The organism is Kribbella sp. NPDC049174 (assembly GCF_043197365.1).
Lineage (GTDB): Bacteria > Actinomycetota > Actinomycetes > Propionibacteriales > Kribbellaceae > Kribbella.
In genome coordinates this window covers 518,257-618,478 of sequence record NZ_JBICSZ010000004.1, presented here as the reverse complement: position 1 = coordinate 618,478, position 100,222 = coordinate 518,257, and the positions used below count along the sequence as shown (strand labels likewise).

Below are 100,222 nucleotides of genomic sequence, written 5' to 3'. Positions count from 1 at the left end.
CCGAGCCTCAGTGCGGAAGTGTCACCACCAAGAACCCTCAGAATGTCACCGATGTCCTGATGCAGAACCGTCACCGATGTCCTGCGACATGACACACCGGGACTCTAGTGCCACTGACGGGCGTCGAACCCGTGTTCGAAGATTTCGGTGCGTGAGGGCGGGTTTTGACGCTCTGAGGCCGTAAGGTGGTCGGGTGTCGGCGCGGAAGAGTGAGCGACTGCTCAACGTGGTCATCTGCCTCCTGGTCGCGCGCACCTACGTGACCAAGGAACGCATCCGCGAGGTGGTCGAGGGGTACGCGGGCCAGACCGACGACGCCTTCGAGAAGATGTTCGAGCGGGACAAGGACGAGCTGCGCGATCTCGGCATCCCGATCGAGATGGGCACCATCGACAAGTTCTTCTCCGACGAGGTCGGCTACCGGATTCGCCGGGACGTGTTCGAGCTGCCCGAGGTCCACCTGGAGCCGGACGAGGCCGCCGTACTGGGTGTCGCCGCCCGGGTCTGGCAGCACGCCAGCCTGGCCGAGGCGACCACGTCGGCCGTGCTCAAGCTGAAGGCCGCCGGGATCCAGACCGACCAGTCCGCACTGAGCGCGATCGAGCCGCACGTCGGCGCGTCGGAGCCGGCCTTCGACCCGCTGTGGTCGGCCGTGGTGAGCCGGACCGCCGTACGGTTCCAGCACCTGCGCAGCGGCGCGTCCGAGCCGACCACGCGGACCCTGGAGCCGTGGGGGATCGTTTCCTGGCACGGCCGTTGGTACGTCGTCGGCCGCGATCGTGACCGTGAGGCCACCCGGATGTTCCGGCTGTCCCGGATCGGCGGGGACGTGAAGACGATCGGCGAGCCGGGTGCGTTCACCGTTCCGGAGGGCACCGACCTGCGCTCGCTCGTCTCCGAGCTGGGCCCGCCCCGGCCGACGTCCGAGGCGAAGGTCCGGGCCCGCACTGGCTCGTGCGTCAGCCTCCGTCGCCGGGCCAACGCGATCGAGCCGTACGAGGAGGGCTGGGACCTCCTGCACGTCCCGTACGCCGACTCAGGCGTCCTGGCCGAGGAGATCGCGTCCTACGGCCCGGATGCGGTGGTCGAAGGCCCAGGCGACGTACTCGACGGTGTCTTGTGGAGACTCCGGACGGTGGCCGGATGAGCAACGCCCGTGACCAGGTTCAGCGGTTGCTTGCGCTGGTGCCTTATCTCCGGGAGAACGACGGCGCGCGGGTGGACGACGTCGCGGCCGAGTTCGGCGTCCGGCCGAAGCAGATCATCGCGGACCTGAAGGTGCTGTGGTTCTGCGGGCTGCCCGGTGCGCAGATGGGCGATCTGATCGAGATCGACATCGAGGCGGCCGAGGGCGAAGGCGTCATCCACATCAACAACGCCGACTACCTGGCCCGCCCGCTGCGGCTGGCCGCGGACGAGGCGCTGGCCCTGCTCACCGCGCTCCGGACCCTGCGCGAGGTGACAGCCGGTCCCGACCGGGACGCGGTCGACCGGGCGATCGCGAAGCTCGAGCGTGCCGCGGGGGAGGCCGCAGCCGCGAGCGAGGGCGCGGCGGCCCACGTCCACGTCGAGCCGGCCGATCCCGAGATCGCCGAGACGGTCAACCGGGCCCTGGCCGGGAAGCGCCGCCTGCACCTCACGTACGACGTCCCGTCACGCGACGAGACCACCGAGCGCGACGTGGATCCGATGCGCCTGGTCGTCTCGGAGGGCCGCACCTACCTGGAAGCGTGGTGCCGGCTGGCTGAGGACGTTCGCCTGTTCCGCCTGGACCGCATCGCTGCCGTCAAGCTGCTCGATCTGCCCAGCGAGCCGCCACCGGAGGCGACTCCCCGCGACCTGTCGAACGGCATGTTCCAGCCGTCCGAGCGTGACCTGCTGGCCACCGTCCGGCTGGCTCCGCCGGCCCGCTGGGTGGCCGAGTACTACCCGAACGAGTCGGTCGAAGAAGGCCCGGAGAACTCCCTCATCGTGAAACTCCGGGTCGCCGACACCGGCTGGCTCCAACGCCTCGTCCTCCGCCTCGGCGGCGCCGCGACGGTGCTCGACCCACCCGACCTCACCACCCAGATCGCAGCCACAGCCCGCGAAGCCCTCGCGGCGTACGACGACCCCGCCTGATTACCCCTTGCTGAGTTGCTTCTCCAGTGGGGCGCGGAAGCGGGGAGTGACGCGGACACCGGCGAGCCAGGCGGTCCAGCGGGCGGCTTCGGCTTCGACCTGGTGGACGGTGTCCTGGCCGACGTCCTCGAGGAGCTGGAAGCGGACCTCACCGGACTCGGGCTGACCCCAGCCGCCGATGATCCGGCCGTCGGCCCAGACGGTCGGGCCCACGTTCCCGGTGTTGTCGAAGAGCTTCGCCTTGTGCTCGCCGAGGTACCAGTCCCGCTCCTTCCAGCCCATCGGCGTCGGATCCAGGGCGGGCAGGAACGCCACCCACGGCTCCACCGGAACCTCGGGCGCCTCGTCACCCGGCAGCACGTAGCCCACCTGACCGTCCAGATCCACAGCGACCGCCTCGACCGCGGTCAGAGCCTTCTTGGTCTGTCCGGCCGTCCACCCGGCCCACCACTGCAGGTCTGCCGCCGTACCTGGTCCGAACGACGACAGCCAGGCCCGAGCCAGAGTCACCCGTGCTTCCTCGGCGGTGAGCTTGTCGCCCAGTCCGCCCGGCAGCCAGTCCTCCGCCGGTGCCCACTGGTGCTGACTGCTCAGCCACGTCCCCAACGGGCGTCCGCGCACGATCCGGCCCTCGGCCGACAGTTGGAACAGCACCCTGCTCGTCACGTATGGCTGAGCGGCGTACGCCTTCCCCTCCGCCATGCTGAGCCGGCTCCGCAGCCGCGGCTCGTCCGCGGAGAGCTCCTGAGCCGTCGCGGACCCGCGCAGGGTCAGGGCCGTGGCGGTCGACTCCTCGACCGCCCGCAACCACGTCCCGGAGGCGTCCGGGTCCGGCGCGATCCCGGCCTCGGTCAGGTGCTTGACCAGCAGTTTCCGCTGCTTGATCGCGATGTCGTCCGTGCACGCCGCCTGCACGACGGGCGCGAACTGAGTCGGTACGACGAACACCGTCCGGCGCATGCCGAGCATCCGGATCAGCGTGCGGTCGTCGTACAGCGCACGCTCCGTGCCGGCCACCTCACTGCCAGGCACCCTGGCGGCGACGGACAGGTGCACGGTGGCCGGGTCGGTGGCGTGCAGGGCGACGATGGACGCGGCCGCCTCGACCGGGTCCGCCGCCTGGACGTCCGGTCCGAGCCGGTGCCGCCGGCCGATCCGTGCCCGCCGCTCCTCGACCCCGATCCGCAACATCCCGCGCCCCCTCGCCGTACCGAAAGTTCCGTTCTTCCACGCTCGCGGAAGAAGTCTGCCGGGTGATCGGCCGACCTGCGGCCTCCTACCCGCGTCGCGGTGGCGACACCCGGTTTTACCATCACGTTCCGACACCGTTGTCCGCCGAGACGCCACGCAGGGCGTGGGCGATCACCGGGAACCGGCTAGGCTCCTGGGTATGTACTGGTTCCTGCTCTTCCTCGCAGTGGTGGCGGTGTGGCTGCTCGTCCTCGCCCTGCTCGCGCGGAGGCTGTGGGGCCAAGGCAAGGCGCTGACGCGTGAGTTGGTCGCCGCCCAGTCCAAGCTGGACGCCGCGATGTCCACGGCCGGGTCTGGACAGACCCGCGAGGACGAGCGCGCTCCGGCGTAGTATTCGGCCCACGTTCTCACGCTTGAGCCAGAGTAAGAAGTTTTGAAAGGGAGATCGACATGGCACCGCTCATCGGGATGCCCCAGGGCGCGGAGTGGCTCATCATTCTCGCCATCGTCGTGCTGCTGTTCGGATCGGCCAAGCTGCCGGCTCTGGTGAAGCAGCTCGGCAAGTCGAAGAAGATCTGGGAGGAAGAGGTCGGCCCGAAGAAGAAGGACCCGGAGCTGACCGAGGGCACCAACGAGCCGGCCCAGGCGCCGACCCAGCAGGCAGCCCCCCAGGCGCAGCCGCAGGCCGCACAGCAGCCGAACCAGGTGAACGGCCAGGCGCCGGGCGACGGCCTGCCGCCGAGCCACACGGCCAACTGACCCGAGCACCACTCCGGTGTCATTGGTGAAGATCGGACGGCGTAAACCGAAGGAAAGCCGTCCGCAGGACGACGAGGGTCGGATGACCCTGCGCGAGCACATCATCGAGCTGCGCAACCGACTGCTGAAGAGTGTGCTCGCGATCGTCCTCGGCGCGATCCTCGGCTGGATCTTCTACGACCAGGCCCTGGAGTTCCTCAAGGACCCGTTCCAGACCAGCGTCGCGGCGCTGGCCCAGGAGAAGGACCTGAACGCGAGCCTCACCTTCACCGGTGTCGGTGACCCGCTGACCTTCCGGATCAAGATCTCCGCCCTGTGCGGGCTGATCGTGTCCGCGCCGGTCTGGCTGTACCAGCTGTGGGCCTTCATCGCGCCCGGCCTGCACCGCAACGAGCGCAAGTGGGCGATGATCTTCTCCGGGATCGCGACCCCGCTGTTCCTCGGCGGTATGGCGGTCGCCTACTGGACCCTGCCGAAGGGCATCGAGATCCTGATCGGGTTCACCCCGCTCGAGGTCGAGAACCTGATCACCCTGCCGCTGTACCTGGACTTCGTGATCCGGACGATGCTCGTCTTCGGGATCGCGTTCCTGATCCCGCTGGTGGTCGTGCTGCTGAACATGGTCGGCATCGTCCCCGGCGCCGCGCTGGGCAAGTTCCGGCCGTACATCATCCTGGTCATCTTCGTCTTCGCCGCGGTCGCGACGCCGTCCGGTGACCCGTTCACGATGTGCCTGCTGGCGATCCCGATGTGCCTGCTGTTCTTCATCGCCGAGACCATCGCCCGGCTGAACGACAAGCGGCGCGCTCGCAAGACCGAGGAACTGCTGGCCGACTGATGAGGAGACGGATCGCGCTGGTGGTGAACCCGACCGCCGGCAAGGGCCTTGGTGCCCGGGTGGCTCCGATCGTCCGCGGCCGGCTGGAGGCAGCTGGCCTTACCGTCGACGAGTACACGACCACCTGCGCCGAGGACGTCGGCCGGATCTCGGCGGACGTGATCGCCTCCGGCGCCGACGCGGTCGCACTGATCGGCGGCGACGGCACGATCCACCTCGGTGCCCAGGTGCTGGCCAAGTCGGGGATGCCGTTCGGCGTGATCCCGGCCGGTACCGGCAACGACTTCGCTCGCGGCGTCGGCGTACCTCTGAAGGACCCGGCCAAGGCGGCCGACCTGATCGTGGCCGGCAACACCCGGACCGTCGACCTCGCGGTGGCCAAAGACGAGTACATCACCACCGTCGTGGCCGGAGGCTTCGACTCCCTGGTGAACAGGCGCGCGAACGCGATGACCTGGCCCAAGGGCAACTCCCGCTACACGGTCGCCACCCTGGCCGAGCTGCGTACCTTCAAGCCGCTCGAGTACGTCGTGACCGTCGACGACGAGGTGATCGAGACCAAGGCCATGCTGGTCGCGGTCGGCACCGGGCCGACGTACGGCGGGGGACTGCAGATCTGCGCCGGCGCGCTGATCGACGACGGCCTGCTCGACGTCACCATCATCCAGCCGGTGTCGCGGTTCACCCTGCTGCAGATGTTCCCCAAGCTGTCCAAGGGCACCCACGTCGGCCACCCGATGCTGCGGACCCTGCGCGGCCGCTCGGTCCGGATCGAGTCGCCCGGCATCACGGCGTACGCCGACGGCGAGATCCTCGGCGCGCTCCCGGTCGACATCACCATCGCCCCGGGCGCGCTGACCGTCTTCGCCTGATCTGAGACAGAACCTTCATGGACCGAAGTCTGTTAAGCCTGAGCACCGTCTGATAGGAAAGCTTCCTAACAGTTCATCCTCGGACGCCCCTCGGAGGAGCTCATGCCGAACCGCCCCACCCGCCGAACCACCCTCCTGCTCGGACTGACCCTGGCGGCCGCCCCGGCGACCGTCCTCGCCTCACGTTCCGCGTCGCCCGCCGACGCCGCGATCCAGGCGACCGGTCTGGACGACCCCGCGAAGAAGGAGATCGCGATGAAGCTGGTCTCCAGCGCGGAGAACTCGTCGCTGGACTGGAAGGCGCAGTACAAGTACATCGAGGACATCGACGACGGCCGCGGCTACACCGCCGGCATCATCGGGTTCTGCTCCGGCACCGGCGACATGCTCGAACTGGTCGAGCTGTACGCCGATCGCAAGCCAGGCAACGTGCTGGCGAAGTACCTGCCCGCACTGCGCCGCGTGAACGGCAGCGATTCGCACGCCGGCCTGGACCCGAACTACACCAAGGACTGGAAGACCGCTGCGAACGACAGCGCCTTCAAGACCTGCCAGAACAACGAGCGCGACCGCGTCTACTTCAACCCGTCGGTCTCCCAGGCGAAGTCGGACGGCCTTCGCACGCTCGGCCAGTTCTGCTACTACGACGCCATCGTCATGCACGGCGACGGCACCGACTCCACCAGCTTCCGCAACATCCGTAAGCGTGCCCTGCAGAAGGCCAAGCCGCCGGCGCAGGGCGGCAACGAGACGACCTACCTCAACGCCTTCCTCGACGCCCGGGTGTGGGCGATGAGGCAGGAGGAGGCGCACAGCGACACCAGCCGGGTCGACACTGCCCAGCGCGTCTTCCTCCGCAACGGCAACTTCAACCTCAACACTCCGCTCGACTGGAAGGTCTACGGCGACAGCTTCCACATCGACTAGGCCGCCCCGCAGCCGGACTCACGCACCCACCAGGGCGGGAGTCCGGCTGCGTCACGTGGTGGGCTTCGCCTCCTGCCGGTCGGTCCGATGGTCCGCCTCGGCCCGCTGCCTGAGCATCGAGAGGCTCACCGCGAGGTTCTCCAGGACCTCGGCCGGCAGGACCGAGCCGACCCAGGTCTGGAGCTCGGCCTCGACCGTGGGCGTGGCCGCGGCCAGGATGCGTTCGCCCTCAGGCGTGAGCGCGACCAGCGACGAGCGGCGGTCGTCCGGATTCGCGGTACGACGGCAGCGGCCGGCCGCCTCGAGTCGGTCGACGGCCTTACTGGTCGCACCCACGGTGATGGCCATCTGGTGGGCCAGGTCGTAGACGCGCGCGGTTCCACGGCTCTTGAGGAACCGCAGGAACTCGAACTGGCCGAGCGGCAGCCCGTGGTCCGCCTTCAGCCGGGCGTCGAGCACGTTGTAGAGCCGTGTCTCCAGCCGGACCAGATCCGTGAACAATGATGTGAGATCAGTCACAGGCCGGCTCCAGGATTCCCCGGAATTAGATTCCTTGGAATGTAGTTATCGGGAAGTACATTCCTTGGAATCTATCACTCAGCGGAGGACGACGATGAGCAAGGAACAACGTGCCTCGGCGCGCGGCATGATCTCGAAGGGCGACCTCGCCCGCACGCCGGACCAGCAGCGCGACGACTTCACCGTGCTGTTCGGCGACCTCCCACTCGGTGACGACGTGACGCTGACGCCCCGCACGCTGGGCGGCGTTCCGGCGCTGGACGTCCAGGTCGAGGGTGCGGACGGCGACGCGGTGATCTTCTACCTGCACGGCGGCGGTTACGTCATCGGGTCGGCGCGGACCGGAGCCAACCTCGCGGCACCGCTGTCCCGTCGTACGGGGTTGCCGGCGGTGTCGCTCGAGTACCGCCTCGCGCCGGAGAATCCCTTCCCTGCGGCGCTCGACGACGCGTTGGCGGCGTACAAGGATCTGCTCGGCACCGGTCGGCCGATTGTGATCGCGGGCGATTCCGCGGGTGGTGGGCTGGCCCTTGCGACGATGCTGGCCGCCCGGCGGGAGGGGTTGCCGTTGCCGCTGGCCGCGGTCGTCTTCTCGCCTTGGACGGACCTGACGCTGTCAGGCGGGAGCATGGACAGCCGAGGTGACTTCGACCCGTTGTTCAGTCGCGAGCACATGGCTGCGTACGCCGAGCACTACCTGGCCGGTCACGACCCGAAGGACGGCCTGGCCAGCCCGCTGCTTGCGGACCTGACCGGCCTTCCGCCGCTCCTGATCCAGGTCGGCTCAGCCGAGGTCCTGCTCGACGACGCGCTGCAGTTGGCGGTCCGCGCCGCGGAGCAGGAAGTCGACGTCAGCCTGGACGTGGTCGCCGGCGCCCCGCACGTCTATCAGCTCATGGTCGGCGTGATGGACGAGGCCGACGAGGCGCTCGATCGGGCTGCCCGGTTCCTGGGCCTGCGGGTGAGTGGGGGTGGCGTCGCATAGATTGGGGCCATGGGCGAGCGGAGCGAGGCCATCATCAAACACAGCGAGCTTTGCTCATGCGCGCCCGGAGCGAAGCGAGGACGTGCATGAGCACTCCGTCCGAGAAGTACGCCGTGTTCCGCTCGGACCAGGAGCATCCCGCCGTGAAGGAGTTCAGGGCGCTCTACGACTTCGAGCTGGACGAGTTCCAGCTGCGCGCCTGTGCCGCCCTCGAGGACGGGCATCAGGTGCTGGTGGCGGCGCCGACCGGCTCCGGGAAGACGCTGGTCGGCGAGTTCGCCGTCCACCTCGCCCTGCAGCGCGGGCAGAAGTGCTTCTACACCACCCCGATCAAGGCGCTGAGCAACCAGAAGTACGCCGACCTGGTCAGCCGCTACGGCTCCGGCAAGGTCGGCCTGCTCACCGGTGACAACTCGATCAACTCCGAGGCCCCGATCGTCGTGATGACGACCGAGGTGCTGCGGAACATGCTGTACGCCGGTTCGAACACCCTGCTCGGCCTGTCGTACGTCGTGATGGACGAGGTGCACTACCTGGCCGACCGGGCCCGTGGCGCGGTGTGGGAAGAGGTGCTCATCCACCTGCCGGACTCGGTCTCGGTGGTGTCGCTGTCCGCGACCGTGAGCAACGCCGAGGAGTTCGGCGACTGGCTCGAGACGGTCCGCGGCAACACGGTCGTCGTACTGGAGGAGAAGCGGCCGGTGCCGCTGTTCCAGCACGTGATGGTGGGCAAGCGGCTGCACGACCTGTTCGCCGGTGAGGCGCCGACCGCCCGGGTCGGCGCGCCCGCGAAGAACAAGTCCGGCAACCCGGCCAAGGCGGGGCAACCCGATCTGAAGGATCTGGTCAACCCGCAGCTGGTCAAGATCGCCCGCGACGACAGCCGGATCTTCCGCGACGACTCGCGCAAACCACGCCGGCGCCGGGATCTGCCGAAGAGCCGGCCGTCGCGGAGCCACTTCACGCCGTACCGCTCGGATGTCGTGGAGGAGCTGGACGCCGGCGCGCTGCTGCCGGCGATCTACTTCATCTTCTCCCGCAAGGGCTGCGAGGACGCGATGGTCCAGTGCCTGCGGTCCGGCCTGAAGCTGACCAAGCCGCACGAACGGGACGAGATCAAGCGGGTGCTGGCCGAGCGGACCGCGGACCTGCCGGACGAGGACCTCGGCGTCCTCGGGTACCACGACTTCGCCGAGGCGCTCAGCCGCGGTATCGCGGCCCACCACGCGGGCCTGCTGTCGGCCTTCAAGGAGGTCGTCGAGGAGCTGTTCGCGCGTGGTCTGATCAAGGTCGTGTTCGCCACCGAGACGCTTGCTCTGGGCATCAACATGCCGGCGCGCACCGTCGTACTGGAGAAGTTGAGCAAGTGGAACGGCGAGGCGCACGTCGACATCACGCCGGGGGAGTACACCCAGCTCACCGGCCGGGCCGGCCGGCGTGGCATCGACGTCGAGGGTCACGCGGTCGTGCTCTGGCAGCCCGGATTCGATCCGCGGGCGGTCGCCGGGCTGGCGTCGACCCGTACGTATCCGCTCCGCTCGTCGTTCTCCCCGTCGTACAACATGGCCGTCAACCTGGTCCGCCAGGTCGGGCGGAACCGGGCGCGCGACATGCTGGAGCTGTCGTTCGCGCAGTTCCAGTCCGACCAGGCCGTGGTCGGGCTGGCGCGGCAGGTGCAGCGCAACACCGAGGCGCTCGAGGGCTACAAGGAGTCGATCGACTGTCACCTCGGCGACTTCCTCGAGTACGCCGACCTGCGCCGGAAGATCGGTGAACGCGAGGCGTCCGGCTCCAAGCGCCGCAAGCTGGACCGCCGGGTCGAGGCGCAGGAGTCGATCGAGAAGCTGCGGATCGGCGACATCATCCGGATCCCGGCCGGCCGGAGCGCGGGCTTCGCGCTGGTGCTGGATCCGGGGATGCGCTCGGAGCGCGAGGGTCCGCGGCCGACTGTGCTGACGCTGGACCGTCAGGTCCGCAAGCTGTCGATGATCGACTTCCCGACCCCGGTCGAGGCGATCGGGTCGTTGCGGATCCCGAAGAAGTTCAACCCGCGCAACCCGCAGCAGCGGCGCGAGCTGGCCCAGGTCCTGCGGACCCGCACCGACATGCTCGGCGAGGACGGCCCACCGTCACGGTCCCGCGGCCGCGACATCGTCACGCACGCGGACGACCCGGAGCTGCAGGAGATGCGGGCGCAGTTGCGCGCGCACCCGTGCCACGGCTGCTCGGATCGCGAGGATCACGCGCGCTGGGCCGAGCGGTACTTCCGGCTCGACCGCGAGAACCGCGAGGTGCAGCGGAAGATCGAGCAGCGGACGAACACCATCGCCCGCCAGTTCGACCGGGTCTGCCAGGTGCTGGACGCGCTGCACTACCTGGACGGCGACAAGACGACCGAGGCCGGAGACCGGCTGTCGCGGATCTACACCGAGCTCGATCTGGTCGCCGCGGAGTGCCTGCGGCAGGGCGTGTTCGACGACCTGACCGTTCCGGAGCTGGCCTCGTGCCTGGCCGCATTGGTCTACGAGTCGCGGTCGAAGGACGAGCCGACGTCACCCCGGTTGCCGCGGGGCGACGTACGGCAGGCGCTGGAGAAGATGGGGGCGATCTGGCGGGATCTGTCCGCGCTGGAACGCGACATGCGCGTGGACTTCCTGCGCTCGATGGATCTCGGGTTCTGCTGGCCCGCGTTCCGTTGGGCGTCGGGCGCTTCGCTGGCCGAGGTTCTGTACGAGTCCGACCTGGCCGCGGGTGACTTCGTTCGTTGGGTCAAGCAACTCATCGACCTCACCGAGCAGGTCGCCGACGCCGCGGGTGACACGCCGTTGCGCAGTACCGCGCGGTCTGTCGTCGACGAGATCCGCCGCGGTGTGATCTCGTACGCGTCGATCATCGATTAGACCTCTTGGGTGACAGACTGCCTCCCGCGGTACCCCCTGCCCTGAACACGTTGTGAGGAGAACATTTCCGTGGAGCTGACGCGCCGGAACCTCGGCAAGCTTGCAGTCGCGACCGGGGCGGCAGCCGCCGTCGGCACCGGAGTGGGAACGACCCTGAGCCGTTCCGCCGATGCCGCCGCGACCTGGAAGACCACCGGCACCGCGGTCTCTTCCTTGACTGGTTTCGACAACCAGATGAAGACCTTCATGCAGGCGCGCGGTATCACCGGCGGGCAGCTCGCGGTCACCTACAAGGGCCGGCTGGTCCTTGCCCGCGGCTACAGCACCTCGACAGCGCTGACGGTCCAGCCGACCTCGCTGTTCCGCGTGGCCAGTGTGTCGAAGACGATCACGGCGGCCGCGATCATGAAGCTCGTGCAGGACGGCAAGCTGAGCCTGTCCACGCCGGTCGGCAACATCATCTCGATCACGCCGCCGGCCGGTCAGACCAAGGACACCCGGTGGTCGGCCGTCACCATCAAGCGGCTGCTGCAGCACCTCGGTGGCTTCGACCGCGACGTGTCGGGTGACCCGAACTTCAAGGATGCCGTCATCGCTAAGGCGCTCGGCGTCCCGATGGAGCTCAAGCACGCCGACGAGATCAAGTACATGGCCGGGCAGAAGCTCGACTTCGCGCCGGGCAGCAAGTACGCCTACTCCAACTTCGGGTACGTGCTGGCCGGCCGGTTGATCGAGAAGGTCAGCGGCCTGAGCTACCAGACCTACGTGCAGCAGAAGTTGCTGACCCCGTTGAAGATCACGCGAATGGCGCTCGGCTGGAGCATCGCCAAGCACACCGGTGAGATGCCGTACGAGTCGCAGTACACCGGGCGCACCGTGCTGGACAACTCCGGCACCATCGTCAAGGCGCCGTACGGATCGTTCAGCATGCGCATCCAGGACGCCAACGGCGGCTGGATCGCCAGCGCGCCGGATCTGGTCAAGTGGGCGAAGATGTTCGACGCGGGGTCCAGCGTGCTGAACACCACCTCGCTGAACGCCATCTGGGCCAAGCCCGAGACCGGGATCAGCAACGGCTCGTACTACGGTCTGGGCTGGTCGGTGCGCCCGACCACGGGCGGCACCGGCCGCAACACCTGGCACACCGGCAGCATGCCGGGGACGTTCTCGATCCTGGTCCGGACGTACTCCGGGATGAGCTGGGCCGCGCTGTTCAATCGGCGCGACGACGCCAGCGGCAAGTCGTACGGCGACATCGACGCGGCGCTGTGGACCGCGGCCAACGGCGTGAAGTCGTGGCCGACGCACGACTACTTCTCGAAGTACTTCAGCTAGAACATCAATGCACGGAAGTGCGGCGTACTGACCTGGGCCTCACCGGCCATCGCGGTCAGTACGCCGCGCACACTCTCGATCGCTTCGTCGCCGAACTGCCGGCGGAGCTTGCGCTCGTAGGCCTGGTGGAACTTCCGGGCGGCCGCGAGCGCGTCCTCACCCCGTGCGGTGAGGTGGAGGAGGCGGGCGCGGGCGTCGTCCGGATCGGTACGGCGCTCGACGTAGCCGCGGCGCTCCATGTCGTCGACGATCTGGCTCGCACCCTGCTTGGTGATGTCCAACCGCTCGGCGAGCCCGGTGACACTCGTCGGCCCGGCGCCCAGTGTGCGCAGCACGAAACCGTCCGACCGGCCTTGGTCGTCGAACCCCTGCCCTGCCGTCGCGGCCCGCAGGGCACTGACGAACTCCTGTTCCGCGAGTAACAGCAGGATCCCGAAATCTGGCTTGCCCGAACGTGTCATGGGCGCCATGATAGTCAAGCTGGCTTGGTCAAGTCAGCTTGACTATCTGTGAGAGGGGATCCGATGCAGGTCATTCGCGCGGCGGAAGCGCCGAGGTTCCAGCTGCCCGGGGTCGAGTTCACCGGTCTGGCGGCGCCGAGCCGTGGGTCCGCCGGGTTGTGCACGTGGAAGCTCACGGTCGATCCCGGCGCCGGGGGTGGCGAGCCGCACACGATCGACCGGGACGAGGTGTTCATGGTGCTCAGCGGCACCGTGCAGATCACGCCCGACGGCGACAAGCTCAGTGCCGGCGACGCGGTTGTGGTCGCTGCGGGCGAGCCGATCCGGTTGGCCAACCTGGGTGAGGGCACGGCCGAGCTGTACGTCGCCATCACCGCAGGCTTCACCGGCACGATGGCAGACGGTACGACGATCCAGCCGCCGTGGGCTCAGTAGGTCAACAACGCCGGATCGGCGCGGTGTAGGTGGTGTTGCTCGTGGTGGCGACGTAGTAGTCGGTGACCCAGCTGCCGTCGCTCAGGCGGTCCCACACCGACGTCGTACCGACCCTCGAACCGGCCCGCTGGCAGGTCACCCACGCCAGCGACCCGATCGGCAACGGGCTCGGGTACGCGGCGTACGCCGTACCTGGGCCGTGCCGCCTGCTCAGGTTGTTGATCGTTGTCTGGAACGGGTTGCTGCAGCCGGGGATGGGCGCGGAGTAGCCGGGCTTGCTCGGTGTCCTGATGTAGTAGTCGGTGACGTAGGTGCCGTCGATCAGCTTGTTCCAGACGGTGGTGGTGCCGATCTTCGGGCCGAAGGTCTGGCACACGATCCGGACGCCGGCGTTCGCGGCGATGGTCGATCTGACCGGGTAGGCCGTCGACGGTCCGCTGTAGGAGTGGATCGTCGTTCTGGCGGTGTATGTGTACCAAACGCTGGCCACCGGTGCGTCGAAGCGGTCGCTGTCGATGTTGAGTGTCACGCCGCCGTGCGTCTCGTTGTGGTCGCCGAGGTACTGCTTCCCGCGCTGGCCCACCGCCCAGAAGGTGTTCGGCACGGTCGGCCAACCGGTGAGCGAGCTGTTGCCGTCCCACCGTGCGATCCACAGTGCGTCCGGTCGGGCGTACGACGAGGAGTTGTAGGCCGACGCGAGGTGCGGCGCTCCTGAGTTCTGGTGGGCGTACACCCCGGACAGGAAGCCGAGCCGGTGCAGTTCCTTGGTCCAGGCCGACAAGAACCGCAGTACCGTCGTCTTGCAGGTCGCGTCGGCCGCGTCGTAATGCTCCATGTCGGCGTAGATCGCACTGCCGGGCAGCAGATTGAGCGCGCGGGCATCTCTGGCTGCGTACCCGGCCAGGAGAGTTCCCTGGAAGGTGGCTGAGGGCACCGTCATCTTCACTGCGTTGGTCCGGAACGTGCACGGTGCCTGGAATCCCAGGTAGATCGGGATCAGCCGCCAGCCCATCCGCGTCACGCTGCTGACCCAACTGGGCGTCAGTTGCGGCTGCGCGCAACTGCGGTTCACTCCGCCGATGTAGATGCCGATCGCCTTGTACGGCGAGGCTTTCCAGGCCGTCATCTGTGCGACCGTCGGCGCGGTGCACGTGTCGAAGGCGAGCCCGGTGAACCGCGTCGCCGTGGCTCCGGCCGGATAGGTGAGCGGTGTGGTCGGCTCAGCCGAAGCGGGCACCGACAGACCGAGCATCAGTACGGCGACGGCCGCCCCCAACGCCGTGATGAATTTGACGCGAAGCATCACGATCACCCCCAACCTCAGTAGACTCCAGGGAGCTATTCGGGCGCCAGACCTCTGAAGATAATCGCGAGCGTGCGTCGCCGCAGGTCTACCGGCCAGCCGCCCTGCTGTGCGGCCTGAGCGGCTGCGGTCATCAACGCCATCACTTCGTCCACACGTACGGCGGAACGCACCTCGCCGGCCGCCTTCGCCTGCTTGAGCAGCCGACTGATCTCGTCGGTCAATCCCCGCAACGCGTCGCCGACATCGGGGTCCTGGCCGGCCGGCGCCGTCACGACGGTCCTGGTCCGGACGGCCTCGTCGACGACCGCGCTGATGAAGCCGAACAGCGTCGACTCGGCGGCCAGTTCGGTCAGGCGCTGCAGCGATTCCTTCATGATCGCGACCAGCAGCGCGCCCTTCGTCGGGAAGTGCCGGAACACCGTGCCGACCGCGACCCCGGCCCGGATCGCGACCTGTTCGGTCGTCGCCTTCGGGCCGTGCTCGGCGAACGTCTCGGCCGCGGCGGCGAGGATCGCCGTACGGTTCCGCTGCGCGTCCGTCCGCAAGTCGGGAGGCCTCTCTCGTTGAAAGCTGAGTGGCCACTCACTATAGTCGGCGGAACCTGAGTGGTGACTCACTTTCTGGAGGCGGCGATGTCGGACCTGCACTCGGTGATCGATCGGATGGGACAGGGCTGGCTCGGGGACCCGGCGGCGATGGACGACCTGCTGGCCGAGGACGTGGTGATGGAGGTGCCGTTCGCGCCGGGCGGGCCGCTGCGGTGGGACGGCCGGGCGGAGTGGCTCGCGTTCGCCGAGCCCAGCCGGGCCGGGTTTCCGGCGAGGTTCGACCGCTTCACCAAGCTGGCGGTGCACGAGACGCTGGATCCGGAGGTCGCCGTGATCGAGTACGAGCTCGGCGGGGTGATCACCACGACCGGACAACGGGCCGCTGCGCGCTTCATCGGCGTACTGCGGGTGCGGGATGGGAAGATCGCCGGCTGGCGCGAGTACCAGGACACGTTCGCCATCCGGCAGGCGTTAGGTTGAGGGGGAGCGTCGAGTCGGGAGGGTGTCGGATGCCGGAGATTGTGGAGCGGTCCGAGCGGCCGTATGTCGCGTTGCGGGCGAAGGTCGCGATGGACGGGATCGCGGCGTTCGCCGACAGGATGGGCGAGGTGGTGTCGTGGCTCGCCGCGCACGAGATCGCGCCGAACGACGCGCCGTTCTTCAAGTACGACGTGGTGGACATGGAGTCCGGTCTGGTCATGGAGATCGGGTTCCCGGTCGACGACCTGCACCACGGCGAGGGGGAGATCGTCACCGGCGTACTCCCGGCCGGCCGCTACGCGACGGTGACCCACCACGGTCACCCGGACGGCCTGCTCGGCGCCACCCGCGACCTACTCGCCTGGGCGACCGAGCAGGGCCTGGAGTGGGATGCCCGCGGCGACCACTGGACGGCCCGGTTGGAGATCTACAAGTCCGACCCGCGCGAGGTGCCCGACATGAACGACTGGGAGACCGACCTCGAGTTCAAGCTGAAGGACTGAGCGGCTCTGTGCCGACCGTTCTCGCAGGCGTGAGCCGGCTCGACCCTGAGCGGATCCGCCATGTCGCCTCACCCCTGATCGAGCTCGGCTGCGCGCTGCACGTGCTGGCCGAGCCGCGTCACCACGACCGCACCGAATGGGCAGCCGCCGTACGACTCCCCGCCGTACTCCGGGAAGAGCTGTCCCAGTGGACCTGGACGGTGCGAGCCGTCAGGGCACGCTTCTTCGCGACCAGTACGGCGACAGGCATGCCGACGTGGCACGACGAGTTGGAGACACTGCGGGCTCGTACGCCGGAGGACCTGGCTGCAGAGCTGGTCCGGCCGCTGCGTGGTCGCCCACTGAGTAGCAGGACCACCGACGCGGACGCAGTACTCCACTGGGCCCGCAGCCGAGGCCGTGCCGTGGCTGACCTGGTCGAGGCGTTGCTGACCGACCCGGCCGAGCCGGTACGACGCTTCGTCGACCTGCTGGACGCGTGCTGGGAGCAATGGTTCCGGGAGGTGTGGGAGGAGTCGCGGGACGCCCTCGCGGCACGTGGTCGCCAGGACCGGGACCTGGCCTTGCGGGACGGTGTGTCCGTGATGCTGCGATCGCTGGACAGCTCTGTCGACGTACGCGACAAGGACAGCGTGCTGGTCCAGAAGGTGCAGAACAAGCGCGTCGACCTGTCCGAGCGGTCACTACTCCTTGTCCCCAGCAACTACATCGCACCGCACCTCTTCCTCGGCGAGATCCCCGGTGAGCCCCTCACCGTCATCTACCCGGCGGGCGGCCGCGGCACCGCCGTACCGACCGCCCAACAGGTCCGCAGCCGCCTGGAAGCATTGGCCGCCCCCGACCGCCTCCAGGTCTGCCGAGCCGTCGCCAGCGAACCCCGCACCGCAGGCGAGATCGCCGCCCTCTGGGGCCTCCACCCCACCCAGGTCACCCGCCACCTCCGAGCCCTCACCCGAGCCGGCCTCGTCACCGCCGAACGCCAAGGCCGTTTCGTCGCGTACCGCCTGGACGAGACCGCCCTCCGCAACCTCGGCACGGACCTGCTGGATCTGGTCATGCGCTGAAGCCCTCGCAGCCTGCTCCGCGCGCTCCTAATGAGTGCTTCGCCGGCAGCCCCGCCCGCCCTTTTGCGCTCGCGCTGCTCGCTGGGTGCGCTCGCGCTGCTCGCGGGTCGACCGCAGGTGGTCACGGGCCGGTGTGATCAGGTCGCCGCCGGACAGTTTGTCGCCGTCCACGGTGAAGGCTCGGAAGTTGAGCTGGGGGAGCCCTCGCAGCCTGCTTCGCGCGCTCCGAAGTCGGGTACTCCGCCGGCAGCCCCACCCACCCTCGTGCGCGGCTCCTTCGTCGCCGCTCGGTCGAAACCTTGTGGCCGGTTTGTGAGCTGACCTTGTCGACCTCAGATCTCTGGCTGGGAGTCCGCCTCGCCGGGTGCGGCTACTTCGCCGGCACCGGCAGCTGGAAGACCGACCACCCGTCCACCGGCTGGAAGCCGAGCTTCTCATTCACCGCCCGCATATGCGTGTTCTCCTCGGCGTTCCACGCATCAATGACACGCAGCCCCGGCTCCTGTGCCCGTGCGTACTTATGGTTGGCCGACTTCACGATCAGACCGAGACGACGGCCTCGATGGGCGGGCTCGACGATCGTGACGCGCTGCCGCGCGTGAGTGTCGTCGTTCGCCTCGAACGACAGCTTGGTGCGGGCGACGATCTGGCCGGTCGCGTCGTGCCGGGCCGCCGTCGAGTAGGAGCGGTAGCCGCAAGCCAGTTCGGTCGCCTCCTGGCCGCGGACCCGGGCGGCGTCGTACACCTGCTGCTCGACCGCAAGGTCACCGCTGGGGGCGTCGAGCATGAGCCGGCTCTGCAGCGCGGCGACATCCCCGACGATCTCTCCGGGTGCCGTGTCGCGCCACTGCACCAGCGAGTACCCGTCCGCGTGGGTCCACGCCTCGGCGACCGTCGCCTCGTCGCCCCCCGAACCGTCGGCGATCTGGCACCGGGACCTGATGCTGGACAGGCCGGGCTGGTGAGCGCGGTTGGTGAGGTAGCGATAGCCGGCCTCGTCGCGGGCAACGCCGCCGGGCAGTGCGCGAACCGTCTCGATCTCGATCAGGCTCCGGCGGTGCCGTCGGGCGGCCGCGTAGACCTCCTCCAGCAGCCTGGTGCCGATGCCGCGGCGCCGGTACTGCGGGTGCACGATCAGCGCCAGATAGACCATGCTCAGGTTCTCCGTCTGGGGCAGCCGGTAGGACGCGGCACCGACCAACCGGTCGCCGTCCCAGGCCAGCAGCGCCTCTTCGGTCACTGTCGGCAACGGGTGCTCGAACCGGGCCGAGTGTTCCTGTCGGCTGGGTGTGGGGAAGTCGGGCAGGTCGTGGCGGGTGACCGCGACCCTCACGTCGTACCACTGGCCGATCGCCACGGAGTCGGCCGGATCGAGCTGCGTGATGGTCATGCCCGGCATCGTCCGGCGGGCGTGGCCGATCAGCAATTGAATTACCGGCGGAGGGCCAGTGAGACTTTCTGTTGGAAGGCTGTCGAATCCCGCGCGAGGCGTTCGTAGTAGGGGTGAGAGGCGGGGACAAGGGAGTGATGAGATGCGACCCCTTCGGTATTCCATCAACGTCACCGTGGACGGGTGCTGCGATCATCGGGCAATCCCCTTGGCCGAAGACGTGCATCGTGCCGCGGCCGAGAACCTTGCCCGGGCCGATGCGCTTCTCTGTGGCCGGGTGATTTACGAAATGATGGAGGCTGCGTGGCGGCCACCGGCGGCGCCGGGAGCGAGACCTGACTGGATGGAACCCTTCGCCCAGGCGATCAACGCGGCAAAGAAGTACGTCGTGTCGAGCACCTTGGATCAGGTCGATTGGAACGCGGAACTCGTGCGCGGGGAACTGGGCGAGGCCGTTCAGCAGCTCAAGCGGGAGCCGGGCAAGGGACTGTTGGTGGCGGGGGTGAAGCTCGCACTGGCGTTGGCGGAGCTGGGATTGATCGATGAGTACGAGTTCGTGGTGCATCCCAGGCTGGCGGGCCACGGGCCGACGTTGTTCGCGGGGCTGTCGAAGCATGTCGACTTGCAGCTCGTGAGCCGGCTGGAGTTCGGCTCGGGGGCAGTGGCGATGCGGTACGAGCCGAGAAGGTAGTCACCGGGGCCTACACAGTCCTGGCGGACCTGGTGATGCGCTGACGGACTCCGTCAATCCAACCGGCGGGACAGCTGATGGGCTGTTGAGTGGACAGCTGTGACTGCATCCCTTCCGCCTGCCGTACGACGCCTCGTCTTCGCCACGCTGGTCAACACCCTCGGCAACGGCCTGTACTTCGCGATCGGTGCCCTCTACCTGACGAGAGCCGCCGGGCTGTCCGTCGGCCAGGTCGGTGTCGGCCTCACCGTGGCGGGTCTCGTCGGCCTGCTGACCAGCACCCCGCTCGGTACCGTCGCCGACAGCCTCGGGCCCAACCGCGCGTACGTCGGTTTCCTCATCCTGCAAGCGATCACCATGACCGCTCTGACCCAGGTCCGTTCGTTCCCCGTGTACGTCGTGATCGCCGCCGTGACCGCGGTCGCGGACTCCGGGCAGCGTGGTGCCAAGGGCGCACTGATCGCGGGGGTTTCGCCGGCCGATCAGCGGGTCCGGACCCGGGCGATCCTGCGTGTTGCGACCAACGTCGGGATGGCTGTCGGGATGGGCCTGGCCGGGATCGTGCTGGCGGTCGACCGGCGGGAGGTCTACGTGATCGCATTGCTTGCGAACGCGGCGACGTACCTGGTCACTGCCGGGCTGGTCCGGTTCGGGATGCCGGAAGTGGAACGAGTGTCAGCGGCAACCGGTCCGTCCGCACTGGCCGCCCTGCGGGACCGTCCGTTCCTCGCCTTCGTCGCGCTGGACGGCGTACTGAGCATGCACGCCGCGATGGCGCAGGTCGCCATACCGCTCTGGGTGGCAACCGCGACTGACGCACCGCGTTGGCTCATCGCGGTCCTGATGGTGCTGAACTCCGTCGCCGTCGTCCTCCTGCAGATCCGCGTAGCCCGCGGCACCGAACGCCTAGCCGGAGCAGCACGAGCCGGCCGCCGAGCCGGCCTCCTCCTGGCCGTGGCGTGCGCGGTCCTCGCCCTCACCGACGTCACCTCAGGCGCGATCACCATCGGCCTGCTGGTCGTCGCCGCCCTCGTCCACGTGATCGGCGAAATGCTTCAATCCGCCGGCGGCTGGGGGATCAGCTTCGAACTGGCCCCATCCGGCGCCCAAGGCCAATACCAAGGCGCCTACGCCATGGGCCGCCAGGTCGGCGACATGGTCGCCCCACTCATCCTCACCACCATCGCCGTCGGCTGGGGCTGGCCCGGCTGGTTGCTCACCGCCCTCATCTTCCTGACAGCCGGCACCTCCATCCCCATCGCCGTCCGCCGGCACCAGCGATGGTCCGGCATCCAACAGAAGCCCGAAGAGGTACCCGCCGCGTGAGTTGAACTGACCGATCAGGACTGATCGGCGATCTGCTGGACTTAGTCGACCAGGTGTGGGTCGTGTTCCTCGAACGGATAGGCCGCGTAGTAGGCGACCACTGCTGCCTGCGCGTCGGTGAACCCGCACCTCGGCCAGAGCACCGTCATGTCGTCATGATCTGGCGCGCGACCGGCCAGCAGTTTCATCAAGAACACCTGATCAGGTGGCGGACAAAGCACAGTCAGGTGACTGTGCTGGTACAACACTTCGCACGCGTCGAGGTCGAGGCCGGCCGGGGCGAACATCGCCGCCGAGTCATTCAGCCAGGTGGCCCGCAGACCGTGTCGGTCGCCAACGCGGCGCACGACGGCCTTCAGCGCCTCGGAGAGTTTGGTCAGGGAATCGACGTCCGCGGTCGACTCGCGCAGATCGTGCAGGGCCATATAGGAGCCGCCGACAACAACCAACGAGCAGACGAGGTTTCTTGCTGCGAGCTCTTCGGCTACTTCGTTGATGTGGGCGAGGATCTCGGCCTTGTTGAGGGCGATCGGCGACGAGCCCGGTGGACCGGACTGGCTCATGCCGCGTCACGCCAGAGGTCGTGAGCCGCGAGCCAGATGTTGCGTGCGGCGAGTTGCGTGGGGCTCTGGGCCCGTGCTCGCTTGATGCGTGCGGGTGTGCCGGGTGAATCCCAGGGGGTGGGCGAGGGCGGGACAGACCGGGTCCAGCGGGGTCGCGGGATGCCGGCGTCGTCGGCAAGTTTCTCTGCGATGCCGGCGAGCAATGCGTCGAACGGCGCGTCGCCGGTTCGAGGTGGCGGGGACTCGATGGCGGCGGCGGTCAGTTCTGGGTGGTCGGTGAGTTGATCGAGGAAACCTCGCAGCCGAGTCCAGTCGACCTTGCGAATCTTCGCATCGGGGGTGAACGCCTCGACGAGATCCTCGATGGCGACTGCCCGGGGAAGGGAGCGCTCGGACAACGTGACGGACAGGTCGAGTCCACTGGCCGCGATCAGTCGCGACAGCATTGTCAACGTCGGGTCGCTCGATCCAGCCTCGATCCGCGAGACGGTCGAGGTCGGAACGCCTGCTCGGGCCGCGAGTGCACTACGAGACAGCCCGGCACGCAACCGAGCCTGTCGAACCAGTTCACTCGCACTCACCTCTGTAGCATATATGCAACAGTTGGTGGCGGCAACGCTGCACAAGTTCAATCGAAGCGCCGGTACGTCGTGCGTCGAGCACGCGCAGGTGGGGCGGGGGAGAGAGCTCAGGCGGCGGCCTCGTGGAGGACGTCTCGTAGGTCGCGGGCGGCGGTGAAGCCGGCTCGGTTGGCGCCGATGGTGCTGGCTGAGGGGCCGTAGCCGATCAGGTGGATGCGAGGGTCGAGGGCGGTGTGGGTGCCGTCCATGCGGATGCCGCCGGACCGTTCGCGCAGGTGAAGGGGCGCGAGGTGGGCGAGGTCGGCGCGGAAGCCGGTGGCCCACAGGATCGCGTCGACGGACAGCGCCCGGCCGTCGGACCATTCGACGCCCTCGGGCGTGATCCGGGAGAACATCGGCTGGCGCTCGTACACCCCGCGCCGGAGCGCGCCCTGCTCCTGCTCGCGCAGGTGCAACCCGGTCACGCTCACCACGCTCCGCGGCGGCAGCCCGGCCCGCACCCGCTCCTCGACCTTCGCGACAACGCGACGCCCGTACTCCGGATTGAAATCCTCGCCCGTCCGCCACTCCGGCGGTCGCCGCGTCACCCAGGTCGTGGACGCGACCTCGGAGATCTCCGCGAGCAACTGCACCGCCGACGCACCCCCACCGACCACCAGCACGTGCTGACCCGCGAACTCCTCAGCACCTCGATAGTCCGCCGTATGCAACTGCCGCCCACCGAACGTCTCGATCCCCGGATACCAAGGAATGAACGGCCGATTCCACGTCCCGGTCGCGTTCACGATCGCCTCGGAGAAGTACGTCTCACCAGAGGTCCGCACCTCGAACAACCCGTCCACCCGCCGCACGCTCGTCACCTCCACGGGCCGTACGACAGGCAGCGAGAACCGCTGCTCGTAGTCCGCGAAGTACGCCGGCACGAAGACGTTCGCCCGTTCCGCACCGGCACTCGACGGCACCGGCACGCCCGGCAGGTTCGCGATCCCGTGCACGTCGTGCATGGTCAGCGAGTCCCACCGGTGCTGCCACGCCCCACCCGGCGCCGGATTCCGGTCCAGTACGACGACCTCGTCGTACGGCGTGAATCCCAGCCGCACCAGGTGGTAGGCAGCCGACAGCCCCGCCTGCCCCGCACCGATCACAATGACCTTCACACTCAAGGCAACATTCAGACCCCGCAGGCTCTTCCCGGGCTAGCGTGACCCGCATGGACCTGACCGCGGCGTACGGCTACCGGATGGACTGGATCGTCAGCTTCGTCGCCGTCGCCCGGTACGGCGGGTTCTCCGCGGCCGGAAAGGCCGTCTTCCGCGGTCAGTCCCGGATCAGCGAACACGTGGCCGACCTCGAACGCGCCCTCGGCGTGCAACTGTTCGACCGCACCGCCCATCCGGCCCGGCTCACCCCGGAAGGCCGGGCGTTGCTGCCGCACGCCGAGGACATCCTCAACCGGCTGCGCGACCTGTCGAGCGCAGGGGGAGAGGTCCGCTTCGGCGCCTACCCGAGCGCCGCGGCCCACCTCTTTCCCCAGGTCGTACGCCGATTGCCGAAGAACATCACGCTGCACCTGGTCGAAGGGCCGAGCATCGACCTGGAAAGCGCGCTGCTCCGCGGTGACATCGACCTGGCGATCCGCCCGGTCCACCCACTCGTCGCCGACGAGTCCCTGACGCACGAGGTGCTCTGGCGAGAGCCACTCGTCGCGGTGTTCGCCGAATCACACCCGCTGGCCGCAGCGGACACAGTCACCCTCGAGCAGTTGGCCGAGCTGCCACTCATCTCGATCGGCGAGAGCTCCGGCCCACGTCAGTTCGAATCACACCTGGCGTTCGCGTCAGCCGGCCTGAATCCCGACTCGGTCTTCCGCACCAACCAGCCGCAGACCCTGCTGTCGCTGGTCCGGCACGGCCTCGGCGTCGGTGTCACCAACGAACTCGCGGTCACCACCGCGAACCTCACCGGCGTACGGCTCGTCCCGATCGGCAACGCCGGCGTCGAGCGCCACGTCGCCCTGTTCAGGCGGCAAGGGCACCGTTCACCGGCACTCGATCAGGTCGTCGAGGTGATCAAGGCGATCACCGGATGAACTGATCGACGTAGTCAGCACCGAGGCCGTTGGACCCGTAGTGGTCGCGGCACAGCTGGATCTTGGTGAACGTGTCCTCGTACCCGATCTGGTTGCCGTCGTCGTCGACGTAGATCATCGCCCCGGAGATGTTGAAGAACGTGATCATCTCGGTGCAGTCCTCCGGCACCCGCAACGTGTGGATCTCGCCCGGCGGCTCGTACACGAACGACCCGGTCTCCGCGACCCAGTCGTGTTCGTCGTACTGCCATTTGCCCTTGATCACGTAGCCGAATACCGCGCTCGGGTGCCGGTGCCGCGACACGATGCCGGACCGGGTCACCTTGAGCAGGTTGCACCACTGCCCGGTGATCGTGTTCAGCATCAGCGGCCGGAACCACACGTCGGGCGCCTGCTGGACCCACAACCGGTCGTCCTCGGGCACCGCCGGTACGGCGATCTCCGCGGGAACACCTGCTGAAACCGGGATCATCGGAGCTCCTTCACATGCTCTGGTAGCCGCCGTCCACGGGCAGGACGGCGCCGGTGACGAATGCCGCGTCGGGGCCGGTCAGGAACGCGATCGCGCCGGCGACCTCTTCCGGCGTACCCCAACGGGCCATCGGCGTACGGGTGAGGATCCGGTCGGCGGCGACCGGATCGGCTTGCAGCGCGGAGGTGAGTTCGGTGGTGATCCAGCCGGGGGCGACCGCGTTCACCCGGATCCCTTCGGCCGCCCAGGCGACCGCGAGGGACTTGGTGAGCTGGACGATGCCGCCCTTGCTGGCGCTGTACGCCGGAACGAGTGGACCGCCGAAGTAGCTCAGCATCGAGGCGACGTTGACGATGCAGCCGCGGCCGGCCGCGAGCAGGTCGTGGGCCGCCTCGGCCGCCCGCATCGCGCCGGTGAGGTTGATCTCGACGACCTCCCGGAACACCTCGGGACGGTGCTCGTCGCCGCGCCGGATGATGCCGGCCGCGTTCACCAGTACGTCGAGCCCCTCGAGAGATCCGATCAGGTCTTCCAGGGCCTGCGGGTCGCGCAGGTCGAGCTCGTGCAACCGGGCGGACCGCCGCAGCTCGGGGGAGGCGGCCGACGTGTTCAGCCCGGCCGCGATCACGGTCGCGCCGTCGGCGGCGAGGCGGAGCGCGGTGGCCGCGCCGATACCGCTCGTACCTCCGATGACGAGTGCGGTCCGAGCCATGTCCGGCATCCTGCACCGGCCGCGCGCCCGGCACAACGAAGACCCGGACGGCGGATAGGGGTCATCCGCCGTCCGGGTTCCACTGAGGGTCAGTCACCACTGGTGTCGATGCGGCGGTGGTAGCGCTGTCCCGCCTTGCCACCGATGACCGACGCGAAGAGCGTCACCAGCACGGCCGCGCCGATCGCGATCATCCCGCCGGCGGTGAGCGTCTCATCGGTGAACGGGACGGACGGCAGGTCCACCCGGTTCAGTACGTCGTACTGCGAGCCGGCCAGCGCAGCGATCGCCGCAACGGCCAGAGTCACCAGTACGCCGATCAGCCAGACGCCGAAGCCCTGTCGCCCACCGTCGAAGCGGGCCAGCCGGCCGGCGACGTACCCGCCGTTGTAGTAGGCGATCGCCAGGATGAGCAGCAGCACCGCGCCGGAGACGATACCGATCGTTCCGGCCTCCGCCTCGGCCGCGTTCCAGTCGATCGTCAGTGCGTAGTCGACCGCTGCCGCGACCGCGCCGACGATCCCGCTGAGCAGTGCGATCAGCCCGACCGCGACCAGCCAGCCGAAGAACGCGGCACCGCCCTTGAACCCGCGGTACGCCGGGTCCACCTCGTCGGCGGCCGACGTCTTGACCCGGGCCCGGTGCAGCGGCCGCGTGGTGGTGTCGTCAGGCTCGGCTACGACCGTTCTGCCATCAAGCTGTGTGTCCGTGTCGTCCCGATACTGCTGGACCATGTCAGTTCTCCTCGCCAGACAGCCCCGTGTCGCTCCTCCGGTACCCGTCGGAACGCTGGCTATGCGTGGCGAGGCGGTAACGCCTAGTCGAGCAGGCGGTCGATCTTGTCGTGGTAGCGCCGGCCCGCCTTGCCGCCGATGATCGCGAACATGAGTGTCAGCACGACCAGTGCGGCAGCGGCGATGATGCCGCCGGTGGTGACCGTGTCGGTCGACAGCGACACGTCCGGCCGGTTCACCTCGTCGAGCAGGTCGTACTGGTTGTTCAGCAGCGCACCGGCGCCTGCGGCCAGCACGGAGAACAGGAACGCGAACATCCACACCCCGAACCCGTTCCGCCCACCGTCGAACCGCGCGAGCCGTCCGGCGACGTACCCACCGGCGTAGAAGGCCAGCGTCAGCACGAGTACGCCGACTGTCGCGGCGGTGATGCCCGCGGCACCAGGCTGAGCCTCGGCGTCGGCCCGGGTGTAGTCGAGGATCTCCGCCGTACCGAAGGCCGCCGCGGAGACGGCCAGCGTGAGCAGCACCGACATGGCGATCGCGATCAGCCAGCCGAAGAACGCCGCTCCGAACTTGAAGCCCCGGTAGGACAGCAGTTCCGGATCGACGGCCGGCTCGGGCTGTAACAAGGCCGGCGGCTGGTCCGGAATGATCGTGACGTTGCTCATCGCCCGGTGCGCCGCCGCCCGTGCCTCCTCGTACCTCTTGGTGGTGGTCGCGTCGGCGTCGTCAGGCACCTGCATCGTGGCGGTGACAGGCTGCGTCGCGGTGGCGGTGTCGCCGTACTGCTGGACCATTCCGCTTCTCCTCACTGATCAGCTCCGCGCGGTCCCTACCCGCCCGGGCTGCGTCTGACACAGCCGGACGGTGGATTTAACCGGCCTCTGGCGCAAAGTCACTCCCTGTCGCCGGGTATCGGCGGGGAGTGAAGACCAGAGGTCCGGCCGGGCGGGGCACGGTGCGGGTCTGCGACGACCCGATCACCAGGAGGCAGCGCATGTCAACCGCCTCCGGGTCCAGTGCGGCGAGCGTTGTGACGGTGATCGCTTCCTCTTGACCGCCCACGTCGCGGCCGACGATGACCGGCGTACTCGGCGAACGGTGTTCGAGGAGCAGGTCGCGGGTGGCAGCAACCTGCCAGGTGCGGGACTTCGAGGCGGGGTTGTAGATCGCGATCGCCAGGTCCGCCGCGGCGGCCGCGGACAGCCGCTGGGCAATCACGTCCCACGGCTTGAGCCGGTCCGACAGCGACAGGACACAGTAGTCGTGCCCGAGTGGTGCTCCCACCCGGCTGGCGACGGCCTGGGCGGCGGTCATGCCGGGCAGCACGCGTACGGCGATGTCGGCGTACTCAGGCTCGGACGCGACCTCCGTGACCGCACTGGCCATCGCGAAGACCCCCGGGTCACCGGACGAGACCACAACCACCTTGGAGCCCTTGCGCGCGAGGTCCAGGGCGAAGGCGGCCCGCTCGGACTCGACCCGGTTGTCCGAGCCGTGCTTGCGCTGCCGAGCCCGGTCCGGCAGCCGGTCGACGTACGGGCCGTAGCCGATCAGGTCGTCGGCACCTGCGATCGCCGCACGCACCTCAGGCGTCATCCACTCCGGTCCGGCCGGTCCGAGGCCCACGACGGTCACCGAGCCCTCCGCCTCGGTCCTGGTCGTCGGCGCGGAGAACGTGTTGTTGATCGGGCTGGGGAGCAGAGCAAGGGAGAAGTACGGCACCTCGTCCGGGTCCACGTCAGCCAGGGGAGCGGTGCGCTGGGCCTCGGTGGTGGCGCGTTCGACGTACCAGGCCTCGTCTGCCCGGCCGGCGAGCTCGAACGCCTCTCGCACGTTGGCGAACGTCCGCCCGAGCTTCATCACGGCTGCTGCGTCGGTGTTGCGCAGGCGATCTGCCAGTACGTCGGGCGGCAGCGTGCCGGGCAACACGGTGAGGATCTCGTCCCGCTCACACAACGGCCGTCCGAGGACGGCGGCCGCCGCGCTCACCGACGTGACCCCGGGAACCACCTCACACGGGTACCGGTCGGCCAGCCGCTTGTGCATGTGCATGTAGGACCCGTAGAACAGCGGATCCCCTTCCGCCAGTACGACGACGTCGCGGCCGGCATCGAGATGCGCCGCGAGCCGGGCAGCGCAGTCGGTGTAGAAGTCGTCCATCGCACCCTGATAGCCACCGGGGTGGTCGGTCGTCTCGGTGGTCAGCGGGTAGACGAGGTGTTCCTCGAGCTGCCCCTCACGCAGGTACGGCGCCGCGACCGACCGGGCGATGCTGCGGCCGTGCCGCGCACTGTGGAACGCGATCACGTCCGCCGCGCCGATCAGCCGGGCCGCCTTCACCGTCACGAGTTCGGGGTCGCCCGGGCCGAGCCCGACACCCCACAGCTGTCCCGTCACTCTGCCTCACTCGCGATCGCGTTGACGGCGGCCGCGGTGATCGCGCTGCCGCCCCGGCGGCCCTTGACGATGAGGTACTCCAGGCCGAGGCCGTTCGCCGCCAGCGCGTCCTTGGACTCGGCCGCGCCGATGAACCCGACCGGGATGCCGAGGATCGCGGCCGGTCGCGGCGCACCTTCGGCGATCAGGTCGAGCAGCCGGAACAGCGTGGTCGGAGCGTTGCCGATAGCAACAACCGAGCCTTCCAGGTGGTCGTGCCAGAGGGCGACGGCGGCGGCGCTGCGGGTGGTCTGCAGGCTCTCCGCCAGCTGGACGGTTCGTGGGTCCTGCAAGGTACAGATGACCTGGTTGTCCGCGGGAAGGCGCTTCCGGGTGATGCCGGCCGCCACCATCTGGGCGTCACACAGGATCGGTGCGCCGTCCTGCAGTGCGGCCCGCGCGTTCTTGACCACGTTGGGCGAGTTGCGGATGTCCGCGACCAGGTCGGTCATGCCGCAAGCGTGGATCATCCGTACGGCGACCCGCGCGACGTCAGCCGGGAGGCTGCTGAGCCCTGCCGCTGCCTCAGTCCGGATCGTCGCGAACGACTGCCGGTAGATCTCGGCCCCGTCCTTCACATACTCGTGGTTCACTGCAGTCCCATCCGCTCACCGTCGATCACGTAGCCGTTGCCGATAGCAAGCACGTCGACGAACTCGCCGGCCGGCTTGCCGCACCGCCGGTCACACCCGGACCAGTGCATCGGCCGTCCGTGCCGGGGCAACTTCGGCGTCACCCGCCGCGCGTCCGCCCGGACATCCGCCAGCGCCTTCGCGCACCCGGGCTGACCAGCACACGCTGTCACACCGTTCCAGGGCGAGTCGGCCTTTGTGACCAACCCAACCTCGTCCAGCCGCTCACTCGGGTCCCCTGACAGCCCCGGCAGTACGACGGACCGCCACGGCGTGATCCGGACCTGCCCTGCGGAGACCTGCTGGAGTGCGTCGGCTTGTTCAGGGCCAAGACTCCCCAGCGGCACGGTCACCACCAGCGCACACTTCCCGTCAACCTGTGCATGCACCCCAGGCACCAGAGCGGATGTTTCACCCTGGTCCGCTCCGGTGCGGTCCAGTCCTAGTCTGTCGAGGATCCGGCTCGCTCCGTCGTCCAACTCCGCGACCCGCCAGGCCTGCGACCCCTGCGCCGTACGCTCCACCAGGAACGACTCCGATGCGGCGACCATCGCCTCAGCCGCCTCGCCCCAGCCCACGCGCACTCCGAGCCCACCCAGGCTCAGGACCGCTTCGCGCTCGTCCACCGCCCGGACCAAGACATCCGCTTGCACGCCGCGCAGATCCCCGCGCCCGTCGTCCAGCGCGAACAAGAACCGCCCCGGCAGCTCCGCAAGCCCCGGACGCGAGCACAACGCCCGGTCCACCGCAGCAGCCACCGGCAGTACGTCGTACCGGCTCTCGAGGTCCAGTCCTGACAGCGGTGACGCCAGGATGTTCCGCACCCGCTCGTGCGTGATCGAGGGCAGCAGTCCGGCGTCGTACAGCCGCTCCGACAGCTCCCGCGGCCCGTCCGCCGACAGTCCTCTGACCTGCACGTTTCCTCGCGAGGTGAGCTCCAGCCGGCCGTTACCGAGCTGCTGGGCGGCGATCCGCAGTACTTCGAGCTGATCGGCCGTCAGCACTCCGCCCGGGACGCGTACGCGGGCCAGGCCTCCGTCGGCCGCCTGGTGCACCGCCAGTACGCCGGGGCACCGGTCCGTCTGAGTCCTCGCCACAGCCGAGATGCTACGTGCCCGGCTCGTGCTGTGCTCTGGACCACAGCAGTACTCCGGCCATCAGCAGCGCGCACACGCCGCCACACACCATCGCCACCGACACAGACCACGCGTCGACGACCAGCCCGCCGAGCAGCGCGCCGACGGACAGCGTGGCTTGGAAGGAGGACGTGAACAGCACCGTGGCTGCCTCCCGTGCGTGCGGGACGGCCCGGGCGAACCAGCTCATCGAGCACACCGGCACACCGCCGTACCCGAGACCCCACACCACGAGGAGCAGCAGTGCTCCCGTCGTACTGCGTCCTACGAATGGCAACAGGAGTGTGGCGGCGGCGATGAGGCCTGCGCAGGTCAGGAACGTTGCTCGCAGGTGTCGTCCGGCGGTGACCCCGGCGACGAGGTTGCCGACCAGGCCGGCCACGCCGTACACCAGCAGCAATCCACTGATCAGCTCCGGCTGCATGAACTCTCTCAGGAAGGTCGTGATGTAGGTGTACGTGCCGAAGTGGGCGGTCACGATCAGACAGGTGAGTACCAGCGCCAGTGCGGTCTCCCGCCGGCGTAACGCGTCCCGCAGTACCGCTGGACGCGTGACCTGCAGCGGAGGCAGCCGCGGCACGAAGGCATACAACCCGCCCAGCACGGCCAGCGTCAGCACACCGAGTACGACGAACGACGCGCGCCAGCCTGCGAGCTCACCGAGGAAGGTCCCCGCTGGTACGCCGAGCACCGACCCCAACGGCACCGCCGAGAAGATGACTGCGGTCGCTCGCACCGCGGATCGCTCCGCCACCAACCTCCCGGCGAGCCCGGCGCCGATCGACCAGAACCCGCCGATCACCATCCCGACCAGCACTCGCGACACCAACTCCAGCCAATAGACCGTCGCGGCCGCCGCCAGAAAGTCGGCTGCCGCCAGCAGTGCCATCAACACGCACAACATCACCCGCCGATCGAGCCGCGCCGTCACCACGGTCACCACCGGCGCCGCAACAGCAGCCACCAGGCCCGGCATCGTCATCAACCACCCGGTCCGCCCCGCCGACAACCCGAAACTGCTCCCCATCGGCCCGAGCAACCCGACCGGCAACATCTCCGCAGTAACAATCGAAAAGATCCCCAACGTCATCCCCACCACCCCCAACCACTCCCGAACCCCACTCCGCCCTCGCACCACCACAACCGTCATGCCCACCAGCCAACCCGCCGCGGCCCCTGGGAACTCGCGGTTTCCCGCCACAGCCGTCCACGTCGCATTCCCGCCAGCCACCTTTGTCGGAGGCGAGTGGGAGGCTCGGCGATCGACGGCGCCCGCGGAGGATGATCCATCACGGGATCATCTGCCACCGGATAATCCCGCGCTATCCTCCGAGGTATGGCGAAAACCCCACTCCGCACGGTCCCTGACCTCACCGGTTATCTCACCCACGCCGGTCATGTCCTCGAGACCCAGCTGTCCGCCGCGCTGGCCGACGTCGGGCTGACGCTGCGGATGCAGTGCGTCCTGCGGCACGCGCTCGAGGCGGAGCGGACCCAGATCCAGATCGCCGAACTGGCCTACCTGGACAAGACGACCATGGTCGTCACCGTCGACGCGCTCGAGAAGGCCGGGTACGCCGAACGCAAACCGTCCGCGACCGACCGCCGGGCCCGGATCATCGCCGTCACCGAAGCCGGCGCCGCGATCGCTCAGGAAGGCCAGCGGATCGTCGACCGCGTGCACGCCGAGGCCCTCGAGGTGCTCGCCGCCGCGCAACGCAAGCCGTTCGTCGACGCACTCCAGGAGCTGGTCGACGGCCACCTGTCCACCCCGGTCGAGGCGCAGCCGGTACGACGGGCCCGCCAGCGCACAAGCTGATCCACTAAAAGCGCAGCCGGTACGACGGGCGCGCCAGCGCACAAGCTGATCCGCCAAAAGATCGTCTGCTACAGAACTATCTGTTATGGTCGTTTTCATGACGACCGCTTCGGCAACCTCCTCAACGACGACCGACCACCCGGCCCCGAACCGGGTCAAAGCCTTGATCGTGCTGTGCGTGATGCAGCTGATGATCATCCTCGACGGGACCGTGGTGACCGTCGCGCTGCCGACGATTCAAGGCGACCTCGGCTTCTCGCAGGCCGGTCTGGCGTGGGTGATGAACTCCTACCTGATCGCCTTCGCCGGCCTCCTGCTGCTGGCAGGCCGGATCGGTGACCTGATCGGCAGCAAGCGGGTCTTCCTCGCCGGCCTGGGCCTGTTCACCGCCGCGTCACTGCTGTGCGGTGTTGCCACCAGTGCGGAGGTCCTGATCGCCGGGCGCTTCCTGCAAGGCGTCGGCGGCGCACTGGCCTCCGCGGTGATCCTCGGCATGATCGTCGCCCTCTTCCCAGCGCCGGGCGAGCAGGCCCGCGCGATGGGCTTCTACGGCTTCACCTCAGCCAGCGGTGCGTCCATCGGCCTCATCCTCGGCGGCGTGATCACCCAGACGGTCGGCTGGCACTGGGCGTTTCTCATCAACGTTCCGATCGGTATCGTCTCACTGGTGCTCGCAGTCCGGCTGCTGACGGGGGAGCGCGGTCTGGGTCTCGGCAAGGGTGCTGATGTCCTCGGCGCCGTCCTGGTGACCGCTGGCCTCTCCCTGGGCGTCTACACCATCGTGCAGACCGCCGAGCCCCACGCGGAGCTGCCGCGCACGCTGGTCCTCGCGGCGATCTCGCTGCTCTTGCTGGCATGCTTCGTACTCCGTCAGGCGCGGGCCACGAACCCGCTGCTCTCCTTGCACATCTTCCGTAACCGTCAGGTGAGCGTTTCCAACCTCGTGGTCGTCCTGCTCTTCGCAGCCGGCTTCGGTTTCCAGTTCATGACTGCGCTCTACCTGCAGCGAGTGCTGGGCTATGACTCGCTGACCACCGGTCTGGCCTTCCTCCCGGCGCCGCTGATGGGAGCGGTGATGTCCCTGTTCGTCGCACCGCGGCTGATCGTCCGCTTCGGCGGGCGCACGATGCTGCTGGCCGGACTCACCGCGTTCCTGCTGGCACTGCTCTGGCTCAGCCAAGCACCGGTCGATGGCTCGTACGTCGTCAACGTCGCGCCAGTGCTCACGGTGATGGGCATCGGCGTCGGTGTGGGTATCCAGTCGGCCATCCTGCTGGCCATGTCCGGCGCTGAGCCGGGCGACGCCGGACTTGCCTCCGGCCTCAACAACACCGCACAACAGGCCGGTGCGGCCGTCGGTACCGCCGTACTGGCGACACTGGCCGCGTCTACCACGACAAGCCGGCTGAGCGAAGGTGCAGACGGCGTACTGGCTCTCCGCGACGGCTACAGCGCCGCCTTCATCGCAGCAGCCGGGTTCGTGGTCGCTGCACTTGTCCTGACCACAACCCTGCTCCGCACACCGCAGAAGTGACAGCAGCGCCCGGTCCCGTCGTTGCCGACGGCACCGGGCTCCACTGCTGCCGGCCGTGAGTCAGTTGATACCTGCCCAGAACGTGACTGCATGGACACCGATTCGACCCGACGGCCAGATCGCCTACACCTTTGGTCTAGGTATGCCTTCTCAACAGATAGGTGTCCATGATCCAGCCCTTGCGGTCGCGGGCCTCGGCGCGGACCTTCTCGATCTCGCCGGCCACCTCACGCAACGGCCCGGAGATCAGGATCTCGTCGGGGGTGCCGAGGTACGCGCCCCAGTAGATGTCGGCGTCCTGATCGAGGTGCTCGGTGAACGCGGTCTGCGCGTCGAGCATCACCACCACGTCGTCCACGTCCTCCGGCCACGCCTTCGCCAGCCGCCGCCCGGTGGTGATCTGGATCGGTCGGCCGACCTGGTTCAGCCCGACCCGGTGCCGCGCCGCCAGCGTCGACACGCTGCTGATCCCCGGGATCACCTCGATCTCGAACGCCAGTTCACCCCGCGCCAGGATGTCGTCCAGGATCGCCAGCGTGCTGTCGTAGAGGGACGGATCACCCCAGACCAGGAACGCACCCACCTGGTCCTCGCCGAGCTCGGACGCGATCATGCCCGCGCACACGTCGGCCCGGCGGCGACGCCAGTCGTCGACGGCCTCGACGTACGCGCTGGTGGTCCGGTCCCGCTCGGGATCGCGGCCGACGACGACCCGGTAGTCCTTGTCCTTGGCGTACCGGCGCAGGATCTCCTCGCGCAGGTCGACGAGTTCCTGCTTGACCTCGCCCTTGTCCAGCACGAAGAACACGTCGACCCGGTTCAGCGCCGACACGGCCTGCATCGTCACCTGCTCCGGATCGCCCGCTCCGACCCCAACCACCACGATCTCCCGCATGCGGCAGACCTTACGTCAGACCCTCAGCAGGAGTACGGCGGCGATGACGGTTCCGACCACTGCGCCGCCGTAACACAGTGCCACGATCGGTACGGCGTACCGCTTCAGTTGCAGCCCGTCGTACAGGGTGAAGCGGAAGCGGTGGGCCCAGTGGAAGAGCGCCAGCGTGCACAGTCCGAACAGCACCAGTCGGGTGATCGGATTCCGCAATATGGCGAACACGTGCGAGTGATCCGGCGGCGACAGCAGGTCCAGCGGGAACGCGATGCCGAACAGGAACAGCAGGATCGGGATCATCAGCGCGGCGACCATGCCACCGGAGCTGAACAGCAGCCAGAGCAGCGGTTCGGGAGCAGGACGGCGGCCGCTCATCGCAGCACCAGCCAGGCGACGATTGCCGAGAGCACCAACCAGGCCAGGTAGTGCGCGGCCACGACCTGAGCCGGTGGCAGGCGCCGCCCGCGGACCTTGATCACCATCGCCCGCGGCGCCAAGCCGAACCAGGTGATCGCGTGCAACAGGATGAACAGCATCGCGATCACGTTGATCGCGAGGACCCACCACTGACCGCTCCAGTCGAGGAAGTCCTGGTACGACGCCGCGCCGTCGCTCACCGCCTTCACCAGCAGCAGCAGGTACACCACGAACCACGCGACGAAGACACTGCTCAGCTCACGCAGTACGAACAACAAGTAGGACCGGCGCTCGAGCCACCAGAACAGAGCCAGCGGTCGCTGGTAGGTGCTCATCGCCGACTCCGTGGCATCAGCAGGTCCTTGATCGACTGCGTTGCCGCGGTCAGCTTGTATCGCTGGATCGCACCCGCCGGGTCCACCCCCTTCGGGCACGCCGCGCTGCATTCACCGACGAACGTGCAGGCCCAGATCCCTTCCGGCGACGACAGTACCTCGCGACGCTCCTCGGCCCCCTCGTCCCGCGAGTCGAGGTTGTACCGCTGGGCCAGCGCGATTGCCGCCGGTCCGATGAACTCCGGTTCGAGGCTGTACACCGGGCAGGCCGAATAGCAGAGCATGCAGTTGATGCACATGCTGAACTGCTTGTACTCGTCCAGTTCCTCCGGCGTCTGCAGGTACTCGCCTTCCTCGACCGGGCTGTGCACCTCCCGGATCAGCCATGGCTTGACCTTCGGCAGCTTGGTCATGAAGTCGTCGATGTCGATGACCAGGTCGCGGATCACCGGGAAGTTGCGCAACGGCTCGACCCGCACCGGACCGGGTGCGTAGTCGGTCAGGAAGGTCGCACAACTGAGCTGCGGCTCGCCGTTCACGGTCATCCCGCAGCTGCCGCAGATCCCCATCCGGCAGGACCAGCGGAACGACAACGTGCCGTCCAGATGGTCCTTGATGTACGACAGACCGTCGAGAACGGCCCAGTGCTCGCGTAGCGGCACCTGGTAGGACTGCATCACCGGTTCGGACTCCAGCTCGGGCCGGTAGCGCGCGACCTCGAGGGTGATCTCGTCTGCCATCCCTACCTCCCGTAGACCCGTTCCCCTGGTGGCCAGCGGGTGATCGTCACCGGCAGGTACGTGATGCGGCTCGTTCCGTCCGGCTCACGTCGTACCAGCGAATGCGCCAGGTACCGCTCGTCGTCGCGGTCCGGGAAGTCGATGCGCTGATGTGCTCCGCGCGACTCCTCCCGGAGCAGGGCGCAAGCGATGATGCTCTCGGCAACGTCCAGCATGAACCCGAGTTCGAGCAGTGCGATCAGTTCGGTGTTGAAGTTCGTGCTGTGATCGTCGATCGCCGCATGGGCGAACCGCAGTTGCAGCTCCTTGAGCTGGTCGGCCGCCTTCGCCAGCGAGTCGCGGTCGCGATAGATCCCGGCGCCGTTCTCCATCGTGGTCTGCATCTCGGTGCGGATGTCCGCGATCCGCTCGTGCCCGTCGGCGTGCCGGGACAGTTCCCCGGTCAGCCGGCGGACCTCGTCCCGACCCTGCGCTTCGACAGCCTTGGGTACGACGTTCCGGTACCGGCCGGCGAACACGGCCGCGGCCCGGCCGGCCCGGTTGCCGAAGACCAGGCATTCGGGCAGCGAGTTCGAACCCAGCCGGTTCGCGCCGTTGATGCTGACACAGGCGACCTCGCCGGCGGCGTACAGACCGTCGAGTGACGTCGCGCCGCGGATGTCGGTGTGGATGCCGCCCATCATGTAGTGCACGACCGGGCGGACCGGCACGAGTTCCTTGACCGGGTCGATGTTCTGGTACTTCGAGCACAGCTCCCGGACGAACGGCAATTTCGCGTCGATCAGCTTCGCGCCCAGATGCCGCAGGTCCAGGTTCACGATCGGCCCGTACGGCGTATCGATCGTGTTCCCCTTGTCCATCTCGTGCACGAACGCCTGTGACAACCGGTCCCGCGGGCCGAGTTCCATGCTGCGCAGGACCGGTGTCGGTGACGGCGTACCGAGGTCGTAGTCCTGCAGGTAGCGGTAGCCGTCCTTGTTGAGCAGCCAGCCGCCTTCCGCCCGAGCCGCCTCGGTGATGAGGATGCCGGTGAACGGCAGACCGGTTGGGTGGTACTGGACGAACTCCATGTCCTTGAGCGCCGCGCCGGCCCGGTAGGCGAGTGCCATCCCGTCGCCGGTCTTGATGTTGGCGTTCGTGGTGAACGGGTAGACCCGGCCGCATCCACCGGTGCACACGATCACCGCGCTGGCCGTGATGGTCTCGATCCGCCCGGTCGCCAGTTCGATCGCGACCACGCCGTACGCGCGTCCGTCGTCCTCCAGGATCTTGGTCACGTACCACTCGTCGTACCGGACGATGTCGGTGTACGAGAGCGCGGTCTGGAACAGCGTGTGCAGCAGGTGGAACCCGGTCCGGTCCGCGGCGAACCAGGTGCGCATCTTCTTCATGCCGCCGAACGCCCGGACAGCGATCCGACCGTCCGGCTGCCGGCTCCACGGGCATCCCCAGTGCTCGAGCCGGAGCAGTTCGCGCGGCGCCTCGGCCACGAACGCCTCGACTGCGTCCTGGTCGCACAACCAGTCGCTGCCGGAGACCGTGTCGTACGCGTGCTCGTCCAGTGTGTCGTCGTCGGCGGCAACGGCCGCGGCACCGCCCTCGGCGGACACCGTGTGGCTGCGCATCGGATAGACCTTGGAAACGACCGCCACCCGCAACGCGGGATTGGTCTCCGCCACCGCAATGGCAGCCCGCAACCCCGCGCCGCCGCCCCCGATCACCACGACGTCGTGAAAAGTGGTCACCTTCGCCCCGTTCAGGCTTCGTGGTCGCCGCTGTGCTCGTCCATCAGGATCTTGCCGTCGTGCCGCACGGTCTGGATCCGCACACTGCCGTCATGAAACTCGTGCCGAATCCGCCGGCAGCCGCACGCGTAGCGCACGTCATCCATCCGGAAGCCCTCGAAGTCGTCCTCCTGGCTCCGGTCCGCGTCCCCGACCCGCCCGCACGGCGCCCGCTCCGCGGTCATATGCGTCCTGGTCCCGGTCATTCGCCCACCTCCAGCCACCGCCAGATGTTTGTGACTCACATCACACCTCGATAGTGCGCTACTCCCAACACCCCCGGCAACAGTTCACGCACGCCGTAGGGTTGCCGGTCCGGGGTTCGAGGTGAGGGAGCAAGGCCGGGTGGACTTGGGTGTCGTGGGGCAGGCGGTCGGCATGTTCGCCGTCACCAACGTCGATGACCTCGTGGTGCTGGCGGTGTTCTTCGGGCAGGCTCACCGGGACGGCCGGGCCGGCGCACTTCGAGTGGTGGCCGGCCAGTACCTGGGCTTCATCGCGATCCTCGTCGCCTCGATCGTCGGCGCGCTGGGCGCCGGCCTCCTGCCCGAATCAGTGATCCCGTACCTGGGGCTGCTGCCCTTGCTCCTCGGGGTGCGCGCCGGCTGGCAGGCATGGCGGCAGCGCGGCGAGCACGACCAAGCCGAAGAACCCCAGCCGGCGTCAGGCCCGAGCGTCTGGCAGGTCGCCGCGGTGACATTCGCCAACGGAGGCGACAACATCGGCGTCTACGTCCCGGTCTTCGCCACCGTCGGCACAGGGGGTGTCACCATCTTCACCGCAGTCTTCCTGATCGGCGTCGCCGCCTGGTGCGCCGCCGGCCGCTACCTCGCCACCCGCCCACTGGTCGCCCAAGCCCTCTCCCGCTGGGGCCACATCGTGTTGCCGGTGGTCCTCATCGCCATCGGCCTCACCATCCTCATCGAAGGCCACGCCTTCGGCCTCTGACCCGGCTACTGCTTGGATTCGCGCCATTCTCGTTCGAAGGGGAGGCGCCAGGCTCGGGGGGCGATGAGTTGGTGGATGGCGTTGGGGCCCCAGGTGCCGGGTTGGTAGGGCTTGACCGCGGGCGGGTCGTCCAGCAGCATCGCGGAGCGGTCCCAGAGGGACTCGATGCCTTCGGCGGTGGTGAAGAGGGTGTGGTCGCCGCGCATCGCGTCCAGGATCAGGCGTTCGTAGGCTTCGAGTACGTCGCCCGCGCTCTCGGTCTCCTGGGTCGAGAACTGCATCGACAGCTTCTCCAGGCGCATGCCCGGACCGGGCCGCTTGCCGTAGAACGACAGCGAGACCCGGGACGAGTCGGCCAGGTCGAAGGTCAGGTGGTCGGGGCCTTGAGAGCCGACGCCGGAGCCGGCCGGGAACATCGTCTTCGGTGCTTCCTTGAAGGCGATCGAGATGATCCGCATCCCCTCGGCCATCCGCTTGCCGGTGCGCAGGTAGAACGGCACGCCGGCCCAGCGCCAGTTGTCGATCCCGACCTTCATCGCGATGAAGGTCTCGGTGTCGGAGTCCGGCGCGACCCCGTCCTCGTTGCGGTAGCCGCCGTACTGGCCGCGCACCACGTCGTCGGGATGGATCGGGAGCATGGAGCGGAAGACCTTGTTCTTCTCCTCCGAGATGGCCCGCGGCTCGAGGGCGGTCGGCGGCTCCATCGCGACGAACGACAGCACCTGCAGGACATGCGTCACGACCATGTCCTTGAACGCGCCGGTCGGTTCGTAGAAGGTGGCCCGCTGGTCCAGGCCGAGCGACTCGGGGATGTCGATCTGCACGTGGTCGATGAAGTTGCGGTTCCAGATCGGCTCGAACAACCCGTTCGCGAACCGGAACGCGAGGATGTTCAGCGCCGCCTCCTTGCCGAGGAAGTGGTCGATCCGGAACACCTGCGCCTCGTCGAAGGTCTCGTGCACGAAGTTGTTCAGCTGGATCGCGCTGGCCAGGTCGTCGCCGAACGGTTTCTCCATCACCACCCGGGCCCGGTCGACCAGGTCCGCGTCGCGCAGCATCGCGATCACCGACTGTGCGGACTTCGGCGGCACGGACAGGTAGTGCAGCCGGCAGGTGTCCGGCCCGAGCAGCGCCTCGGCCGCCTTGACCGCGGCCGCGAGCGCGTCCGACCCCGCCGTCGCCGGCACGTACTCGAGCCGCTCCGCGAACTGGGTCAGCTCCTCGTCGGTCATCCGGTGCGTCCCGTACGTCTCCACCGCCTTCCGGGCCCGCTCCCGGAACTCGTCGGAGGTGAGCTGCTCGGTCGCCATCCCGATGATGCGTACGTCGGGCGCGAACTTGGACAGCTGCAGATACGCCAGTCCCGGCAGCAGCTTGCGCTTGGCCAGGTCGCCGGTCGCCCCGAACAGCACGATCACGTGCGGCGAGAGCGGCTCCGGATCCCGCCGCGACGGGCGCGACCCCGGCGCCGGGTACGCAATGGTCTGAGTACGTTCAGGCATGCAGTCCTCCCGAGGACACCGGAGCCAACACCCGAAAGTCTAGGCCGCGTGATCACACCGTACGGCGTGGTCCCTGTTCCAGTCTGATCATGTTCGTGGCCATCATCCGCGGCTGGTCGAGACAGTTCGGCGCGGCGGTGTGGAACGTGTCGCAGTGCATCAGGAACACGTCTCCGGCCCGGCCGGCCAGCTCGACCACGCGCTGGGGTACGCCGTCCACCTCGAACCCGTCGACCATGTAGCGCTGGACGCGGTCGCCGCCTTCACCACCCCACAGCTCCCGCAACCACGGATGGGCGGCGCCCAGCTGACGCCGGAGCCGTTTCGGATGCGGTCCGTCGTCGGCGGGGTCGGCGTACCGGCTGACCAAGTGATGCGATCCGGTGAGTACGAGCGTCGCACCGCCACGCGGCCGGATGTCGTTCAGCAGCACGAACAGCTGCACGGCCCGAAGCCGAGCACCAGCCTCGAACGGCACGAAGTCGTTGTGCCAGACGATGGACGGTACGTCCCAGACCGTCTCCTCCCGCAGCGGGAATGTGACCAGCAGTCCGCCCCAGTGGCGCGGTTCCGTCCACTCTCCCAGCACATCGCTGAGCGCCGCGCGGACCGCCGGGCTGCCGATGCGCATGAACTCGTCCCGCCTTGCCACTGTCCGCAGGCCGGCCATCCGTTGCTCGACCAACCAGGTCGCCGGCTCGGTCCGCTGCATCCCGTGCTCGGCCAGGACGTGATCCCAGATCCGGTCGCACATCGCGGCGGTGTCGGCCGCCGGGATCGCCCCGGCCAGGCGCAGCAGACCGGTCCGTTCGAACTCCTCCAACTGAGCTTCCGTCACCATGCAGCCTCCCATCGAGCCCGGAAAACACAACGCACCCGGAGCCAGGAGACATGTGTGTGTCTCCCGGCTCCGGGTGCGTCGATGATTGTTCCCGGAGCAAGTCAGTGTGTCGCCATCACGCTACGCCGGGGCGCAGCGCGGCGCGACGGATTTACCGCTCGCCGGTCAGCCGGTGGCTGCGGTCTGCCACAGGCCGATCAGATTGCCCTCGGAGTCGGTGAAGTACGCCGCGTAGCCCATCTCGCCGACCGTGAGCTTCTCGCCGACGGTCTTGCCGCCCAGCTGCTCGATCGTCTTCCAGGCGGTGTCGATGTCCTCCACGTCGATGGTCAGCACCGGCCGGTTGATCTCGCCCGCGGCGGCCCGGTCGAACATGCCGCCGTTGATGAACCCGGGCTCGCTCGGCATCCCTTCCTCGGTCACCGGCCCGGTCGACACCATCGTGTACTGCAAGTCCGGCATCTCCATCAGTTGCCACCCGAACGCCTCGGCGTAGAACCTGCGCGCCCGCTCCCCGTCGTCGTACGGAATCTCGAAGTGCACCACTCGTCCGGCCATCTCAACCTCCCCTTGAAACCCGGTCACCTCCGACGCTATGCCCGCTCCGGGTGGAAAGCGAGGACAGGGGCCGGGCGGTTGACTGCCGGGTGTGCGGAACGGCGCTTTACGGTGGGGGTGTCTGTTTCCGCCGGGGCCGTTCGTCGGTGGGTGAGACTCTCTGGAGGAGGACCGTGAAGTACTTGCTGATGATCGCTGGTGACGAGACGGCCGAGGCGCACGCGAACGACGGCTGCGGCGGCTGGTCCGAGGAGATGGAGCAGCGCGGTGTGGTCGAGGGTGGGGCCGGGCTGCGGCCGCCGTCGGAGGCGACGACCGTGCGGGTGCGGAACGACGAGGTGCTGCTGACCGACGGTCCGTTCGCGGAGACCAAGGAGCAGATCGGCGGGTTCGTGCTGATCAACTGTGCCGATCTGGACGAAGCCATCGAGATCGCCGCCAAGCATCCGGCGGCCGGCTACGGAACGATCGAGATCAGGCCGGTATGGGAGCCGCCGCCGGGGGTTGTGTGACGTTCGAGCAGATCTACCGGCAGGAGTGGGGTCAGGTCGTCGCGACCTTGATCCGCCTGACCGGTGACTGGGAGCTGGCCGAGGAGTGCGCGCAGGAGGCGTTCGCCGCGGCCCTGCAGCGCTGGCCGCAGGACGGCGTACCTGACAAGCCTGGCGCCTGGCTGACCACTACTGCACGCAACAAGGCCCGTGACTGGATGCGCAGGGAAGCCGTCGGCGCGGCCAAGCTGAAGGAGGTGGCTGTAGTGGGATATGAGCCTGACGAGCCGTACGACGTACCGGACGACCGGCTGCGGCTCATGTTCACCTGTTGCCACCCGGCTCTGGCGATGGAGGCGCGGGTGGCGCTGACACTGCGGACTCTGGCCGGCCTCAGTACGGCGGAGATCGCACGGGCCTTCCTGGTCCCGGAGACCACCATGTCGAAGCGACTCACCAGGGCCAAGCAGAAGATCCAGCACGCCGGTATCCCTTATCGGGTCCCACCTGCGCATCTCCTGCCGGAGCGGACGCCCGCCGTACTGGCTGTGCTCTACCTGCTGTTCAACGAGGGGTACACGGATGTCGTCCGGAGCAGTCTGAGCAGTGAGGCGATCAGACTGGCGCGTCTGCTCGTGCAACTGATGCCGGACGAGCCCGAGGCGGCGGGACTGCTGGCACTGATGCTGCTGCACGACGCACGCCGTGACACCCGGCTGAGCGCCGACGGTGTGCTGGTGACGCTGGAGGACCAGGACCGCACCCGCTGGGACAACGCTGTGATCACCGAAGGTGTGGACCTGCTGGACGCCGCCCTCCGCCGCCGCTCACCCGGGCCCTACCAAGTGCAGGCCGCAATAGCCGCCTGCCACGCCTCCGCACGTACGGCGGCCGACACCGACTGGCCGCAGATCGCCGCACTGTACGGCCAGCTCAAGCAGACCCCAGTGGTCGCTCTGAACCGTGCAGTCGCCATCGGCATGGCCGACGGCCCTGCCATGGGACTCCGGCTCGTTGACGAGCTGGCGGCGGGCCCACTGGCCGGCTACCACCTGCTTCCGGCTACTCGCGCCGACTTCCTCCGGCGACTCGGGCGGCACGCCGAGGCCGCGACGTCGTACCGGGAGGCGATGGAGCTCGCGGCGACGGACGCCGAACGGCGATATCTGCGAAAACGCCTGGCGGAGGTGTCTGTCTGAGCGGAACCCGTTCGTCGGTGGGTATGACAGATATCAGAACGGCCGTGGCGGGGGAGCGGACCGACCTCGCCGACCTGCTGGCCGGACTACAGCAAGAAGACTGGGAGAAGCCAACGCTGTGCGCGGGTTGGCGGGTCCGCGAACTGGTTGCTCACATCACCATGCCGTACCGGCTGTCCATGCCTCGTTTCCTGCTGGGGATGATCAAGGCCCGGGGCAAGTTCGACCGCCTCGCCGACCGCCAGGCCCGCCGGGACGCCGCCGAGCTCTCCCCACTCGAGCTGACCGAGTGCCTGCGCCAGAACATCAACCACCCCTGGAAGCCACCGGGCGGCGGCTACGAGGGAGCCCTTGCCCACGACGTCATCCACGGCCTCGACATCACCGTTGCTCTAGGCATCGACCGTCAGGTCCCCGCTGACCGCCTGCGCCTCATCCTCGACGACCTCAAACCCCGGCAGCTCAAGTACTTCGGCGTGGACCTCGAGAACGTCCAACTCCAAGCCACCGACCTCGACTGGACCCACGGCACCGGCGAGGTCCTGTCCGGCAGCGCCCAGGACCTCCTCCTCGTCCTCTGCGGCCGGACCCTCCCCGCCGACCACCTCACCGGCGCACCCGCCACCCGCTTCACCAAGGAGCAGCTCCGATGATCATCAGCCTCCCGATCGAAGACCGCCCCCGCTCGTACGCCTTCTATCGCGAAGCCTTCGGCTTCACCGCGATCGGCGAACTGGCCGAAGACGGTATACCGGAGCCACTCCAGTTCGCCCTGACCGACGACGTACGACTGATGCTCATCCCCACCGGCGGTTTCGGCTGGGTCCTCGGCGACCACCCGGCAGCACCCCGCGGCACCAGCGAGTGCATCCTCTCCATCTCCCTCGACACCGAGGCCGCCGTCGACTCCCTCTACACCCAGGCCACCACCGCCGGAGCCACCCCCATCGGCACACCCACCCGTAAACCCTGGGCCTACACCGGCACCCTCACCGACCCCGACGGCCACGTCTGGATGCTCGAGACCACGTGACGGTCAAGGCTCTATGAGTTCGAGAACGTAGTCGCCGGATCCGGCTGCGCGCATGGCGATCCGGTCGCCGGCATCGATTCGCACGTGGGTGATCGGGTCGTCGAGAGCCAGACCCGCGACGCGGGTGCGCGCAGCGGGGTCCCACACGGTGAGGTTGCCGCCGGTCGATCCGGTCACCAGCACGGTCCGCCCGTTGATGGTGCCGAGCGCCACACAGTCGACGGCCGCGGCGTCATCCGCGGGGCTCTCGATCCGCTCCCCGTCCGCGACCGCGTACAGCCGCGCCCGGCCGGCACACGCCGCCGCGACAACCGGACCGCGACCAGGCAGGTCGCCCAGGGCCACGGACTTGACACGTTCAAGCGGTGGCTTGACGCCGAGGAGATCCCACCCTTCCTCGAGAACGAACGGTGGAAGCTGCGCGAACGGCCCCGCGATGGTTCGCGGCTGGCCGGTGGAGATCGTGTGCTGGTCCCAGATCCATACCGCGCCCTCGACTGCCCCGGTCAGCAGAACCTGCGCACCGTCCAGATCGCCGACCGCAGCGACGAACTGAGGCCAGTCCGCGGGCCGGTCCAGGAGGAACGGCCGACGGCCAGCCGCATCACGGGGTGGCACTTTGCCCAGCTCGGCCGGTATCGCAACGGGAGCGAACTGGTCCAGCGGAGCAAACGTGCCCCCGCTTTCACGCAGACGCGACAGCGTCACCCCGCCCAGGTCCGCGTCGTACTCGATCTGCTGCAACTGCACGAGGCCGGTGCTGTCGTAGTCAGGTGACGATGCCACGACGCCTCGTCCCTCGACCACGCCGACCGCGATCGCCCGCGTGCGATGGCTGTAGGGCGACTCTTCGACGTACTCGTTCCCCTCGGTGAACCAGTACATGCGGCTGCCGATCCCGGCCGCGACCACGAACGGCGCGCCGATCCGGGCAGCGGCCATGACATCGAGCAGGCTTCCGGACTCGAAGGTGATCGGATCGGTTCGCCAGCTCTCGCGGCCGTCAGCCGGGTTGATCAGCAGAATCCGGTGCGCTGTCGTCCCGACGTCCTCGACGCCCAGGAGCACCAGCGAGCCGTCGTCCTCGACTCCGAACCCGCGAACCTGGCGGGCGTCGAGATCAGGGTGGGCGTCGACAGGCTGCAACGTGTCAGCATCGAGCACCCTCAACCCACCGTCGAACGGTACGCCGGCGATGACCTGCCTGCCATTCACCCGGCCTACTCCGATCGCGTGCCCGAGACCGATGTCCGTGGACGCCACCCGCTCGCCACTCAGTGCGTCCCAGACCTCGGTCAGCGCGTCGTACCCGGCGGTGGTCACGACGACCGGGCGGTTGCTGATGTCGGACACCGCAACGGCGGTGGGACGGTGACCGACCTCGATGGTGGCGGCAACGTCCGGAACGCTGGTGCGGGGATCCCACAGTTCCACTCGGCTGTCGACCGCGATGGCGACCACCGGGCGGTCGCCGACCTGGCCGAAGCCGAGGCCGCGGATCTTGCCCCCTGTGCCGTACGTCGACTCGAGATCCGCTCGCCAGTCGAGGCTGCCGTCGACCATGCGGAGCCAGGGAGCCGTGGCAGTCCGGCCGATCGCGTCGCCGAGTTCGGCCATCGAGGCACCGGCGTACTCCTTGAGCCGGGCGTGGAGTTGGCCTGGTAGCTGTGCGGGATCGCGGGCGAGGGCGATCCTGCTCCGGCGTAGCACCCGTTCGACCACGTCGATGGGCTGGAAGGTGCTCATCCACATCACCAGCGCGTCGGTGTCGTCGTGGGACACGTTCTGATCGGTGGCGGCCCTGGCTGCGGCGATCACGGCGACCGTCTGGTCCACGCCCAGCAGTTCGATCGCTCGAGGCAACCACCCCCGATCCGTTACCAGGCTGACCAGGCCGTAGGCATCTGCTGCGGTCCGCTCCGCGTCGGCAACCAGGTGCTCCGCGGTGTAGCGGACGGCGTAGTAGTTGGCGTTGGCCCAGCCGTCCTGATACCGCTCGCTCAAAGCCCTCGCGATCCGCCGGTGGCCGGCGGCGTAGTCGGGTTGGGCGTGGAAGTGCTCGACGAAGGTCTGGTGAGCGAGGCGGTAGGTGCTCTGGCCGTTCTCGCCGTCGAGCATGACGTACGGCGCCGCCGCGAGGAGCAGGTTGTCGATGTCGACCTCGCCCGGGTGCCGGCCGAAGGCGCCGGCCGCGGTGGCCCAGATGTCGTCGGCGCGGGGGAGGCCGCGGCCGCGGGCATGGGCGAGAGCCTCGAGCAGCGGACCGAAGCCGGCGTCAGCAGTCGCCAGGCGTCGTACGGCGGCGGCGAACAGGCCGCGGTGATCCTGGGCGAGCAATGCGGTCAGCTCCGGCCGGGCCGCACTCGTGATCAGCTCCGGCCGGGCAAGGATCTCGTGCACGGCCAAGCGGGCGTACAGGAAATGCCTGTTCTGTGCGGCGATGCTGCGGGCGACCTCAGCCACGGTGTCGTCGTCGATCCGCAACTCCGCGGCCCGCAGCCGGCGTTCGACGTACTTCGTCACGGCCGTGGTGTCGAGGCCGACGGTGACGGTACTGATCCTGCCGAGGGCGTCGAGCAGGTCGCTGTCGTCCGGCTCAGGCAGGTCAGGTCCTTCGGAGGTCGACCGGCGGGTGCCGACGACGACCCGGCAGCCCGGGGCGTCCGCGAGTTGCCGCAGCACGGTGCCGGCGACCTCGAGTGGCTCCTGGGCTTCGTCGAGCGCGTCGACCAGAACGGTGAGCGGTTCGGTACGACGTTCGATCGCGCCGAGCAACCGGTCGACCTTGGCGGCGATCTCCGTTCCCGGATCCGGTGCCTCCAGCCCGAGGTCGACGGTCATCCGGTCGACGACGTCGGAGGTCGACAGACCGGTCAGCAGGACGACCGCGTCGAACACGTTGTCGGTCGGCTGTTCCGGTGCCGGCAATCGGTCGACCTGCTCGGCCCGGATCAGCAACTCCCGGAGCTCGGGGTTCGTGTGGACGACCAGGTTGCCCAGTACGGCGGACTTCCCCGAGCCGGCCGGACCGGTGACCGCGAGCAGACCGGAGTCGTTCGTGCTGAGCCAGTCGGCGATCGCGCGACGTTCCCGGCCCCGGCCCTCGAAGTACCAGGTCAGCTCACCGAGTTCGGTGCCCTGCGCCTTGGGAACGAAGAAGCTGCGCTGATCCTCGGGCAGGCCGGCGATGAAGTCCTTCAGCTCGGCGTAGACGTCGTGCGGCGCGGTGACGCCCTGGCTGAACACCCGCGGCCGGACCAGTGGCCGAGCCTTGCCGAGTCCGCTCCTGATCGCGCGCCCGAACTCGAGCCGGTTCTCGAGGCGGCCGACGAGGTCGTCGATCCGGATGACCTCGTCATTGTCCTCGTAGGACCGCAACACGGCGTCCAGTGCGGTGGGAACCGCGGTGAGGAACGCCGGGCCGATGCCGCCACCGCCCAGCAGGGCGAAACACTTGGGCGGATTCGGCCTGACCAGCAGAGCCGCGGCCACCAGTTCGACGAACCGCTCGGCGCCGCACGCCTCGATGATGACCAGGGCCCAGGCCTCGGCGTCCTGCTCCCTGGCCGACCACTCGTCATTCAGATGGGCCGCGAGTTCGCTCGCGTTGTGCCCGGTGCCCATCCGGTCGTGCACCGTGCCGAAGGAGGCGAGCCAGGCATCGTTGCCGTTCGTTTCGCCATGTCCCACCCAGACCAGGACCGAGCTCCTCGGCCCGTCCCGACCGGCCCAGCCGCCCAGCTGCCTACGCACCCACTCCGCATCACGATCGCCGGTGCCGGGCGGCCACGCTCTGGCCAGCCCGCCGTACGGTGTGAGCAGGTCAGCGATCGCCTTGGCGTCATCGTCCGCCGCGACCGGTACGAACGGCTCGCTGACCGCGGTGGTGTACTGGCCGATCGGAACCGCGTAGATCGTGAACGCCGGATCGTCACTCACTGGTCGACTCCCTCGAGTACGTAGTCTTCCGGCGCGATTGCCATGACCTGCTGGGAGACTGCGGAGGTACCACCGCCCTTGACCTCGATCCGGTACACCCCTGGACGAGGCAGCGCGACCGACGCGGTCAGCGGGCTGTCCACACCGCGCAACTGGGGCCAGGCGACCTGTCGCCGGGTGAACGCGTCGAAGACCCGGCACGATGTGCCGCTCGCCTTCGCACCAGTCACAGTGACGGTGAGCGGCTCGGCGACGGAGACCACGTCGGGTACGTCGACGCCGATCGTGCCGGCCCCGAGCGGTGGCCCGGCGGTGCTGTTGAGCAGTACGTCGCGAACCTTGGCGATCGCGTACTCGTCCGCCGGCAGGGCGCCGTGCGACTGGGCCAAGGTCTGCGGATCGAGGTCGAACGCGGCGGCGGCCCGGCGGAAGACGGTTTCATCTCCGGCGAGATTCTCGCGACGCTCGATGCGGCCGGTGCTGTCGGGCCAGCACACTTGCAGGAGCGGTGTCATCGCCCCGCCGTTCAACGACAGGCTTTGCATGGTGGGTTGTTCGACCCCGACCATCAGGCGCAGGTCGCGGGACGGACCGCTCATCAACTGGGTGTGCCGCTGTATCGACTCTTCAGCGAGTTTCTTGTCGCCGCCGAGCACGTCCACGTCCTCGGGACTCAGGTAGCGTACGGTCTCGCCCTCGTCCACACACCGGTAGAAGGGCAGCAGGTCATGCAGCCCTGGCATGTTCTGGACGAGTTCGCGGAGCCGCTTGTGCGGGAGCGGTACTGGTGCGCCGCGCCCGGTGTTGAAGATGTACGCGGCCTTCACGGCACCGTAGTACGGCGTTCCGAGTGTCACGGTCGTCCGTACGGCGGCCGCTCCGCCGAGCATCTCAGTGAAGTACCGGGCGACCAGTCCACCCATCGAGTGGGCGACCAGCACGACCTTTGCCTCGGCGCTTCCGTCCGGGTGTGCCTGCCAGCGCGCCAGCTGCCGCTCGACCAGCTTGGCCAGTTCACGGGCGTTGTGCTCGATCGACAGCCGCCAGTCGTACGGGAACTCGGACAGCGCATCGCGATGCGCAAGCGCCGGACTGATCCCCTCGACCAACTTGGTGTACGGCTCGAAGCCCTTCAGGATCGGCGCGAAGGCCGGGGCGCGGAGCAGGCCGGCCGGGCGGATCCGCCCGATCCTGCCGGCGCGCTCCGCGTCGGTCACCGCCAGCCTCAGCAGGGCCGTCTTCGACGTCCAGGCCTTGACCCACCAGCCGGCCTGGTCCAAGCCCCACACCGTCTCGCGCGTCTCGGTGTCGACCAGCGCGCTCCCCATGATTCCGGGAATCACGATCACGGCGTCCCGGGACACAGCTCCGCCAGGCACATCCATCGCCCCCACCCCCGGATTCAGTGTCGACCTGCACCTGCCGAAATGCCAGTCACCGAGGCAGAGCGGACCAGAACGAGCAGTGGTGGGTGGTGCCACCGAGCAGGAGTGGCAATCGGGCCGCGGTGCCGTTCCGCAGCGCGTCACCCGGTTGCTGGGGCAGCACCGACGTCCGCACGCAGTCCCGACTTCCGCTACGACACCCGGCGCAGCATACGACCAGTCAGCTACGCCCCGCGGCGTATCAGCGCAACCGACGACTAACTCTTCTTGGCGACGTCGTACAGGAGGTGGGTCACGCGGTCGCCTTGGACGACCTGCGAGGGGTTGTCCAGCAGGATCGGGTCGCCCAGGGGACCGGTCGCGAAGAACGGACGGCCCGAGCCGAACACCACCGGGACGAGATTGACGACGATCTGGTCGATCAGGCCGAGCGCCAGCGCCTGTCCGCCGATCTGGCCGGCGCCCACGTCGACGACTCGGTCGCCGGCGAACTCCTGCGCGGCCGCGATGGCCTCCGCGACGCCGTTGACGAAGGTGAACGGTGCCGTATCGGCGTACTCCCAGTCCTTCGGCGGTTCGTGCGTGACCACGAAGACGTGCTCACCGGCGGCCGGCTTGCCGTCCCAGCCGTTGGTCATGTCGAAGAGGCGCCGGCCGATGACGTTGGCCGCCATGCCCTGGTAGATGGCGCGCATGAAGTCGGCGGATGCCTGGGTGGTCTGGACCTTGTCGTCGCTGCCGTCGAAGGACCAACTGACGGGTCCGTTGCCCAGCCAGTCGAAGAGCGGCCCGACACCGTCGTTGTCATCGGCCATGTAGCCGTCCAGCGAGACAATGGCGCCCATGATCGTCTTGCCCATCGGATTCTCCCTCCACACCGCGTTGTGCCTTTGAGGCTACGAGCCGGGTAGGGCGGTCGGAATCTGTCAAATGACTGGTGCCGGGCCGGGTCACGGATTAAGTCGGGCGAGCTGGGACCGCCGGCTGACGCCCAGCTTGGGATACGCCTTGTAGAGGTGATGACCGATCGTGCGCGGGCTGAGGAACAGCTCGGCGGCGATCTCGCGGTTGCTCATCCCCTGGGCGGCGCGGCGGACGACCTGCAACTCCTGCGGGGTGAGCTGGCCGACCCCCTCGACCACCACCTGCGGGACCGGAACGGCTTCGCCGAGGGCGGTGAGCTCGGTCCGGGCCCGCCCTTGCCAGCCATGCGCCCCGATCCGCTCGAACGCATCGAACGCTTCGACCAACTGGGTTCGCGCAGCGGTACGACGGCGATTGCGCCGCAGCCATTCGCCGTACGCCAGCTGGGTACGGGCGCGATCGTACGGGCCACCTCCTTCGAGACGTAGAGCCGTCTCGAAGCTGTCCTGTGCGACCGCTCCCTCGGCCAGGAGGGCCTCGCAGCGCAGCACGAGGCCACGAGCAGCAGGCGTCGCCGCGTGGGTAGCCCAGTCGGTCAACCGGGGAAGGTGTCGTCGTGCGCCGTCGTAGTCACCGGCGTGTACGGCGGCCTCGACGTGGTCAGGAATCGCTCGCATCGTCACATCTCGCCCGGCCGGGCCGTCGCACAGCGGCTCCAGCCGGTCGAGTGCGGCGGCCGGGTCGCCGGACGTGAGGTCGACCAGAGCGCGTGCCCAGGTCGCCATCCCCCACGCGATCCGATGACGCCTGACGTCGCCGAGCACCAGCTCGGTCTGCGTCTGGACAGCCTCGACCTCGCCCCGAACCGCGGCGAGCCAGGCCGAGATCGAGGTGAGCGTCACGACCTGCAGGTCCTGGCCGAGGTCGGTGGCCAGCTCGATCGCTTCGGCCACGTTCGCCGCCGCGTCCTGGAACCGGCCGGTGACCAACTGGGCCAGCGCGAGCGCCTCCTGCGAGTACGGCAACCAGCCGAGCGCGCCCTGGCCGCGCAGGACGGCGACGTGGTCGTCGAGCACGGCGAGGGCCGCGTCGTCGTCCCCGATCAGCACGCCCGCGAATCCGGCCATCTGCAGCTCGACCGTTGCGTCCACCTGCCCGGCCTGGGCAGCCGCCAGCAACGCCCGCAGCGGCGGAACCCCGGCCCCAGGGTGTCCCTGCAGTAGTTCGGTCAGGCCGGCCAAGGCGTCGAGCACGACCGGCCGACCGCCTCGGACAGCGCTCAGTTGCCCAGCGCAACGACGAAGCAATGCGGGATCGGCCGCATCTCGTGCGCACCACGTCGCCTCGGTCAGCACCGACACCGCGCGATCCGGGTCGGCTGACAGGATCGGCGTCGCGGCGTCGAGAGCGAGCCCACACGCTTCAGCGGGGGAGTTGCGCTCGTACGCCACCTGCGCCTGGATCCAGCCGGCCTCGGCCTGCTCGCCGGGGTCCGTCGTGACCGTGCGCCCGGCCGCGGCGAGCTGCGCCGCACGATCGAGCTGGCCCGCGTCGTAGGCGGCCCGGGCGGCTCCGACCAGACGCCGGGCCCGGTCCGCCCGGTCGGTGCTCAGTTCCGCGGCCCGTTCCAGCGCTCGGGTGGCCGCTGCCGGACCACCACGGTCGAACGCGCGCCCGGCAGCGCGCTCGAGCTCCGCCGCGGCCGCGTTGTCGGTGCCGCCGGCGGCGGCCGCGAGATGCCACGCGCGCCGATCGGCATCCCGCGGGTCGGTCAGCGACGCCGCCAGAGCTGCATGTACGGCGATGCGTCGCGCGAACGTGGCGTCCTGGTAGACCGCGGCCCGGATCAACGGATGCCGGAAGGCGACCGCGTGCGAGGTCACCTGGACGAGGCGACCGTGCTCGGCCGGCTCGAGGTCCGAGGCATCCAGGCCCAGCCGCGCTGCCGCGGCCGAGAACGACCCGAGCTCCGAGGTCTGGTCCGCGGCCGCGATGAGCAAGGCCAGCCTGGTCTGCTCCGGCAGCGCGCGAACCTGCAGGCGGAAGTGCTCCTCCAACCGGCCGGTGGCCGGCAGCGGGGCAACCGGAGCGGGGGAATCCATCATGCCGTCGCTGGCGGCAAGCTCCAGGATGGCCAGTGGGTTCCCCGCGGACTCCGCGAGCACACGTTCGGCCACCTCGTGCGGCAGCGCGCGGACGTCGGCCAGCAGTCTGGCGGAGTCTGTCTTGTCCAGGCGTTGGAGGGTGATGCTGTCCACCCCGGTCGCGGGGAACGGCCGGTCACCGTCGCGGGCCACGAAGATGATCGCGATCGAGTCCGTGTGGAGGCGCCGTACCGCGAACAGCAGCGCGTCGATCGACGACTGGTCGAACCAGTGCGCGTCGTCGATCAGGCACAGCAGTGGCGTCTCCTCGGCCAGATCGGACAGCAGGGTCACGATCGCCGCACCCACCGTCAGCCGCTCACCCGCCGAGGTCCCGACCCCGAAAGCCGCCCGCAGCGCTTGAGCCTGCGGCCCGGGGAGCGCGCCGAACCGGTCGGAGAACCTGGCCAGCATCAACTGAAGCCCGGCGAACGGAATCTCGGCCTCGGACTCGATCCCGGCCACCCGAAGCACCCGCAGACCATCGGCACTGTCCGCCGCATGGTCGAGCAGAGCCGTCTTCCCGATCCCGGCCTCACCACGCACCACCAGCGAGCGGCACCGCCCGCCCCGGGCCTCGTCGATCACCCAAGTCACCCGTGACCGTTCAACCGACCGCCCCACCAGCACCCCCGCAGCGTAACCCGCCCACGAGTCCCCACACCCCCAGCCGACAGCCCCACAGCCGACAACTCGCACCCGACAACCCAGAGCAACCACAGCCAAGGGGGGTCCGGGGGGCGAAGCCCCGCCGGGCGGGGTGTGGGGGTCGCACCCCCACAAACACGAAGGACGATCAATGCTCGCGCACTCCGCGAGCATGGATCGCCCAGATCGTCCGCGCCCCCGGCAGGATTCGAACCTGCGCACCCGCCTCCGGAGGGCGGTGCTCTATCCCCTGAGCTACGGGGGCTCAGGAACGTGCAGAACAGTAGCAGGAAACTTCTGTGAATCCCGAATCGGGTGGCGGTGCGTCGGGTGGGTACCGGAGGTCCGGGCAGGGACCACCCTGACAGGACCCTGGAAGCGCGGTGCGGCGGGATCGCGTCCGGGGGAGACGGCGTCATAGTGGTTGTAAGCCCATCTGCTGAAAGGAAATCGGTAACCCATGGCTAGCACTCTGGTCCGCCCGTCCAGCGGTCGTTGGATCGGCGGTGTCTGCGCCGGACTGGCTCGCCGGTTCGGCATCTCCGCGAACACGATGCGGCTCATCTTCGTCATCAGCTGTCTGCTGCCCGGTCCGCAGATCCTCATCTACATCGTGCTCTGGATCCTGATGCCGTCGGAGCGCTGACCCCCGGCGACCGCCCGCCCGGCCACGGCATGGCAATCTGCTCCCCATGAGAGCAGGCAGGTGGCGCCGGGCGGGTGCGACGGCAGCCGCTCTGCTCCTCGTCAGCAGTCTGGCCGGCGGCTGCCAGGTAGGTCCCGCGCCGCCCGGTCCGGCCGAGCTCCGGACCGGGCCGCCGCCGTGGGACGCGCCCCGCGACGCGGTCTCGTACATCGACAAGGCCGGTTTCGAGCGTCTCCCGCTCGACTTCTCCGGCCCCTCGCCGTACACCTTCACCCTGTCGGTCACCGTCGACGGCTCCGCGGTGCAGCTCCCGGCGGGTATCGGTGTCGACCGCGTCCGGGCCGAGCAGGCCGCCGTACACACCCACACCACCGACGGCCTGGTCTACGTCGAGGCCAAGACGACCGCGGAACGCCCCACGCTCGCCCAGTTCTTCACCCTCTGGGGCGTCCGGTACGACGCCAAGTGCCTGGGCGACGCGTGTACGGCGCTGACCGTCACCGTCGACGGCAAACCGGCCGCCTGGGACACGCCGCTGACCCCCAAGTCCCACATCCAGGTCACTGTTCGCCACTGACCGTGACCGCGCTGAGTACCGGGCTGTGGATGGTGAGTCAAGGGTTTGGGTGCGTGGCCATTAGGCTGATCCGGTGACTCCGGAACAGCTCGCTGAGAAGATCCTCCAGGCCCTGGCCGCGCTCGCCGACGACGGCACCATCACCGTCGAGGGCGGGCTGCCGCGCGAGCTGAAGGTCGAGCGCCCCAAGAACCCCGAGCACGGGGACTACGCCACCAACGTCGCGATGCAGCTCGGAAAGCGTGCCGGGCTGAACCCGCGCCAGTTCGCCGAGCTGCTGGCCGGCAAGCTGACCGACGACGACGCGATCACCGCGGTCGAGATCGCCGGACCGGGTTTCATCAACATCCGGGTCGCGGCCGATGCCCAGGGCAAGGTCGCGCAATCGATCGTGGACGCCGGCCCGAGCTACGGCCACACCGACAGCCTGCACGGCCAGACGGTGAACCTGGAGTTCATCTCCGCCAACCCGACCGGCCCGCTGCACCTCGGTCACACCCGCTGGGCCGCCGTCGGCGACGCGCTGGCGCGGGTGCTCGCCGCGGCCGGCGCCAAGGTCACCCGCGAGTTCTACATCAACGACCGCGGCGCGCAGATGGACAAGTTCGGCGCCAGCCTGCAGGCGGCCGCGCACGGTCAGCCGATCCCCGAGGACGGCTACCACGGCGAGTACATCATCGACCTCGCCAAGCAGATCGTCGCCGAGGTCCCCGGGATCACCGAGCTGCCGGAGGCAGAGCAGGTCATCGCCTTCCGCGAGGCCGGGTACGAGCGCCAGCTCAAGGAGCAGCAGGCCCAGCTCGAGCACTTCCGGACCAGCTTCGACGTCTGGTTCTCCGAGCGCAGCCTGCACGAGCAGGACGGTGTCGGCCACGCGATCGAGAAGCTGCGCCAGCAGGGCCACCTGTACGACGCCGACGACGCACTGTGGATGCGGACGACGGACTTCACCGACGACAAGGACCGGGTGCTGATCCGGTCCAACGGCGAGCCGACGTACTTCGCCTCCGACGCGGCGTACTACGTGAACAAGCGCGAGCGCGGTTTCGAGGTCTGCATCTACATGCTCGGCGCCGACCACCACGGGTACGTGAACCGTCTCAAGGCGATCGCGGCCTGTGCCGGTGACGACCCCGAGCACAACATCGAGATCCTGATCGGTCAGCTGGTGAAGATCCTCAAGGGCGGCGAGGAGATGCGGCTGTCCAAGCGGGCCGGCACCATCGTCACGCTGGCCGAGCTGGTCGAGGAGGGCGGCGTCGACCCGCTCCGCTACACGCTCTGCCGCTACCCGGTGGACTCCCCGCTGACGCTGGACATCGAGGAGATGACCCGCCAGGTCAGCGAGAACCCGGTGTACTACGTCCAATACGCCCACGCCCGGCTGGCCTCGATCCTGCGCAACGCCGACGAGCTCGGCATCAAGCTGGACGAGTTCGACCCGGGGCTGCTCAGCCACGAGCGCGAGGGCGATCTGCTCCGCGCGCTGGCCGAGTTCCCGCGCATCGTCGCCACCGCCGCCGAGCTGCGCGAGCCGCACCGGATCGCCCGCTACCTGGAGGACACCGCGTCGGCGTTCCACAAGTTCTACGACAGTTGCCGCGTGCTCCCGCGCGGCGACGAGGAGGTGGAGCCGGTGCACAAGGCTCGCCTGACCCTGGTCGGCGCGACCAGGACCGTACTCGCCAACGGGCTGGACCTGCTCGGCGTCTCCGCACCGGAGCGGATGTGAGGGCGCACGAGGCGGGCGCGCTGCACGCGGATATCGGCCACCGCGGCCCGTCCTGGCTCCGCGCACCCCGCGACGTCAACGACCTGGTCCCGCAGCTGTGGTCGTCCACGGCCAAGAAGACCGCCGAGGGTTCGCTGGTCGTCGGCGGTGTCGACGCCCGTGACCTGGTCGCCGAGCACGGCAGCCCGGCGTACGTGCTGGACGAGGACGACTTCCGGGCTCGCGCCCGCGCGTTCAAGCACGCCTTCAAGGACTTCGACGTCTACTACGCCGGTAAGGCGTTCCTCTGTACGACGGTCGTCCGCTGGGTGATGGAGGAAGGCCTGAACCTGGACATCTGCAGCGGGGGAGAGCTGGCCGTCGCACTGCGTGCCGGCGCCGACCCGAAGCGGCTGGGGTTTCACGGCAACAACAAGTCCGAGTCCGAGCTGGCGCGGGCGCTCGACGCCGGTGTCGGCCGGATCATCGTCGACTCGCTGTACGAGATCGAGCGGCTGATCGAGCTGGCCGCCGAGCGCGACACGACCGCGCCGGTGATGGTCCGGGTGACCGCGGGCGTCGAGGCGCACACCCACGAGTACATCGCGACCGCGCACGAGGACCAGAAGTTCGGTTTCTCGATCACCTCCGGCGCGGCCTTCGAAGCCGTTGCCCGAGTCAACGAAGCACCCGAGCTGGAACTGCTCGGACTGCACTCGCACATCGGCTCGCAGATCTTCGACTCGTCCGGGTTCGAGGTGGCCGCGAAGCGGGTGATCTCCTTGCACGCAAGGGTTTCCGACGAGCTCGGCGTGACCATGCCGGAGCTCGACCTGGGCGGCGGCTTCGGCATCGCCTACACCACTCAGGATGATCCTTCCGACCCGGCCCAACTGGCGACCGAGATGGGCAAGATCGTCGAGCACGAGTGCCGCGCCTTCCAGGTCGACGTACCGAAGGTGTCGATCGAGCCCGGCCGCGCGATCGTCGGCCCGGCCGTCTGCACCGTCTACACGGTCGGCACGGTCAAGGAGGTCGAGCTCGACTACGGCGCCTCCCGGACCTATGTCTCCGTCGACGGCGGGATGAGCGACAACATCCGCACCGCGCTGTACGACGCCGACTACTCCTGCACGCTGGCCAACCGCTACTCCGACGCCGAGCCGACCCTGGCCCGGGTCGTCGGCAAGCACTGTGAGTCCGGCGACATCGTGGTGAAGGACGAGTTCCTCCCCTCGGACGTGCGGCCCGGCGACCTGGTCGCCGTTCCGGGGACCGGGGCCTACTGCCGGTCGATGGCGAGCAACTACAACCACGTACCGCGGCCACCGGTGATCGCGGTCAAGGACGGTCACACGCGGATCGTCGTACGGCGGGAAACCGAAGACGACCTGCTTCTCCTGGACATGGGGGACGAGTGAACGAGAAAACCTTGAAGGTCGGCCTGCTGGGCTGCGGTGTTGTCGGGACCGAGGTGGTCCGGATCCTCACCGAGCAGGCCGACCATCTCGCCGCCCGCGTCGGTGCGCGGCTGGAGATCGCCGGGATCGCGGTACGACGGCCGGGCCGTGCGCGCGACATCGCCGTCGACCCCGCGCTGATCACCACCGACGCCCAGGCGCTGGTGAAGCGGGGCGACCTGGACATCGTCATCGAGGTGATCGGCGGGCTCGAGCCCGCCCGCAGCCTGATCCTCACCGCGCTCGAGCACGGCGCCTCGGTGATCACGGCGAACAAGGCGCTGCTGGCCGAGGACGGCCCGACGCTGTTCGCCGCCGCGGAGAAGTACCAGCGCGACCTGTACTTCGAGGCCTCCGTCGCCGGCGCGATCCCGATCCTGCGGCCGCTGCGCGAGTCGCTGGCCGGTGACGACGTGACCAGAGTCATGGGCATCGTCAACGGCACCACGAACTACATCCTCGACAAGATGGACAGCACCGGCGCCGGCTTCGACGAGGCGCTGGAGGAGGCCCAGGCGCTCGGGTACGCCGAGGCCGACCCGACCGCCGACATCGAGGGGTTCGACGCCGCCGCGAAGGCCGCCCTGCTGGCCAGTTTGGCCTTCCACACAAGGGTTTCCATCGCCGACGTCCATCGCGAGGGCATCACCGAGGTGTCCGCGACCGACATCGCCTCGGCCCGTGAGATGGGCTGTGTGGTGAAGTCGCTGGCCATCTGCGAACTCGACGAGGCGACCGACTCGGTCAGCGCCCGCGTGTACCCGGCGATGATCCCGGCGAGCCACCCGCTGGCCAGTGTGCGGGACGCGTACAACGCGGTCTTCGTGGAATCCAAAGCGGCCGGCCAGCTGATGTTCTATGGTCGTGGTGCCGGCGGCGCCCCGACGGCCAGTGCAGTCCTCGGGGATCTCGTGTCCGCCGCGCGCAACCGGCTCAAGGGTGTGCCGGGGGTCGGCGAGTCGTCGTACACCCAGCGAGCCGTGCGGCCGATGGGCGACGCGATGACCCGCTACCACGTGTCGCTGGACGTGGCCGACAAAGCCGGTGTGCTGGCGGCGGTGGCCCACGCCTTCGCTGAGCACGACGTGTCCATCCAGACCGTGCGTCAGGAAGGCCGGGGCAGCGACGCGCAGCTGGTGGTGGTCACCCACACCGCGACCGACGCCGCGTTGTCCGCGACCGTGGAGGCCCTGCGTGACATGGACATCGTTCGGGAAGTCAGCAGTGTGATGCGGGTAGAAGGCGAGTAACGAATGGCTCAGCAGCGTCCTCATCAATGGCAAGGCGTGATCGAGGAATACCGGGACCGGCTTCCCGTTTCGGCGGACACGCCGGTGGTCACGCTGGGCGAAGGCGGGACGCCGCTGGTGGCTGCGCAGTGGCTCAGCGAGCAGACCAACTGCGAGGTCTGGCTCAAGGTCGAGGGCAACAACCCGACCGGCTCGTTCAAGGACCGCGGCATGACGGTCGCCATCTCGCTCGCCGCGCAGGCCGGCGACAAGGCCGTCGTCTGCGCGTCGACCGGCAACACCTCGGCCTCCGCGGCCGCGTACGCCGTCCGGGCCGGCCTGATCCCACTGGTACTGATCCCGGCCGGCCGGATCGCGAAGGGCAAGCTCGCGCAGGCCATCGTCCACGGCGCCCAGCTCGTGTCGATCGACGGCGGGTTCGACGACTGCCTGCGGATCGTCCGCGAGCTCGGCAAGCACTACCCGGTCGCGCTGGTGAACTCGGTGAACCCGGTCCGGCTGGAAGGCCAGAAGACCGCCGCCTTCGAGGTGTGCGACGCGCTCGGCGACGCCCCGGACCTGCACCTGCTGCCGGTCGGGAACGCGGGCAACATCGCGGCCTACTGGAAGGGATACCAGGAGTACGCGAAGGACGATCTCGCCTCGAAGACCCCGCGGATGTGGGGGTTCCAGGCCGAGGGTGCGGCGCCGATCGTGCGCGGCGCGATCGTCGAGAAGCCGGACACCGCGGCGACCGCGATCCGGGTCGGCAACCCGGCCTCCTGGACGCTGGCCGAAGCCGCCCGGGACGAGTCCGGCGGCCGGATCGAGATGGTCACCGACGAGCAGATCCTGACAGCGCAGCGTGAGCTCGCCGCGCACGAGGGCGTGTTCGTCGAGCCCGCCTCGGCGGCCGGTGTGGCCGGACTGCTGCACGCGAAGGCCCAGGGCTGGCTGGACGGCTCGACCGTGGTGATCACCGTCACAGGGCACGGCCTGAAGGACATCGACACCGCCCTCGACCACGCCAAGGTGATCGAGTCCCCGGTCACGCCCGCCGACACCGACGCCGTCGCCCGCGTCGCCGGCCTGCTCTGACGGGGCCCGCTGTGGAGACCAAGGACGACCGCCGGCCCTGCGACCAGGTGCGGGTCCGGGTCCCGGCGACGAGTGCCAACCTCGGCCCCGGCTTCGACGCGTTCGGCCTGGCCCTCACCTTGTACGACGACCTGATCGTGACGCCGGGCGGGTCCGGCGTGACGGTCGAGGTGACCGGGCCCGGTGCGGGCGAGGTGCCGCTGGACGAGTCGCACCTTGTGGTCCGGTCCATCCGGCGTGGGCTGGAGGCACTGGGTGCTTCGGTGCCCGGATTCACGTTGCGGTGTGAGAACCGGATTCCGCACGGCCGCGGGCTCGGTTCGTCGTCGGCCGCGATCGTCGGCGGTCTCGCGGCGGCGTACGGGCTGGCCGGTGAACCGGTCGATCGCGAGCGCCTCGTCGTACTGGCGAACGAGATCGAAGGGCATCCGGACAACGTCGCCGCGGCCGCGCTGGGTGGATTCACAATCGCTTGGACAGAAGGCGAAACCGGCCGGGCGGTCCGGCTGGAGACGGTCGAGGGCGTGGCCGCGGTTGCCTATGTACCTGACAATCGCGTGCTGACAAAGGAGGCGCGCGGGTTGCTGCCGGGCGTCGTACCTCACAGTGATGCGGCGGCGAATGCGGGGAAGGCTGCGTTGCTGGTTGCGGCGTTGACCGCGCGGCCGGAACTGCTGCTGACGGCGACCGAGGATCTGCTGCATCAGGAGTACCGCGAGCCGGCGATGCCGGAGAGTCTGGCGCTGGTGCACAAGCTGCGGGGGAGCGGCCTGCCCGCGATCGTGAGCGGCGCCGGGCCGACCGTGGTCGTACTGGGCCGACCAGTTGGGACGCGGACGGCGCCGCCGCCTCCGCCGGACGGCTGGACCCGGCACGAGCTGGCGATTGATCCAGTCGGCGTACAGGTCTGGTCGCTCGAGGCGGGCTAGGCCGGGAATGATCCGGGATTGACACGCGTTGTACCCCTCGAGTCAGCAGAACGACCCGTTGTGGTGCTAGTCTCGACTCACCCGATCCCCTCCAGGTGATCGGTGAACTCTCGTCACGATCCGGGCTGTGCTCCCGGCACCCTGTGTTGTGTGGCGACCCTCCTGTGGATCTGAACTTGCGCCGCCTGCGCCGGGGATGTCCGGGGGGACTCAGATCGAGCGAGAGCCTCTTGATACCCACGTCGCCGTCGCAGCCGGAACAGTCGGCACCGCGTCGGCCGTGGGTGATGAAACGGTCGGTGCGCACTCTGACACCGACGATCCGTGTGGGAAGGACCTCACGTGACAGAAACTGTTGAAGCCTCCAGCGGCGCCGGCACCACGCCGGCCCCGGGTAACGACGCTGCGGCCACCACCGCGACGCGTCGCCGGAAGGCCGGAGGCGGCCTCGAGGGCATGCTGCTCCCCGAGCTCAAACAGCTCGCCGGGACGCTGGGCATCAAGGGCACCGGCGCACTGCGCAAGGGCCAGCTGATCGAGGCGATCAAGGCCGCCCAGGCGGGCGGCTCGACGGGCGGATCCCGCCCGAAGGCGAGCCAGCCGACCCTGGACGAGGGTGCCGCCGAGGCGCCTGTGGCCAAGGCCGAAGCCCCGGCCAAGCGCGAGGGCGGCAGCCGCCGGACCCGCGCCGCGGCCGAGAAGGACTCCGGCCAGAACGGCGCCCCCGCCGAGCCGGCCGCTGCCGCTGCGGCGCCGGCGGTCACGGCCGAGGCGCCCGCCGCCCAGGTCGCGACGCAGAACGGCACCGCCGTCGCGGAGCCGAAGACCGAGCAGCCCGCGGACCGCGGCAGCCGGGACGGCGACGACCGCGGCAACCGGGAGGGCGACGACCGCGGTGACAGCCGCGACAGCCGCAACCGCGACCGCAACCGGGACCAGGGCCGCGACGGCCAGAACCGCGACGGTCAGCGCGACACCCGCGGTGACCGGGGCGAGCGCGGCGAGCCGAACCGGGACCGCAACCGCGACAACCAGGGCCGCGACGGCCAGCGTGACCAGGGTCGTGACGGTCAGCGGGACAACCGCGGTGACACCCAGCGGGACAACCGCAACCGGCAGGACCAGAACGACCGCGGCGAGGAAGGCGAAGGCCGTCGCCGGCGCCGCCGGGGCCGCGACCGGGACCGCAACCGCGACGGCAGCCCGCAGGCCCCCCGGGACCGGGACAACACCCGCAACCGCGGTCGCGGTGAGCGGTTCGACCCGGAGCCGACGATCAGCGAGGACGACGTCCTCGTCCCGGCGGCCGGCATCCTCGACGTCCTCGACAACTACGCGTTCGTCCGGACCAGCGGCTACCTGCCCGGCCCGAACGACGTGTACGTCGCCCTGTCGATGGTGAAGCGGTACGGCCTGCGCAAGGGTGACGCGATCACCGGTGCGGTGAAGCAGCCGCAGGAGGGTGAGCGCAAGGAGAAGTTCAACCCGCTGGTCCGGATCGACACCGTGAACGGGTCGGACCCGGAGATCGCCAAGCAGCGGCAGGACTTCAACAAGCTGACCCCGCTGTACGCGACCGAGCGGCTCCGGCTGGAGACCGAGCCCGGGGTGCTCACCACCCGGATCGTCGACATCGTCAGCCCGATCGGCAAGGGCCAGCGCGGCCTGATCGTCTCGCCGCCGAAGGCCGGTAAGACGATGGTGCTGCAGGCGCTGGCGAACGCGATCACCACGAACAACCCCGAAGTACACCTGATGGTCGTGCTGGTGGACGAGCGGCCCGAAGAGGTCACCGACATGCAGCGCACCGTCAAGGGTGAGGTCATCGCCTCGACCTTCGACCGGCCGGCCGACGACCACACCACGGTCGCGGAGCTGGCGATCGAGCGGGCCAAGCGGCTGGTCGAGCTGGGCCACGACGTCGTCGTCCTGCTCGACTCGATCACCCGGCTGGGCCGGGCGTACAACATCGCGGCACCGGCCAGCGGCCGGATCCTGTCCGGTGGTGTCGACTCCTCGGCGCTGTACCCGCCGAAGCGGTTCTTCGGTGCGGCCCGCAACATCGAGGACGGCGGCTCGCTGACCATCCTGGCCACCGCGCTGATCGAGACCGGCTCCAAGATGGACGAGGTCATCTTCGAGGAGTTCAAGGGCACGGGCAACATGGAGCTGCGGCTGCGCCGCGAGTTCGCCGACCGGCGCATCTTCCCGGCCATCGACGTGGTCGCCTCCGGTACCCGCCGCGAGGAACTGCTGATGAGCAAGGACGAGACCCAGGTGGTCTGGAAGCTCCGCCGGGTGCTGTCCGCGCTGGACGGCCAGGCGGCCCTCGAGCTCCTGATCGGCAAGCTCAAGGAGAGCAAGTCGAACATCGAGTTCCTGTTGCAGGTGAACAAGACCACCCCGTCGGCCGGTGGTCGTAGCACCGACGACGGTAACTGAGAGCAACCGAGCGGGTGCGGGGTACGGCGAGGCGCCGTACCCCACCCGATTCGGTGAAATCAGGCCTGGGATGGCAAACTTGTGTGTTGGTTCCGGTTCACGTCCGCGCCCGCGGGCGACCCGGGGCACCTGAACCTAGGAGAACCCTTGAAGAGCGATATCCACCCGACGTACGTCGACACCACGGTGACCTGCACCTGTGGCGCCACGTTCACCACGCGCTCGACCGCGGAGAACGGCGTGATCCACGCCGACGTCTGCTCGCAGTGCCACCCCTTCTACACCGGTAAGCAGAAGATTCTCGACACCGGTGGCCGGGTGGCCCGCTTCGAGAAGCGGTACGCGAAGAAGTAGCGACCTCACCGCGCGCCGGTCCGCGAGCCTGGAAAGGCTTGCCGACCGGCGCGCGGTTTGTGTTGTCTGAGTCTTGAAGGAAGGTCATGGGGCCTCCCGGCCTGGACTGAGGAGCGCAGGGAGCGTAGCGACTGGAGTGACGAGGGAAGGCCGGGAGCCAAGGCCCCATGACCACGCCGGTGCCGAAGGCCCGGCCAGAAGCACAGGAGTGCGGGATGTTCGAGGCGGTTCAGACGCTCAAGGCCGAGTACGCCGAGCTGGAGCGGCAGATGTCGGATCCGGAGCTGCACTCCGACCAGGCCAACGCCCGCCGGGTCGGCAAGCGGTACTCCGCGCTCGCCCCGGTGGTGCGCACGTACGACGAATGGCTGCAGACCGGCGACGACATCGAGGCGGCCCGCGAGCTCGCGGCCGAGGACCCGACGTTCGCGGAGGAGGCCACCAAGCTGGCGGCCCGCCGCGACGAGCTGGCCGAGAAGCTGCAGGTGCTGCTGGTCCCGCGCGACCCGAGTGACGACAAGGACGCGATCCTCGAGATCAAGGCCGGTGAGGGCGGCGACGAGTCCGCGCTGTTCGCCGGCGACCTGCTGAAGATGTACCTGAAGTACGCCGAGTCGCAGAACTGGAAGACCGAGGTGCTCGACTCGGCCGAGTCCGACCTGGGCGGGTACAAGTCGATCACCGTCGCGGTGAAGGCGAAGGGCACGCCGGAGCCGGGTGAGGCGCCGTACGCGAAGCTCAAGTTCGAGGGCGGGGTGCACCGGGTCCAGCGGGTGCCGGTGACCGAGTCGCAGGGCCGGATCCACACGAGCGCGGCCGGTGTGCTGGTACTGCCGGAGGCCGAGGACGTCGACGTCGAGATCGACCCGAACGACCTGCGCATCGACGTGTTCCGGTCGTCCGGTCCCGGTGGGCAGAGCGTCAACACGACCGACTCCGCGGTCCGGATCACCCACCTGCCGACCGGCATCGTGGTGTCGATGCAGAACGAGAAGTCGCAGCTGCAGAACCGTGAGCAGGCCATGCGTGTACTGCGGGCCCGGCTGCTCGCGGCCGCGCAGGAGGCCGCCGACCAGGAGGCCTCGGACGCCCGCCGGTCGCAGATCCGGACCGTCGACCGGTCCGAGCGGATCCGCACCTACAACTTCCCGGAGAACCGGTTCTCCGACCACCGCGTCGGCTACAAGGCGCACAACCTCGACCAGGTCCTCGGCGGCGAGCTGGCGCCGGTGATCCAGGCCCTGACCGAGGCCGACCTCGCCGCCCGCCTCGAGGCCGTCGAGGCGCAGTGACCACCAAGTCGCTGCTCATCGAGGCGACCGCACGGCTCCGGGAAGCAGGCGTCGCCTCACCGGACTTCGACGCCGCGGAACTCCTCGCGTTCGTCACCGCCAGCAGCCGGCTGAACCTGGCCGAACCGACCGCAGATCAGCTCCGCCGGTACGACGAACTGATCGTGCGCCGGGCCGCCCGCGAACCGCTGCAGCATCTGACCGGTACGGCAGCCTTCCGCTACCGGGAGCTCGCAGTCGGCCCCGGTGTCTTCGTGCCGAGGCCGGAGACCGAGGTGATGGTCGGCTGGATCCTCGACCGGCTCGCGGACGTCAAGGAACCGCTGGTGGTGGACCTGTGCACCGGTTCAGGTGTGATCGCCGGCGCGGTGGCGACCGAGCGGCCGGACAGCGTCGTCCACGCGGTCGAGCTGTCGCCGGATGCGTGTGTCTGGGCACGTCGCAATCTCGCGGGCACGGGTGCCGAACTGCACGAGGGGGACATCGACGGATGCCTGCCCGAGTTGGACGGCCAGGTGGATGCGGTGATCTCCAACCCGCCGTACATCCCTTTGACTGCTTGGGAATCCGTCACCGCGGAGGTCCGCGATCACGACCCCGCGCTGGCGTTGTGGTCCGGTGACGACGGCCTAGACGAGATCAAGGTCGTCGCCGCGACCGCGGCACGGCTGCTCAAGCCCGGCGGCTGGTTCGCCTGCGAACACGCCGACGTCCAGGGCGAATCCGCCCCCGCAGTCTTCACCGCCACCGCCCTCTTCACCGAGGTCCGCGACCAGCCGGACCTGGCCGCCCGCCCCCGCTTCGCAACGGGCCGGAGGATCTAGGCCGGACCAGGTCCTGCGCGCGGATCATCCCGATCGCACGCTCCTGCCGCTGCCACGGGCTGACCCGGCAGCCGACCAGGCTGTGATCGGCGCCCTGTCGCAATCGAGCTCGGTCACGATCAGTACGTCAGGTCGCAACGCCGCCAGCGCCGTCGCGAAGTCCGCGGTCCGATCGGCCGCGACGTACCGGTTGTTCGCATCGACCAGTCGGCCACCGGCAACGTTCGCGAAGGCAAGTCGCATTCCCTATTCGTACACGACGAGCTCCGGCCGTGGCCGGAGCGCCAGCACCTGGGCCGGGGTCATCAACGGACCGTGCCGGGCGTCCTCGGTGTAGAACAACTTGAACCCGGTATGCACGCCGGCCGGGAGGTTCGCGGTGAGTTTGCCCCACGTCTCCAGCTTGTCCTCGCGGGCACCGATCCCGTCGACAGACTTGATCGTCACCACGCCCGGGTGCTTCTTCAGCGCCTGCTGTCCGGTCACGATCCTGGTCGACAGCTGGTGGAAGACGAACACCTTCTCCGGCAGGTCATGAGCCTGCACCAGTCCCGACAGGTACGACGCGATGCTGTCGAGCTCGGCGCCCGACGTACGGCCGAAGACGCGGCCGGGGACCTGGTTCGGCCCGACCGCCCACTCCGGATCGAAGGCGAGCCCGACATCCGGTTCCTTCAGCCAGCGTTCGAGCCGTTTCACCTCGGGCAGGATCTTGGCCCGGCCCGGCTGGATGTCGAGCAGCAACAGCATCCGGTGCTTGCGCGCGACGGTCAGGTACTCCTGGATCTTCGCGTCGGGCAGGCGGCCGCGATACATCCGGTCCTTGCCGGGTCCCGCCTTCGCGACCACTGTGATCAGTTCCATCACCGGCAGCGGTGTGCGCCCGGCGGCGTACGCACGCGACAGCTTCTCCAGCCGGGCTGCCTTCGTCGCCAGGTCCTTGTCCAGCGGACCGAGGGCGGGTGAGCCCGGCATGCCGACGTACGCGACGAGTTGGTACTTCGGGAAGATCGCTCGCCCACCTCGTGGCAGGTCCCCATCAGCAGGTGGGGGTGGCAGAGACGGAGTGGTCGGACTAGGGCTGGCCGACGACGCGGTAGCCGCAGCCGGTCCCGCGGCCCCGGGCTCGTCGCTGCAGGCCGCCACCCCCAGCAACAGCCCGAGCACCGCCGCTACCCCTGGAACTCTCCGCACCTCACCTAGAGAACCACGCACAACCTGAGAACCCGAGCTACGCCTTCGCGACGTACTCGTCGATCTCCGCGACCAGGGCGTTCTTCACCGAGTCCTCGGCGAACGAAACCCGGACGGCTGTCTTGGCCAGCTCGCCCACGCCGGCCTCGTCGAGGTCGAGCAGCTCGGTGGCGACGGCGTACTCGTTGGTGAGGTCGGTGCCGAACATCGGCGGGTCGTCGGAGTTGATGGTGACGACCAGACCGGCCTCGACCATCGCGCGCAGCGGGTGCACGTCGTACGACGCGACCGCGCGGGTGGCGATGTTCGACGTCGGGCTGACCTCGAGCGGGATCCGGTGCTCGCCCAGGTAGTCGACCAGGGCCGGGTCCTGCATGGTCGACGTACCGTGGCCGATCCGCTCGGCCTTGAGCACCCGGACCGCGTCCCAGATCGTCTCCGGCCCGGTGGTCTCGCCCGCGTGCGGCACGCTGTGCAGCCCGGCCGCGATGGCGGCCTCGAAGTGTGGCTGGAACTGCGGCCGCGGTACGCCGATCTCCGGCCCGCCCAGGCCGAACCCGACCAGGCCCTCGGGCCGGTTCTTCAGCGCGATCTCCAGCGTCCCGTCGGCGGCCGGCAGCCCGGCCTCGCCGGCGATGTCGAAGATCCACCGCAGCACGATGCCGAACTCCTTCTCGGCCGCGATCCGGGCGTCCTCGATCGCCTCGCAGAACGCCTCCGCGGCGATCCCGCGGACCACCGACATGTACGGCGTACAGGTCAGCTCGGCGTAGCGGAGGTTGTGCCCAGCCATCTCGCGGGCGATCTCGTAGGTCAGCAGCCGGACGTCGTCCGGCGTCTTCACCAGGTCGACCACGGTCAGGTAGATCTCGATGAACTTGGCGAAGTCGGTGAACTGGAAGTACTTCGCCAGCTCGGCCGGGTCGGCCGGCACCGGCGACCCGGGGTGCCGGGCGGCGAGCGCGGCGACGATCCGCGGCGACGCGGATCCGACGTGATGGACATGCAGCTCGGCCTTCGGCAGGCCGGCCAGGAACTCACGCGACACGGTCATGGGGCCTCCCGGCCTGGACTGAGGAGCGTAGGGAGCGCAGCGACTGGAGCGACGAGGGAAGGCCGGGAGCCAGGGCCCCATGACCCGCCGGGCCGGAGGCTCGGCAATTCAAAACAGTCATGGACGGGATCCTAAGGACGTCGGGGCGGACGTGCTGGAAAGTTGACAATCATTTGTCAGGTCACGCCTGGGCCAGCCCGGGTGGAGGCCGCGGGGGCGTGAGTGGCACGATTCGGTGCGTGAGTGAGCGCTTCGACTTCACCGGCGACGAGCTGGCACCGGCCTATCGAGCGGCCGTGGACGCCATCGAGGCCGGCGACCTGGTCGTCCTTCCGACCGACACCGTGTACGGGATCGCCGCGGACGCGTTCAAGTCCGACGCGGTCCAGCGACTGCTGGACGCCAAGGGCCGGGGCCGCGACATGCCACCACCGGTGCTGATCTCGGTGGTCGAGTCGCTGGACGCGCTCGCCACCGACGTCCCCGAGTCGGGCCGCAAGCTCTGCGAGGAGTTCTGGCCCGGGCCGCTGACGGTGATCTGCCACGCGCAGACGTCGCTGATGTGGGACCTGGGGGAGACCCAGGGAACCGTCGCGCTGCGGGTGCCGGACCACGAGAACACCCGTGAACTGCTGTCCCGCACCGGGCCGCTCGCGGTCAGCTCGGCCAACCTCAGCGGTCAGCCGGCCGCGCTCGACGTGTACGACGCCGAGGAGCAGCTGGCCGACTCGGTCGCGGTCTACCTCGACGGCGGTACGGCGACCGGCGGCCAGCCGTCCACCATCGTCGACATCACCGGCGACACCCCGCACGTCGTCCGCCTCGGCGCCCTGTCGCTCGCCCAGCTCCGCGCCGTCGTCCCCGAGGTCTCCACCGACCTGGACGACGAGAAGGCTGAAGAGCCCGAGAAGGCTGAAGAAAAGCCGGAGAGGGCTGAACTAGAGCCGGAGAGGGCTGAACTAGAGCCGGAGAAGGCTGAACTAGAGCCGGAGAAGGCTGAACTAGAGCCGGAGAAGGCTGGACAAGAACCGGAAGCGCCAACCGAAGAACCTGTTGAAGCGTCCAAGGACGAAGACGACGAGAAGAAGCCGACCGAAACCGATGTGAGGCCTGCGGACTAGTGCGCGAGTACCTGCTGGTCCTGTTCGTGGCCATGGCCACGACCTTCCTGCTGACCGGCGTGGCCCGGCAGATCGCCCTGCGGTACGGCGCGGTCGCGAAGGTCCGGGCCCGGGACGTGCACAAGGTCCCGATCCCGTACTTCGGTGGCATCTCCATCCTCGGCGGCCTGATCGCCGGCTTCGCGGTCGCCTCCAGCCTGCCCTTCCTCGGCGACAGCCTGCAGGTCGCCCACGACGCCCGCGCGATCCTGATCGGCGGCGTGGTGATCTGCGCCGTCGGCGTGGTCGACGACCTGTACGAGCTGGACGCGATCACCAAGCTGGCCGGTGAGGTGCTGGCCGTCGGCGTGATGGTTGTCCAGGGCATCCAGTTGTACTGGCTGCCGCTGCCCGGCGGCGTCGTCTCGCCGCCGCCCGCGCAGCTCGCCGTCCTCACCGCCGGCATCCTGCTGGTGTCCTGCAACGCGGTGAACTTCGTCGACGGCCTGGACGGCCTGGCCGCCGGGGTGACCGCGATCGGCGCGACCGCGTTCTTCACCTACTCGTACCTGCTGAACGTCGAGCAGAACCTCGACCGGGCCACCACCTCGACCCTGATCACCGTCGCCCTGGCCGGTGCGTGCCTCGGCTTCCTGCCGCACAACTTCTTCCCCGCCAGGGTTTTCATGGGCGACTCCGGCGCCCTGCTGATCGGCCTGATGCTGGCCGCGTCGACGATCAGCCTCACCGGCCAGATGGACCCGAACGCGGTCCCGTACGAGGTCGGCGGCTCCAGCCTGCTGCCGGCACTGCTCCCGTTGATCCTGCCGATCGCCGTCCTCGCGATCCCCGCGCTCGACCTGACGATGGCCTACGTCCGCCGGACCAAGGCCGGCCGCTCGCCGTTCGCCGCGGACAAGTTGCACCTGCACCACCGCCTGATGCAACGCGGCCACTCACACCGCCGGGCTGTCCTGCTGATGTACCTGTGGACCGCTCTGATCGCGTACGGCGTGGTGGTCCTCGGACTGGTGCTGAACTGGTGGACCGCCCTGATCGTGCTGGCCGTGGCGGTCACCGCGATCCTGCTCACGACCGGGCTCCCGCGCCGCTACCGGAAACCGCTCGCCAAGGTCTGAAGCCGGACAGGTAGGGACCAGACCACTCGTCAGCGTGGCCTACCGATAGGGTGTCTCTGTACAGCGGCAAGGGACTCGTTTTGCTGACCGTGCAGACTTTGTGCTAGTTTTCACAAGCACCAGCAAAGAACAGCGACACCCCTGACCCCGCCCACCCGACGACCTGGCTGTGAGACCCGGTCGCCAGCAGGACGGAACCACCAGATGGCTCCCTCGGCTCAGAGTCCGAAAGTCGCCGGCCAGGCCACCAGGCACCCGGCGTTGGCAATGCTGCGTGGCGCGCTCGCCGCCGCCCTGGTCGTCGGCGTGAACGCCGCCGCCGTGTCGACCGTTGCCGTCGGCCTCGAGGGACTGTGGGGCGCACTGCTGGGGATGCTGATCGTGATCGTCTTCTCCGGCGCCGGCCTGGTCGCGCTGCACTTGTCCCGGCGTGCGTCGCCGACCGCGCAACTGGGGATCGCGATGGCCTCCTACACCGGGCGGATCGCGATCTTCGGCGGCCTGCTCGCCCTCGCACTGAGCTCGGAAACCCTGGCCCAGCACGTGAATCTGACCGTGCTCGGCGTCTGCGCCCTGGTGGTCGTGATGGGCTGGATGGCCGGTGAGATCTGGGCCTGGTCGCGACTGCGCGTCCCGATCTACGACCTGGATGGGGAAGTGACCGCATGAGCACCGTCAGTAACGGTTTCTCTGCTGTGGTGGAGGTTACGGGTGCCGATGTGACCGGATCTGTTCTGGACTGGTACCTTTCGGGTGCCAATGAGCGAGCATCAGGATCCGAAGCCATCACCCCCGAATTCGGGCGACGGCTGGCGGGTCCTGTCCTACTTGATCGGCGGTGTGCTCCTGTACGGAGGCATCGGGTTCGGGTTGGATCGCCTGCTCGGCACCCAGTTCTTACTTCCGGTGGGCATCGTCCTCGGTGCCGGGCTCACCGTTCTGCTGTTGCACTTCCGGTACGGGGCGCGGTCCTGATCCCTTCGGGGAACGACCTGACCCACGCCGGGTCTGACGTTGTTGACCGCCATGCCCTGAGCCGCCCTGCCCTTTGCTACAAGGCGTCCGACTTGAGCACGACGCGAGAGGAGACCCGGTGACTGCCGGCGTTCCGACCGAGTTCCACCCGCCCGGTCCCGAAAGCTTCGATCTTCCGCCGATCATCAACGGCGTCGACTGGTTCACCAAGCCCGTGCTGGTGGCCGGCCTGTCCGTCGTACTGATCGTCTGGTTCTTCTGGGGTGCGTCCCGCAAGGCCGAGATCGTGCCGAGCAAGCTGCAGTTCGCCGGTGAGCTCGGCTACAACTTCGTCCGCAACTCGATCGCCCGGGACGCCATCGGCAGCGCCGAGCACATGAAGTACGTGCCGTACCTGTGCGGCCTGTTCTTCTTCATCCTGCTGAACAACGTCGCCGCGACGATCCCGCTGGTCCAGTTCCCGACCTTCAGCCACATCGGCTGGGCGTACGCCGCCGCGATCATGAGCTGGGTCATCTACAACGTGGTCGGGATCCGGAAGCACGGCCCCTGGGGCTACTTCAAGCACCAGACCATGCCGGCCGGCGTGCCGGTCTGGCTGATGCCGCTGATGATCCCGATCGAGTTCATCTCGAACATCCTGGTCCGGCCGGTCTCGCTGAGCCTGCGGTTGTTCGCCAACATGTTCGCCGGTCACATCCTGCTGCTGGTCTTCGTGCTCGGCGGCGAGTACCTGATCTTCGAGGCCGGCAGCATCCCGCTGGCCGGCGTCGGTGTCGTCACCATCCTGATGGGGTTCGCGATCGCCGGACTGGAACTGTTCGTCCAGTGCATCCAGGCCTACATCTTCGTCGTGCTGACCGCGCAGTACATCGGCAGCGCCATCGCCGAGGACCATTGATCCGCAGTACCGCAGTATCCCTTAGACCCGTAGTAACGGAAACCCGGATAGCCCCTATCCGTACCGAAAGGAACACACTGCAATGACCGCACTCGAGATCTCCGGCAACATCGCAGTACTGGGCTACGGCCTCGCCGCGATCGGCCCGGGCGTCGGCGTCGGTCTGATTTTCGCAGCCGTGATCAACGGCACCGCGCGTCAGCCCGAGGCCCAGAGCAAGCTGCAGTCGATCGCCTGGATCGGCTTCGGCGTGACCGAGGTTCTGGCGATCATCGGTATCGCTCTGGCCTTCGTCTTCCGTTCTGCCTGAGCTACTTCCTCTGACTGACAGGATTCAGACATGTTGACGATGGTGCTACCGCTGAGCGAGGCGGGCGAGAGCCCGAGCCCGTTGATGCCGCACACGGCCGAGATCATCTTCGGCTTCGTCTTCCTGATCCTGCTGGCCATCGCCTTCGCCAAGGTCGTCGTCCCGAAGTTCGAGAAGGCGTACGCCGATCGGACCGCGGCGATCGAAGGCGGGATGAACGAGGCCAAGCAGGCCCAGGCCGAGGCGAAGGCGGCACTGGAGAAGTACAACGCGCAGCTGGCGGAGGCTCGCCAGGAGGCTGCGAAGATCCGTGAGGACGCGCGGGAGCAGGGTGCGCAGATCATCGCGGAGATGCGTGAGCAGGCCAACGCCGAGGCCGAGCGCATCGTGACGCACGCACGGACCCAGATCGACGCCGAGCGGGCCCAGGCGGTCGCCTCGCTGCGCAGCGAGGTCGGCCACATGGCCACCACCCTGGCCGGCCGGATCGTCGGCGAGTCGCTCGAGGACGAGGCGCGTCAGCGTCGCACCGTCGAGCGGTTCCTGGCTGATCTCGAGGCGTCGGAGTCCGCGCGTCAGGCCGTCGGAACGGACGGCTGATGCGCGGCGCGTCGAAGGAGTCACTGGCCCGGGCCCAGGAGGTCCTGGCGGGTGTCACCGTCACCGAGGAGCTGGGCACCGAGCTGTTCTCGGTCGCCAAGTTGCTGGACGGCAGCGGTGCGCTCCGGCGCGCACTGACCGATCCGGCCCGCCCGCAGGCGGCCCGGACCGGCCTGGTGCAGCAGTTGTTCGGCGGCAAGATCTCCGCCCAGGCGCAGGAGATCCTGACCGCCGCCGTGGCCGGCCGCTGGGTCAGCGGCCGCGACCTCGGCAACGCGCTGGAGCAGTTGAGCGTCGAGGCCGACGTGGCGCACGCCGACTCGGGGCGCAAGCTGGACGAGGTCGAGGACGAGCTGTTCCGGCTGGACCGGGTGGTCTCGGCCGAGCGGGCGCTGAGCGAGAAGCTCAGTGACCGGAGCATCCCGGTCAAGCTGCGGCAGCAGCTGATCCACGGCCTGCTGCAGGGCAAGGCCGACGGGGTCACCGTGCGGCTGGTCGAGCGCGCGGTCGACGGCCGGGGGCGCAGCTTCGCGGCCTCGATGCGGGCCTACCAGGTCGCCGCGGCGGCCCGGCGCAACGCCAGCATCGCCACCGTGCGGGTCGCCACCGACCTGTCCGAGGCGGACCGCACCCGGCTGAGCGAGGCGCTCGGGCGGCAGTACGGCCGGGACATCCAGCTGAACGTGATCGTCGACCCGAACGTGGTCGGCGGCGTGCGGGTGGACATCGGCGACGAAGTGATCGACGGAACCATCGCGGCCAGGCTCGACGAAGCGCAACGGCGCATCGCCGGCTGACGGCTCTTACGACATAAAACTTATGGTGCTAAGGGTCGGGAAAGCCTTTAGGGCCACAACAGGCCAGCAAGGTCAAGGAAGCAGGAAACACAATGGCTGAGCTCACGATCAGGCCGGAGGAGATCCGGGACGCCCTGGATCAGTTCGTCAACGAGTACCAACCGGAGGAGACCAGCCGGGAAGAGGTCGGCACCGTCATCGACGCCGGTGACGGGATCGCGCACGTCGAGGGTCTGCCCTCGGCGATGACGAACGAGCTGCTCGAGTTCGAGGACGGCACCCAGGGCATCGCGCTGAACCTCGACGTCCGCGACATCGGTGTCGTCGTCCTCGGTGAGTTCGACGGGATCGAGGAGGGCCAGCAGGTCCGCCGGACCGGGCAGGTCCTGTCGGTGCCGGTCGGCGAGGGCTACCTCGGCCGCGTCATCGACCCGATGGGCAAGCCGATCGACGGCCTGGGCGAGATCAAGGACCTCGAGGGCACCCGTGCGCTCGAGCTGCAGGCGGCCGGTGTGATGGACCGCCAGGAGGTCCGCGAGCCGCTGCAGACCGGTATCAAGGCGATCGACGGCATGATCCCGATCGGCCGCGGCCAGCGCCAGCTGATCATCGGCGACCGCAAGACCGGCAAGACCGCGATCGCGATCGACACGATCATCAACCAGAAGGCCAACTGGGAGTCCGGCGACCCGAAGAAGCAGGTCCGCTGCATCTACGTCGCGATCGGCCAGAAGGGCTCGACCATCGCCGCCGTCCGCGGCGCGCTGGAAGAGGCCGGCGCGATGGACTACACCACCATCGTGGCCTCCCCGGCGTCCGACCCGGCCGGCTTCAAGTACGTCGCGCCGTACACCGGTTCGGCCATCGGCCAGCACTGGATGTACCAGGGCAAGCACGTGCTGATCGTCTTCGACGACCTGAGCAAGCAGGCCGAGGCGTACCGCGCGATGTCGCTGCTGCTGCGCCGCCCGCCGGGCCGCGAGGCGTACCCGGGTGACGTCTTCTACCTGCACAGCCGCCTGCTGGAGCGTTGCGCGAAGCTGTCCGACGAGCTCGGCGCCGGCTCGATGACCGGTCTGCCGGTCATCGAGACCAAGGCGAACGATGTGTCGGCCTTCATCCCGACCAACGTCATCTCGATCACCGACGGCCAGATCTTCCTGCAGTCGGACCTGTTCAACGCCAACATCCGCCCCGCCATCGACGTCGGTATCTCGGTGTCCCGGGTCGGCGGTGCCGCGCAGGTCAAGGGCATGAAGAAGGTCTCCGGCTCGCTGAAGCTGGACCTGGCCCAGTTCCGCGCGATGGAGGCGTTCGCGATGTTCGCCTCCGACCTCGACGCCACCTCGCGTCGTCAGCTCGACCGCGGTCAGCGTCTGGTGGAGCTGCTCCGTCAGCCGCAGTACTCGCCGTACCCGGTGGAGGAGCAGACCGTCTCCATCTGGGCCGGTACGACGGGCAAGTTCGACGACGTCCCGACCAACGACGTGCTCCGCTTCGAGCGCGACTTCCTCGACTACCTGCGGCGGGAGAGCAAGGTGCTCGACTCCGTCCGCGAGTCCGGCCAGTTCGACGACGACGCGGCCGCTGCCGTGACGGAGGCGCTGGACGCGTTCAAGCCGACCTTCCAGACCTCGGACGGCCAGCTGCTGGTCGGCTCCGAGGCGCCGGCCGAGGCGATGGACGAAGAGGACGTCGAGCAGGAGCAGATCGTCCGGCAGAAGCGGGGCTGATCGACCGTGCCAGCCAGTCTGCGGGAGCTTCGCGAGCGTAAGGCCTCGGTCTCGACGATCAAGAAGCTCACCCGCGCGATGGAGCTCATCGCGGCGTCCCGGATCGTCAAGGCGCAACAGCGCGCCCAGTCGGCCGGTCCGTACGCGCGTGAGCTCACCCGTGCCGTGTCGGCGGTGGCGACGTTCTCGAACGTCGACCACCCGCTGACCACCGAGAAGCCGAACCCGAAGCGGGCGGCGGTGCTGCTGATCACCTCCGACCGCGGCCAGGCCGGCGCCTACTCGTCCAACGTGATCCGCGAAGGCGAGCGGCTGAACACGTTGCTGCGCGAGGAAGAGAAGCAGATCGTCCCGTACCTCAGCGGCCGCAAGGGCGTGGCGTACTACACCTTCCGGCAGCGGGAGATCGCCCAGTCGTGGACCGGTGACTCCGACAACCCGAGCTTCGCCCGGGCCCGGGAGATCGCCGACGCGCTGATCGAGGCCTTCCTGACCCCGACCGAGGAGGGCGGCGTGGACGAGATCCACATCGTCTTCACCCGGTTCGTGTCGATGCTGACCCAGCGCACGGACGTGATCCGGCTGCTGCCGCTGGAGGTCGTCGAGGGAACCGAGGCGCCGGCCGAGGACGACGTACTGCCGTTGTACGAGTTCGAGCCGTCCGCCGAGGACGTGCTGGACGCGTTGCTGCCCAAGTACGTCGCCAGCCGGATCCACTACTGCATGCTGCAGGCGGCGGCCTCCGAGCTGGCCAACCGGCAGCGCGCGATGAAGTCGGCGACGGACAACGCGCAGGATCTGATCGAGAAGCTGACACGGGACCTGAACCAGGCCCGCCAGGCCCAAATTACCCAGGAAATCAGCGAGATCGTCGGTGGCGCCAGCGCGCTGGCCGACGCGACCGCCGGGAGCGAGTGAGAGAGATGACTGCCACGGTTACCGAGAAGAACAACGAGGCCGGCGCCGCAGGTGTCGGTCGCGTCGCCCGGGTGATCGGCCCGGTCGTCGACGTCGAGTTCGCGGCCGATGCGATGCCCGAGATGTACAACGCGCTCGGGGTGGACCTGACGCTCGGCGATGTCACCCAGACCATCACCCTCGAGGTGGCCCTGCACGTCGGTGACAACATCGTCCGGGCCATCTCGATGAAGCCGACCGACGGCCTGGTCCGCGGCGCCGAGGTGCGCGACACCGGCGCGGCGATCTCCGTGCCGGTCGGCGACGTCACCAAGGGCCGGGTCTGGAGCGTCACCGGCAAGTGCCTGAGCCAGGACGAGTCCGAGTTCGAGATCACCGAGCGCTGGCCGATCCACCGCAAGGCGCCGGCCTTCGACCAGCTCGAGTCGAAGACCGAGATGCTGGAGACCGGCATCAAGGTGCTCGACCTGCTCACGCCGTACGTGCAGGGTGGCAAGATCGGCCTGTTCGGCGGTGCGGGTGTCGGCAAGACGGTCATGATCCAGGAGATGATCTACCGGATCGCCCACAACTTCGGTGGTACGTCGGTGTTCGCCGGCGTGGGCGAGCGGACCCGTGAGGGCAACGACCTCATCAACGAGATGGAAGAGGCCGGCGTCTTCAAGGACACCGCGCTGGTGTTCGGTCAGATGGACGAGCCGCCGGGCACGCGTCTTCGCGTCGCGCTGTCGGCGCTGACGATGGCGGAGTACTTCCGCGACGTCAAGGAGCAGGACGTGCTGCTCTTCATCGACAACATCTTCCGGTTCACCCAGGCCGGTTCCGAGGTCTCCACCCTGCTCGGCCGGATGCCGAGCGCGGTCGGTTACCAGCCGAACCTGGCCGACGAGATGGGTGTGCTGCAGGAGCGGATCACCTCGACCCGGGGTCACTCGATCACCTCGATGCAGGCGATCTACGTGCCCGCGGATGACTACACCGACCCGGCGCCGGCGACCACCTTCGCCCACCTCGACGCGACCACCGAGCTCTCCCGCGACATCGCGTCGCGTGGTCTGTACCCGGCCGTCGACCCGCTGACCTCCACGTCGCGGATCCTCGACCCGCAGTACATCGGCCAGGAGCACTACGACGTGGCCGTCCGGGTGAAGCAGATCCTGCAGAAGAACAAGGAACTGCAGGACATCATCGCCATCCTGGGTGTCGACGAGCTCTCCGAAGAGGACAAGATCACCGTCGCGCGGGCGCGCCGGATCGAGCAGTTCCTCTCCCAGAACACCTACATGGCGGAGAAGTTCACCAACATCGCGGGTTCCACCGTGCCGCTGAAGGACACCATCGAGTCCTTCAAGAAGATCACCGAAGGCGAGTGCGACCACATCGCCGAGCAGGCGTTCTTCAACGTCGGTTCGCTCGAGGACGTCGAGCGCAAGTGGGCCGAGCTGCAGAAGGACAACTGAGATGGCCGAGGATTCTGCCAAGCACCTCGAGGTCGCGCTGGTCGCGGCCGAGCGGACGGTGTGGCAGGGCCAGGCCAAGATCGTCATCGCCCGGACCACGGACGGCGACGTCGGTATCCTGCCCGGCCACGCGCCGCTGCTGGGCCTGCTGCAGGGTGGCACCGTGCAGGTGCGGACCACCGACGACGAGTACTTCGTCGCGGCCGCACCGGACGGCTTCATCTCGGTGGCGAACGACCGGGTCTCGATCCTGGCCGAGAACGCCGAGATGGGTCACGACATCGACCTGGAGGAGGCCCGTCGCGATCTCGAGCGGGCCCTGGCCACCGGTAGCGACACCGAGGGTGCCCAGGAAGACGTCCGGCTCGCCGAAGCGAGGGTGATGGCCGCCGAGAAGGCGGACTGACCCGGGCGGTGGGGTGGGGCCGCAGTGACACTGAACCCACCTGCCATAATTACCCACCTGCGACAATTGAACATCGTCACTGACAGTACGGTTCTCCGGCGGTGCCCGGGGTAGTACCGATATTTGGCACCGGAAATGGGGTCGGCAAGGTATGAGGGTGGTCCTCGATGTCGTCGGGGTCTGTCTGCTTGCCGCCGTACTGCTGATCATTCTGTTCGCGTGCCGCCGTCGCTGGTTGTCCAGGGACGGCGGCACGTTCGATTGCAGCCTTCAGCTGGCGCAGAAGGACCACGGCCGCGGCTGGGCTCTCGGTCTGGCCCGGTACGTCGGCGACGACCTGCAATGGTTTCGCGTCTTCAGCCTCGCCTGGTGGCCGAAACTCGTGGTCAACCGCCGCCAGCTCGAAAGCGTCACCAGCCGTCGCCCGATGGGCAACGAGCCCCTGGTCACCTACGCCGGCCACGTCATCGTCGACGCCGAGCTCCGCGACCGCACGGTCCACTTCGCGATGACCGAAGAGGCCCTCACCGGCGTCCTCGCCTGGATGGAATCCGCCCCACCCAGCAGCCAGACCTACCACTGACATCTCAAGCTACTGACACCGCCACCCGAGGTCACCTAGGCTCACCTGCCGTGACCTGAGGGGGTCTTGATGAAGCATGGGAACAGAACGCCGGCGGGTGGGCCGGCGACAGCACTGGTGCCGTTCGACCTGTGGGGGAGCAGAGCCTGGTGCAACCAGGAGGTTGTGGGGGAGAGCCATCATCTTCCGGAGCTCCAGCGATTGTTCGGCCGGCTCGGCGGCCGGGAGCGTGAACTCGAGTGCTCCGCGTTCCTGGTGCCGGAGCCCGGCAATCGGTTCGATCCCGCCGCGGTCGCCGTACACATCGAGGGGCGGATCGTCGGTCACCTGCCGAGGGAGATCGCGGGTGACTACCGGCAGTGTCTGAGTGAGCTGACGGCACGCGGCCTCGCGGCCCGGGTGAACGCCAGGGTGTGGGGCGGTCTGGAGACGGACTACGAGACCAATCGTGCCGGTCGCCCGGTCGAGAAGGAGCGGTTCACCGCAAGCGTCACGATCGCGCTCGCGGAGCCTCATCTCTGTACGCCGGTCAACGCCCAACCCGTGGAGCCGCACCTGCTGCTGCCGGATGGTGGCGCTGTTCAGATCAGCGGCGAGGATCAGTGCATGCCGGCCATCGAGCCGTTCCTTCGCCCGGAAGGCGAGAGCTTCGTCTACGCGACGCTGCACGGGCTCACCGACACCGGTGCCCGGACAGCCAAGGAACTGGTCGAGGTGCGGATCGACGGCCTGCGCGTCGGTCAATTGACCCCGAAGATGAGCGCTGACCTGCGGCCGGCCATCCGTCATCTTGACCAGCAAGGCCTGCTCACCGCAGTCAAAGCCAAGATCAAAGGCAACCGGCTCAAGGCCGAGGTCACCGTCCATGGTGCGAAGGCCCACGAGTTGCCGGCTGATTGGCCGGCCGGGAGCGTCAAGTCTCTTCAACCGGTCGCCCATGCCCCGATCCCACCCCGGCCGACGCGGATCAGGTTTGTGCCCGCACCGGGCTGGCCACCACCGCCGGAAGGCTGGGAACCGCCGTCCGGGTGGATGCCTGACCCAGCCTGGCCTCCCGCACCACCCGGCTGGCAGTACTGGGTGATGGATTAATCGCCTGCTGGGTCCAGCTCGGCAGCGCCAGCGGCAACACCCGGTCGCTCGTCTCGCTACCAGGACCGTCCGCCACGGTCGACCAGCTCCGCCTGACCGTCACCGATGCCTCCGGAACCACCCCTGACATCGCCCGCGTCTACGAGGTCGCCGCCCACTGAACCTTGGAGGACCCGTGAACCGCTCCCGACCAGCCGGCCTGATCGCCAGTCTGCTTGCCATCGTCCTCCTACTCCCCGCGGTGCCGGCCGAGGCGTCGCGACCGCTGCAACTGGAGATCCTGTCCGGCCGCCCGGACAAGGTGACCGGCGGCGACGCGCTCGTGCATGTCGACCTGCCGGCCGGCGCTGAGCAGCTACAGGTGACGCTGAACGGCAGGGACGTGACCTCGGCGTTCACCGCCGACGGGCAGGGACTGACCGGTCTGGTCGGGGGCATGCGGTTGGGCTGGAACACCCTGCGAGCATCGGCCAGCGACGAACGAACCACCCTGGAAGTCCGCAACTATCCACGCCAAGGACCGGTCTTCTCCGGCCCGCACCAGCAGCCGTTCGTCTGCGAGACCGCGAGGTTCACCATCCCGGTCGTCGGCGGAACCCTTGGCGACCCGCTCGACGCCAACTGCACCGTCGCGCCGCGGGTCGACTACTTCTACCGGACGACCGCAGGCGAGTGGGCGGCCTGGCCCGCGCGCACCACGTCGTACCCGGCTGACCTTGCCCGCACCACCAACTCGCTCGGTGTGAAGGTGCCGTTCGTCGTACGGATGGAAACCGGCAGTGCCAACCGAGCGGTCGTCCAGACCAGCATGTTGCACGACCCGCTGAGTGAGCCGGTGCCAACACCGGTGCGGCGATCGGACGGCTGGAACGGCCGGGCGATCTTCACCCTCGGCGGCGGCTGCGCGGGCGGTTGGTACCGCTCCGGCAGCACCACCGGCGGCGTGACGGACGCCTTCCTGCTCGGCCGCGGCTACGCGTTGATGTCGTCGTCGCTGAACGTCTTCGGCCACAACTGTAACGACCTGACCGCGGCCGAGTCGGCGATGATGACGAAGGAACTGTTCGTCGAGCACTACGGCCGACCCGCGTACACCGTCGGCTTCGGCTGCTCGGGCGGTTCGTACCAGGCCCATCAGATCACCGACAACTACCCCGGCATCTTCGACGGGATCATCGTGGGCTGCTCGTTCCCGGACGTGGGGTTCGGGACGGTCACGTTCATCAGCGACGCGTGGCTGCTCGACTCGTACTTCACTTCCCGGGCGAGGGTTCCGTGGACCCAGGAGCAGAAACGTCAGGTGTCCGGCTTCGCGACATACGCGACGCTGCCGAGTATGGCGGTCAGCGCCGGGCGCATCGACGCGCGCCGCAACTGCGACATCATCCCGGCGGCCGATCGCTACGACCCGGTCCAGAACCCGCGTGGGGTGCGCTGCGATGTCTACGACCACGCGATCAACGCGTACGGCGCTGATCCGACGACCGGGTTCGCGCGGCGGCCGTTGGACAACGTGGGGGTCCAGTACGGACTCGGCGTACTGCGGTCGGGAGTGATCACGCCGGAGCAGTTCCTCGACCTGAACGAGCGGGTCGGCGGGTTCGATGCCGATGCGAACCTGGTGCCGGCCTGGACCGTGGCGGATCCGCAGGCGTTGCGCGCGGCGTACCGGACCGGACGGCTGACCAGCGGCGGGGGAGGGCTGGCCGACGTACCGATCATCGACTATCGCGCGTACTTCGACGATCAGTCGTACGGCGACATCCACGTCAGGTACCACACGTTCTCGATGCGGGCGCGGCTGGAGAAGGCTAACGGGACGGCGGCGAATCACGTGAGTTTGCTGGAGGACGCGCAGTACGGCCTCTTCAGCACGGCGAGCCCGCTGCTGCAACACGCGGTCGACTCGCTCGATCAGTGGCTGACCGAACTCGCCGCCGACGACTCGTCCCGGCCGCGGATCGACAAGATCGTCGACGCCCGGCCGTCCACCCTGGTGGAAGGCTGCCGTGGGCCCTCGGGTTTCCTCGCGCAGCCGCTGGACCGCGATCCGGCGTCCCGGTGCGAGCAGTTGTTCCCGTCCGCGTCGTTTCCGCGCGAGGTCGCCGGGGGAGATGTTGCCGCCGATGTGGTGAAGTGCCGGCTCCGTACGCCGGTCCGCACCGAGTACGGCGTGGATTGGACCGACGCGCAGTGGAAGCGGTTGCTCGGCATCTTCCCGGGTGGGGTCTGCGACTACTCCAAGCCGGGTATCGGCCAGCAACCACTCGCCGGCACCTGGCTCACCTTCCCAAACTGAACCGGAACCGGTGAGCCTGGGGCTGGAGATCGTACTGCGGCAGGACCGGCGCGCCGCTCGTCGGACTGCCGAGCCCGTGCTGCAGAGCATCAAGCGTCACCCACACCCGGTCGCCGGGCACCAGATCCTCCAGGTGCCCGGCGGCGGCGAGGTCGGCCGTCGTCCACCGGCGGGCGGTGAAGGCGAGGTGCGGCTCCCCCGTCAGCCTGAGCTTGCCGGCAGTGCCCGACAGCTCGGCCCACCGGACGTCACCCCGAGCGCCGTTCTCCTGCGGGAACAGATACGGAACTTGCAGGTCGTCGATGGTTGACGTGTATCGCCCGACCCGGCTCGCTGCCCGGGAGTCCGGATAAGCCTGCCCCGGCCCGAGCCCGAACCACGTGAGCTGCTGAAAGCCCGCCGGCAACCCGAGCGTCACTCCCACCCGTGCCCACGGCACCGTCCATTCACCAACCGGCTCCACTTCCACGTCCGCGCTCAGCCGCTCCCCGTCCGAGGTCCACCGGTACGTCGTCAACACCCGAGCATCCGTCGCAGCCGCCCCCACCATCGTCACGACCTGGAGTGTGTCGCCGTCCGCCTCCACGGAAACAGTCCGATACCGCAGCCGATGCAGCCCGGCGTTGGCCCACCGCGCCTTCCGATCCAACGTGCTGGCGTCCCAGGTGCGCGCATCGTGCTGAGTAGGCGCCCGCCACAACTCCAAAGGCACGTGCTCAACCGACCAGGCACCCAGGCTCACCAACCTCCCGGTCCGCGCGGAGAACCGCCCGAATCCGAGCTCGAGTTCGCCGCCACCCACCCGTTCCGGCCGCACAGCCGCGGGTCGGGGAGAAGTAGGAGAGGTTGTCGGCTTGAGCTGGGACTGGGTGAAAGCAACCTCGTGGCCAGCCACCGCCCAGGCTGTGTCGTTGGTTAGTACGGCTCGGACTGTTAGCCAGCGTTCGTGGTTCTGGAGTGGGGTGCTGAAGTCCGGCAGGTTCACGGTTGCTTCGCTGCCTGCTGCGATCACCGGCATTTCCAACGAGCCGCGCTCGACTGTCTCACCCTCGTCGGCCAGCTCCCACTGGAGGGACACGTGGGCTGTGTCGAGGACGTCGTACCTGTTGGTGATGTGCAGGACGTCATCAGACAGCGTCAAGTGGACTGGCTCGAAGGCTTTGCGGACTTCGAGGAGGACTGGTTGTGGGGTGAGGTCGGGGAAGACCAGACCGTCCAGCACGTACGTGCCGTCGTGGAGTTCTTCGCCGAAGTCGCCGCCGTACGCATACGTCCCGCCCGGCCGGAGGATGCCGTGTTCCATCCACTCCCAGAGGAAGCCGCCCTGGCAGCGTTCGTACCGGTGGAAGAGCTCTTCGTACTCCGCGATCCCACCCGGACCGTTGCCCCCGGCATGGGAATACTCGCAGAGCACGAACGGCATCGCCCGCCGCCGCGCGTCCAGCCGGGGATCGTCCAACGGCTTCTCGGCCCGCTTCCCGATCGCCTCGACCTCCGCATGCGAGGCGTACATCCGGCTGTACACGTCCACCTCCGCACAGCTCAGATCGCCCTCGTAGTGCACCGGCCGCGACGGATCGCGGTCCCGCGTCCACGACGCCATCGCCGACAGATTCCGCCCGACTCCGGCCTCGTTGCCGAGCGACCACATGATCACCGACGGATGGTTCTTGTCCCGCTCCACCAACCGGCGCATCCGGTCCAGCGACGCGGCCTCGAAGGTCGGGTCGTCGGCCGGATTCCCGCGCCAGTCCAGCAGGAAGAACCCGTGCGTCTCGTAGTCGCACTCGTCCATCACCCAGAACCCGAGCTCGTCGCACAACTCCAGCAGCCGCGAGTCCGGCGGGTAGTGACTGGTCCGGATCGCGTTGATGTTGTGCTGCTTCATCACCAGCAGTTCCTGCCGCAGCCGGTACTCCGGCACGACGCGACCCAGCACGGGATCGTGCTCGTGTCGGTTGACGCCGTGGAACAGCACCCGCCGCCCGTTGACCGTCAGTACGCCGTCCACGATCGCCACCGTCCGGAACCCGATCCGCAGCGACACGGTCTCACCGGGAGTCTCCACGACGGCGTCGTACAACCGCGGCACCTCCGCAGACCACGGTTCGACGGCCGGGATCGTCACGGTCTCCCCGACCGCGGCCGAGACACCCAGCGAAGGAACCCGCACCACCGCGCCAGCCGCAGCAGCCTCCACCAGCAATGTGCCGGCGCCGGTCAGATGGTCGTAGTCCGCGTGCACGAACACATCAGCCAAACCATCGGCCGGTCGAGCGAGTAGCGTGACATCGCGGAAGATCCCCGGCAGCCACCACATGTCCTGGTCCTCGAGGTAACTCCCCGACGACCACTGATGCACCCGCACCGCCAGCACGTTCCGCCCGGGCAGCAGCACAGGGCCCACGTCGAACTCGCTCGGCAGCCGGCTCCCACGCGTCACCCCGAGCTCCACGCCGTTCAGCCACACCCGCGCACACGAGTCGACCCCGTCGAAACGCAGCACCGAAGGCCCGTCCCAGGGCGCCTCGAACACCAGCCGGTAGTCGCCGGTCGGGTTCTCGTCCGGCACGTACGGCGGATCGACCGGGAACGGGTATGGCTGGTTGGTGTAGATCGGCTGCCCGAAGCCGTGCATCGGCCAACTCGACGGAACCGGGATCGACGCCCACTCGGAGTCGTCGAAGTCCTCCCGTTCAAACCCTCGAACGGCCTCCTCCACCGATTCCGCGAAGTGGAACCGCCAGGTCCCGTTCAGGCTGATCGAGGGTGCGTCGGAACGGACAGCCGCGCGCGGCGGCAGAACGCCGTACCCGGGTCCGGGGTCCTCGTAGTAAGTCATCTCATCCTTCTTCTGCGGTTAGCATGCTGGGCATGACGACGGCGAGTGCGGGACAGGGGCCGCGGCCGGTTGCCCGGCGGCAGCCGTCGGCTGATCATTTGCGGCTGCTCACCAAGGTCGCGAAGCTCTACCACGAGCAGGGCGTCCGCCAGCCCCAGATCGCCGCGCAGCTGCACATCTCGCAGCCGCGGGTGTCCCGGTTGCTCAAGCAGGCCGTGGTGGCCGGCATCGTGCGTACGGTCGTCATCCCGCCGAGCGGCGTACACACCGAGCTGGAGGACGCGATCGAGCAGCGGTACGGGCTGCGTGAGGTGATCGTCGTCGACGCCAGCGGTGAGGACGACGCGCACATCATCCCGGCGCTGGGCGCGGCCGCCGCGGTGTACCTGGAGACCACGCTCACCGGCGGTGACCGGATCGGCATCTCGTCGTGGAGCTCCACCCTGCTGGCGACCGTCGAGTCGATGACACCGCGGCCGACGCAGGTCGCCGAGGAGGTTGTGCAGGTGCTCGGCGGTGTCGGCAATCCGGCCGCTCAGGCCCGGGCCGCGCGGTTGATCGGCCGGCTGGCGGATCTGACCGGCGCCGCGCCGGTGCTGCTGCCGGTGCCCGGTCTGGTCGGCAGCGTGAACGCGAAGCGGACCCTGGTGAAGGACGCGGTCGTCAGCGAGGTGATGGACGCCTGGTCCAGGCTGACTCTGCTGCTGGTCGGAATCGGCAGTCTGGAGCCGTCGCCGCTGCTCAGGGAGAGCGGGAACGCTATGACCGCCGAGGACCAGAAGGTGCTGCGCGACCAGGGCGCGGTCGGCGACATCTGCCTGCGCTTCTTCGACGCAGACGGCAAACCGGTCCGGTCCGAGCTCGACCAGCGGGTGCTCGGGCTGTCCGCGGCTCAGGTGCGCAGCGACGACCTGCGCAGCGTCGGGGTCGCGGGCGGCATGCGCAAGTACGCCGCCATCCGCGCGGCGCTGCTCGGAGGCTGGGTCGACGTCCTCATCAGCGACCGCACCGTCGCCGAGCGCCTCGCAGCAGACTGAGCGACAGCCCGAGCTAGCGGGCATCGATCCACACAGTCATCGGCCCGACCGCCCGGTTGGCCCATGCGTAGTAGGGGATCGCAGTGAACGTCCGACCGTCCCGAGCCGGCACCTCGACCGTCGTCACCCCACCCAGCAACTCCGGCCGCTCAGCCTCGAGCAGGTCTCCGGCCACGACAGCCGCCTCATCCAGTACGACGTCCTGGTCCAGCTGCTCGAAGCAGTACACCAACGGCCCACGCTCGATCGCCACACACCCGCGCACCGAGTCCACCCGATCGTCCGGCACCGTACGACGTGCCTGCACCGGCAACTCCAGCACCACCTCGTCGCCGACCGCCCAGACCCGGCGCAACGGACCGACTGACTGCTCGACCCCGTTGACCGTCAAGGTGCAGTCGTCGGCCCACGCGGGAATGCGCAGCCCCAACGTCCACGGCTCCTGAGGTGCCTCGGTCACGCGCACGGTCACCGTGCCGTGCCACGGATACCGCGTCTCGACCTCGAACCCGACTGCTCCAACCGGGAGCTCAACCCGGACCGAAGCCGGCGTATAGAGCTGCAACTGCACCCCGTCGTCGTCCGAGGTCGCGACCAGTTGGTCGAGGGACGAGAGCGTGCGCATCACGTTCGGCGGGCAGCACGCCGTACCGAACCACCCCTGCCGCCCTGCCGCCGCCGACCGCTGATCATCCGCGAACGCACCCTGGCGCACCTTCAACGTGTTCACGTAGAAGAACTCGCGACCGGTCAGCGAGACACCGGAGATGACCGCGTTGTACAGGGTCCGCTCGATCAGGTCGGCGTACTGACTCTCGCCGGTCGCGAGCAGCAGTCGCCAGCTCCACTGGACACTGGCGATCGCCGCACACGTCTCGCAGTACGCCGCATCCGGCGGCAACTCGAACGGGTCACCGAACGCCTCGCCGTACCACCGTGACCCGACGCCGCCGGTCAGGTACGTCTGACTGTCGACCATGGTCTGCCATGACGCCTTCAGTGCGTCGAGCAGCTCAGGATCTCCCGTCTCGACCGCGACGTCGGTCGCTCCCGCGGCGAGATACAACGCCCGCACCGCGTGCCCGGCGAGTGTTCGCACGGAACGCACCGGCAGGTGGTCCTGGAAGTACGCCGGGCCGTGATGGCCCGGTGGCTCCAGCAACCCGTGACCACGCGCCTCCACGAAGTACGAGGCCAGTTCGAGGTACGACGACGTCCCCGTCTCCCGGTACAGGTCGACCAGTGCCATCTCGATCAGCGGATGACCATCGATGCCCTCGGTGCGACCAGGCCCGAACGTCTTGCAGAGCAGATCGGCGAACCGGGTCGCGACCTCGAGCAACGTCCGGTCGCCGGTCGCGCGTGACTGTGCGACAGCCGCCTGCAGTAGATGACCCGCGCAGTACAGCTCGTGCCCCTTCTCCAGGTCACCGAACCGCTCGCCGTCGAGCACCAGCCGCACGTAGCTGTTCAGATACCCGTCCGGCTCTTGCGCTGCCTCGACCAACGCGTTCGTAGCCGTCTGCCACTCCGCGAGTTCGGGCGACGGCGACCGGGTCTGCTCCCAGGCGACGGCCTCGAGCCATTTGTAGACATCGGTGTCGGCGAAGAGCTTTCCGGCGAACCCGTCGCCGACGGGTTCGTGGCCGGCGGCGCGGCGAAGGTTCCGTAGCGTTCCCGCCTCTTCCAGGCGACGAGCCGCGGCCGGGATCGTCGACGTCCGATTGATCTCCTGACGCTCCCGCCAGAAGCCGTCGGTGATTTTGGCGGCGCCAAGGGGGAGTGGGCGTAGTGGCATGCATGAAGGTAACCATTGCCCGCGAGCACCGGGCAAGGCTTCAGTGCAAACGATTGCCGCCGAACGAAGCGCAGACTGCAAACGATTGCGGAAACCGGGTGTCATGCTCTTGACATCGGCTCGTAACCTCCGTGACCATGAGGCCGTCGTTCCATTCGAAGCTGACTAGATATTCAGAATCTGATTGGCTCAGCAGCCCGCCCCCTGCCGAAAGTGAGGCATGGACGATGACCGAAGCATCCACCGGCTGGACCCGCCGCGGGTTCGTCGGAACCACCGCTGCCGTCGGTGCCGCCGCCACGCTGGGCATCACGGTGCCCGCCCAGGCCGTGCGCACCCAGACCACCGAGGACAGGCTGCCCGCCTTCCCCGGCGCCGAAGGTGCCGGCAAGTGGTCGAAGGGCGGCCGCGGCGGATCCGTCTACGAGGTGACCAACCTCAACGACTCCGGCCCCGGCTCGCTCCGCGACGCCGTCTCCGGCTCGGACCGGACCGTGGTCTTCCGCGTCTCCGGCACGATCGAGCTCGAGACGGGCCTGGAGATCGCCGGCAGCAACCTGACCATCGCAGGCCAGACCGCCCCCGGCGGCGGGATCTGCGTGTCCGGACGCGGCACCAACGTCAAGGGTGGTGCGCACGACATCGTGATCCGCTACCTGCGGTTCCGGCTCGGTGATCGCAACGCGGCCGCCGACGACGCGTTCAACACCAACGTGCCCGGCTCGGTCAGTCCGGAGATCCGGAACCTGATCATCGACCACTGCTCGTTCAGCTGGGCGGTCGACGAGTGCCTGTCGCCGTACGGGAACTTCGACGTCACCATCCAGTGGTGCATCATCGCGGAGGGTCTCGCCCTGTCGGCGCACCCGAAGAGCCGGCACGGGTACGGCGGGATCTGGGGCGGTGAGCGCAACAGCTACCACCACAACCTGATCGCCCACCAGGGCGGCCGGCAGCCGCGGTTCGGCTACACCGAGAACATCAATCTCGAGGTCGACCACCGCAACAACGTGGTCTACGACCACGGCTACACCTCGGTGTACGGCGGGGAGTGGGCCAACGGCATCAACATCGTCGGCAACTACTACAAGCCCGGCCCGACCACGCTGTCCGAGGTCGCCCCGGTCATCCTGAGCGCGAACCGCGGCGGCCAGTGGTACGTCGCCGGCAACCAGGTCGAAGGCCATCCGGACGTCACCGCGCACAACCGCCGCGGGATCCGGTACCCGATCGGCGGTATCAACGAGCTGTCCCGGCCGCAGCCGTTCGCGGACGAGATCGAGACCCAGTCCGCAGCCAAGGCGTACGAGGCCGTCCTCGCCAACGCCGGTGCCATCCTGCCGCGGCGGGACGCGGCCGACGCGCGGATCGTCAACGACGCCCGCAACGGCACTGGCCGGCTGATCAACTCGCAGAAGGAGGTCGGCGGCTTCCCGGTGCTGGCCTCGACCGAGGCGGCCGCCGACTCCGACCACGACGGCATCCCGGACTGGTGGGAGAAGGCGAACGGGCTCGACCCCAACGACCCGTCGGACGCCCAGAAGATCGCGCCGAACGGCTACACCTACCTGGAGAACTACCTCAACTCGATCGTCCCCGACCCGGTCGGCAACCCGAAGGTCGAGATCACCAGCCCGAAGTTCAACCAGACGATTCCCGGCCGGACGGCGCCCACCGTGACGGTCGAGGCCGACGCCGCCGCGGCCAAAGGTGGCGAGCTGGCCACGGTCGAGTTCTTCTCCGGTGAGCAGCTGATCGGCACCGCGACGAGAGCGCCGTACCGGATCGAGTGGAAGAACGTTGCCGACGGCTCCTACTGGCTCACCGCCCGGGCGACCGACCGCAACGGCACGGCGACCCAGTCGACCCAGGTGCCGGTGCACGTCAACCTGCAGTCCGGCACTCCGGGCTGGACGTCGGCGGCGGTCGGCAAGCCGCCGGTGCCGGGATCGGCCAGCCTCGACGGCGGGATCCTGACGGTCAAGGGCTCCGGCCGGATCCTCGGCCGGACCAGCAACTTCCACTACGTCCACCGCAAGCTGCAGGTCGGCGGTGCCGGATCGGTCGCCCAGATCACCGCCCGGCTGGACAAACTCGCCAAGGTGGCCAACGGACTCACCGCCGGGCTGATGATCCGCGACAGTCTCGACCCGGCCGCCCCGTTCATGTACGGCGGGATCGGGTTCGGCGTGGCCGGCGGTACCGGCACGATCGGCGACGCCGGCGGGGTTGCCAATGTCACCGATGACGGCGGCATGAAGGCCCAGGCGATCCGGTTCCAGACCGACGGGCCGTCGCCGAGTGTCGGCCCGTGGCCGTGGACCGAGGACGAGTACCTCGACCCGGCCCAGCAGTACTGGCTGCGGCTGCTCCGGCGCGAGCGGCCGCAGGCCCGGGAGGTCGAGTTCGAGGCCTTCATAGCTATTGCAGATGGCAACTCCACCGACAAGGTCAAGTGGGACCGGTTCGGCTACGAGCGAATCGCGATGCCGAGCCGGACCTTCTACATCGGCTTCGCGGTCGACGGGGGCAAGGAGGACAACGCCCTCGTGGACTACGGGACCGCGCAGTTCAGCAACATCACGGTCGAGCAGTGAGGAAAGTGACGATGTCCGGAGATTTACGCAAGGTCGACCGGCGACGGGTGCTGCAGGGCGGTCTCGGGCTGCTGGCCGTGGCCACCGTGCCCGGGTGCAGCTTCTTCGACACCAAGCCCGCGGGGGCCGGCGCGCAGGCCGCGACGGCGGACCAGCTGGAGTCGCCGATGCTGAAGGCCCTGGTCGACAAGGGCACCTTGCCGCCGCTGGCCGAGCGGCTGCCGAAGAACCCGCCGGTGATCAAGCCACTGGCCGGCAAGGCGGTGTACGGCGGGACCTGGCGCTCGGCGATGCTGACCCAGGAGGACACCCAGTGGCTGTGGAACGCCCTGGCGTACGAGCCCCTGGTCCGCTGGAGGCCGGACAAGACCGGCAAGCCCGGGTACGACGAGATGGAAGCGAACGTCGCCGAGTACACGGTCGATGCCGAGAGCAAGGTGATCACCTTCACGCTCCGCGAGGGCCTGAAGTGGTCCGACGGGAAGCCCTGCACCGCGGACGACATGCTGTTCACGCTGCTCGAGGTGCAGTGCGACGCCGGGCTGCACCCGGACGGGATCTACGACGCCTTCGCCTCGCCGGACACCGGCAAGATCGCGACGATGGAGAAGGTCGACGAACGGACCGTCAAGCTCACCTACACCGCGCCGCAGCCGTCGCTCATCATCCAGATCGCCGACGGCATCTTCCTGCGCGAGGGTGCGTATGGGATGCTGCTGCCGAAGCACTACTTCCAGCAGTTCCACCTCAAGTACAACCCGAACGCGAACGCGCTGGCGAAGAAGGCCGGCGTCGGCAGCTGGACCGACCTGTTCGCGCAGAAGCAGAACCCGTGGACGAACCCGGAGCAGCCGACGCTCGCACCGTGGAAGGTGACCACTCCGCTGGGCAAGGGCTCCGCGGTCACCCTGACCCGGAACCCGTACTACTGGAAGGTCGACGACGCGGGCCGGCAACTGCCCTACATCGACGCCTGCCGGGTCGAGGTCGTCCAGGACGCCCAGGTCGAGCTGCTCAAGGTGATGAACGGCGAGTTCGGCATGCAGTACCGCAACTTCGGTACGCCGCAGAACAAGCCGGTGGTGGCGCAGAACCGGGAGAAGGGCGCCTACCGGATCTTCGAGGTGCCGACTCAGCTGACCAACACGATGATCATCGGCATCAACCAGACCCACAAGAACCCGGTCAAGCGGGCGCTGTTCGCGAACAAGGACTTCCGGATCGGCCTGTCGTACGCGATCAACCGCAAGGAGATCATCGACGCGGTGTACGCCGGTCAGGGCGAGCCGTGGAACTGCGCTCCGCCGAAGGATTCGCCGTACTACAACGAACAGCTCGCCACGCAGTACCTGGAGTTCGACGAGGCGAAGGCGAACGAGCACCTGGACAAGGCCGGGCTGAAGAAGGCCGCGGACGGCCGGAGGCTGGGTGCGGACGGCAAGCCGGTGTCGGTGACCGTGCTGGTGAGCGAGTCGTTCCCGGACCACGTCGAGGCGATCGAGTTCGTGAAGAAGCGCTGGCGTGCCGTCGGTGTCGAGTTGCGGACCCAGGCGGTCAGCGAGGACCTCGCCAAGGAGCGGGTCAAGGCCAACGACCACGACGCCGGGACGTGGACCGGCGGTACTTTCGTGCTGCCGACCGGCACCGGCGGTGACCACTACTGGGTGCCCACCAACGACGGCAGCGCGCGGTACGGCATCGGCTGGGCGCAGTGGTACCAGTCCGACGGCGAGGAAGGTGTCGAGCCGCCGGCCGAGGTCAAGAAGCAGCTCGAGCTGTTCACCAAGGGCCGGCAGGAGCCGGACCCGGCGAAGACCCTCGACCTGGGCAAGCAGATCCTGCAGATCGCGGCCGACCAGTTCTACTACATCGGCCTCAGCAGCGTCCCGAACACCTACGGGATCGCGAAGAACGACTTCCACAACGTGCCGGAGAAGATGATCGAGGCCGTTGCCCCCGGCATCGTCCACCCCGAGCAGTTCGCGATCGGACAGTAGATGCTGCGCTACCTCGGCCGGCGGCTGGTGTGGATGGCAGTGACGCTGGCGGCGATCTCGTTCGTCACCTTCGTCGTCATCAAGCTGCCGCCGGGCGACTACACCACCACGGTCATCGCGAACGCCGAGGCCCGTGGCCAGGACATCCCGGACTCGCAGATCGCCGAGCTCAAACGGCACTACGGCTTGGACAAACCGTTCCTGGTGCAGTACTGGACCTGGATCTCCGGTGTGGTCCTGCACGGCGACCTCGGTCAGTCGTTCGCCTGGAACCAGTCGGTGGCCAGCCTGATCGGCAACCGGGTGCTGCTCTCGATCCTGCTGTCGATCGGCAGCCTGCTGTTCGTCTGGTCGATCGCCTTCCCGATCGGCATCTACAGCGCGCTGCGGCAGTACTCACCCGGTGACTACGTCGCGTCGTTCCTCGGCTTCATCGGGATGGCCGTTCCGGAGTTCATGCTCGCGCTGGTGATGATGTGGATCGGGTTCCGGTACTTCGGCCAGAGCGTCGGCGGACTGTTCTCCCCCGAGTACGCCGACGCGGCCTGGAACCTGGGCAAGTTGATCGACCTCATATCGCACCTCTGGGTGCCCATAGTCGTGGTCGGCGTGGCCGGCACGGCCGGGTTGATCCGGATAACCCGGGCCAACCTGCTCGACGAGTTGCACAAGCCGTACGTCGCGACCGCACGGGCCAAGGGGTTGCCGGAGTGGAAGCTGCTGGTCAAGTACCCGGTCCGGATGTCGCTCAGCCCGTTCTTCAGCACGGTCGGCTGGCTGCTGCCCGGTCTGATCAGCGGCGAGACGATCGTGTCGGTCGTGATGAGCCTGCCGACCAGCGGGCCGCTGCTGCTCGGCGCGGTGAAGAGCCAGGACATGTACCTGGTCGGCAGTTTCGTCCTCATCCTCAGCGCGCTGACGGTGATCGGCACGATGCTCAGCGACCTCGCGCTGGCCTGGTGGGACCCGCGGATCCGCCACCGGCTGTCGAAGGGATAGGCCCCGATGGTTCAGACAATCCAGCAACAGCCCGCGCCGCCGCCCCAGGCCGAGTCCGAGGTGGTGAAGAGCCTGCGCGACCACGGCGCGCTGCCGCAGTGGCGGTTGATGTGGCGCCAGTTCCGCAAACACCGGCTGGCGTTGATCGGGCTGATCGTGCTGGTCCCGATCTACTTCATCGCGGTCTTCTCGGGCTTCTTCGCGCCGGCCGCCAGCGACTCGGCCCACACGGCCCTGCCGTACGCGCCGCCCCAGCGGGTGCACCTCTCCACCGAGCACGGCATGTTCGTCTACGGCTACTCCTCCACGCGCAACCAGGAGACGTTCGAGCAGACCTTCACGGTCGACAAGAACAAGATCGTCGACGTCGGCCTGTTCGTCCGCGGTGACGAGTACAAGGTCCTCGGGCTGATCCCGTCCGACATCCACCTGATCGGCCCGACCAAGGCCGGCGAGCCGTTCTTCCTGCTCGGTGCCGACCAGTCCGGCCGCGACCTGCTGTCCCGGCTGATCCACGGTGCCCGGGTGTCGCTGTCGATCGGCCTGGTCGGTGTGTTCGCCAGCTTCATTCTCGGCATCCTGATCGGCGGTATCTCCGGGTACTTCGGCGGTCCGATCGACAACGCGATCCAGCGCGTCATCGAGTTCATCATGTCGATCCCGACGCTGCCGTTGTGGATGGCGTTGTCGGCGGCCTTGCCCAACAGTTGGGGGCCACTGACCAGATACTTCGCGATCACGGTGATCCTCTCGCTGATCGGCTGGACCGGGCTGGCCCGCGACGTCCGCGGCCGGTTCCTCAGCCTGCGCGAGGAGGACTTCGTGATGGCGGCGCGACTGGACGGGGTCGGCCGCGGCGGGATCATCGTCGGCCACATGGTGCCGTCGTTCGCCAGCCACATCATCGCGTCGGTGTCGATGGCGGTACCGCGGATGATCCTCGGCGAGACCAGCCTGAGCTTCCTCGGGCTCGGCCTGCAGGCACCGGCCGTCAGTTGGGGTGTGCTGCTCGAAGGCGCGCAGAACATCCGCGCGGTCGCCACCGCCCCCTGGCTGCTGACGCCGGGTCTCGCGGTCGTGGTCGTCGTACTGGCCATGAACTTCGTCGGCGACGGCCTCCGCGACGCCGCGGACCCCTACAAGTAGGAGCACTTTCATGGCTCAGCCACTGTTGGAGGTCCGCGATCTGCGGACGCATTTCGAGCTCGAGGACGGCGTGGTCAAGGCCGTCGACGGTGTGAGTCTGACCGTCGAGCGGGGCCGCACGCTGGCCGTGGTCGGGGAGTCGGGGTGCGGCAAGAGCGTCACCGCACGCTCGATCCTGCGCCTGGTCGAACGCCCGGCCCGGATCGTCGGCGGCCAGATCCTCCTGTACGGCGACCAGCCCGCCGACGACCCGCTGGACCTGCTGGCCGCGAGTGACAAGCGGCTCCGGCAGACGCGCTGGTCGGAGATCGCGATGGTGTTCCAGGAGCCGATGGCCTCCCTCAGCCTGGTGCACACGATCGGCGACCAGATCATCGAGGCGATCCGGCTGCACACAGGAGTCGGCAAGGTCGAGGCCCGCGAGCGCGCGATCGAGTTCCTCGGCCGGGTCGGCATCCCGGACGCGAAGCGCCGGGTGGACTCGTACCCGTTCGAGCTCAGTGGTGGCATGCGGCAACGAGCGATGATCGCGATGGCGCTGTCCTGCCGGCCGCGGCTGCTGATCGCGGACGAGCCCACGACCGCGCTGGACGTCACCACCCAGGCCCAGATCCTCGACCTGCTCCAGGACCTCCAGCAGGAGCTCGGCATGGCGATCATGCTGATCACCCACGACCTCGGCGTGGCCGCGCAGGTCGCCGACGAGGTGGCCGTGATGTACCTCGGCGAGGTGGTCGAACACGGGCCGGCCGCGTCGGTGCTGAGCGAGCCCAAACACCCGTACACCCAGGCGCTGGTCCGATCGGTGCCCCGGCTCGGGCAACGTGGCCGGGGCCGGCTGGCCGCCGTCCGCGGGACTGTGCCACCGCCGTACGAACGACCGGCGGGCTGCCGGTTCCATCCGCGGTGTGACGCGTTCATGGCCGGGAAGTGCGACCTGACCGTGCCGACGCGGGTGCGCAGCGACGACATCGACGTCGCCTGCCTGCTGTACGGCGAGGAGGAGCGGTGTTGAATGCCGCGCCTCCGGCGCGGGGGTCATGGGGCTCTAACTCCCGGCCTTCCCTCGTCACTCCAGTCGCTTCGCTCCCTCCGCTCCTCAGTCCAGGCCGGGAGGCCCCATGACCAACCTGCTGACGACCGACGGTTTGACCATGCACTTCCCGCTGCACACCGGGTTCTTCGGCCGGAACCGCGGTGTGGTGAAGGCGGTGGACGGTGTCGACCTGTCGATCAAGGCGGGCCGGACCCTCGGGCTGGTGGGGGAGTCGGGATGTGGGAAGACCACACTCGGCCGGTGCATCGTGCGGGCCTACGAGCCGACGTCGGGCAGCATCCACTACGACGGCGTGGATCTGGCCAAGCTGTCCGAGAAGGACCTGAAGCCCTATCGCGCGCAGATCCGGCTGATCTTCCAGGACCCGCACTCGTCCCTCGATCCGCGCAAGACGCTGCGCGACATCATCGCCGAACCGTTGCGGGTGCAGGAGCGTGGTTCGCGCGGCGACATCGACGACAAGGTCGCGGAGCTGCTGAAGCGGGTCGGGCTGCGAGCGGAGTACGCGCATCGCTACCCGCATGCCTTCAGCGGTGGCGAGCGGCAGCGGGTGGTGATCGCCCGGGCCCTCGCGACCGATCCGCGGCTGGTGGTCGCGGACGAGGCGGTCAGTGCGCTCGACGTGTCGGTCCGGGCCCAGATCCTCAACCTGCTGAAGGACCTGCAGGAGGAGTCCGGACTCACCTACCTGTTCGTTTCCCACGACCTCGGCATCGTCGAGCACGTCGCCGACGACGTCGCGGTGATGTACGTCGGCAAGCTGGTCGAGAGCGCTTCGACCGACGAGTTGTACAGCAAGCCGCTCCACCCGTACACCGAGGCGCTGCTGAGCGCCGTACCCGATCCTGATCCGGCGTCGCGCGGCAAGCGGTCGCGGATCATGCTGCGCGGCGAGATCGCGGACCCGTCCAGGGTGCCGCCCGGCTGTCCGTTCAGTCCGCGCTGCGGATATGCCGAGGAGCGCTGCCGCACCGAAGTCCCGCAGCTGCGCGAGGTGGGTGGCCGCCGGGTCGCCTGTCACTTCGCCGAGCAGCTCGACCTGAAGGGTGTCGCCACGGCCGCGACGGCCTGACGACACCACCGCCCCTTACGAAAGGTCCAGCATGTCTGACAACCAAGGTATGTCCCGTCGCGGCTTCGTGCGGAACAGTGCCCTGCTCGGTGGTCTCGCCGCCCTCGGCGCCGGGCTGCCCGGCACGGCCGCCGCGGCGACCACCAGCTCCACCTCCGCCGTTCCGCGGGCGGGCGCACGCTCCGCGGCCGGCACCGTCGAGATCCCGAACCGGTACGGCAAGCCGTTCTCGGTGGACGACGACGAACTGTTCATCTTCGCGGTGAACTTCAAGCCGTTCGAGCTCGGCGGTGACGACGAGGGCCGGGAGGCGACGCGGTACTTCGACACCGTCTTCGGCGACGCGATCCGGGCCAAGTTCCCGGCCGTGAAGATCAAGTACGCCACCTGGGACTACCCGATCCGGTACGAGGACATCGCCAAGGCCGGCCGGGTGCCGGACCTGATCATCGAGGACCCGCGGACCCGGATCGACCGCGACCTGGAGCCGCTCGGCTGGGTCCAGGACATGACCTCGATGGTCCAGCAGGCCGGGATCGACCTGTCCGCGCTCAACCAGGGCTCGGTCGAGCTGGTCAAGTCACGCTCCGACGGCGGCCTGTACGGCGTGCCGGTGTTCATCGACGAGCACGTGCTGCTCTACAACAAGCTGATCTTCGACAAGTTCGGGGTCCGGTACCCGCGGGTCGGGTCGACGTACGACGACATCTACAAGACCGCGAAGACGCTGACCCGCAACGACGGGATCGACCACTACAAGGGCTTCATGCAGCACCCGGACAACTACCTGGCGCTGAACCAGCTCGGGCTCTACCCGTTCGTCCCCGGCAGCAGCGAGCAGCCGGCGCCCGAGGACGTCAAGGTGAACCTGACGTCGGTGGAGTGGAAGCGGGTCGCCGACAACATGTACCGGTTCCTGTCGCTGCCCGGCAACACCTTCACCACCGTGGACGACTTCTTCAAGGGCGACATGAGCTTCCCCGGCCACGTGGCGATGGCGGTGCACACGCTGTCGAAGCTGAACGCGTACGCCCTGAACGACCTGTACATCGAGGAAGACGACATCGAGGACTACACCGAGTGGGCCAAGAGCGTGAAGATCGGCGTCACCTCGATGCCGGTGCTGTCGCGCGGCTCGACCGCGATCTACCAGCCGAACGCCCGGGCCGCCTTCATCCCGCCGCAGTCGGCGCACAAGGAGAACTCGCTCGAGATCATCAAGTACCTGGTCTCGGAGGAGATCCAGACCAGGATCTCGTCGTACGGCGTGAAGGCGGTGCTGCCGACCGATGCGGTGATGAACGCGTTCGGTAGGGCGTTGCCGCAGCTGCAGGGGATCGACACCTCGGCCGTGTACTGGGGTGACAACGCGGTGGTGAAGGACTACCAGAACACCGAGTACTGGGACATCCCGCTGTACAAGGTGTTCCGCCAGCACGTGCTGATCGACGGCATGGACGTCGCGTCGTCCCTGCAGGTCGCCGAGCAGGTCGACATCCCCAACTACATCAAGGCCCAGGCCGCCGCAGGGCTCACGTGGTGACGACTCCAGACTCCGGCCCGGCCGTCGACCCTCGGTTCGACGGCCGGCTCCGGCCTGCGGGGGATCTCACGGAGGCCTTGCTGCCGACGCTGCATCCCGGTGACAGCCACGCGGCGACGCTGGTCGAGACGCCGGCCGGAGACCTGCTCTGCGCCTGGTTCAACGGTCCGGGCGAGGGGGAGCCGGAAACCAGCATCGTGCTGTCCCGGCTCCCGGCCGGCTCGGACACCTGGACTGTGCCTACGCCGATGTCCGCGGACCCGGAGCACTCGGAGCAGAATCCGCTGCTGTTCGTGCTCCCGTCGGGTGACGTATGGCTGCTGCACACCTCCAACGAGCCGCACGACCAGAGCACCTCGCGGGTGCTCCGCCGGGTGTCTCGTGACGGCGGGCTCAGCTGGGGGCCGAGCGACGTACTGTTCGATCGGCTCGGCAGCTTCATCCGCAACCCGGTCGTTGTGCTGAGCAACGGTGACTGGCTGCTGCCGGCGTACGACTGTGACAAGAACGGTGAGACCACGGTCGTCCAGCTCAGCTCGGACAGCGGGCGCACCTGGACGCCTGGTGACCTGCCCGATGGGCTGGGCCAGGTCCAGTTGAGTGCGGTCGAGCTGGCGCCCGGTGAGCTGCTCGGCTACTTCCGCAGCCGGGCCGCGGACCGGATCCACCGTTCGGTCTCCAAGGACAGCGGTCGGACCTGGTCGGCGCCGGAGCGGACCGCGCTGCCGAACAACAACTCCGCGGTCCAATTGCTCCGGTTGGCCGACGGCCGGCTCGTCCTCGTCTTCAACGACTCGTCGGCCGAGCGGGATCAGTTCCGCTGGGTTCCTGACGGCAAGGGCGGCGTACGGCGGAAGACGCTGCGGACCCCGCTCACTCTGGCGCTGTCGGAGGACGACGGGGCGACCTGGCCGTACTGGCGGAACCTGCAGGTGCAGGACGAGGAGTATCGCGACAACGAGTTCGGGTACTCGTACCCGACGTTGCTGCAGACGCGCGACGGCCGGCTGCACGTCGCGTACTCGTACCTGCGCAAGACGATCAAGCACGTGATCCTCACGCCGGAGTGGATCGAGGCAGGAGACCGGCTGCCATGAGCAGTGTTGAGAAGTGGGGAGTGCACGAACTCACCTACTCCGGACCATCGGACGGCAACCCGTTCGCCGACGTGACGCTGCGGGTCGCCTACCGGTACCGGAACCGGGTGGTCACGGTCGACGGCTTCTACGACGGCGACGGCGTCTACCGGGCCCGGTTCATGCCGGATCGGGTCGGCCGGTGGGAGTACGTCACGTCCAGCTCCGCGGCGGAGCTCGACGGTCATCGCGGCTCGTTCGAGTGCGTCCCGCCCGGCCCGGGGAACCACGGGCCGGTCGGGGTGCACGGCGCTCACCACTTCACGTACGCCGACGGCAGCCGGTACGACTGCATCGGTACGACGTGCTACCACTGGACCTACGAGTCCAAGGAGATCCAGGAGCTCACGCTCGCGTCGTTGCGCTCGGCACCTTTCGACAAGGTGCGGATGTGCCTGCTGCCGACCGAGGGGATGCGCCCGGAGCGGCTGCCGTTCGCCGGAAACACACCTGGCGCGGTGGATGTCGGCCGATTCGATCCTGCCTTCTTCCAGCACTTCGAGGGGCGGATCGCGGACCTGCTCGACCTGGGGATCCAGGCCGACCTGATCCTGTTCCACCCCTACGACCGCGGGGTCTGGGGGTTCGACCGGATGACGCCCGGCCAGGATGAGGCGTACGTGCGGTACGTGGTCGCCCGGCTGGCGGCGTACCGGAACGTCTGGTGGTCGCTGTCCAACGAGTACGACTTCAATCGGGAGAAGACGATCGGGGATTGGGACCGGCTGCTGCAGCTGGTCCAGCGGTTCGACCCGTACCAGCGGCTGCGGTCGATCCACAACGGCACCAA

General features: G+C 68.5%; 95 protein-coding genes and 1 tRNA gene (1 of these 96 cut by a window edge). 60 read left to right on the top strand and 36 right to left on the bottom strand.

Features of this window, described 5'->3' with window-relative positions:
• The first annotated feature begins 193 nt into the window (after positions 1–193).
• The gene (locus tag ACGFIF_RS24910; RefSeq protein ID WP_393157652.1) at positions 194–1,147 is read left to right on the top strand and encodes a helix-turn-helix transcriptional regulator; all 954 of its coding nucleotides are present in this window, start codon (positions 194–196) and stop codon (positions 1,145–1,147) included.
• Positions 1,144–2,121, top strand: coding sequence for a helix-turn-helix transcriptional regulator (locus ACGFIF_RS24905; protein ID WP_393157650.1), 978 nt, complete (start codon positions 1,144–1,146; stop codon positions 2,119–2,121). Before ACGFIF_RS24910 ends, ACGFIF_RS24905 begins: the two co-directional genes overlap by 4 nt.
• Here ACGFIF_RS24905 and ACGFIF_RS24900 read toward each other — a convergent pair whose 3' ends face one another.
• Positions 2,122–3,312, bottom strand: coding sequence for a winged helix DNA-binding domain-containing protein (locus tag ACGFIF_RS24900; protein ID WP_393157648.1), 1,191 nt, complete (start codon positions 3,310–3,312; stop codon positions 2,122–2,124).
• A gap of 199 nt (positions 3,313–3,511) precedes the next feature.
• On the opposite strand from ACGFIF_RS24900, the gene ACGFIF_RS24895 reads away from it, so the two are divergent.
• The 5 genes from ACGFIF_RS24895 to ACGFIF_RS24875 all read left to right on the top strand — a co-directional run bounded on the left by ACGFIF_RS24895 (position 3,512) and on the right by ACGFIF_RS24875 (position 6,708).
• The gene (locus tag ACGFIF_RS24895; protein ID WP_393157647.1) at positions 3,512–3,703 is read left to right on the top strand and encodes a hypothetical protein; all 192 of its coding nucleotides are present in this window, start codon (positions 3,512–3,514) and stop codon (positions 3,701–3,703) included.
• 59 nt (positions 3,704–3,762) lie between these two features.
• Positions 3,763–4,071 carry a twin-arginine translocase TatA/TatE family subunit gene (locus tag ACGFIF_RS24890; protein ID WP_393157645.1) on the top strand — a complete coding sequence of 103 codons (309 nt, stop codon included), beginning with the start codon at positions 3,763–3,765 and terminating at the stop codon, positions 4,069–4,071.
• An 82-nt stretch (positions 4,072–4,153) separates the two neighbouring features.
• The gene (gene tatC, locus ACGFIF_RS24885) at positions 4,154–4,909 is read left to right on the top strand and encodes a twin-arginine translocase subunit TatC (protein WP_393157643.1); all 756 of its coding nucleotides are present in this window, start codon (positions 4,154–4,156) and stop codon (positions 4,907–4,909) included.
• Entirely contained in the window at positions 4,909–5,781 is an 873-nt protein-coding gene (locus ACGFIF_RS24880) for a diacylglycerol/lipid kinase family protein (RefSeq protein WP_393157641.1), read from the top strand. The genes tatC and ACGFIF_RS24880 overlap by 1 nt, the downstream gene beginning before the upstream one ends.
• Positions 5,782–5,883: 102 nt before the next feature.
• The gene (locus ACGFIF_RS24875; protein ID WP_393157640.1) at positions 5,884–6,708 is read left to right on the top strand and encodes a chitosanase; all 825 of its coding nucleotides are present in this window, start codon (positions 5,884–5,886) and stop codon (positions 6,706–6,708) included.
• A 51-nt stretch (positions 6,709–6,759) separates the two neighbouring features.
• Here ACGFIF_RS24875 and ACGFIF_RS24870 read toward each other — a convergent pair whose 3' ends face one another.
• Positions 6,760–7,227 carry a MarR family winged helix-turn-helix transcriptional regulator gene (locus ACGFIF_RS24870; protein ID WP_393157638.1) on the bottom strand — a complete coding sequence of 156 codons (468 nt, stop codon included), beginning with the start codon at positions 7,225–7,227 and terminating at the stop codon, positions 6,760–6,762.
• Positions 7,228–7,321: 94 nt separating this feature from the next.
• Here ACGFIF_RS24870 and ACGFIF_RS24865 point away from each other — a divergent pair, with 94 nt between their 5' ends.
• The 3 genes from ACGFIF_RS24865 to ACGFIF_RS24855 all read left to right on the top strand — a co-directional run bounded on the left by ACGFIF_RS24865 (position 7,322) and on the right by ACGFIF_RS24855 (position 12,447).
• Positions 7,322–8,212: an alpha/beta hydrolase gene (locus ACGFIF_RS24865; protein ID WP_393157637.1), complete on the top strand. Its 891-nt coding sequence runs from the start codon at positions 7,322–7,324 to the stop codon at positions 8,210–8,212.
• Between the two features lie 86 nt (positions 8,213–8,298).
• Entirely contained in the window at positions 8,299–11,112 is a 2,814-nt protein-coding gene (locus ACGFIF_RS24860; RefSeq protein ID WP_393157636.1) for a DEAD/DEAH box helicase, read from the top strand.
• Positions 11,113–11,181: 69 nt separating this feature from the next.
• Positions 11,182–12,447: a serine hydrolase domain-containing protein gene (locus tag ACGFIF_RS24855; RefSeq protein WP_393157634.1), complete on the top strand. Its 1,266-nt coding sequence runs from the start codon at positions 11,182–11,184 to the stop codon at positions 12,445–12,447.
• Here ACGFIF_RS24855 and ACGFIF_RS24850 read toward each other — a convergent pair.
• Entirely contained in the window at positions 12,444–12,908 is a 465-nt protein-coding gene (locus ACGFIF_RS24850) for a MarR family winged helix-turn-helix transcriptional regulator (RefSeq protein ID WP_393157633.1), read from the bottom strand. The genes ACGFIF_RS24855 and ACGFIF_RS24850 overlap by 4 nt on opposite strands.
• 63 nt (positions 12,909–12,971) lie before the next feature.
• On the opposite strand from ACGFIF_RS24850, the gene ACGFIF_RS24845 reads away from it, so the two are divergent.
• Positions 12,972–13,343: a cupin domain-containing protein gene (locus ACGFIF_RS24845; protein ID WP_393157631.1), complete on the top strand. Its 372-nt coding sequence runs from the start codon at positions 12,972–12,974 to the stop codon at positions 13,341–13,343.
• A 1-nt stretch (position 13,344) separates the two neighbouring features.
• On the opposite strand, the gene ACGFIF_RS24840 is transcribed toward ACGFIF_RS24845, so the two are convergent.
• Both ACGFIF_RS24840 and ACGFIF_RS24835 read right to left on the bottom strand, forming a co-directional pair.
• Positions 13,345–14,646 (bottom strand): glycoside hydrolase domain-containing protein, encoded by a 1,302-nt coding sequence (locus ACGFIF_RS24840; protein WP_393157630.1) that lies wholly within the window; start codon positions 14,644–14,646, stop codon positions 13,345–13,347.
• A 35-nt stretch (positions 14,647–14,681) separates the two neighbouring features.
• Positions 14,682–15,194: a TetR family transcriptional regulator gene (locus ACGFIF_RS24835; RefSeq protein ID WP_393157628.1), complete on the bottom strand. Its 513-nt coding sequence runs from the start codon at positions 15,192–15,194 to the stop codon at positions 14,682–14,684.
• Between the two features lie 63 nt (positions 15,195–15,257).
• On the opposite strand from ACGFIF_RS24835, the gene ACGFIF_RS24830 reads away from it, so the two are divergent.
• From ACGFIF_RS24830 to ACGFIF_RS24820, 3 genes are read left to right on the top strand one after another with little or no spacing between them, the layout of a single operon-like run.
• Positions 15,258–15,677, top strand: coding sequence for a nuclear transport factor 2 family protein (locus tag ACGFIF_RS24830; RefSeq protein WP_393157626.1), 420 nt, complete (start codon positions 15,258–15,260; stop codon positions 15,675–15,677).
• Positions 15,678–15,706: 29 nt separating this feature from the next.
• Entirely contained in the window at positions 15,707–16,180 is a 474-nt protein-coding gene (locus tag ACGFIF_RS24825; RefSeq protein ID WP_393157625.1) for a GyrI-like domain-containing protein, read from the top strand.
• 8 nt (positions 16,181–16,188) lie between these two features.
• The gene (locus ACGFIF_RS24820) at positions 16,189–17,244 is read left to right on the top strand and encodes a DUF5937 family protein (RefSeq protein ID WP_393157624.1); all 1,056 of its coding nucleotides are present in this window, start codon (positions 16,189–16,191) and stop codon (positions 17,242–17,244) included.
• A gap of 370 nt (positions 17,245–17,614) precedes the next feature.
• Here the strand turns inward: ACGFIF_RS24820 and ACGFIF_RS24815 are convergent, their stop codons facing one another.
• Positions 17,615–18,634, bottom strand: a complete 1,020-nt coding sequence (locus ACGFIF_RS24815) for a GNAT family N-acetyltransferase (protein WP_393157622.1) — start codon at positions 18,632–18,634, stop codon at positions 17,615–17,617.
• A gap of 142 nt (positions 18,635–18,776) precedes the next feature.
• Between ACGFIF_RS24815 and ACGFIF_RS24810 the strand changes: the two genes are divergently transcribed.
• Entirely contained in the window at positions 18,777–19,325 is a 549-nt protein-coding gene (locus tag ACGFIF_RS24810) for a dihydrofolate reductase family protein (RefSeq protein ID WP_393157620.1), read from the top strand.
• A 99-nt stretch (positions 19,326–19,424) separates the two neighbouring features.
• Positions 19,425–20,651: an MFS transporter gene (locus ACGFIF_RS24805; protein ID WP_393157618.1), complete on the top strand. Its 1,227-nt coding sequence runs from the start codon at positions 19,425–19,427 to the stop codon at positions 20,649–20,651.
• 41 nt (positions 20,652–20,692) lie between these two features.
• Here ACGFIF_RS24805 and ACGFIF_RS24800 read toward each other — a convergent pair whose 3' ends face one another.
• The 3 genes from ACGFIF_RS24800 to ACGFIF_RS24790 all read right to left on the bottom strand — a co-directional run bounded on the left by ACGFIF_RS24800 (position 20,693) and on the right by ACGFIF_RS24790 (position 22,952).
• On the bottom strand, positions 20,693–21,214 hold the full coding sequence (locus ACGFIF_RS24800) for a DUF6036 family nucleotidyltransferase (protein WP_393157616.1): 522 nt from the start codon (positions 21,212–21,214) through the stop codon (positions 20,693–20,695).
• Positions 21,211–21,795, bottom strand: a complete 585-nt coding sequence (locus ACGFIF_RS24795; RefSeq protein WP_393157614.1) for a helix-turn-helix domain-containing protein — start codon at positions 21,793–21,795, stop codon at positions 21,211–21,213. Before ACGFIF_RS24795 ends, ACGFIF_RS24800 begins: the two co-directional genes overlap by 4 nt.
• A 107-nt stretch (positions 21,796–21,902) precedes the next feature.
• Positions 21,903–22,952 carry an FAD-dependent oxidoreductase gene (locus ACGFIF_RS24790; protein WP_393157613.1) on the bottom strand — a complete coding sequence of 350 codons (1,050 nt, stop codon included), beginning with the start codon at positions 22,950–22,952 and terminating at the stop codon, positions 21,903–21,905.
• 53 nt (positions 22,953–23,005) lie between these two features.
• On the opposite strand from ACGFIF_RS24790, the gene ACGFIF_RS24785 reads away from it, so the two are divergent.
• Positions 23,006–23,884, top strand: coding sequence for a LysR family transcriptional regulator (locus tag ACGFIF_RS24785; RefSeq protein ID WP_393157611.1), 879 nt, complete (start codon positions 23,006–23,008; stop codon positions 23,882–23,884).
• On the opposite strand, the gene ACGFIF_RS24780 is transcribed toward ACGFIF_RS24785, so the two are convergent.
• From ACGFIF_RS24780 to ACGFIF_RS24745, 8 genes are all read right to left on the bottom strand, one after another.
• Positions 23,874–24,356, bottom strand: coding sequence for a 2,4'-dihydroxyacetophenone dioxygenase family protein (locus tag ACGFIF_RS24780; RefSeq protein WP_393157610.1), 483 nt, complete (start codon positions 24,354–24,356; stop codon positions 23,874–23,876). The two genes, ACGFIF_RS24785 and ACGFIF_RS24780, sit on opposite strands and share 11 nt — an antisense overlap.
• Positions 24,357–24,366: 10 nt before the next feature.
• On the bottom strand, positions 24,367–25,068 hold the full coding sequence (locus ACGFIF_RS24775; RefSeq protein ID WP_393157608.1) for an SDR family NAD(P)-dependent oxidoreductase: 702 nt from the start codon (positions 25,066–25,068) through the stop codon (positions 24,367–24,369).
• 89 nt (positions 25,069–25,157) lie between these two features.
• Positions 25,158–25,802, bottom strand: a complete 645-nt coding sequence (locus tag ACGFIF_RS24770; RefSeq protein ID WP_393157606.1) for a hypothetical protein — start codon at positions 25,800–25,802, stop codon at positions 25,158–25,160.
• An 83-nt stretch (positions 25,803–25,885) separates the two neighbouring features.
• Complete coding sequence (locus ACGFIF_RS24765; RefSeq protein WP_393157604.1) at positions 25,886–26,602, bottom strand: hypothetical protein; 717 nt, start codon at positions 26,600–26,602, stop codon at positions 25,886–25,888.
• Positions 26,603–26,678: 76 nt separating this feature from the next.
• Positions 26,679–28,205 carry a precorrin-2 C(20)-methyltransferase gene (locus tag ACGFIF_RS24760; RefSeq protein WP_393157603.1) on the bottom strand — a complete coding sequence of 509 codons (1,527 nt, stop codon included), beginning with the start codon at positions 28,203–28,205 and terminating at the stop codon, positions 26,679–26,681.
• Positions 28,202–28,837 carry a precorrin-8X methylmutase gene (locus tag ACGFIF_RS24755; protein WP_393157602.1) on the bottom strand — a complete coding sequence of 212 codons (636 nt, stop codon included), beginning with the start codon at positions 28,835–28,837 and terminating at the stop codon, positions 28,202–28,204. The genes ACGFIF_RS24760 and ACGFIF_RS24755 overlap by 4 nt, the downstream gene beginning before the upstream one ends.
• Positions 28,834–29,973, bottom strand: coding sequence for a precorrin-3B synthase (gene cobG / locus ACGFIF_RS24750; protein ID WP_393157601.1), 1,140 nt, complete (start codon positions 29,971–29,973; stop codon positions 28,834–28,836). The genes ACGFIF_RS24755 and cobG overlap by 4 nt, the downstream gene beginning before the upstream one ends.
• Positions 29,974–29,983: 10 nt before the next feature.
• Complete coding sequence (locus tag ACGFIF_RS24745) at positions 29,984–31,102, bottom strand: MFS transporter (RefSeq protein ID WP_393157599.1); 1,119 nt, start codon at positions 31,100–31,102, stop codon at positions 29,984–29,986.
• A gap of 246 nt (positions 31,103–31,348) precedes the next feature.
• Here ACGFIF_RS24745 and ACGFIF_RS24740 point away from each other — a divergent pair, with 246 nt between their 5' ends.
• Together ACGFIF_RS24740 and ACGFIF_RS24735 are read left to right on the top strand one after the other, a co-directional pair.
• Positions 31,349–31,831 carry a MarR family winged helix-turn-helix transcriptional regulator gene (locus ACGFIF_RS24740; protein WP_393157598.1) on the top strand — a complete coding sequence of 161 codons (483 nt, stop codon included), beginning with the start codon at positions 31,349–31,351 and terminating at the stop codon, positions 31,829–31,831.
• A 97-nt stretch (positions 31,832–31,928) separates the two neighbouring features.
• Complete coding sequence (locus ACGFIF_RS24735; RefSeq protein WP_393157596.1) at positions 31,929–33,365, top strand: MFS transporter; 1,437 nt, start codon at positions 31,929–31,931, stop codon at positions 33,363–33,365.
• A gap of 136 nt (positions 33,366–33,501) precedes the next feature.
• Here ACGFIF_RS24735 and cobF read toward each other — a convergent pair whose 3' ends face one another.
• The 6 genes from cobF to ACGFIF_RS24705 are packed head-to-tail and all read right to left on the bottom strand — an operon-like array spanning position 33,502 to position 37,739.
• The gene (gene cobF, locus ACGFIF_RS24730) at positions 33,502–34,260 is read right to left on the bottom strand and encodes a precorrin-6A synthase (deacetylating) (RefSeq protein ID WP_393157594.1); all 759 of its coding nucleotides are present in this window, start codon (positions 34,258–34,260) and stop codon (positions 33,502–33,504) included.
• Between the two features lie 15 nt (positions 34,261–34,275).
• Positions 34,276–34,632 carry a fumarate reductase subunit FrdD gene (gene frdD, locus ACGFIF_RS24725; RefSeq protein WP_393157592.1) on the bottom strand — a complete coding sequence of 119 codons (357 nt, stop codon included), beginning with the start codon at positions 34,630–34,632 and terminating at the stop codon, positions 34,276–34,278.
• Complete coding sequence (locus tag ACGFIF_RS24720; RefSeq protein WP_393157591.1) at positions 34,629–35,009, bottom strand: fumarate reductase subunit C; 381 nt, start codon at positions 35,007–35,009, stop codon at positions 34,629–34,631. The genes frdD and ACGFIF_RS24720 overlap by 4 nt, the downstream gene beginning before the upstream one ends.
• Positions 35,006–35,749, bottom strand: a complete 744-nt coding sequence (locus ACGFIF_RS24715; protein ID WP_393157590.1) for a succinate dehydrogenase/fumarate reductase iron-sulfur subunit — start codon at positions 35,747–35,749, stop codon at positions 35,006–35,008. The genes ACGFIF_RS24720 and ACGFIF_RS24715 overlap by 4 nt, the downstream gene beginning before the upstream one ends.
• Positions 35,750–35,751: 2 nt before the next feature.
• Complete coding sequence (gene frdA, locus ACGFIF_RS24710; protein WP_393157588.1) at positions 35,752–37,494, bottom strand: fumarate reductase (quinol) flavoprotein subunit; 1,743 nt, start codon at positions 37,492–37,494, stop codon at positions 35,752–35,754.
• Positions 37,495–37,505: 11 nt separating this feature from the next.
• On the bottom strand, positions 37,506–37,739 hold the full coding sequence (locus tag ACGFIF_RS24705) for a hypothetical protein (RefSeq protein ID WP_132213771.1): 234 nt from the start codon (positions 37,737–37,739) through the stop codon (positions 37,506–37,508).
• Between the two features lie 139 nt (positions 37,740–37,878).
• On the opposite strand from ACGFIF_RS24705, the gene ACGFIF_RS24700 reads away from it, so the two are divergent.
• Positions 37,879–38,481 (top strand): cadmium resistance transporter, encoded by a 603-nt coding sequence (locus ACGFIF_RS24700; RefSeq protein WP_393157586.1) that lies wholly within the window; start codon positions 37,879–37,881, stop codon positions 38,479–38,481.
• Between the two features lie 5 nt (positions 38,482–38,486).
• Here the strand turns inward: ACGFIF_RS24700 and zwf are convergent, their stop codons facing one another.
• The 3 genes from zwf to ACGFIF_RS24685 form a co-directional block, all read right to left on the bottom strand.
• Positions 38,487–39,983: a glucose-6-phosphate dehydrogenase gene (zwf, locus tag ACGFIF_RS24695; RefSeq protein WP_393157585.1), complete on the bottom strand. Its 1,497-nt coding sequence runs from the start codon at positions 39,981–39,983 to the stop codon at positions 38,487–38,489.
• A gap of 52 nt (positions 39,984–40,035) precedes the next feature.
• On the bottom strand, positions 40,036–40,824 hold the full coding sequence (locus ACGFIF_RS24690) for a phytanoyl-CoA dioxygenase family protein (protein ID WP_393157583.1): 789 nt from the start codon (positions 40,822–40,824) through the stop codon (positions 40,036–40,038).
• 165 nt (positions 40,825–40,989) lie between these two features.
• Positions 40,990–41,382, bottom strand: a complete 393-nt coding sequence (locus ACGFIF_RS24685; protein WP_393157581.1) for a VOC family protein — start codon at positions 41,380–41,382, stop codon at positions 40,990–40,992.
• Between the two features lie 173 nt (positions 41,383–41,555).
• Between ACGFIF_RS24685 and ACGFIF_RS24680 the strand changes: the two genes are divergently transcribed.
• Genes ACGFIF_RS24680 through ACGFIF_RS24665 form a run of 4 tightly spaced genes read left to right on the top strand, consistent with a single transcriptional unit; the run spans position 41,556 to position 44,105 of the window.
• The gene (locus ACGFIF_RS24680) at positions 41,556–41,894 is read left to right on the top strand and encodes a YciI family protein (protein WP_393157580.1); all 339 of its coding nucleotides are present in this window, start codon (positions 41,556–41,558) and stop codon (positions 41,892–41,894) included.
• Entirely contained in the window at positions 41,867–43,072 is a 1,206-nt protein-coding gene (locus ACGFIF_RS24675; protein WP_393157579.1) for an RNA polymerase sigma factor, read from the top strand. The genes ACGFIF_RS24680 and ACGFIF_RS24675 overlap by 28 nt, the downstream gene beginning before the upstream one ends.
• A 23-nt stretch (positions 43,073–43,095) precedes the next feature.
• On the top strand, positions 43,096–43,725 hold the full coding sequence (locus ACGFIF_RS24670; protein WP_393157578.1) for a maleylpyruvate isomerase family mycothiol-dependent enzyme: 630 nt from the start codon (positions 43,096–43,098) through the stop codon (positions 43,723–43,725).
• Complete coding sequence (locus tag ACGFIF_RS24665; RefSeq protein WP_393157577.1) at positions 43,722–44,105, top strand: VOC family protein; 384 nt, start codon at positions 43,722–43,724, stop codon at positions 44,103–44,105. The genes ACGFIF_RS24670 and ACGFIF_RS24665 overlap by 4 nt, the downstream gene beginning before the upstream one ends.
• 3 nt (positions 44,106–44,108) lie before the next feature.
• Here ACGFIF_RS24665 and ACGFIF_RS24660 read toward each other — a convergent pair whose 3' ends face one another.
• From ACGFIF_RS24660 to ACGFIF_RS24640, 5 genes are all read right to left on the bottom strand, one after another.
• Entirely contained in the window at positions 44,109–48,044 is a 3,936-nt protein-coding gene (locus ACGFIF_RS24660; RefSeq protein WP_393157576.1) for a hypothetical protein, read from the bottom strand.
• Positions 48,041–49,429 (bottom strand): hypothetical protein, encoded by a 1,389-nt coding sequence (locus ACGFIF_RS24655; RefSeq protein WP_393157575.1) that lies wholly within the window; start codon positions 49,427–49,429, stop codon positions 48,041–48,043. The genes ACGFIF_RS24660 and ACGFIF_RS24655 overlap by 4 nt, the downstream gene beginning before the upstream one ends.
• Before the next feature lie 257 nt (positions 49,430–49,686).
• Complete coding sequence (locus tag ACGFIF_RS24650; protein WP_393157573.1) at positions 49,687–50,289, bottom strand: dihydrofolate reductase family protein; 603 nt, start codon at positions 50,287–50,289, stop codon at positions 49,687–49,689.
• A 90-nt stretch (positions 50,290–50,379) separates the two neighbouring features.
• Positions 50,380–53,259: an ATP-binding protein gene (locus ACGFIF_RS24645; RefSeq protein ID WP_393157572.1), complete on the bottom strand. Its 2,880-nt coding sequence runs from the start codon at positions 53,257–53,259 to the stop codon at positions 50,380–50,382.
• A 19-nt stretch (positions 53,260–53,278) separates the two neighbouring features.
• A tRNA-Arg gene (locus tag ACGFIF_RS24640) sits at positions 53,279–53,350 on the bottom strand.
• A gap of 195 nt (positions 53,351–53,545) precedes the next feature.
• Between ACGFIF_RS24640 and ACGFIF_RS24635 the strand changes: the two genes are divergently transcribed.
• From ACGFIF_RS24635 to prmC, 11 genes are all read left to right on the top strand, one after another.
• Positions 53,546–53,731 (top strand): PspC domain-containing protein, encoded by a 186-nt coding sequence (locus ACGFIF_RS24635; RefSeq protein WP_132213749.1) that lies wholly within the window; start codon positions 53,546–53,548, stop codon positions 53,729–53,731.
• Positions 53,732–53,777: 46 nt separating this feature from the next.
• Positions 53,778–54,308, top strand: a complete 531-nt coding sequence (locus ACGFIF_RS24630) for a hypothetical protein (RefSeq protein WP_393157571.1) — start codon at positions 53,778–53,780, stop codon at positions 54,306–54,308.
• A 73-nt stretch (positions 54,309–54,381) separates the two neighbouring features.
• Complete coding sequence (gene argS / locus ACGFIF_RS24625; protein WP_393157569.1) at positions 54,382–56,040, top strand: arginine--tRNA ligase; 1,659 nt, start codon at positions 54,382–54,384, stop codon at positions 56,038–56,040.
• A complete protein-coding gene (gene lysA, locus ACGFIF_RS24620; protein WP_393157568.1) occupies positions 56,037–57,440 on the top strand; it encodes a diaminopimelate decarboxylase in 1,404 nt (467 codons plus the stop codon). The genes argS and lysA overlap by 4 nt, the downstream gene beginning before the upstream one ends.
• Positions 57,437–58,729 carry a homoserine dehydrogenase gene (locus tag ACGFIF_RS24615; protein WP_393157566.1) on the top strand — a complete coding sequence of 431 codons (1,293 nt, stop codon included), beginning with the start codon at positions 57,437–57,439 and terminating at the stop codon, positions 58,727–58,729. The genes lysA and ACGFIF_RS24615 overlap by 4 nt, the downstream gene beginning before the upstream one ends.
• A 3-nt stretch (positions 58,730–58,732) precedes the next feature.
• Entirely contained in the window at positions 58,733–59,806 is a 1,074-nt protein-coding gene (thrC, locus tag ACGFIF_RS24610) for a threonine synthase (protein ID WP_393157565.1), read from the top strand.
• An 11-nt stretch (positions 59,807–59,817) separates the two neighbouring features.
• A complete protein-coding gene (thrB, locus tag ACGFIF_RS24605) occupies positions 59,818–60,735 on the top strand; it encodes a homoserine kinase (protein ID WP_393157563.1) in 918 nt (305 codons plus the stop codon).
• A 342-nt stretch (positions 60,736–61,077) separates the two neighbouring features.
• Positions 61,078–63,177, top strand: a complete 2,100-nt coding sequence (rho, locus tag ACGFIF_RS24600; protein ID WP_393157561.1) for a transcription termination factor Rho — start codon at positions 61,078–61,080, stop codon at positions 63,175–63,177.
• Positions 63,178–63,324: 147 nt separating this feature from the next.
• On the top strand, positions 63,325–63,531 hold the full coding sequence (rpmE, locus tag ACGFIF_RS24595) for a 50S ribosomal protein L31 (protein WP_130387310.1): 207 nt from the start codon (positions 63,325–63,327) through the stop codon (positions 63,529–63,531).
• 215 nt (positions 63,532–63,746) lie between these two features.
• The gene (gene prfA, locus ACGFIF_RS24590) at positions 63,747–64,823 is read left to right on the top strand and encodes a peptide chain release factor 1 (RefSeq protein ID WP_393157667.1); all 1,077 of its coding nucleotides are present in this window, start codon (positions 63,747–63,749) and stop codon (positions 64,821–64,823) included.
• Positions 64,820–65,647, top strand: a complete 828-nt coding sequence (gene prmC, locus ACGFIF_RS24585; protein WP_393157559.1) for a peptide chain release factor N(5)-glutamine methyltransferase — start codon at positions 64,820–64,822, stop codon at positions 65,645–65,647. Before prfA ends, prmC begins: the two co-directional genes overlap by 4 nt.
• Positions 65,648–65,671: 24 nt before the next feature.
• Here the strand turns inward: prmC and ACGFIF_RS24580 are convergent, their stop codons facing one another.
• The 3 genes from ACGFIF_RS24580 to ACGFIF_RS24570 are packed head-to-tail and all read right to left on the bottom strand — an operon-like array spanning position 65,672 to position 67,895.
• Positions 65,672–65,890, bottom strand: a complete 219-nt coding sequence (locus tag ACGFIF_RS24580) for a hypothetical protein (protein ID WP_393157558.1) — start codon at positions 65,888–65,890, stop codon at positions 65,672–65,674.
• Positions 65,891–65,893: 3 nt separating this feature from the next.
• Complete coding sequence (locus ACGFIF_RS24575; RefSeq protein WP_393157556.1) at positions 65,894–66,841, bottom strand: hypothetical protein; 948 nt, start codon at positions 66,839–66,841, stop codon at positions 65,894–65,896.
• A gap of 37 nt (positions 66,842–66,878) precedes the next feature.
• Complete coding sequence (locus tag ACGFIF_RS24570) at positions 66,879–67,895, bottom strand: adenosine deaminase (protein WP_393157555.1); 1,017 nt, start codon at positions 67,893–67,895, stop codon at positions 66,879–66,881.
• 239 nt (positions 67,896–68,134) lie between these two features.
• Here ACGFIF_RS24570 and ACGFIF_RS24565 point away from each other — a divergent pair, with 239 nt between their 5' ends.
• The 15 genes from ACGFIF_RS24565 (at position 68,135) to ACGFIF_RS24495 (ending at position 82,208) form a co-directional block, all read left to right on the top strand.
• Positions 68,135–69,016, top strand: a complete 882-nt coding sequence (locus ACGFIF_RS24565; protein ID WP_393157554.1) for an L-threonylcarbamoyladenylate synthase — start codon at positions 68,135–68,137, stop codon at positions 69,014–69,016.
• Positions 69,016–70,134, top strand: coding sequence for a glycosyltransferase family 4 protein (locus tag ACGFIF_RS24560; RefSeq protein ID WP_393157553.1), 1,119 nt, complete (start codon positions 69,016–69,018; stop codon positions 70,132–70,134). The genes ACGFIF_RS24565 and ACGFIF_RS24560 overlap by 1 nt, the downstream gene beginning before the upstream one ends.
• A 204-nt stretch (positions 70,135–70,338) precedes the next feature.
• On the top strand, positions 70,339–70,803 hold the full coding sequence (locus tag ACGFIF_RS24555) for a hypothetical protein (RefSeq protein WP_393157552.1): 465 nt from the start codon (positions 70,339–70,341) through the stop codon (positions 70,801–70,803).
• Positions 70,804–70,893: 90 nt separating this feature from the next.
• Entirely contained in the window at positions 70,894–71,109 is a 216-nt protein-coding gene (locus tag ACGFIF_RS24550; protein WP_393157551.1) for a hypothetical protein, read from the top strand.
• 118 nt (positions 71,110–71,227) lie between these two features.
• On the top strand, positions 71,228–72,010 hold the full coding sequence (gene atpB / locus ACGFIF_RS24545; RefSeq protein ID WP_393157550.1) for a F0F1 ATP synthase subunit A: 783 nt from the start codon (positions 71,228–71,230) through the stop codon (positions 72,008–72,010).
• An 82-nt stretch (positions 72,011–72,092) separates the two neighbouring features.
• Positions 72,093–72,320 (top strand): ATP synthase F0 subunit C, encoded by a 228-nt coding sequence (gene atpE / locus ACGFIF_RS24540; RefSeq protein ID WP_132213696.1) that lies wholly within the window; start codon positions 72,093–72,095, stop codon positions 72,318–72,320.
• Positions 72,321–72,350: 30 nt separating this feature from the next.
• A complete protein-coding gene (locus ACGFIF_RS24535; protein WP_393157549.1) occupies positions 72,351–72,920 on the top strand; it encodes a F0F1 ATP synthase subunit B in 570 nt (189 codons plus the stop codon).
• Positions 72,920–73,717, top strand: coding sequence for a F0F1 ATP synthase subunit delta (locus ACGFIF_RS24530; protein WP_393157548.1), 798 nt, complete (start codon positions 72,920–72,922; stop codon positions 73,715–73,717). The genes ACGFIF_RS24535 and ACGFIF_RS24530 overlap by 1 nt, the downstream gene beginning before the upstream one ends.
• Positions 73,718–73,809: 92 nt before the next feature.
• Positions 73,810–75,450 (top strand): F0F1 ATP synthase subunit alpha, encoded by a 1,641-nt coding sequence (gene atpA, locus ACGFIF_RS24525; protein WP_393157547.1) that lies wholly within the window; start codon positions 73,810–73,812, stop codon positions 75,448–75,450.
• 6 nt (positions 75,451–75,456) lie between these two features.
• Positions 75,457–76,368 (top strand): F0F1 ATP synthase subunit gamma, encoded by a 912-nt coding sequence (locus tag ACGFIF_RS24520; RefSeq protein ID WP_393157546.1) that lies wholly within the window; start codon positions 75,457–75,459, stop codon positions 76,366–76,368.
• A 5-nt stretch (positions 76,369–76,373) separates the two neighbouring features.
• Positions 76,374–77,828 (top strand): F0F1 ATP synthase subunit beta, encoded by a 1,455-nt coding sequence (gene atpD / locus ACGFIF_RS24515; RefSeq protein WP_393157544.1) that lies wholly within the window; start codon positions 76,374–76,376, stop codon positions 77,826–77,828.
• A 1-nt stretch (position 77,829) separates the two neighbouring features.
• Positions 77,830–78,234, top strand: coding sequence for a F0F1 ATP synthase subunit epsilon (locus tag ACGFIF_RS24510; protein WP_393157543.1), 405 nt, complete (start codon positions 77,830–77,832; stop codon positions 78,232–78,234).
• Between the two features lie 151 nt (positions 78,235–78,385).
• Positions 78,386–78,817 carry a DUF2550 domain-containing protein gene (locus ACGFIF_RS24505; RefSeq protein WP_393157542.1) on the top strand — a complete coding sequence of 144 codons (432 nt, stop codon included), beginning with the start codon at positions 78,386–78,388 and terminating at the stop codon, positions 78,815–78,817.
• A 69-nt stretch (positions 78,818–78,886) separates the two neighbouring features.
• The gene (locus ACGFIF_RS24500; RefSeq protein ID WP_393157541.1) at positions 78,887–79,909 is read left to right on the top strand and encodes a hypothetical protein; all 1,023 of its coding nucleotides are present in this window, start codon (positions 78,887–78,889) and stop codon (positions 79,907–79,909) included.
• A gap of 175 nt (positions 79,910–80,084) precedes the next feature.
• The gene (locus tag ACGFIF_RS24495; protein WP_393157540.1) at positions 80,085–82,208 is read left to right on the top strand and encodes a DUF6351 family protein; all 2,124 of its coding nucleotides are present in this window, start codon (positions 80,085–80,087) and stop codon (positions 82,206–82,208) included.
• Here ACGFIF_RS24495 and ACGFIF_RS24490 read toward each other — a convergent pair.
• A complete protein-coding gene (locus ACGFIF_RS24490; protein ID WP_393157539.1) occupies positions 82,192–85,050 on the bottom strand; it encodes a glycoside hydrolase family 2 TIM barrel-domain containing protein in 2,859 nt (952 codons plus the stop codon). The genes ACGFIF_RS24495 and ACGFIF_RS24490 overlap by 17 nt on opposite strands.
• Before the next feature lie 32 nt (positions 85,051–85,082).
• On the opposite strand from ACGFIF_RS24490, the gene ACGFIF_RS24485 reads away from it, so the two are divergent.
• Positions 85,083–86,087 (top strand): sugar-binding transcriptional regulator, encoded by a 1,005-nt coding sequence (locus ACGFIF_RS24485; RefSeq protein ID WP_393157537.1) that lies wholly within the window; start codon positions 85,083–85,085, stop codon positions 86,085–86,087.
• Between the two features lie 13 nt (positions 86,088–86,100).
• Here ACGFIF_RS24485 and ACGFIF_RS24480 read toward each other — a convergent pair whose 3' ends face one another.
• Positions 86,101–87,885, bottom strand: coding sequence for a glycoside hydrolase family 127 protein (locus tag ACGFIF_RS24480; protein ID WP_393157536.1), 1,785 nt, complete (start codon positions 87,883–87,885; stop codon positions 86,101–86,103).
• A gap of 227 nt (positions 87,886–88,112) precedes the next feature.
• Here ACGFIF_RS24480 and ACGFIF_RS24475 point away from each other — a divergent pair, with 227 nt between their 5' ends.
• The 9 genes from ACGFIF_RS24475 to ACGFIF_RS24435 all read left to right on the top strand — a co-directional run.
• Positions 88,113–90,482 carry an Ig-like domain-containing protein gene (locus ACGFIF_RS24475; protein ID WP_393157534.1) on the top strand — a complete coding sequence of 790 codons (2,370 nt, stop codon included), beginning with the start codon at positions 88,113–88,115 and terminating at the stop codon, positions 90,480–90,482.
• Positions 90,483–90,493: 11 nt separating this feature from the next.
• Positions 90,494–92,479, top strand: a complete 1,986-nt coding sequence (locus ACGFIF_RS24470) for an ABC transporter substrate-binding protein (protein ID WP_393157532.1) — start codon at positions 90,494–90,496, stop codon at positions 92,477–92,479.
• The gene (locus tag ACGFIF_RS24465; RefSeq protein WP_393157530.1) at positions 92,480–93,478 is read left to right on the top strand and encodes an ABC transporter permease; all 999 of its coding nucleotides are present in this window, start codon (positions 92,480–92,482) and stop codon (positions 93,476–93,478) included.
• Between the two features lie 6 nt (positions 93,479–93,484).
• Positions 93,485–94,624: an ABC transporter permease gene (locus tag ACGFIF_RS24460; protein WP_393157528.1), complete on the top strand. Its 1,140-nt coding sequence runs from the start codon at positions 93,485–93,487 to the stop codon at positions 94,622–94,624.
• Positions 94,625–94,634: 10 nt separating this feature from the next.
• The gene (locus ACGFIF_RS24455; RefSeq protein ID WP_393157526.1) at positions 94,635–95,639 is read left to right on the top strand and encodes an ABC transporter ATP-binding protein; all 1,005 of its coding nucleotides are present in this window, start codon (positions 94,635–94,637) and stop codon (positions 95,637–95,639) included.
• 106 nt (positions 95,640–95,745) lie between these two features.
• On the top strand, positions 95,746–96,753 hold the full coding sequence (locus tag ACGFIF_RS24450; RefSeq protein ID WP_393157524.1) for an ABC transporter ATP-binding protein: 1,008 nt from the start codon (positions 95,746–95,748) through the stop codon (positions 96,751–96,753).
• A gap of 31 nt (positions 96,754–96,784) precedes the next feature.
• Positions 96,785–98,296: an ABC transporter substrate-binding protein gene (locus ACGFIF_RS24445; RefSeq protein ID WP_393157522.1), complete on the top strand. Its 1,512-nt coding sequence runs from the start codon at positions 96,785–96,787 to the stop codon at positions 98,294–98,296.
• Entirely contained in the window at positions 98,293–99,393 is a 1,101-nt protein-coding gene (locus ACGFIF_RS24440; protein WP_393157521.1) for an exo-alpha-sialidase, read from the top strand. Before ACGFIF_RS24445 ends, ACGFIF_RS24440 begins: the two co-directional genes overlap by 4 nt.
• A protein-coding gene (locus ACGFIF_RS24435; RefSeq protein ID WP_393157519.1) for a DUF5060 domain-containing protein crosses the window boundary here: on the top strand, positions 99,390–100,222 show its 5' portion. 571 nt of this gene lie beyond the right edge of the window; 833 of the gene's 1,404 nt are visible here — the first part of the coding sequence; its start codon is at positions 99,390–99,392; its stop codon lies off the right edge, out of view. Before ACGFIF_RS24440 ends, ACGFIF_RS24435 begins: the two co-directional genes overlap by 4 nt.

What these genes read in the sequence shown, in the direction of transcription:
- ACGFIF_RS24905 (WP_393157650.1), top strand. Translation starts at nt 1,144, where the DNA reads ATGAGCAACGCCCGTGACCAGGTTCAGCGGTTGCTTGCGCTGGTGCCT.
- ACGFIF_RS24900 (WP_393157648.1), bottom strand. Translation starts at nt 3,312, where the DNA reads ATGTTGCGGATCGGGGTCGAGGAGCGGCGGGCACGGATCGGCCGGCGG.
- ACGFIF_RS24895 (WP_393157647.1), top strand. Translation starts at nt 3,512, where the DNA reads ATGTACTGGTTCCTGCTCTTCCTCGCAGTGGTGGCGGTGTGGCTGCTC.
- ACGFIF_RS24890 (WP_393157645.1), top strand. Translation starts at nt 3,763, where the DNA reads ATGGCACCGCTCATCGGGATGCCCCAGGGCGCGGAGTGGCTCATCATT.
- tatC (WP_393157643.1), top strand. Translation starts at nt 4,154, where the DNA reads ATGACCCTGCGCGAGCACATCATCGAGCTGCGCAACCGACTGCTGAAG.
- ACGFIF_RS24880 (WP_393157641.1), top strand. Translation starts at nt 4,909, where the DNA reads ATGAGGAGACGGATCGCGCTGGTGGTGAACCCGACCGCCGGCAAGGGC.
- ACGFIF_RS24875 (WP_393157640.1), top strand. Translation starts at nt 5,884, where the DNA reads ATGCCGAACCGCCCCACCCGCCGAACCACCCTCCTGCTCGGACTGACC.
- ACGFIF_RS24865 (WP_393157637.1), top strand. Translation starts at nt 7,322, where the DNA reads ATGAGCAAGGAACAACGTGCCTCGGCGCGCGGCATGATCTCGAAGGGC.
- ACGFIF_RS24860 (WP_393157636.1), top strand. Translation starts at nt 8,299, where the DNA reads ATGAGCACTCCGTCCGAGAAGTACGCCGTGTTCCGCTCGGACCAGGAG.
- ACGFIF_RS24850 (WP_393157633.1), bottom strand. Translation starts at nt 12,908, where the DNA reads ATGACACGTTCGGGCAAGCCAGATTTCGGGATCCTGCTGTTACTCGCG.
- ACGFIF_RS24845 (WP_393157631.1), top strand. Translation starts at nt 12,972, where the DNA reads ATGCAGGTCATTCGCGCGGCGGAAGCGCCGAGGTTCCAGCTGCCCGGG.
- ACGFIF_RS24840 (WP_393157630.1), bottom strand. Translation starts at nt 14,646, where the DNA reads ATGCTTCGCGTCAAATTCATCACGGCGTTGGGGGCGGCCGTCGCCGTA.
- ACGFIF_RS24825 (WP_393157625.1), top strand. Translation starts at nt 15,707, where the DNA reads ATGCCGGAGATTGTGGAGCGGTCCGAGCGGCCGTATGTCGCGTTGCGG.
- ACGFIF_RS24815 (WP_393157622.1), bottom strand. Translation starts at nt 18,634, where the DNA reads ATGACCATCACGCAGCTCGATCCGGCCGACTCCGTGGCGATCGGCCAG.
- ACGFIF_RS24810 (WP_393157620.1), top strand. Translation starts at nt 18,777, where the DNA reads ATGCGACCCCTTCGGTATTCCATCAACGTCACCGTGGACGGGTGCTGC.
- ACGFIF_RS24800 (WP_393157616.1), bottom strand. Translation starts at nt 21,214, where the DNA reads ATGAGCCAGTCCGGTCCACCGGGCTCGTCGCCGATCGCCCTCAACAAG.
- ACGFIF_RS24785 (WP_393157611.1), top strand. Translation starts at nt 23,006, where the DNA reads ATGGACCTGACCGCGGCGTACGGCTACCGGATGGACTGGATCGTCAGC.
- ACGFIF_RS24780 (WP_393157610.1), bottom strand. Translation starts at nt 24,356, where the DNA reads ATGATCCCGGTTTCAGCAGGTGTTCCCGCGGAGATCGCCGTACCGGCG.
- ACGFIF_RS24775 (WP_393157608.1), bottom strand. Translation starts at nt 25,068, where the DNA reads ATGGCTCGGACCGCACTCGTCATCGGAGGTACGAGCGGTATCGGCGCG.
- ACGFIF_RS24770 (WP_393157606.1), bottom strand. Translation starts at nt 25,802, where the DNA reads ATGGTCCAGCAGTATCGGGACGACACGGACACACAGCTTGATGGCAGA.
- ACGFIF_RS24765 (WP_393157604.1), bottom strand. Translation starts at nt 26,602, where the DNA reads ATGGTCCAGCAGTACGGCGACACCGCCACCGCGACGCAGCCTGTCACC.
- ACGFIF_RS24745 (WP_393157599.1), bottom strand. Translation starts at nt 31,102, where the DNA reads ATGACGTTGGGGATCTTTTCGATTGTTACTGCGGAGATGTTGCCGGTC.
- ACGFIF_RS24740 (WP_393157598.1), top strand. Translation starts at nt 31,349, where the DNA reads ATGGCGAAAACCCCACTCCGCACGGTCCCTGACCTCACCGGTTATCTC.
- ACGFIF_RS24735 (WP_393157596.1), top strand. Translation starts at nt 31,929, where the DNA reads ATGACGACCGCTTCGGCAACCTCCTCAACGACGACCGACCACCCGGCC.
- cobF (WP_393157594.1), bottom strand. Translation starts at nt 34,260, where the DNA reads ATGCGGGAGATCGTGGTGGTTGGGGTCGGAGCGGGCGATCCGGAGCAG.
- frdD (WP_393157592.1), bottom strand. Translation starts at nt 34,632, where the DNA reads ATGAGCGGCCGCCGTCCTGCTCCCGAACCGCTGCTCTGGCTGCTGTTC.
- ACGFIF_RS24720 (WP_393157591.1), bottom strand. Translation starts at nt 35,009, where the DNA reads ATGAGCACCTACCAGCGACCGCTGGCTCTGTTCTGGTGGCTCGAGCGC.
- ACGFIF_RS24715 (WP_393157590.1), bottom strand. Translation starts at nt 35,749, where the DNA reads ATGGCAGACGAGATCACCCTCGAGGTCGCGCGCTACCGGCCCGAGCTG.
- ACGFIF_RS24705 (WP_132213771.1), bottom strand. Translation starts at nt 37,739, where the DNA reads ATGACCGGGACCAGGACGCATATGACCGCGGAGCGGGCGCCGTGCGGG.
- zwf (WP_393157585.1), bottom strand. Translation starts at nt 39,983, where the DNA reads ATGCCTGAACGTACTCAGACCATTGCGTACCCGGCGCCGGGGTCGCGC.
- ACGFIF_RS24690 (WP_393157583.1), bottom strand. Translation starts at nt 40,824, where the DNA reads ATGGTGACGGAAGCTCAGTTGGAGGAGTTCGAACGGACCGGTCTGCTG.
- ACGFIF_RS24685 (WP_393157581.1), bottom strand. Translation starts at nt 41,382, where the DNA reads ATGGCCGGACGAGTGGTGCACTTCGAGATTCCGTACGACGACGGGGAG.
- ACGFIF_RS24675 (WP_393157579.1), top strand. Translation starts at nt 41,867, where the DNA reads ATGGGAGCCGCCGCCGGGGGTTGTGTGACGTTCGAGCAGATCTACCGG.
- ACGFIF_RS24670 (WP_393157578.1), top strand. Translation starts at nt 43,096, where the DNA reads ATGACAGATATCAGAACGGCCGTGGCGGGGGAGCGGACCGACCTCGCC.
- ACGFIF_RS24665 (WP_393157577.1), top strand. Translation starts at nt 43,722, where the DNA reads ATGATCATCAGCCTCCCGATCGAAGACCGCCCCCGCTCGTACGCCTTC.
- ACGFIF_RS24655 (WP_393157575.1), bottom strand. Translation starts at nt 49,429, where the DNA reads ATGGATGTGCCTGGCGGAGCTGTGTCCCGGGACGCCGTGATCGTGATT.
- ACGFIF_RS24650 (WP_393157573.1), bottom strand. Translation starts at nt 50,289, where the DNA reads ATGGGCAAGACGATCATGGGCGCCATTGTCTCGCTGGACGGCTACATG.
- ACGFIF_RS24645 (WP_393157572.1), bottom strand. Translation starts at nt 53,259, where the DNA reads ATGCTCGCGGAGTGCGCGAGCATTGATCGTCCTTCGTGTTTGTGGGGG.
- ACGFIF_RS24635 (WP_132213749.1), top strand. Translation starts at nt 53,546, where the DNA reads ATGGCTAGCACTCTGGTCCGCCCGTCCAGCGGTCGTTGGATCGGCGGT.
- ACGFIF_RS24630 (WP_393157571.1), top strand. Translation starts at nt 53,778, where the DNA reads ATGAGAGCAGGCAGGTGGCGCCGGGCGGGTGCGACGGCAGCCGCTCTG.
- thrC (WP_393157565.1), top strand. Translation starts at nt 58,733, where the DNA reads ATGGCTCAGCAGCGTCCTCATCAATGGCAAGGCGTGATCGAGGAATAC.
- prfA (WP_393157667.1), top strand. Translation starts at nt 63,747, where the DNA reads ATGTTCGAGGCGGTTCAGACGCTCAAGGCCGAGTACGCCGAGCTGGAG.
- ACGFIF_RS24580 (WP_393157558.1), bottom strand. Translation starts at nt 65,890, where the DNA reads ATGCGACTTGCCTTCGCGAACGTTGCCGGTGGCCGACTGGTCGATGCG.
- ACGFIF_RS24570 (WP_393157555.1), bottom strand. Translation starts at nt 67,895, where the DNA reads ATGACCGTGTCGCGTGAGTTCCTGGCCGGCCTGCCGAAGGCCGAGCTG.
- ACGFIF_RS24555 (WP_393157552.1), top strand. Translation starts at nt 70,339, where the DNA reads ATGGCTCCCTCGGCTCAGAGTCCGAAAGTCGCCGGCCAGGCCACCAGG.
- ACGFIF_RS24550 (WP_393157551.1), top strand. Translation starts at nt 70,894, where the DNA reads ATGAGCGAGCATCAGGATCCGAAGCCATCACCCCCGAATTCGGGCGAC.
- atpE (WP_132213696.1), top strand. Translation starts at nt 72,093, where the DNA reads ATGACCGCACTCGAGATCTCCGGCAACATCGCAGTACTGGGCTACGGC.
- ACGFIF_RS24535 (WP_393157549.1), top strand. Translation starts at nt 72,351, where the DNA reads ATGTTGACGATGGTGCTACCGCTGAGCGAGGCGGGCGAGAGCCCGAGC.
- ACGFIF_RS24530 (WP_393157548.1), top strand. Translation starts at nt 72,920, where the DNA reads ATGCGCGGCGCGTCGAAGGAGTCACTGGCCCGGGCCCAGGAGGTCCTG.
- atpA (WP_393157547.1), top strand. Translation starts at nt 73,810, where the DNA reads ATGGCTGAGCTCACGATCAGGCCGGAGGAGATCCGGGACGCCCTGGAT.
- atpD (WP_393157544.1), top strand. Translation starts at nt 76,374, where the DNA reads ATGACTGCCACGGTTACCGAGAAGAACAACGAGGCCGGCGCCGCAGGT.
- ACGFIF_RS24510 (WP_393157543.1), top strand. Translation starts at nt 77,830, where the DNA reads ATGGCCGAGGATTCTGCCAAGCACCTCGAGGTCGCGCTGGTCGCGGCC.
- ACGFIF_RS24505 (WP_393157542.1), top strand. Translation starts at nt 78,386, where the DNA reads ATGAGGGTGGTCCTCGATGTCGTCGGGGTCTGTCTGCTTGCCGCCGTA.
- ACGFIF_RS24500 (WP_393157541.1), top strand. Translation starts at nt 78,887, where the DNA reads ATGAAGCATGGGAACAGAACGCCGGCGGGTGGGCCGGCGACAGCACTG.
- ACGFIF_RS24490 (WP_393157539.1), bottom strand. Translation starts at nt 85,050, where the DNA reads ATGACTTACTACGAGGACCCCGGACCCGGGTACGGCGTTCTGCCGCCG.
- ACGFIF_RS24485 (WP_393157537.1), top strand. Translation starts at nt 85,083, where the DNA reads ATGACGACGGCGAGTGCGGGACAGGGGCCGCGGCCGGTTGCCCGGCGG.
- ACGFIF_RS24480 (WP_393157536.1), bottom strand. Translation starts at nt 87,885, where the DNA reads ATGCCACTACGCCCACTCCCCCTTGGCGCCGCCAAAATCACCGACGGC.
- ACGFIF_RS24475 (WP_393157534.1), top strand. Translation starts at nt 88,113, where the DNA reads ATGACCGAAGCATCCACCGGCTGGACCCGCCGCGGGTTCGTCGGAACC.
- ACGFIF_RS24470 (WP_393157532.1), top strand. Translation starts at nt 90,494, where the DNA reads ATGTCCGGAGATTTACGCAAGGTCGACCGGCGACGGGTGCTGCAGGGC.
- ACGFIF_RS24465 (WP_393157530.1), top strand. Translation starts at nt 92,480, where the DNA reads ATGCTGCGCTACCTCGGCCGGCGGCTGGTGTGGATGGCAGTGACGCTG.
- ACGFIF_RS24460 (WP_393157528.1), top strand. Translation starts at nt 93,485, where the DNA reads ATGGTTCAGACAATCCAGCAACAGCCCGCGCCGCCGCCCCAGGCCGAG.
- ACGFIF_RS24455 (WP_393157526.1), top strand. Translation starts at nt 94,635, where the DNA reads ATGGCTCAGCCACTGTTGGAGGTCCGCGATCTGCGGACGCATTTCGAG.
- ACGFIF_RS24450 (WP_393157524.1), top strand. Translation starts at nt 95,746, where the DNA reads ATGACCAACCTGCTGACGACCGACGGTTTGACCATGCACTTCCCGCTG.
- ACGFIF_RS24445 (WP_393157522.1), top strand. Translation starts at nt 96,785, where the DNA reads ATGTCTGACAACCAAGGTATGTCCCGTCGCGGCTTCGTGCGGAACAGT.